This window comes from Streptomyces sp. NPDC088762, from assembly GCF_044750905.1.
Classification (GTDB): Bacteria; Actinomycetota; Actinomycetes; order Streptomycetales; family Streptomycetaceae; genus Streptomyces.
The window spans coordinates 55358-166072 of record NZ_JBIVKT010000011.1; the positions used below are offsets into that span (position 1 = coordinate 55358).

The 110715-nt window shown below is 72.6% G+C and carries 108 protein-coding genes and 1 riboswitch (2 of these 109 only partly in view); of the genes, 47 read left to right on the top strand and 61 right to left on the bottom strand.

All coding sequences use genetic code 11. The annotated features are described in order from the left end of the window. The 3 genes in view from ACIP5M_RS23545 to ACIP5M_RS23555 are tightly spaced (at most 5 nt apart) and all read right to left on the bottom strand, a layout consistent with a single transcriptional unit that may run on beyond the window. Positions 1–508 carry the 5' portion of an acyl-CoA dehydrogenase family protein gene (locus ACIP5M_RS23545; protein ID WP_401200101.1) on the bottom strand. Its footprint begins 395 nt before the window's first position, so only the first 508 of its 903 coding nucleotides appear in the window; it begins with the start codon at positions 506–508; its stop codon lies beyond the left edge, outside the window. A gap of 5 nt (positions 509–513) precedes the next feature. After that, positions 514–1668 (bottom strand): acyl-CoA dehydrogenase, encoded by a 1155-nt coding sequence (locus ACIP5M_RS23550; protein WP_401200103.1) that lies wholly within the window; start codon positions 1666–1668, stop codon positions 514–516. Further along, positions 1668–2873 carry an amidohydrolase family protein gene (locus ACIP5M_RS23555; protein WP_401200105.1) on the bottom strand — a complete coding sequence of 402 codons (1206 nt, stop codon included), beginning with the start codon at positions 2871–2873 and terminating at the stop codon, positions 1668–1670. Before ACIP5M_RS23555 ends, ACIP5M_RS23550 begins: the two co-directional genes overlap by 1 nt. A 130-nt stretch (positions 2874–3003) precedes the next feature. Here ACIP5M_RS23555 and ACIP5M_RS23560 point away from each other — a divergent pair, with 130 nt between their 5' ends. Next, entirely contained in the window at positions 3004–4557 is a 1554-nt protein-coding gene (locus tag ACIP5M_RS23560; RefSeq protein WP_401200107.1) for an AMP-binding protein, read from the top strand. A gap of 787 nt (positions 4558–5344) precedes the next feature. Here the strand turns inward: ACIP5M_RS23560 and ACIP5M_RS23565 are convergent. Together ACIP5M_RS23565 and ACIP5M_RS23570 are read right to left on the bottom strand one after the other, a co-directional pair. Beyond that, a protein-coding gene (locus ACIP5M_RS23565) for an IS5 family transposase (RefSeq protein ID WP_401200110.1) occupies positions 5345–6180 on the bottom strand; the annotation gives its coding sequence in 2 pieces (ribosomal slippage) (positions 5345–5830 and positions 5833–6180; 834 coding nt in all). 58 nt (positions 6181–6238) lie between these two features. Then, the gene (locus ACIP5M_RS23570) at positions 6239–6706 is read right to left on the bottom strand and encodes an NUDIX domain-containing protein (RefSeq protein WP_401200632.1); all 468 of its coding nucleotides are present in this window, start codon (positions 6704–6706) and stop codon (positions 6239–6241) included. A gap of 167 nt (positions 6707–6873) precedes the next feature. Between ACIP5M_RS23570 and ACIP5M_RS23575 the strand changes: the two genes are divergently transcribed. Next, positions 6874–7377 carry an NUDIX domain-containing protein gene (locus tag ACIP5M_RS23575; RefSeq protein WP_401200635.1) on the top strand — a complete coding sequence of 168 codons (504 nt, stop codon included), beginning with the start codon at positions 6874–6876 and terminating at the stop codon, positions 7375–7377. A gap of 781 nt (positions 7378–8158) precedes the next feature. Here ACIP5M_RS23575 and ACIP5M_RS23580 read toward each other — a convergent pair. Together ACIP5M_RS23580 and ACIP5M_RS23585 are read right to left on the bottom strand one after the other, a co-directional pair. Further along, complete coding sequence (locus ACIP5M_RS23580) at positions 8159–9415, bottom strand: zf-HC2 domain-containing protein (RefSeq protein ID WP_401200112.1); 1257 nt, start codon at positions 9413–9415, stop codon at positions 8159–8161. Next, a complete protein-coding gene (locus tag ACIP5M_RS23585; protein WP_401200115.1) occupies positions 9412–9975 on the bottom strand; it encodes a sigma-70 family RNA polymerase sigma factor in 564 nt (187 codons plus the stop codon). Before ACIP5M_RS23585 ends, ACIP5M_RS23580 begins: the two co-directional genes overlap by 4 nt. 300 nt (positions 9976–10275) lie before the next feature. Between ACIP5M_RS23585 and ACIP5M_RS23590 the strand changes: the two genes are divergently transcribed. Next, positions 10276–10794: an EF-hand domain-containing protein gene (locus tag ACIP5M_RS23590; protein ID WP_401200118.1), complete on the top strand. Its 519-nt coding sequence runs from the start codon at positions 10276–10278 to the stop codon at positions 10792–10794. Between the two features lie 256 nt (positions 10795–11050). On the opposite strand, the gene purU is transcribed toward ACIP5M_RS23590, so the two are convergent. Together purU and ACIP5M_RS23600 are read right to left on the bottom strand one after the other, a co-directional pair. Next, complete coding sequence (purU, locus tag ACIP5M_RS23595) at positions 11051–11947, bottom strand: formyltetrahydrofolate deformylase (RefSeq protein ID WP_401200120.1); 897 nt, start codon at positions 11945–11947, stop codon at positions 11051–11053. 14 nt (positions 11948–11961) lie between these two features. Continuing rightward, positions 11962–12408, bottom strand: coding sequence for a hypothetical protein (locus tag ACIP5M_RS23600; RefSeq protein ID WP_401200638.1), 447 nt, complete (start codon positions 12406–12408; stop codon positions 11962–11964). 208 nt (positions 12409–12616) lie between these two features. On the opposite strand from ACIP5M_RS23600, the gene ACIP5M_RS23605 reads away from it, so the two are divergent. Beyond that, a complete protein-coding gene (locus tag ACIP5M_RS23605) occupies positions 12617–13891 on the top strand; it encodes an ABC transporter substrate-binding protein (protein WP_401200122.1) in 1275 nt (424 codons plus the stop codon). 43 nt (positions 13892–13934) lie between these two features. Here ACIP5M_RS23605 and ACIP5M_RS23610 read toward each other — a convergent pair whose 3' ends face one another. Together ACIP5M_RS23610 and ACIP5M_RS23615 are read right to left on the bottom strand one after the other, a co-directional pair. Next, on the bottom strand, positions 13935–15335 hold the full coding sequence (locus ACIP5M_RS23610) for a hypothetical protein (RefSeq protein WP_401200125.1): 1401 nt from the start codon (positions 15333–15335) through the stop codon (positions 13935–13937). 214 nt (positions 15336–15549) lie between these two features. Then, the gene (locus ACIP5M_RS23615) at positions 15550–16932 is read right to left on the bottom strand and encodes a transcriptional regulator (RefSeq protein WP_401200127.1); all 1383 of its coding nucleotides are present in this window, start codon (positions 16930–16932) and stop codon (positions 15550–15552) included. Positions 16933–17146: 214 nt separating this feature from the next. On the opposite strand from ACIP5M_RS23615, the gene ACIP5M_RS23620 reads away from it, so the two are divergent. The 3 genes from ACIP5M_RS23620 (at position 17147) to ACIP5M_RS23630 (ending at position 20473) form a co-directional block, all read left to right on the top strand. Beyond that, positions 17147–17833: a bifunctional DNA primase/polymerase gene (locus ACIP5M_RS23620; protein ID WP_401200130.1), complete on the top strand. Its 687-nt coding sequence runs from the start codon at positions 17147–17149 to the stop codon at positions 17831–17833. Positions 17834–17969: 136 nt separating this feature from the next. Beyond that, positions 17970–18821 (top strand): ABC transporter ATP-binding protein, encoded by an 852-nt coding sequence (locus ACIP5M_RS23625; RefSeq protein ID WP_401200133.1) that lies wholly within the window; start codon positions 17970–17972, stop codon positions 18819–18821. Then, positions 18818–20473: a transporter gene (locus ACIP5M_RS23630; RefSeq protein WP_401200135.1), complete on the top strand. Its 1656-nt coding sequence runs from the start codon at positions 18818–18820 to the stop codon at positions 20471–20473. Before ACIP5M_RS23625 ends, ACIP5M_RS23630 begins: the two co-directional genes overlap by 4 nt. 130 nt (positions 20474–20603) lie before the next feature. Here ACIP5M_RS23630 and ACIP5M_RS23635 read toward each other — a convergent pair whose 3' ends face one another. Beyond that, positions 20604–21590, bottom strand: coding sequence for a LuxR C-terminal-related transcriptional regulator (locus tag ACIP5M_RS23635; RefSeq protein ID WP_401200138.1), 987 nt, complete (start codon positions 21588–21590; stop codon positions 20604–20606). A 266-nt stretch (positions 21591–21856) separates the two neighbouring features. On the opposite strand from ACIP5M_RS23635, the gene ACIP5M_RS23640 reads away from it, so the two are divergent. The 4 genes from ACIP5M_RS23640 to ACIP5M_RS23655 all read left to right on the top strand — a co-directional run bounded on the left by ACIP5M_RS23640 (position 21857) and on the right by ACIP5M_RS23655 (position 24837). Further along, positions 21857–22054: a hypothetical protein gene (locus ACIP5M_RS23640; RefSeq protein ID WP_401200140.1), complete on the top strand. Its 198-nt coding sequence runs from the start codon at positions 21857–21859 to the stop codon at positions 22052–22054. A 5-nt stretch (positions 22055–22059) separates the two neighbouring features. Further along, positions 22060–22338 (top strand): hypothetical protein, encoded by a 279-nt coding sequence (locus ACIP5M_RS23645; RefSeq protein WP_401200143.1) that lies wholly within the window; start codon positions 22060–22062, stop codon positions 22336–22338. 163 nt (positions 22339–22501) lie between these two features. Continuing rightward, positions 22502–23350, top strand: coding sequence for a hypothetical protein (locus tag ACIP5M_RS23650; RefSeq protein ID WP_401200145.1), 849 nt, complete (start codon positions 22502–22504; stop codon positions 23348–23350). Between the two features lie 59 nt (positions 23351–23409). Beyond that, positions 23410–24837 (top strand): hypothetical protein, encoded by a 1428-nt coding sequence (locus tag ACIP5M_RS23655; RefSeq protein WP_401200148.1) that lies wholly within the window; start codon positions 23410–23412, stop codon positions 24835–24837. An 11-nt stretch (positions 24838–24848) separates the two neighbouring features. Here ACIP5M_RS23655 and ACIP5M_RS23660 read toward each other — a convergent pair whose 3' ends face one another. The 5 genes from ACIP5M_RS23660 to ACIP5M_RS23680 all read right to left on the bottom strand — a co-directional run bounded on the left by ACIP5M_RS23660 (position 24849) and on the right by ACIP5M_RS23680 (position 29337). Further along, positions 24849–26027, bottom strand: coding sequence for an MAB_1171c family putative transporter (locus tag ACIP5M_RS23660; protein ID WP_401200150.1), 1179 nt, complete (start codon positions 26025–26027; stop codon positions 24849–24851). Beyond that, positions 26027–26548 (bottom strand): regulator component, encoded by a 522-nt coding sequence (locus ACIP5M_RS23665; protein WP_401200153.1) that lies wholly within the window; start codon positions 26546–26548, stop codon positions 26027–26029. Before ACIP5M_RS23665 ends, ACIP5M_RS23660 begins: the two co-directional genes overlap by 1 nt. A 45-nt stretch (positions 26549–26593) precedes the next feature. Continuing rightward, complete coding sequence (locus ACIP5M_RS23670) at positions 26594–27124, bottom strand: hypothetical protein (RefSeq protein WP_401200156.1); 531 nt, start codon at positions 27122–27124, stop codon at positions 26594–26596. A gap of 78 nt (positions 27125–27202) precedes the next feature. Next, positions 27203–28117: an alpha/beta fold hydrolase gene (locus ACIP5M_RS23675; RefSeq protein WP_401200159.1), complete on the bottom strand. Its 915-nt coding sequence runs from the start codon at positions 28115–28117 to the stop codon at positions 27203–27205. Between the two features lie 527 nt (positions 28118–28644). Beyond that, on the bottom strand, positions 28645–29337 hold the full coding sequence (locus ACIP5M_RS23680; protein ID WP_401200162.1) for a metal-dependent transcriptional regulator: 693 nt from the start codon (positions 29335–29337) through the stop codon (positions 28645–28647). Positions 29338–29547: 210 nt separating this feature from the next. On the opposite strand from ACIP5M_RS23680, the gene ACIP5M_RS23685 reads away from it, so the two are divergent. Beyond that, on the top strand, positions 29548–30303 hold the full coding sequence (locus tag ACIP5M_RS23685; RefSeq protein ID WP_401200165.1) for an SIS domain-containing protein: 756 nt from the start codon (positions 29548–29550) through the stop codon (positions 30301–30303). 101 nt (positions 30304–30404) lie between these two features. Then, on the top strand, positions 30405–31724 hold the full coding sequence (locus ACIP5M_RS23690; RefSeq protein ID WP_401200167.1) for a serine hydrolase domain-containing protein: 1320 nt from the start codon (positions 30405–30407) through the stop codon (positions 31722–31724). On the opposite strand, the gene ACIP5M_RS23695 is transcribed toward ACIP5M_RS23690, so the two are convergent. Together ACIP5M_RS23695 and pdxH are read right to left on the bottom strand one after the other, a co-directional pair. Next, positions 31721–33037, bottom strand: a complete 1317-nt coding sequence (locus ACIP5M_RS23695; RefSeq protein ID WP_401200169.1) for a PAS domain-containing protein — start codon at positions 33035–33037, stop codon at positions 31721–31723. The genes ACIP5M_RS23690 and ACIP5M_RS23695 overlap by 4 nt on opposite strands. Positions 33038–33444: 407 nt before the next feature. Continuing rightward, positions 33445–34107, bottom strand: a complete 663-nt coding sequence (gene pdxH / locus ACIP5M_RS23700) for a pyridoxamine 5'-phosphate oxidase (RefSeq protein WP_401200171.1) — start codon at positions 34105–34107, stop codon at positions 33445–33447. A gap of 200 nt (positions 34108–34307) precedes the next feature. On the opposite strand from pdxH, the gene ACIP5M_RS23705 reads away from it, so the two are divergent. Beyond that, on the top strand, positions 34308–35414 hold the full coding sequence (locus ACIP5M_RS23705; protein ID WP_401200173.1) for a citrate synthase 2: 1107 nt from the start codon (positions 34308–34310) through the stop codon (positions 35412–35414). 77 nt (positions 35415–35491) lie between these two features. On the opposite strand, the gene ACIP5M_RS23710 is transcribed toward ACIP5M_RS23705, so the two are convergent. The 7 genes from ACIP5M_RS23710 to ACIP5M_RS23740 all read right to left on the bottom strand — a co-directional run bounded on the left by ACIP5M_RS23710 (position 35492) and on the right by ACIP5M_RS23740 (position 44935). Beyond that, positions 35492–36091: a TetR/AcrR family transcriptional regulator gene (locus ACIP5M_RS23710; protein ID WP_401200175.1), complete on the bottom strand. Its 600-nt coding sequence runs from the start codon at positions 36089–36091 to the stop codon at positions 35492–35494. Continuing rightward, on the bottom strand, positions 36079–36816 hold the full coding sequence (locus ACIP5M_RS23715) for an enoyl-CoA hydratase family protein (protein ID WP_401200177.1): 738 nt from the start codon (positions 36814–36816) through the stop codon (positions 36079–36081). Before ACIP5M_RS23715 ends, ACIP5M_RS23710 begins: the two co-directional genes overlap by 13 nt. An 851-nt stretch (positions 36817–37667) precedes the next feature. Then, a complete protein-coding gene (locus tag ACIP5M_RS23720; RefSeq protein ID WP_401200180.1) occupies positions 37668–38828 on the bottom strand; it encodes an acyl-CoA dehydrogenase family protein in 1161 nt (386 codons plus the stop codon). After that, positions 38825–40741 carry a biotin carboxylase N-terminal domain-containing protein gene (locus ACIP5M_RS23725; RefSeq protein WP_401200640.1) on the bottom strand — a complete coding sequence of 639 codons (1917 nt, stop codon included), beginning with the start codon at positions 40739–40741 and terminating at the stop codon, positions 38825–38827. The genes ACIP5M_RS23720 and ACIP5M_RS23725 overlap by 4 nt, the downstream gene beginning before the upstream one ends. A gap of 14 nt (positions 40742–40755) precedes the next feature. Continuing rightward, entirely contained in the window at positions 40756–42354 is a 1599-nt protein-coding gene (locus ACIP5M_RS23730; protein WP_401200183.1) for an acyl-CoA carboxylase subunit beta, read from the bottom strand. Further along, on the bottom strand, positions 42351–44042 hold the full coding sequence (locus ACIP5M_RS23735) for an acyclic terpene utilization AtuA family protein (protein ID WP_401200642.1): 1692 nt from the start codon (positions 44040–44042) through the stop codon (positions 42351–42353). Before ACIP5M_RS23735 ends, ACIP5M_RS23730 begins: the two co-directional genes overlap by 4 nt. A 68-nt stretch (positions 44043–44110) precedes the next feature. Beyond that, positions 44111–44935 carry a TIGR03084 family metal-binding protein gene (locus ACIP5M_RS23740; RefSeq protein ID WP_401200185.1) on the bottom strand — a complete coding sequence of 275 codons (825 nt, stop codon included), beginning with the start codon at positions 44933–44935 and terminating at the stop codon, positions 44111–44113. A 329-nt stretch (positions 44936–45264) separates the two neighbouring features. Between ACIP5M_RS23740 and ACIP5M_RS23745 the strand changes: the two genes are divergently transcribed. Further along, positions 45265–46947, top strand: a complete 1683-nt coding sequence (locus ACIP5M_RS23745; protein ID WP_401200188.1) for an alpha/beta fold hydrolase — start codon at positions 45265–45267, stop codon at positions 46945–46947. Between the two features lie 63 nt (positions 46948–47010). Here ACIP5M_RS23745 and ACIP5M_RS23750 read toward each other — a convergent pair whose 3' ends face one another. Beyond that, positions 47011–47463, bottom strand: coding sequence for a hypothetical protein (locus tag ACIP5M_RS23750; RefSeq protein ID WP_401200191.1), 453 nt, complete (start codon positions 47461–47463; stop codon positions 47011–47013). A 64-nt stretch (positions 47464–47527) separates the two neighbouring features. Between ACIP5M_RS23750 and ACIP5M_RS23755 the strand changes: the two genes are divergently transcribed. Beyond that, positions 47528–48496 carry a helix-turn-helix transcriptional regulator gene (locus ACIP5M_RS23755; protein WP_401200194.1) on the top strand — a complete coding sequence of 323 codons (969 nt, stop codon included), beginning with the start codon at positions 47528–47530 and terminating at the stop codon, positions 48494–48496. On the opposite strand, the gene ACIP5M_RS23760 is transcribed toward ACIP5M_RS23755, so the two are convergent. Then, positions 48478–48996 carry a hypothetical protein gene (locus ACIP5M_RS23760; protein WP_401200197.1) on the bottom strand — a complete coding sequence of 173 codons (519 nt, stop codon included), beginning with the start codon at positions 48994–48996 and terminating at the stop codon, positions 48478–48480. The two genes, ACIP5M_RS23755 and ACIP5M_RS23760, sit on opposite strands and share 19 nt — an antisense overlap. Positions 48997–49197: 201 nt before the next feature. Here ACIP5M_RS23760 and ACIP5M_RS23765 point away from each other — a divergent pair, with 201 nt between their 5' ends. After that, the gene (locus ACIP5M_RS23765; RefSeq protein WP_401200200.1) at positions 49198–49539 is read left to right on the top strand and encodes a DoxX family protein; all 342 of its coding nucleotides are present in this window, start codon (positions 49198–49200) and stop codon (positions 49537–49539) included. Between the two features lie 28 nt (positions 49540–49567). Here the strand turns inward: ACIP5M_RS23765 and ACIP5M_RS23770 are convergent, their stop codons facing one another. Then, positions 49568–50551, bottom strand: a complete 984-nt coding sequence (locus tag ACIP5M_RS23770; RefSeq protein ID WP_401200203.1) for an EamA family transporter — start codon at positions 50549–50551, stop codon at positions 49568–49570. Positions 50552–50597: 46 nt separating this feature from the next. Further along, positions 50598–53633: an FAD-binding and (Fe-S)-binding domain-containing protein gene (locus ACIP5M_RS23775; protein WP_401200206.1), complete on the bottom strand. Its 3036-nt coding sequence runs from the start codon at positions 53631–53633 to the stop codon at positions 50598–50600. A gap of 105 nt (positions 53634–53738) precedes the next feature. On the opposite strand from ACIP5M_RS23775, the gene serC reads away from it, so the two are divergent. Together serC and ACIP5M_RS23785 are read left to right on the top strand one after the other, a co-directional pair. Then, the gene (gene serC, locus ACIP5M_RS23780) at positions 53739–54857 is read left to right on the top strand and encodes a phosphoserine transaminase (protein ID WP_401200209.1); all 1119 of its coding nucleotides are present in this window, start codon (positions 53739–53741) and stop codon (positions 54855–54857) included. Between the two features lie 210 nt (positions 54858–55067). Next, positions 55068–58280 carry a molecular chaperone Hsp90 gene (locus ACIP5M_RS23785; RefSeq protein WP_401200212.1) on the top strand — a complete coding sequence of 1071 codons (3213 nt, stop codon included), beginning with the start codon at positions 55068–55070 and terminating at the stop codon, positions 58278–58280. A gap of 15 nt (positions 58281–58295) precedes the next feature. Here ACIP5M_RS23785 and ACIP5M_RS23790 read toward each other — a convergent pair whose 3' ends face one another. Further along, complete coding sequence (locus ACIP5M_RS23790; RefSeq protein ID WP_401200215.1) at positions 58296–60773, bottom strand: HAD-IC family P-type ATPase; 2478 nt, start codon at positions 60771–60773, stop codon at positions 58296–58298. Positions 60774–60931: 158 nt separating this feature from the next. On the opposite strand from ACIP5M_RS23790, the gene ACIP5M_RS23795 reads away from it, so the two are divergent. Further along, the gene (locus ACIP5M_RS23795; protein ID WP_401200218.1) at positions 60932–61636 is read left to right on the top strand and encodes an NIPSNAP family protein; all 705 of its coding nucleotides are present in this window, start codon (positions 60932–60934) and stop codon (positions 61634–61636) included. Here ACIP5M_RS23795 and ACIP5M_RS23800 read toward each other — a convergent pair. After that, on the bottom strand, positions 61584–61862 hold the full coding sequence (locus ACIP5M_RS23800; protein WP_401200221.1) for a DUF2530 domain-containing protein: 279 nt from the start codon (positions 61860–61862) through the stop codon (positions 61584–61586). The genes ACIP5M_RS23795 and ACIP5M_RS23800 overlap by 53 nt on opposite strands. Positions 61863–61989: 127 nt before the next feature. Here ACIP5M_RS23800 and ACIP5M_RS23805 point away from each other — a divergent pair, with 127 nt between their 5' ends. After that, positions 61990–63450 (top strand): NCS2 family permease, encoded by a 1461-nt coding sequence (locus ACIP5M_RS23805; RefSeq protein WP_401200224.1) that lies wholly within the window; start codon positions 61990–61992, stop codon positions 63448–63450. 10 nt (positions 63451–63460) lie between these two features. Here ACIP5M_RS23805 and ACIP5M_RS23810 read toward each other — a convergent pair whose 3' ends face one another. Then, on the bottom strand, positions 63461–63643 hold the full coding sequence (locus ACIP5M_RS23810; RefSeq protein WP_030010567.1) for a hypothetical protein: 183 nt from the start codon (positions 63641–63643) through the stop codon (positions 63461–63463). Between the two features lie 133 nt (positions 63644–63776). On the opposite strand from ACIP5M_RS23810, the gene ACIP5M_RS23815 reads away from it, so the two are divergent. Genes ACIP5M_RS23815 through thpR form a run of 3 tightly spaced genes read left to right on the top strand, consistent with a single transcriptional unit; the run spans position 63777 to position 66240 of the window. Beyond that, entirely contained in the window at positions 63777–64214 is a 438-nt protein-coding gene (locus tag ACIP5M_RS23815; protein ID WP_031157462.1) for a MarR family winged helix-turn-helix transcriptional regulator, read from the top strand. 26 nt (positions 64215–64240) lie between these two features. Further along, positions 64241–65650, top strand: coding sequence for an MFS transporter (locus tag ACIP5M_RS23820; protein WP_401200228.1), 1410 nt, complete (start codon positions 64241–64243; stop codon positions 65648–65650). Between the two features lie 35 nt (positions 65651–65685). Next, on the top strand, positions 65686–66240 hold the full coding sequence (thpR, locus tag ACIP5M_RS23825; RefSeq protein WP_401200231.1) for an RNA 2',3'-cyclic phosphodiesterase: 555 nt from the start codon (positions 65686–65688) through the stop codon (positions 66238–66240). Positions 66241–66453: 213 nt separating this feature from the next. On the opposite strand, the gene ACIP5M_RS23830 is transcribed toward thpR, so the two are convergent. Both ACIP5M_RS23830 and ACIP5M_RS23835 read right to left on the bottom strand, forming a co-directional pair. After that, positions 66454–67443 (bottom strand): aldo/keto reductase, encoded by a 990-nt coding sequence (locus ACIP5M_RS23830; RefSeq protein ID WP_401200234.1) that lies wholly within the window; start codon positions 67441–67443, stop codon positions 66454–66456. A gap of 55 nt (positions 67444–67498) precedes the next feature. Further along, complete coding sequence (locus tag ACIP5M_RS23835; RefSeq protein WP_401200237.1) at positions 67499–68182, bottom strand: GDSL-type esterase/lipase family protein; 684 nt, start codon at positions 68180–68182, stop codon at positions 67499–67501. Between the two features lie 76 nt (positions 68183–68258). Here ACIP5M_RS23835 and ACIP5M_RS23840 point away from each other — a divergent pair, with 76 nt between their 5' ends. Then, positions 68259–69275 carry a WD40 repeat domain-containing protein gene (locus tag ACIP5M_RS23840; protein ID WP_401200239.1) on the top strand — a complete coding sequence of 339 codons (1017 nt, stop codon included), beginning with the start codon at positions 68259–68261 and terminating at the stop codon, positions 69273–69275. A gap of 373 nt (positions 69276–69648) precedes the next feature. Here ACIP5M_RS23840 and ACIP5M_RS23845 read toward each other — a convergent pair whose 3' ends face one another. From ACIP5M_RS23845 to ACIP5M_RS23855, 3 genes are all read right to left on the bottom strand, one after another. Next, the gene (locus ACIP5M_RS23845) at positions 69649–71115 is read right to left on the bottom strand and encodes a flotillin family protein (RefSeq protein WP_401200242.1); all 1467 of its coding nucleotides are present in this window, start codon (positions 71113–71115) and stop codon (positions 69649–69651) included. Between the two features lie 153 nt (positions 71116–71268). Then, complete coding sequence (locus ACIP5M_RS23850; RefSeq protein WP_401200245.1) at positions 71269–71490, bottom strand: hypothetical protein; 222 nt, start codon at positions 71488–71490, stop codon at positions 71269–71271. Between the two features lie 33 nt (positions 71491–71523). Beyond that, a complete protein-coding gene (locus tag ACIP5M_RS23855) occupies positions 71524–72456 on the bottom strand; it encodes a DUF3027 domain-containing protein (RefSeq protein WP_401200247.1) in 933 nt (310 codons plus the stop codon). Positions 72457–72782: 326 nt separating this feature from the next. Between ACIP5M_RS23855 and ACIP5M_RS23860 the strand changes: the two genes are divergently transcribed. The 4 genes from ACIP5M_RS23860 to ACIP5M_RS23875 all read left to right on the top strand — a co-directional run bounded on the left by ACIP5M_RS23860 (position 72783) and on the right by ACIP5M_RS23875 (position 76565). Further along, on the top strand, positions 72783–74156 hold the full coding sequence (locus ACIP5M_RS23860; RefSeq protein WP_401200250.1) for an MFS transporter: 1374 nt from the start codon (positions 72783–72785) through the stop codon (positions 74154–74156). Positions 74157–74484: 328 nt separating this feature from the next. Beyond that, a complete protein-coding gene (locus ACIP5M_RS23865) occupies positions 74485–74973 on the top strand; it encodes a DUF2771 domain-containing protein (RefSeq protein ID WP_401200253.1) in 489 nt (162 codons plus the stop codon). Between the two features lie 13 nt (positions 74974–74986). Further along, positions 74987–75718: a futalosine hydrolase gene (locus tag ACIP5M_RS23870; protein ID WP_401200256.1), complete on the top strand. Its 732-nt coding sequence runs from the start codon at positions 74987–74989 to the stop codon at positions 75716–75718. After that, positions 75708–76565, top strand: a complete 858-nt coding sequence (locus ACIP5M_RS23875; RefSeq protein ID WP_401200259.1) for a 1,4-dihydroxy-6-naphthoate synthase — start codon at positions 75708–75710, stop codon at positions 76563–76565. Before ACIP5M_RS23870 ends, ACIP5M_RS23875 begins: the two co-directional genes overlap by 11 nt. Positions 76566–76624: 59 nt before the next feature. On the opposite strand, the gene ACIP5M_RS23880 is transcribed toward ACIP5M_RS23875, so the two are convergent. Then, complete coding sequence (locus tag ACIP5M_RS23880; RefSeq protein ID WP_322975534.1) at positions 76625–77008, bottom strand: cold-shock protein; 384 nt, start codon at positions 77006–77008, stop codon at positions 76625–76627. Between the two features lie 178 nt (positions 77009–77186). Here ACIP5M_RS23880 and ACIP5M_RS23885 point away from each other — a divergent pair, with 178 nt between their 5' ends. Continuing rightward, a complete protein-coding gene (locus tag ACIP5M_RS23885) occupies positions 77187–77468 on the top strand; it encodes a hypothetical protein (RefSeq protein ID WP_401200261.1) in 282 nt (93 codons plus the stop codon). Positions 77469–77479: 11 nt separating this feature from the next. Here ACIP5M_RS23885 and ACIP5M_RS23890 read toward each other — a convergent pair whose 3' ends face one another. Then, the gene (locus ACIP5M_RS23890; protein ID WP_401200264.1) at positions 77480–78163 is read right to left on the bottom strand and encodes an HAD family hydrolase; all 684 of its coding nucleotides are present in this window, start codon (positions 78161–78163) and stop codon (positions 77480–77482) included. 152 nt (positions 78164–78315) lie between these two features. Between ACIP5M_RS23890 and ACIP5M_RS23895 the strand changes: the two genes are divergently transcribed. Beyond that, positions 78316–78828, top strand: a complete 513-nt coding sequence (locus ACIP5M_RS23895; protein WP_401200267.1) for a SigE family RNA polymerase sigma factor — start codon at positions 78316–78318, stop codon at positions 78826–78828. 18 nt (positions 78829–78846) lie between these two features. Then, positions 78847–79650 (top strand): hypothetical protein, encoded by an 804-nt coding sequence (locus ACIP5M_RS23900; protein WP_401200270.1) that lies wholly within the window; start codon positions 78847–78849, stop codon positions 79648–79650. Positions 79651–79677: 27 nt separating this feature from the next. Here ACIP5M_RS23900 and ACIP5M_RS23905 read toward each other — a convergent pair whose 3' ends face one another. Further along, entirely contained in the window at positions 79678–80688 is a 1011-nt protein-coding gene (locus ACIP5M_RS23905) for a hypothetical protein (RefSeq protein ID WP_401200273.1), read from the bottom strand. Between the two features lie 86 nt (positions 80689–80774). Here ACIP5M_RS23905 and ACIP5M_RS23910 point away from each other — a divergent pair, with 86 nt between their 5' ends. Beyond that, a complete protein-coding gene (locus ACIP5M_RS23910; RefSeq protein ID WP_401200276.1) occupies positions 80775–83258 on the top strand; it encodes a helicase-associated domain-containing protein in 2484 nt (827 codons plus the stop codon). A gap of 118 nt (positions 83259–83376) precedes the next feature. Next, the gene (locus ACIP5M_RS23915; RefSeq protein WP_401200278.1) at positions 83377–83967 is read left to right on the top strand and encodes a DUF4291 domain-containing protein; all 591 of its coding nucleotides are present in this window, start codon (positions 83377–83379) and stop codon (positions 83965–83967) included. Here the strand turns inward: ACIP5M_RS23915 and ACIP5M_RS23920 are convergent. Both ACIP5M_RS23920 and ACIP5M_RS23925 read right to left on the bottom strand, forming a co-directional pair. After that, the gene (locus tag ACIP5M_RS23920) at positions 83952–84416 is read right to left on the bottom strand and encodes an N-acetyltransferase (protein ID WP_401200281.1); all 465 of its coding nucleotides are present in this window, start codon (positions 84414–84416) and stop codon (positions 83952–83954) included. The genes ACIP5M_RS23915 and ACIP5M_RS23920 overlap by 16 nt on opposite strands. 243 nt (positions 84417–84659) lie before the next feature. Next, entirely contained in the window at positions 84660–85109 is a 450-nt protein-coding gene (locus ACIP5M_RS23925) for a GNAT family N-acetyltransferase (RefSeq protein ID WP_401200282.1), read from the bottom strand. Positions 85110–85249: 140 nt separating this feature from the next. On the opposite strand from ACIP5M_RS23925, the gene ACIP5M_RS23930 reads away from it, so the two are divergent. Further along, positions 85250–86893: a DNA repair helicase XPB gene (locus ACIP5M_RS23930; protein WP_401200286.1), complete on the top strand. Its 1644-nt coding sequence runs from the start codon at positions 85250–85252 to the stop codon at positions 86891–86893. Here ACIP5M_RS23930 and ACIP5M_RS23935 read toward each other — a convergent pair. Both ACIP5M_RS23935 and ACIP5M_RS23940 read right to left on the bottom strand, forming a co-directional pair. Then, on the bottom strand, positions 86859–87602 hold the full coding sequence (locus tag ACIP5M_RS23935) for a glycosyltransferase family 87 protein (RefSeq protein ID WP_401200289.1): 744 nt from the start codon (positions 87600–87602) through the stop codon (positions 86859–86861). The two genes, ACIP5M_RS23930 and ACIP5M_RS23935, sit on opposite strands and share 35 nt — an antisense overlap. Positions 87603–87726: 124 nt before the next feature. Then, positions 87727–87912: a hypothetical protein gene (locus ACIP5M_RS23940; protein WP_401200292.1), complete on the bottom strand. Its 186-nt coding sequence runs from the start codon at positions 87910–87912 to the stop codon at positions 87727–87729. 311 nt (positions 87913–88223) lie between these two features. On the opposite strand from ACIP5M_RS23940, the gene ACIP5M_RS23945 reads away from it, so the two are divergent. Continuing rightward, positions 88224–90326 (top strand): HelD family protein, encoded by a 2103-nt coding sequence (locus ACIP5M_RS23945; RefSeq protein WP_401200294.1) that lies wholly within the window; start codon positions 88224–88226, stop codon positions 90324–90326. Between the two features lie 170 nt (positions 90327–90496). Here the strand turns inward: ACIP5M_RS23945 and ACIP5M_RS23950 are convergent, their stop codons facing one another. Continuing rightward, complete coding sequence (locus tag ACIP5M_RS23950; RefSeq protein ID WP_401200297.1) at positions 90497–91183, bottom strand: copper homeostasis protein CutC; 687 nt, start codon at positions 91181–91183, stop codon at positions 90497–90499. 146 nt (positions 91184–91329) lie between these two features. Between ACIP5M_RS23950 and ACIP5M_RS23955 the strand changes: the two genes are divergently transcribed. Together ACIP5M_RS23955 and ACIP5M_RS23960 are read left to right on the top strand one after the other, a co-directional pair. Beyond that, positions 91330–92022 (top strand): hypothetical protein, encoded by a 693-nt coding sequence (locus tag ACIP5M_RS23955; protein WP_401200298.1) that lies wholly within the window; start codon positions 91330–91332, stop codon positions 92020–92022. Between the two features lie 98 nt (positions 92023–92120). Further along, complete coding sequence (locus ACIP5M_RS23960) at positions 92121–93335, top strand: Cmx/CmrA family chloramphenicol efflux MFS transporter (protein WP_401200645.1); 1215 nt, start codon at positions 92121–92123, stop codon at positions 93333–93335. Between the two features lie 23 nt (positions 93336–93358). Here the strand turns inward: ACIP5M_RS23960 and ACIP5M_RS23965 are convergent, their stop codons facing one another. Genes ACIP5M_RS23965 through ACIP5M_RS23975 form a run of 3 tightly spaced genes read right to left on the bottom strand, consistent with a single transcriptional unit; the run spans position 93359 to position 94578 of the window. Further along, on the bottom strand, positions 93359–93889 hold the full coding sequence (locus ACIP5M_RS23965; RefSeq protein ID WP_401200301.1) for an SMI1/KNR4 family protein: 531 nt from the start codon (positions 93887–93889) through the stop codon (positions 93359–93361). A gap of 34 nt (positions 93890–93923) precedes the next feature. Continuing rightward, complete coding sequence (locus tag ACIP5M_RS23970; protein WP_401200303.1) at positions 93924–94193, bottom strand: DUF4031 domain-containing protein; 270 nt, start codon at positions 94191–94193, stop codon at positions 93924–93926. Between the two features lie 7 nt (positions 94194–94200). Next, positions 94201–94578 (bottom strand): hypothetical protein, encoded by a 378-nt coding sequence (locus tag ACIP5M_RS23975; RefSeq protein ID WP_401200305.1) that lies wholly within the window; start codon positions 94576–94578, stop codon positions 94201–94203. Between the two features lie 312 nt (positions 94579–94890). Between ACIP5M_RS23975 and murQ the strand changes: the two genes are divergently transcribed. The 5 genes from murQ (at position 94891) to ACIP5M_RS24000 (ending at position 98655) form a co-directional block, all read left to right on the top strand. Continuing rightward, positions 94891–95826 carry an N-acetylmuramic acid 6-phosphate etherase gene (murQ, locus tag ACIP5M_RS23980; protein ID WP_401200308.1) on the top strand — a complete coding sequence of 312 codons (936 nt, stop codon included), beginning with the start codon at positions 94891–94893 and terminating at the stop codon, positions 95824–95826. 41 nt (positions 95827–95867) lie between these two features. Further along, complete coding sequence (locus tag ACIP5M_RS23985; protein WP_401200311.1) at positions 95868–97355, top strand: PTS transporter subunit EIIC; 1488 nt, start codon at positions 95868–95870, stop codon at positions 97353–97355. Between the two features lie 106 nt (positions 97356–97461). Continuing rightward, a complete protein-coding gene (locus ACIP5M_RS23990; protein ID WP_401200312.1) occupies positions 97462–97839 on the top strand; it encodes a hypothetical protein in 378 nt (125 codons plus the stop codon). Positions 97840–97972: 133 nt separating this feature from the next. Continuing rightward, positions 97973–98245 (top strand): CopG family transcriptional regulator, encoded by a 273-nt coding sequence (locus ACIP5M_RS23995; RefSeq protein WP_401200314.1) that lies wholly within the window; start codon positions 97973–97975, stop codon positions 98243–98245. Next, the gene (locus tag ACIP5M_RS24000; RefSeq protein ID WP_401200316.1) at positions 98242–98655 is read left to right on the top strand and encodes a PIN domain-containing protein; all 414 of its coding nucleotides are present in this window, start codon (positions 98242–98244) and stop codon (positions 98653–98655) included. Before ACIP5M_RS23995 ends, ACIP5M_RS24000 begins: the two co-directional genes overlap by 4 nt. A 30-nt stretch (positions 98656–98685) precedes the next feature. On the opposite strand, the gene ACIP5M_RS24005 is transcribed toward ACIP5M_RS24000, so the two are convergent. The 3 genes from ACIP5M_RS24005 to ACIP5M_RS24015 are packed head-to-tail and all read right to left on the bottom strand — an operon-like array spanning position 98686 to position 99550. Further along, positions 98686–99039, bottom strand: coding sequence for an amidase (locus ACIP5M_RS24005; RefSeq protein ID WP_401200319.1), 354 nt, complete (start codon positions 99037–99039; stop codon positions 98686–98688). 11 nt (positions 99040–99050) lie between these two features. Beyond that, positions 99051–99335, bottom strand: coding sequence for a hypothetical protein (locus tag ACIP5M_RS24010; protein WP_401200322.1), 285 nt, complete (start codon positions 99333–99335; stop codon positions 99051–99053). Next, complete coding sequence (locus ACIP5M_RS24015) at positions 99332–99550, bottom strand: hypothetical protein (protein ID WP_401200325.1); 219 nt, start codon at positions 99548–99550, stop codon at positions 99332–99334. The genes ACIP5M_RS24010 and ACIP5M_RS24015 overlap by 4 nt, the downstream gene beginning before the upstream one ends. 115 nt (positions 99551–99665) lie before the next feature. On the opposite strand from ACIP5M_RS24015, the gene ACIP5M_RS24020 reads away from it, so the two are divergent. Both ACIP5M_RS24020 and ACIP5M_RS24025 read left to right on the top strand, forming a co-directional pair. Then, the gene (locus tag ACIP5M_RS24020) at positions 99666–100502 is read left to right on the top strand and encodes a Scr1 family TA system antitoxin-like transcriptional regulator (protein WP_401200328.1); all 837 of its coding nucleotides are present in this window, start codon (positions 99666–99668) and stop codon (positions 100500–100502) included. Then, the gene (locus ACIP5M_RS24025; RefSeq protein ID WP_401200330.1) at positions 100486–100740 is read left to right on the top strand and encodes a DUF397 domain-containing protein; all 255 of its coding nucleotides are present in this window, start codon (positions 100486–100488) and stop codon (positions 100738–100740) included. The genes ACIP5M_RS24020 and ACIP5M_RS24025 overlap by 17 nt, the downstream gene beginning before the upstream one ends. A gap of 131 nt (positions 100741–100871) precedes the next feature. On the opposite strand, the gene ACIP5M_RS24030 is transcribed toward ACIP5M_RS24025, so the two are convergent. The 8 genes from ACIP5M_RS24030 to thrC form a co-directional block, all read right to left on the bottom strand. Beyond that, complete coding sequence (locus tag ACIP5M_RS24030) at positions 100872–101684, bottom strand: beta-glucanase (RefSeq protein WP_401200333.1); 813 nt, start codon at positions 101682–101684, stop codon at positions 100872–100874. A 70-nt stretch (positions 101685–101754) separates the two neighbouring features. Next, positions 101755–102372 (bottom strand): phosphoribosylanthranilate isomerase, encoded by a 618-nt coding sequence (locus ACIP5M_RS24035; RefSeq protein ID WP_401200335.1) that lies wholly within the window; start codon positions 102370–102372, stop codon positions 101755–101757. Between the two features lie 17 nt (positions 102373–102389). After that, a complete protein-coding gene (locus ACIP5M_RS24040; RefSeq protein ID WP_401200338.1) occupies positions 102390–102782 on the bottom strand; it encodes a type II toxin-antitoxin system VapC family toxin in 393 nt (130 codons plus the stop codon). Continuing rightward, the gene (locus tag ACIP5M_RS24045; RefSeq protein ID WP_401200340.1) at positions 102782–103015 is read right to left on the bottom strand and encodes a hypothetical protein; all 234 of its coding nucleotides are present in this window, start codon (positions 103013–103015) and stop codon (positions 102782–102784) included. Before ACIP5M_RS24045 ends, ACIP5M_RS24040 begins: the two co-directional genes overlap by 1 nt. Before the next feature lie 159 nt (positions 103016–103174). Further along, positions 103175–104797, bottom strand: a complete 1623-nt coding sequence (gene groL / locus ACIP5M_RS24050) for a chaperonin GroEL (protein WP_401200342.1) — start codon at positions 104795–104797, stop codon at positions 103175–103177. Positions 104798–105117: 320 nt separating this feature from the next. Next, positions 105118–105324, bottom strand: a complete 207-nt coding sequence (locus ACIP5M_RS24055) for a cold-shock protein (protein ID WP_189949539.1) — start codon at positions 105322–105324, stop codon at positions 105118–105120. A 397-nt stretch (positions 105325–105721) separates the two neighbouring features. Further along, positions 105722–106000 (bottom strand): MoaD/ThiS family protein, encoded by a 279-nt coding sequence (locus ACIP5M_RS24060; protein WP_401200344.1) that lies wholly within the window; start codon positions 105998–106000, stop codon positions 105722–105724. Positions 106001–106036: 36 nt separating this feature from the next. Next, positions 106037–107335, bottom strand: a complete 1299-nt coding sequence (gene thrC, locus ACIP5M_RS24065; protein ID WP_401200346.1) for a threonine synthase — start codon at positions 107333–107335, stop codon at positions 106037–106039. Beyond that, a riboswitch (SAM riboswitch) is annotated at positions 107329–107486 on the bottom strand. It overlaps the preceding gene by 7 nt. Before the next feature lie 201 nt (positions 107487–107687). Here thrC and ACIP5M_RS24070 point away from each other — a divergent pair. Both ACIP5M_RS24070 and ACIP5M_RS24075 read left to right on the top strand, forming a co-directional pair. Further along, on the top strand, positions 107688–108665 hold the full coding sequence (locus ACIP5M_RS24070) for a glucosyl-3-phosphoglycerate synthase (protein ID WP_401200349.1): 978 nt from the start codon (positions 107688–107690) through the stop codon (positions 108663–108665). A 60-nt stretch (positions 108666–108725) separates the two neighbouring features. Further along, positions 108726–110189, top strand: coding sequence for a trehalose-6-phosphate synthase (locus tag ACIP5M_RS24075; RefSeq protein WP_401200352.1), 1464 nt, complete (start codon positions 108726–108728; stop codon positions 110187–110189). A 61-nt stretch (positions 110190–110250) separates the two neighbouring features. Here ACIP5M_RS24075 and ACIP5M_RS24080 read toward each other — a convergent pair whose 3' ends face one another. Next, positions 110251–110715: the final stretch of a hypothetical protein gene (locus ACIP5M_RS24080; RefSeq protein WP_401200354.1), read on the bottom strand. Its footprint extends 2352 nt past the window's final position; the window shows 465 of its 2817 coding nt (coding positions 2353–2817); its start codon lies off the right edge, out of view — the gene reads right to left on this strand; its stop codon occupies positions 110251–110253.

Here is a 110715-nt window from a genome sequence, read left to right on the forward strand (position 1 = left end):
CCGTCAGCAGCGCCCCCGCCGCGCGGTACTCCTCCGGCGCCGGCGCCGCGTCCGCCGCCCGGTGCAGCGGCGTCAACGGGTCCGCCGAGCGCACCGGCTCACCCGCCGGGACCCGCGGCCGGCCGAGTACCGCGTCCGCCTCCGCCAGGTGCGTCACCAGGCCGCTCCCGCCCAGGTCGAAGGCGGTCACCACCGTCGTCCCCGCCGCCGCGCCCGGGACCACCCCGGCCGCCAGGTGCGTGGCCACCAGCGGCCCCGGCAGCAGGGCCCGCCCCGCCTCCTCGAAGACGAGCACCGCCTCCGGCAGCCCGAGCCCGACCCCGCCCTCCGCCTCCGGCAGGCGCAGGGCGAAGAACCCCGCCTCGCCCAGCTCCCGCCACAGCGCGCGGTCCACCGCCGTGCCCGTGTCCACGGCCGCGCGCAGCGCCTCGCGCCCGTACCGGCCCGCCAGGAGGTCCCGTACGCCCGCCCGCAGAGCCTTCTGGTCCTCGGTCGGCTGGAAGTCCACGCCCTTCACCGGCCCTTCGGGAGGCCGAGGATCCGCTCGGCGACGATGTTGCGCTGGATCTGCGAGGTGCCCGCCGCGATGGTGTACGAGAGCGAGGACAGGCGGTCCAGGGTCCACTCCTCCTCCAGGGACAGGGCCGAGGCGCCCAGCACCTCCGCGGCCGTGTCGTACAGCTCCTGGCGCGCGTGCGAGTAGGCCAGCTTGAAGACGGATCCGCCGATTCCGGGGACGCCGCCGGTCCTCTCCGACTCGCTGACGTTCCACTGCGTGAGCCGCCACAGCGCCCCGAACTCCCCGTACAGCCGCCCCAGCCTGCGCCGCAGCACCGGGTCGTCCCAGCGCCCGTTGGCCTTCGCCGTACGGGCCAGCTCGCCCAGGGTCCGGCGACAGGCGACGACCTCGCCGACGAAGGCGGTGCCCCGCTCGAAGGACAGCGTCACCATGGTGACCCGCCAGCCGTCGTTCTCGGCCCCCACCCGGTGGCTGACCGGCACCCGCACCCCGTCGAGGAACATCTCCGCGAACTCCGTCGACCCGGCGAGCGTGCGCAGCGGCCGTACGGTCACCCCCGGCGCGTCCATCGGCATGGCCAGCCAGGAGATCCCCCGGTGCTTGGGGGCCTCCGGATCCGTCCGCACGAGCAGTTCGCACCAGTCGGCGACCTCCGCGTGCGAGGTCCAGATCTTCGACCCGGTGATCACGTACTCGTCGCCGTCGCGCACCGCCCGCGTCCGCAGGGAGGCCAGGTCGGAGCCCGCGTCCGGCTCGCTGAACCCCTGGCACCACACCTCGTCGCCGCGCAGTACGGGCGGCAGCCAGCGAGCCCGCTGCTCGGCCGTGCCCTCGGCGGCGATGGTCGGGCCTGCGTGCAGCAGCCCGACGAAGTTCGCGCCGACGTATGGGGCTCCCGCGCGCTCCGTCTCCTCCAGGAAGATCAGGTGCTGGGTCGGGGTGGCCCCGCGCCCGCCCGCGTCCACCGGCCAGTGCAGTCCGGCGTACCCGGCCTCGTACAGCCTGCGCTGCCAGCCGAGGTCGTACGCGCGCCGCCCGGGCCAGTCGTCCGGGGAGGGCTTGGCGGGCAGCTCGGGCAGCACCTTGGCCAGCCACTCGCGCAGGCGCGCCCGGAACTCCCGCTCCTCCTCCGTGTAGGTGAGGTCCATCAGCGGCTCTTGCGGTCCTGGTCGAAGGACAGGCCGAGCATCCGGATGGCGTTGCCGCGCATGAGCTTGTAGACGGTCTCCTCGTCCAGGCCCTTCACGTGGTCGAGGGCGACCTCCTTGGTGTGCGGGAAGGTCGAGTCCACGTGCGGGTAGTCGGTCTCGAAGGTCGCGTTGTCGCGTCCGACGACGTCCAGCGAGGCGATCCCGTGCTTGTCCCGGAAGAAGCAGCAGAACATCTGCCGGTAGTAGTACGTGGACGGCGGCTCGGGGATCAGGTCACGCACCCCGCCCCAGGCCCGGTGCTCCTGCCAGACGTCGTCGGCGCGCTCGAGTGCGTACGGGATCCAGCCCATCTGCCCCTCGCTGTAGGCGAGCTTCAGCGTCGGGAACTTCACGAGCACCCCGCTGAACAGGAAGTCCATCATCGAGGCCATCGCGTTGTTGAAGCTGAGCGAGGCCTGCACGGCGGGCGGCGCGTCGGGGGAGGCGGCGGGCATCTGGGAGCTGGACCCGATGTGCATGTTGACCACCGTGCCGGTCTCCTGGCATACGGCGAAGAAGGGGTCCCAGTAGCCGGAGTGGATGGACGGCAGCCCGAGGTAGGTCGGGATCTCGGAGAAGGTCACGGCGCGCACGCCGCGGGCCGCGTTGCGCCGGATCTCCGCGACCGCCAGGTCGATGTCCCACAGCGGGATGATGCACAGCGGGATCAGCCGGCCGCCGCTGTCACCGCACCACTCCTCGACCATCCAGTCGTTGTAGGCGCGCACGCACGCGAGCGCGACCTCCTTGTCGTGCGCCTCGGCGAAGGTCTGCCCGCAGAAGCGCGGGAACGTCGGGAAGCACAGCGACGCCTCCACGTGGTTGAGGTCCATGTCGGCGAGCCGCGCCGCGGGGTCCCAGCACCCTCTGCGCATCTCCTCCCGGGTGATCCCCTCCAGCGTCATGTCGTCGCGGTCGAAGCCGACGGCGGCGATGTTGCGCTTGTACGGGAACTTCAGGTCCTCGTAGATCCACCAGTCGGTCGGCGGCCCGTCGGGGTCCATGGAGATCACGTACTTGCCGCCCGTGTACTCGAGCTCGCCGATGCCCGCGGTCAGCGCCTTGGGCCCGCGGTCGCGGTACTTCGCCGGCAGCCACACGTCGAAGAGGTGGGCGGGCTCGATCACGTGGTCGTCGACGCTGATGATCCGAGGCAGTTCCATGGTCTCCCCAATTCCCCGATCTGATGGATCGTCAGAAACAAGCTAGCCTCGCCACCCCTGGACCGACAAGCGCCCGCGCCCTACGCTCTGCACTCGATCTGACTAACCGTCAGCTATGGGGAGGTCTGGGATGACGGACACCGCGACCGCGACAGAACTGAGCCGCTCCCGCACCCTGTGGGAACTGATCACCCGCCGGGCGGCTCTGACCCCGGACGTCCCCGTCCTCATCGAGGCGGCGGACGACCCCGCGCAGGACCGCCGACTGACCTTCGCGGAGCTCCGCGACCGCTCCGAGCGGGTCGCGGCCGGCCTCCACGACATGGGCGTACGCCCCGGTACCGTCGTCGCCTGGCAGCTCCCCACCCGCATCGAGACGGTCCTCCTCTCCGTCGCCCTCGCCCGGATCGGAGCCGTCCAGTCCCCCGTCATCCCCTTCTACCGGGACCGGGAGGTCGGCTTCGCCCTCCGGGAGTCCAAGGCCGAGTACTTCGCCGTCCCCGGCGTGTGGCGCGGCTTCGACTACCCGGCGATGGCGGGGCGGCTCGGGGCGCACGGGGTCTTCGAGGCGTACGCCTCACTCCCCGACGGCGACCCCGCCGTACTCCCCCCACCGCCCGCCTCCGGCACGGACGTCCGGTGGATCTACTGGACCTCCGGCACGACCTCCGACCCCAAGGGCGTCCTGCACACCGACCGCTCCCTGATCGCGGGCGGCTCCTGCCTCGCGCACGCCCTGCACCTGACCCCCGGCGACGTCGGCTCGATGGCCTTCCCCTTCGCGCACATAGCCGGCCCCGACTACACCGTGATGCTCCTCCTCTACGGCTTCCCGGCCGTCCTCTTCGAGAAGTTCGCCATGCCGGACGCACTGGACGGATACCGCCGCCACGGGGTCACGGTCGCCGGCGGCTCCACGGCCTTCTACTCCATGTTCCTCACGGAACAGCGCAAGGCCCCCGCCACGAAACTCATCCCCACCCTCCGCCTGCTGGCGGGCGGAGGCGCCCCGAAACCGCCGGAGATCTACCACGCCGTGGTCCGCGAGCTGGGCTGCCAGCTGACGCACGGCTACGGCATGACCGAAGTCCCGATGATCACCATGGGCGCCCCGGACGACACGGCCGACCACCTCGCCACGACCGAGGGCCGCCCGCCGGAGGGCATGTCCATCCGCATCACGACCCCGGACGGCACCCCGCTGCCCCCCGGAACGGACGGCGAGGTCCGCCTCAAGGGCGAGGCGGTCTGCCAGGGCTACCTGAACCGCGACCACTCGGCGGAGGCCTTCGACCCCGACGGCTACCTGATCACGGGCGACCTCGGCCACCTCACCCCGGACGGCTACCTGGTCCTCACCGGCCGCAGCAAGGACGTCATCATCCGCAAGGGCGAGAACATCTCGGCCAAGGAGATCGAAGACCTCCTCCACCAACTCCCGGCCGTGGCGGACGTGGCAGTCATCGGCCTCCCGGACCCGTCCCGAGGCGAACGCGTCTGCGCGGTCATCGAACAACCCCCGGGCGCGACCCCCCTCACCCTCCCCCAACTGACGTCATACCTACGGTCGGCGGGCCTGGCCACCCACAAACTCCCGGAACAACTGGAACTCCTGGACGCACTCCCCCGCAACGACGCCCTCCGCAAGGTCCTGAAGTACAAACTCCGCGAACGCTTCGCGTAACCGGGCTTGGGGCGGCGGGCGGCGGGCGGCGGGCGGCGTACGAGGCCACGGCCGAGCGGGGCCTTGGCCCCCTCTCACCCCCCCCTCCGGGGCGGCGGTTGCCCACCGCCCCCTTCGGCGGAGTGGCAGACGCGGTGGTCTGCTGGGCGGGAGCTGGGGGGCAGGAGCCCACAAATGGCAGTGGCAGGTGAAGCGGGGCATACGGGCGGCAGCCTGGCGAGGACGGAAGCAAGACCGGGTGCGGGGGCTTCGGGGGTCGGGAGCCGACTGCTCGGTACCAGAGAGGGTTTGGGGGTTTCCCGCCAGTCCCATAGTCCTTCCGGTGCGGGCCGGCCCGTCAAGGGCGCTCCCTGCGGTCGCGTCGCTTCGCGATGGCCTGCGGCCACCCTTGACAGACCGTCCCACCCCGGAAAGACAAGGACTGCCGGGAAGCCCCCAAAAGGACGCTCACCTTGCTCCAGGCTTCGGCGCCGGGGCAGCCCGTGATCCTCGCGGTGGTCCTCGAGCCTCCGCACGCCCGCCCAGGCCCGCAAGCAGACTCATTCCGGGGCCGGGCGGGCCGACTACCCGCAGCAAACAGCGGCGAGAAGCTCCTCAGGAGCGGGGAGCGCGTCACATCGCTACGCGCTCCTCGACGACGGCATCCGGCGGCCGTCCGGGGCCGGTCATAAGCCGCCCACGATCGCTACACAGCCGAGCGATCAGGCGGCGTCCAGACCGTCATGGGCTGGACATGCGCCGCCCAGGCGGTCACAAACAGCCGACAGCCTCACTCCCCTAAGAGGTCCTAACAAAGGCGTTGGACGTGGCGGTGTGGGATGAGGCAGGTGGCGAGGCCGAGGAAGGCTTCGTGGTTGTCGTCGCGTCGTTCCCAGCGGATGCGGAGCCGGCGGAAGCCGTGGAGCCAGGCGATGGTTCGTTCCACGACCCACCGGTAGACGCCGAGGCCGGAGCCGTGTGGGATGCCGCGGCGGGCGATCACCGGTTTGATGCCGTGGGCCCAGACCAGTCGGCGGTACTTGTCGTGGTCGTAGCCGCGGTCGGCCAGGAGTGTGTCGGGGCGTCTGAGGGGCCGGCCGACCAGGCCGGGGACCGGCGGGATCTTGTTCAGCAGCGGCATGAGCTGGGTGACGTCGTTGCGGTTTCCGCCGGTCAGCGAGACGGCCAGTGGGATGCCCTGGCCGTCGACGATCAGGTGGTGCTTGCTGCCCGGACGTGCGCGGTCGACCGGGCTGGGCCCGCTTTTGGGCCCCGCCGCGCGGCCCTGACGTGGGTGGAGTCGATCGCCGCCCGCGACCAGTCCAGCTTCTTCGCCACCCGCAGCCTCTTCAGCAGCACCAGGTGCAGCTGGTCCCACACGCCGGCGTCGTTCCACGCGGCAAGACGCCGCCAGCACGTCATACCGGATCCGAAGCCCAGTTCCTGCGGCAGGTACTCCCACTGGATGCCGGTGTGCAGGACGAACAGGATCCCGCAGAGCGCCTGCCGGTCCGGCACCCGCGGCCGGCCCTCCACCTGCTTCGGCGGCGGCTCGGGCAGCAACGGCTCGATCAGTGACCGCAGTTCATCCGACACGATCCACGGCCGCGACTGACGTTTCCCCAAGGCCGGACCAACGACCATCCGAACCGAAAGTCACATGATCAGCAACTTCTGTTAGGACCTCTAAGAGCGAGCGCTGTCAGCGAATGGCAGGGCCACGACCGGTTCGCCAGTCGGTGATGCGCTTGCGGATGCTGGGCACCATCGGGAGGTCGTCGGTGGCGTCGGGCATGAACCAAGCAACTTCCAGCGATTCGTCCGATGTTCGGAGGCTTCCCCCGGTGGGGTGGGCGAGGAGACAGATCGAGAATTCCTGCCGCACCTCGCCGTCGTCGTAGGCGAAGACGTGTCCGGGGTTCGTATACGTACCGACGATGCCTACGATCTCAACCTCGATGCCGGTCTCCTCAAAGGTTTCCCGGACCGCGCAGTCGCCGATGCTCTCCCCGAGCTCCATCTTTCCGCCGGGCAGCGCCCACGTACCGTTGTCCGTACGGCGCTGAAGCAAGACCCGACCGTCGTCATCGACGACGATCGTCGATGCCGCTGGCACCAGGCTGTTCGGCGCAGGGGCGTTGGGGTCGTCTTCGTAGTCACGCCTGGCCATCGGGCCGCACCTCCCGGACATTGCGTCCACGACTCCTCCATATGAGCCGCGAAGCGGTCGAACATGCCATCAGTCTGCCCGCGGCGCAGATGCATCATCGGAGAATCGTGGCCGACCCAGCGCGCCAGGATCGGGGTAACAATCACCTGTCCATCGAAAGGAACACCGTGGCCAAGCAGTCCGCCGACCGTCCCCAAGCCCTCAAGCCGGCACTCGAGTCGATGACCCTGCTGGTCGCGGCCGTCATCGTCCACGACAAGGCCACCAACCGCGTTGTACTCCTCCAGCGCAGCGAGAACGCCAAGTTCGGTCAGGGCCTGTGGGACCTCCCTGTCGGCAAGAGCGAACCAGGCGAACCCATCACCGAGACCGCAGTCCGCGAGCTCTACGAGGAGACGGGCCTCACGGTGAAGCCCGAGTCCCTCAAGGTCGCCCACATCATCCACGGCGCCTGGGGCGTCGAGGCCCCCCATGGCTTCCTCACGGTTGTTTTCGCCACCCATGAGTGGGCCGGCGAGCCCGAAAACCGCGAACCCCGTAAGCACTCCCAAGTCTGCTGGGTCGACGCTGACGCCCTCCCCGAAGCCTTTGTCGACGCCACCGGCAGTGCTCTCCACCACTATCTGAACAGCGGCTCCGACGTCTCCCTGAACGGCTGGCCGGCAGCATGAGCATCACGCTGCTCCACCTCATGCCCAGGGACGACTTCAGCGCTCCAAGAGCGGTGCGGTCGGCCCAGACGGAACCTGACGCCGAATGGTTCGTCCTCTCACTCCGCTTGGGTCCAGGTAGTCCGATAGAGCCGCTGTCGCGGTCCCAGGGCGCCTGTGTAGCGATCGTGGGCGGCCTATGACCAGCCCCAGGCGGCCCGCAGACGCCCGAGGCAGAAGCGCGTAGCGATCTGACGCGGAACTTGGGCAGTCGGCCCGACCGGGACCGGCCTGTCATGGGCGCCGGGCGGGCGTGCAGGGTCTCGGGGGAGGCACGAGGGTCGCTGACCGCCGCCGGCGCCGAAGCCTGGAGCAAGGTGAGCGTCCTTTTGGGGGCTTCCCGGCAGTCCTTGTCTTTCCGGGGTGGGACGGTCTGTCAAGGGTGGCCGCAGGCCATCGCGAAGCGACGCGACCGCAGGGAGCGCCCTTGACAGGCCGGCCCGCACCGGAAGGACTATGGGACTGGCGGGAAACCCCCAAACCCTCTCTGGTGCGGAGCAGCTGGCTCCCGCCACCCAGCCACCGCCAGCGCCGCAAGCTCCCGCTTGCGGGTGGCACCTGCACCCGGCACCTGCCCACCACGTGCCGAGCACCTCAGCTGCCGAGGGGGGCGGGTGGGCAGCCCCCGACCCGGGGTGGGGAGCCAGGGGGGTGAAGGCCCCGCACGCGCGTGAACTCGTACAAAGAACATCCCCACGAGAACACCCGGGCCACCCCGAGTGGCCCCTAGCCCCCCGCCCCCCTACATCCGACTCAGCGAAGCCGCCGCGAACAGTACGTCCCGGATCGCCTCACGGTCGCCGTGCTGGCCCGCCGCCGCGTCCTCCGGGGCGATGTGGCCGGCCGCCAGCTGGCAGAACTCGATGCCGTCCAGGGCGATCTCCGCCACCGTCCGGTCGGGACTCGGCTTCGCCGCCGGCGAGTCCAGTGCGATGTCCCAGCCGCCGCCACCCGCGCCCTCGATCTCCAGATGCAGCGTCCGCCCCGGCGCACCCGCCGCGACCAGCCCCCGCGCGGGCGCGGCCAATCCCGCCCGGCGCCGTGCGGCCAGCGCCCCGGGCAGCAGGCGTGCCGCCAGGTCGATCATGCCGTGCAGGTGCGGCCCGGACGGCGGCTCGTACGGGTAGTCCACCGCGTCCGCGATGTCCGACGCGTGCACCCAGCACTCGAAGGCCCGCTCCAGGAAGGCGTCCCCCAGCGGCAGCGCGAAGTCTCCGTAGTCCACCTGCAGCTCGGCCACGCCCCGGCCCGCGAAGGACACCGTGCGCACCAGCGTGTGCCCCTGCTCCCGCCACGGCTCGCGGACCCGCCGCGTCGCCGGGTACGCCGACGCGTTCCAGTAGTGCTCGGTGCGTACCGACGGACCGCCTTTCGGTGCGTCCGGACCCAGCGGGTCGTCCAGCCCCAGCGCGCCGGCGATCAGCCCGTCCACGGTCAGCAGGTGCCCGATCACCCCGGCCACGGTCGTCCGGTGCGTCCTGCGCCGCTCCTCCTCGAACCACTTCAGGCGGACCGGGGTGTGCCATTCCGAATCCCCGAAGTCCTGGAGCAGGGCGTCGAGCCGCGCGGTCTCGGTGTCGTACGGGTTCGCCCACGCCGGCACCGGAATGCGGGCCGGCCGCTTGCCCAGGCAGTCCTCCAGCACCCGCGAGCGCAGCAGCGGTTTGAGGTCGAGGGTCTCCTCCGGATGCAGCAGCCCCACCGCGTCGCGCAGCCGCAGCGCCTCCTCCGCGCAGGGCGCGCACTCGGTCAGGTGCTCCTCCACCGCCTGCGTCTCCTCGGCGGAGCAGGCGGCCAACGCCCATGCGCCGAGCAGGGATTTCAGTACGGCGTGCGAGGGCGGCGGCAGCGGCTGGGGGCCCCTCCCGGCGGCAGCCGGGGGAAGCTTGGGGGCGTGCCGCGGGTCGAGGTCGTCGGCGGCCCCGCGCGGGCCCGGTATCCGCATCGGGCCGCCGGGCAGCTCGTATCCGTCGTCGTGCGACTCGGCAGGGCCGTTCATCGGGTACTTCCGTATCCGGGCGGGGCGGTGTCCTCCTGCGGGAGGGCGTTGGCGGTCGACAGCAGCTGGAGGCCCAGGCGCAGCCGGCGCCGCGCCTCGTCCTCGCTGATCTGGAGGTCGGCGGCGGCCTGCCGGTAGTCGCGCCGCTTGAAGTACGCGAGTTCCAGCGCGGCGCGCAGCGGGGCGGGCATGGAGGTGACGATGTAGTCCGCGCGGGCGGCCGCGTTGGCGCTGCGGACCTTCTGCTCCAGCTCCTCGCGCGAGCCACGGCCCAGCTCGGCCTGGCGCAGCCGGGCCACCGCCTGACCCTGGGTGATCCGGGCGACCCAGGAACGCATGGAGCCCTGCTTGGGGTCGTAGGCGTCCGGGTTCTCCCAGATGTAGCCGAAGACTTCGCGCGTGATCCGGTCCGCGGCCTTCTCGTCGCCCAGCACCCGGTGCGCCAGGCTGTGTACGAGCGAGGCGAAGCGGTCGTACAGCTCTCCGAGCGCGGCGGCCTCGCCGCGTGCGAGGCGCTGCTGCATGCGGCGGTCCCAGCGCGGTGGTACGTCCTTCGGCATACTGCCCCCAGCCGTGTGTCGACGCATCGAATGTAGTCGGCAACCGGCCCGGCGCGCCCGTTTTGGGAGAACCTCGCCCCGGAAGTGAGCCCTGCGTGATAGTCGGGTGGCGCGGCGTGAAGCCCGGTACACCGGACGGCACATGGGTACAGGCGTACGCGCCCCACCGCGCTTCCCGTGCGCTGGTTCGATGCGGCCACCTCCTTGACCACTTCGCTTAACGCGCAGGCCACGGAGGCCTTACGCTCCTGCCTTGTCTTGATCTGAACCCCACGCACACGTGAAGGCGGAACGCCGAACATGGACAGCGCAGAATACGAGCGCAAGATCGCCGCCCGATTCGCCACCTTCGACCAGGACGGGTCCGGGTATATCGACCGGGAGGACTTCAGCGCGGCCGCGAAGGCCGTCCTGGCCGAATTCGGCACCGCCGCCCGGTCGGACAAGGGCCAGGCCGTCTTCGGGGGCGCGGAGGCGTTCTGGCAGGGGATGGCCGGCATCGCCGACGTCGACGGTGACCAGCGGGTGTCCCGCGAGGAGTTCATCACCGGTGCGGCGAAGCGGCTGCGGGACAACCCGGAGCGGTTCGCGGAGATCGCGCGGCCGTTCCTGCGGGCGGTGATCGCGGTGGCGGACGAGGACGGCGCCGGCGCCACTCCCGCGGCCGCCGCCCGCGTCCTGCGCGTCCTCGGCACCGCCCCCGAGCTGGCGGCCCAGGTCGCCGCGGCCCTGGACCCCGACGGCGACGGCCGCCTCGCGGAGGACGACATCCTGACGGCGTTCGCGGCGTACTGCGGCGTGGAAGCCCCGGACGCCTGACGGCCGGCCCCCGGGGGCCCCGCGCCTCAAACACCGGCGGGGCTGAATGAAGCGCCTGCAGCGCCGCTGCCGGGGCTCCGCCCCGGGGCCCGCGCCTCAAACGCCGGCGGGGCTGATTTCGGCCGCTGCCGTCCAGCCTGCCGGGCCCGGCGGCCTTGCGCCGCACCCGCACGGACCACACCGGGCAACTCCAGCCTCGCCGGCGTTTGAGGCACGGGGCACGGGGCGGAGCCCCGGTGGCCCGGGGTCGGCTGGGCTACGCGAACACCACCGTGCGGGACCCGTTCAGCAGCACCCGGTGCTCGCTGTGCCACTTCACGGCCCGCGCCAGCGCCTGGCACTCCACGTCCCGCCCGATGGCCACCAGCTGGTCCGGGGTCACCTCGTGCCCGACCCGCTCGACCTCCTGCTCGATGATCGGCCCCTCGTCGAGGTCGGCCGTCACGTAGTGCGCGGTCGCGCCGATCAGCTTCACGCCCCGCGCGTGCGCCTGGTGGTACGGCTTCGCGCCCTTGAAGCTCGGCAGGAACGAGTGGTGGATGTTGATGATCCGCCCGCTCAGCTCCTTGCACAGGTTGTCCGACAGCACCTGCATGTAGCGAGCGAGCACCACCAGCTCGACGTTCTCGGAGCGCACGAGTTCCAGCAGCTGCGCCTCCGCCGCCGCCTTCGTGTCCTTCGTCACGGGGATGTGCACGAACGGGACGTCGTACGAGGCCACGAGCTCCGCGAAGTCGGTGTGGTTGGACACCACGGCCGCGATCTCGACCGGCAGGGCCCCGATCCGCGAGCGGAACAGCAGGTCGTTGAGGCAGTGGCCGAACTTCGACACCATCAGGATGATCCGCATGCGCTCCTCGGAGCGGTGGATCTGCCAGTCCATCCTGAACGAGTCGCCGATCGCGGCGAAGCTGGCGCGGAGCTTCTCCACGGTCACCGGCGGCTCGGCCTCGAAGTGCACCCGCATGAAGAAGAGCCCGGTCTCCCGGTCTCCGAACTGCTGGCTGTCCACGATGTTGCAGCCGGTCATGAAGAGGTAGCTCGATACGGCGTGCACGATGCCCTGCTTGTCGGGGCAGGACACGGTGAGGACGTACTGGGGCTGCTGCTGGGCCTGGGTCCGGCCCTGGGCCTCGGGATGCGGTTCGCTCATGACAACACAGCTTTTCACACGGTGCGGGTGAGAATTCTCAACACTTCCAGCGACCGCGGCCGTGCGTCCGGGTCGTCGCCGTCCGCCGTGGCCAGCCGTACGTGGGCCTCGCGCGCCGCACGCACCGCCTCGGGCCAGGCGTGGTGCTCCAGGTAGGCGGAGACCGGGGCGTCGGGGCCGACCTGGTGGAGGATGCGCAGCACGCGCAGCACGGCCAGGTCGACCAGGGCCGCCTCCTGGGAGTCGCGGAAGATCGTGCCGACGTACTTCTCGGCCGACCAGCTGTCGAGCCAGGTGTCCTCGACGATCCGGTACACGGCGTCGGTGACGTCCCCGTACCCTTCGGCGCCGGCCAGCCAGGTGTCCTCGTGGAAGGCCGGATCGGAGAGCATGTGCAGCGCCGAGCGCACGTTGCTGCGCCAGCGCCACCACGGCATGTCGTTCAGGGGCATGCCGCCCATGGTGGAGGAGCGGCCGCCGCGGCGGGAAGAGTTCTTCGAACCTTGGGCGAATGTCACGTTCTCGATCGTACGTTCCCCTTCTCGGCGATCTTCAGGCGCCGGTGAACAAACGGAGGGAGAGATTCCCCCCGGCAATTCACCCTGGCGTCACCGAATGTTGTGTACACCTCACTCTCCCGTTCCCCGCGGGGCGGAATGGTGCATGGACATGACCGATCGGCGACGCACCGCACACCTCCTCCGCACCCTGCTGGCCACGACCGCGGGTGCGTGTCTGGTCGCCGGTTGCGGGGTGATCCCCGGAGGCCCGGGGGGCTCCGGGGACACCATCACCGTCATGACCTTCGCCCCCGAAGACACCAAAGCGACCAACATGCCCGGAATGCCGGGCATGGCCAAGGCGTACGAGCGCTGGGTGAACTCCAAGGGCGGCATCAACGGCCACAGGCTGCGCGTCGTGACCTGCAACGAGAAGAACACCCCCGCCGGCGCCGCCGACTGCGCCCGCAAGGCCGTCAGCGAGAAGGCCGTCGCCGTCGTCGGCTCCTACAGCCAGCACGGGCGCGCCTTCATGGCCCCGCTGGAGGCCGAGGGCATTCCCTTCATCGGCGGGTACGGGGTCTCCTCCGAGGAGTTCCAGTCCACCCTCTCCTACCCCGTCAACGGCGGCCAGCCCGTCCTCCTCGCCGGCGCCGGCCACCAGCTCGGCCGCGCCTGCAGCCAGGTCGCCCTGGTCCGCCCCGACACCCTCGCGGGCGACTCCCTGCCGGTCCTGCTCAACGCCGGGCTCCGCGCCAACAAGATGGCCGACGCCTCCGACATCCGGGCCGCCGAGGACTCCGCCGACTTCGCGCCGCAGGCTCGCCAGGCCCTCGCCAACGCCACCTCGAGCAAGGAGCGGGGCTGCGTGACGGCGGTGCTCGGCGAGCGCACCGAGACGTTCTTCGACGCCTTCCGCCGGGCCGACGACAAGAGCAGGAAGCCGCAGATCTCCTCCGTGCTCGGCAGTGTCAGCCAGGCGCTGGTGGACCGCACCGGCGGCCGGGAGAGCCCCTTCGAGGGTGCGTACCTGACCAGTTGGTACCCGGTGTCCACCGATCCGCTCTGGGAGCCGATGCGCAAGGTGATCGGCGACTTCGCCTTCGGCGACGACGCGGTGGACCCCGACGACAGCGGGACGCAGACCACCTGGATCGCGTACACGGTGCTGAACGAGATCGTGAAGCGCTTCAAGGAGGGCGAAAAGATCACCGCCGGCAAGGTCGCGCGGACACTGAACCAGTCGCAGGCCGTCCAGACCGCGGGCCTCACCCCGGACCTGAGCTGGCGCTACCAGGACATGCGCGCCGTCGCCGGTTTCCCCCGCATGGTCAATGGCCGGGTCAGCTTCCAGATCGTCCAGTCCGGCCGCCTCGTGGCCCAGCCGGGCGAGCAGCCCGTGGACATGACGGCCACCCTGGAACAGGCTCCGCGAGCGGCCTAGGAGGTGTCCCCCCAGGGCCTGGAAGCACGGCTTTCTCAGGCGCTCACAGCTGCGACTTGTCGCGCTTGGTGAGGCCGTACTTGGTCGCGATGTTGTTCCACAGGGTCGCGGCCGACTCCTTGGCCCTCGTCGCCTCGCCGCTCGCCTTGTTGCCGTCGGCGGCGTTGTCGCTGTTCTTCGCCCTGCCGTCCTTGCAGCCCTTGTCGCCCTTGTCGCCCCTGTCGGCGGCCACGTCGTCCGCCCAGGCCGCGTAGCTGTTGTCGGCGGCCGCGGAGGACTGCCAGGCCTTGGTGAGCGCCGCGTTCAGCCGCGCGTGGTCCGGGAGCTGGTCCAGCTTCAGCTCCTGGAGGCGGGTGACGAGCTCCTCGCGCTGGCGGGCCGCGTCGCGCAGGTCGGAGGCCGCCTGGTCGAGGTTCTTGCAGCTCTTGATGTCGTCCACGGCCTTGATCACCGAGGCCCGGCTGTCGTTGCTGTCCGCGAGGAGCTTGTCCAGCTGGACGGCCTGCGGGCGGCCTGGATCCACGGGAGCCTCGCCGGCGGACGCGGCGGAGCCGCCGCTCGCGGCGGGAGAGGAGGACACCGCGCCCGGGTCGTTGTTCTGCGGTTTGCCGTCGCCGAGCAGCGATCCGACGCCCAGCCCGACGACGGCCAGGCCGATGACCACCGCGGCGATGATCCCGGCCGGCACCTTGCGGGCCGCCTCCGGCGGTGGCGGGGGCGGGGCGTACTGCGGCTGGAGCTGCGGCTGGTGGTGCATCTGCTGCGGCGGTACGGGCCCCTGCGCCGCCCGCGGCGGGTAGGCCCGCGGCGCCTGCTGCCGCAGCACGGGCTCCTGGACCGGCGGCAGTTGACGGGTCTGCCCGACGGGGTCGTCCTCCCGGAACAGCCCGTCGAACCCGGCCCCGGCCGGGTGCGCCCCGGGAGCCGCCGACACGGGCGGGATGTACTGCGTGGCCGCCTCGTCCTGTCCGGCCGGAGCACCCGGCACGGGCGGTATGAACTGGGTCGCGGCCTCGTCCTGCCCGGCGGGGGCGGCCGGCACCGGGGGAATGTACTGCGTGGCCGCGTCGTCGTGGCCCGTGGGAGCGGCGGGGAACGGCGGGGCGTACTGCGTGGCGGCCTCGCCGTGGCCCCCGGGGGCGGCCGGGACCGGCGGAATGTACTGGGTGACCGCCTCGGGCAGCGGCGGATAGCCGTAGCCGTGCGGCTCCCCCGGCCCCTCGTACCCGGGCCCCACCACGTGCCCCGGCCCGCCCGGCGCGGCAGGCGCGGCCGGGTAGGCGTGCGGGTAGCCGTAGGCGGGGCCGTCCTGCGCCTGCGGCGGCCGGCCCTGGGCCGGGTCACCGTGCTGCTGGTACTCCGGCTGCGCCGGCGGCTGCTCCGGGTACGCCGGACCCCACGGGGCACCCTGCTGGGGGGCGCCCCCTTGTCCGCTCTCCGTCACCGGGACTCCTTCTCCGACTCGCCCGAACCCTACGGAACCGTCGGCTCACGCTACCTGGTCACCCAGGGCACCCGTCAGACCCACCCGGCCCCCTTCCGCCGGGCGGGCCCGGCCCCGCCGGCGTGTGCGGCGCGGGGTCGGGGGCGGAGCCCCGGGGAGCCCGGGGCCGCCGGGGCCGCCGACGCCGTGGGGCCGCCGGGCCGCGGGGGGACACCTACGCGACCCGGACCTCCAAGCGTGCTCCGAACTCCCGCACCGCCGCCTCCTCCCGGTACGGCTCCAGCCGCGCCCGGAAGTCCTCCAGGTACTCGGCGCCCCGGCTCGAGCGGAGCCCCCCCAGCAGGTCCGCCGCCTGCGCAGCCGTCTGGCAGGCCTGTTCCACCTCCCGTTGCTGCACCTGCGCCGCCGCCAGCAGCAGCAGCCCGATCGCCCGGCGGCGGGCCTTGCCCGCCGGCAGGCCCCGTAGCGCCTCCTCCGCCCGCTTGCCGGCCGCCTCCGCCTGACCCAGGTCCCGGTGGCAGTGGGCCAGCTCGTCGGCGAGGTACGCCTGGTCGAAGTGGCGGATCCACACCGGGTCGTCGCCCGATTCCGGTTCCGCCCGCTCCAGCGCGGTGACGGCCCGGGAGGACAGCACCGCCGTGGCCCGGGCGTCCCCCAGCAGCGCGTGCCCGCGCGCCTCGGCGGCGTAGAACATGGCCTCCACCCGCGGGGTGACCTGCCCGCGGGTGCCCTCCTGGGCGGCCCGCGCCAGTTGCGCGATCTCCCGCGGGTTGCCCAGCTCGGCGGCGAGGTGGCTCATGGACGCCGCGAGCACGTAGCCGCCGTACGCCCGGTCGCCGGCCGCCTGGGCCAGCCGCAGCGCCTGGATGTAGTAGCGCTGCGCCAGGCCCGGCTGGCCGGTGTCGACCGCCATGTAGCCCGCGAGCTCGGTCAGCCGGGCCACGGCCGCGAACAGCGCCCGCCCCACCGGTTCCCGGTAGGAGCCGCCGATCAGCCCCGACACGACCGAGTTGAGGTAGTGCACGACGACCGGCCGCACGTGCCCGCTGCCGAAACGGTGGTCGAGGTCCTTCAGCGCCTCGGTGGTCGCCCGTACCGCGTCGACGTCGGACATGCCCACCCGTGAGCCGCCGGTGCGCGCCACCTGCGTGTCGGCCCCGGTGATCAGCCAGTCGCGGCTCGGTTCGACGAGCGCGGAGGCGGCCACGCTCGATCCGGCCAGGAAGTCGCGCCGGCCGACGTCGCTGCGCCACAGCTCGCAGACCTGCTCGATGGCGCCGATGACGGTCGGGGAGAACTGGAGGCCGACGCCGGAGGCGAGGTTCTTGCCGTTGGCCATGCCGATCTCGTCGATGGTGACGGTCCGGCCGAGTTTGCGCCCGAGCGCCTCGGCGATGATGCCGGGGGCCCGGCCACGTGGCTGCTGGCCGCGCAGCCAGCGGGCCACGGAGGTCTTGTCGTAGCGCAGGTCGAGACCGTGTTCCGCCCCGCACATGTTGACGCGCCGGGCGAGCCCGGCGTTGGAGCACCCGGCTTCCTGGATGAGCGCCTGCAGCCGTTCGTTCGGCTGGCGGGCGACGAGAGGCCTGGCTGCCATGAAAACCCCCTGAGGCCGCGGGTGATCGTTGGAATGATCACTTCCCGCCTGATGTGCGGAGAATCTTCCGCTCTGCGTCGTGTCGCTACCCAACTCCAGCGCCCCGGCCTCCTACGCGCCCCCGTGCGTGCTCCGATGCGCCCCGTGTGCAGGATCGATGCTCCGCCCGCCGGCTGGTTTACGCCCGTAACCCCGGGTGAACCGGGGAGTTGTGATGGGCGTGGAAGAGACCATCGGAGTCACGGAGACCGCACCCATCCCCAAGCAGCGCGGCGAACTGCTGCTGGACCATGCCGTGCGGTACGCGGAAGAACGGCACTGGGACGTCTTCGCCGGCACCTGGCTGGAGCCCGCGGACGGGCGGGAGCTGTGCTCCTGCGGGGCGGAGGACTGCGCGGCGCCCGGGGCGCACCCGGCGGTGAAGGACTGGGCGGCGCATGCCACGGGCAGCGCGGTGCAGGTCCGGCGGATCTGGTCGAAGCGCCCGGAGGCCTCGATCCTGATGCCGACGGGCCGCACGTTCGACGCGCTGGACGTGCCGGACTCCGCCGGGTTCCTGGCACTGGCGCGGCTGGAGCGGATGGAGCGCACGATCGGGCCGGTCACCCTCACGCCCGACCACCGGATGCTGTTCTTCGTCCTGCCGGGCGCCGGGGCCAAGGTGCCGGACCTGGTGCGCAAGCTGGGCTGGGTCCCGTCCGCGCTCGACCTGACGGCGCGCGGCGAGGGCGAGTACGTGGCCGCCCCGCCCACCCGCTTCGGCGGCCGGGGCGCGGTCCAGTGGGCGCGGCGGCCCACGCCGGCGAACCGGTGGCTGCCGGACACGGAGGAGCTCATCGACGCACTGGCGTACGCGTGCGGCAGCGAGGCGGCGGCGGAGCGCAAGCGGCGCCAGGGCTGACGCGGCCCGCGGCCAGGGGGGTTCCGCGGGACATTACTGACCGGAAACCCATGACATAAGTAACTGCTCAGGCCTCTCCCCCGCCTCCTATGGTGAGGAAAGAACGACCAACGGGGACGTAATGAGAGGCAGGCGCATGCCGGACCAGGGTGATGCGACGGGCGGGACGTACGGGACGGGTGGCGCGCGATCCGCGCCGTCCGCCGTGCGGGTGGAAGGTCTGTGGAAGCGCTTCGGCGAGCAGGTGGCCGTCGGCGGGATCGATCTGGAGCTGCCCGCGGGCAAGTTCATCGGCCTGGTCGGCCCGAACGGGGCGGGCAAGACGACGACGCTGTCGATGGTGACCGGGCTGCTGCGCCCGGACATGGGCCGCGTGATCGTCGCCGGGCACGACGTGTGGGCGGACCCGGCGGAGGTGAAGTCGCGGATCGGCGTGCTGCCGGAGGGGCTGCGGCTCTTCGAGCGCCTGTCGGGGCGCGAACTGCTCGGCTACATGGGCCGTTTGCGCGGGCTGCCGGGCGAGGAGACCGACAAGCGGGCGACGCAACTGCTGGACGTCCTGGACCTGGCGGGCTCGCAGCACAAGCTGGTCGTGGACTACTCGACGGGCATGCGGAAGAAGATCGGCCTGGCCGCGGCGCTGCTGCACAACCCCGAAGTGCTCTTCCTGGACGAGCCGTTCGAGGGCGTGGACCCGGTGTCGGCCCAGACCATCCGCGGGGTGCTGGAACGTTACACCGCGTCCGGCGCCACGGTCGTCTTCTCCTCCCACGTGATGGAGCTCGTCGAGTCGCTCTGCGACTGGGTGGCCGTCATGGCCGCCGGACGCATCCGCGCCGCCGGTCCGCTGGCCGACGTACGGGGCTCCGCGCCCTCCCTCCAGGCGGCCTTCCTCGAACTGGTCGGCGCGCACGGGCGCGACGCGGCCGGGGACTCCCTGGAATGGCTGGGCGGCGGCTCCGGGACTGCCGGGGCGGGCGCGCGATGACCGCCACGGCCGGCACTGCGCCCACCGCCGCTCCTGCCACTTCCGCCGCATCCGCCCCTCACGTACCACTGACCTCGCTCTTCGTACGGCTCAAGCTGTCGCTGCTGCGCAACGGCCTCAAGGGCTCCTCGAAGCGCAAGGCCGTCTGGATCACCTCGCTGGTCTTCGTCCTCGTGGTCGGCTTCTTCGTCACGCTCGGCCTGGCCCTGCTGCGCGGGCACACCCACGCGGGCACGGTCGTCGTGCTGATGGCCGCGATCCTGGCGCTGAGCTGGACCGTCATGCCGCTGTTCTTCCCGACCGGCGACGAGACCCTCGACCCGAGCCGGCTGGTCATGCTGCCGCTGCGGCCGCGTCCTCTCGTACGGGCCCTGCTCGCCGCCTCGCTGGTCGGCATCGGGCCGCTGTTCACGCTGTGCCTGGCCGTCGGCTCGGTGCTGGCGGTCGCGCGGGGCACCGCGGGCATCGCCGCGGCGGTGGTGGCGGTGCCCCTCCTCATCCTCGGCTGTGTGACCCTGGCCCGCGCCGTGGCCACGGCGAACGTGCGGCTGCTGACCAGCCGCAAGGGGCGTGACCTGGCGCTGCTGAGCGGCCTGCTGATCGCGGTCGGCGCGCAGGTGGCCAACTTCGCCAGCCAGCGCCTGTTCCAGGCGGGCGGCCTCACCCAGCTGGAGCCGGTGGAGGCGGTCGTCCGGTGGCTGCCTCCGGCCACGGCGGTGGGCATGGTGGACTCGGCGAGCGAGGGCTCGTACGGCATCGCGGCCGCCCAACTCGCCCTGACACTGGCCGCACTGGCCGGCCTGCTCTGGTTCTGGGAGCGCAGCCTGACCAAGCTGATGGTCACCCCCGACGGCTCGACCCTCGCGGCCGCCAGGCCCGAGAAGGACCGCGGCAGGGGCGAGGCCGGGCTTTGGGCCCTCCTCCCGGGCGGCCGGACCGGCGCGGCCATGCAGCGCACCCTGCGCTACGTCGTACGCGACCCGAAGACGAAGTCGGCCTGGGTGACCGCGCTGGCGATCGGCCTGATCGTCCCGGTGTTCAACGCCCTCCAGGGCACGGGCTCCCTCTACTTCGCCTGCTTCGGCACCGGCATGCTCGGCGTCCAGATGTACAACCAGTTCGGGCAGGACACCTCGGCCTTCTGGATGGTCGCCCAGACCATCTCCACGCCGCGCGAGGCGTACGTCGAACTGCGCGCCCGGGCCGGCGCGCTGGCCCTGGTCACCGTCCCGTACACCGTGCTGGTCACGGCGGTCACGGCCGCCCTGCTGAACGACTGGCCGGGCTTCGCGGGGGCGCTGGGCCTCGCCCTGGCCCTGCTGGGCTCGATGCTCTGCACGGGCGCCCTCGCCTCGGCCCGCTACCCGTACTCGATCCCGACGGAGGGCGCGTTCAAGAACGTCGTCCCCGGGCAGGCCGGGCTCGCCTGGATGGGCATCTTCGGCGGCATGCTCGCCTCGGCGGTCATCTGCGCCCCGCTGATCGCCCTGACGATCTGGCTCAACGTGGCCGACCACCAGGACATGTCCTGGCTGCTGCTCCCCCTGGGCGTGGCCTGGGGCACCCTGGCCACCTGGACGGGCCTGCGCCTGTCGGCCCCGACGGTGGCCCGCAAACTCCCGGAGATCCTCCTGGCGGTGAGCAAGGGCTGAGGGACCCCGCACAGGCCGGCCCGCCCTCCCGCGTGGAGAGGGCGGGCCGGCCTGTTGACGGAGGGACCCGCCGACAGAACCCGAAGACCCCGCTGACAGCCCGTTGGCACCGCTCGGCACTCAGGTTCGGTCAGAGCCAGCCCCGGTGGGCGGCCTTGAGGCCGGCCTCGAAGCGGCTGGTCGCTTCGAGGCGTTCCATCAGCGCCGACATCTGGCGGCGCACGGTGCGCAGCGAGACACCGAGGCGCTTGCCTGCGGCCTCGTCGGTCATTCCGGAGGCCAGCAGCTTGAGGAGTTCGCGTTCCTCCCTGGTGATGCCTTCCTCCGGCGCCCGCTTGCGGGCCGCGCCGAGGGGGACGGCGGTCTCCCACGTCTGCTCGAAGAGGATGACCAGCGCGGCCACGATGCCGGGCGCCGAGGTGCACAGGGCACCGAGGCGTGAGTTTTCCGGGTCGATCGGGACGACGGCGGTCGTACGGTCGAAGACCAGCAGCCGGGGCGGCAGCACGGGACTGGTCCGCACCTCTCCGCCCTTCTCGGTGGTCCACTGCGCGTACGCGAGGGTGGCCGGGTCGTTTCTGACGCTGTCCTGGTAGACGGCGCGCGCCTCGATCCCGCGTTCCAGTGCCGCCTCGTCCAGGGGCCGGGAGGCGTCCAGGCTCGCCTGGGACTGGGCGCCTCCCGGCATGATCGAGAGGCACTCACGTCTCAGCCCCCGCGTGAGGACCTCCAGCCGGGACTGGATGGCGTCGAGCCCGACGAGGCGTTCGGCACCGTCGACCTCGGTGTTGGGCCTCAGGTCCGCGTACGCGGCGATGGCGCGGGCGGCGGCAGCCTTGCCGATGGCCAGCTCGTGCTGCCGGCGCGCCAAGTCCTCCTCCTGGCGGCGGAGCAGCTGCTCCAAGCCGGCTTCAGGGCTGACGGGACGCAGTCCGCCCGCGGTCTCGCGGGACGGTGCGAGCAGTCCCAGGTCGACGAGTTGGTCCAGCCCCTGCCTCACCTGGGTCTCGGTGAGGCCCATCCGCTGCGCGAGTTCGTCCACTCCCCCGGCCGGCTGCCGCAGGATCCCCCGGTAGACGGTCTCCATCTGTGCGTCCAGTCCCAACACTTCCAGCACCGGTCAGCTCCCCTCCGTCAAACGCTTGTGCTGCTCAACCCCCTGTGGTGGCGATCTTAATCGCCAACTCGGGGTTTGGTGTCCTCAAGGTGCCTGACTCCTTGGTGCCATCCGTGATCCCTTCCGACGGGGTGGGTGCGCCAGCAAGATAGTGATCACCGGCCGGCGGGGCGCACGTCCCACCCGAGGCCAGGGCCGAAAGGCCGGCCGGTGCAGCGCGCCCGATCCGTTCTCGCCGCAAACCCGCCACACACCCAGGAGATTCCGTGTCTCGCACTGCCCACCTGCTCGCCGCTGCCGGCCTCACCGCCCTCCTGTCCGCCACCGTCGCATTCACCGCCCAGCCCACGGGCGGACCGGGCGTCATCGGCTGGGACACGGTCCGCGCGGCCGGACCCGGCGTCATCGGCTGGGACGCTGTCGACGCGGCCGGGACCGGTTCCCAGGTCATCAGCTGGGACTGACTCTCATGCGGGTGGTCCTGGGCCACTTGGCCCGTACATCCGCCGACACCGCCCCGACGAGCGCGGCCCCTCTCATCCAGGACCTGCTCTGGGCGCACGCCAGGCCCTCCGACGGCCTGGAGCACGTACGAGCTCGACCCGCCCCGCACGGACTGGACATCTACCTGTTCGTCCGCGCCCCGTCCGACGCCTCAGCGGTGGCCCAGATGCGCGCCCTGCTCGACCGCGTGGGCCGGCCGGTCGCCCGGCACGGCTTCGGCATCCTCCCCCCTGAACTTCCCTGAACTTCCCTGCTCCCCCTTTGGCTTCCCCTCCCGTCTCTGCCCTCTCCGCGGTGGCGAAGCCTTCGGCAGGCTGGCGATTTAACTAGCCAGTAACCGGCCGTACTCCTCTCCTCCTCCCTCAGACCTTCCTTCCGTCCCGCCCTTGACCACACCGGGAGCCGTCATGCCCAGCCGATCGAACCGATCCACTCTCACTGCCGTCTCGGTGGCCGTGGCCGTCTGTGCGGCAGCCGTGGCGACCACCGGTTGCGGCCGGGCCGACACCCCCGCGTCGTCGGGCACGGCGGCCGCGGCGGCCCACGAGGCCCCGACCGCCACTCAGGCGCCCTCTTCACCGGCGGGCGCACCGCCGACGAGCGCACCGCCGCCGGCCAAGGAGCCCGCCTCCCCGAAGCCGGACGAAAAGACCGCGTCCAAAGGCGAGGGGGGCACGGGCTCCAAGGCGGGCAAGGGCGGCGGTGTCGTCGTCGCGGCCCTGGAGGCCGAGCAAGTGGAGCCGGCCCAGCTCCCCGACAACGCCCAGCAGAAGTGGAAGGAGCTGGGACCCGCCCTCACCCAGCCACTCACCCAGGACTTCCAGCTCAACGAGTGCGTCTCGGTGCCGGGCGCCACCAACTGGCGGCAGCAGGCCTTCATCAGCTCGCACAAGACCCCTGCGATCCAGAACTCCCTCTCGTTCAAGGACGAGGCGGCGGCGAAGGCCGGATACCAGAAGGTCCTCGACGGCATGAACTCCTGCGCCCAGACCAGCCAGGCACTGCAGAAGCAGTACCGACTCACCCCCGACGCCGCGGTCTCGCCAACGGCCTCGATCGACAACGGCCGAGCTTGGTCCCGTCGTTGGGACGCGGTTCAGGGCATCTCAGCGGCCGGCCCCCAGACCAACCACATCTACGTGGTCCAGCGCGGCGCCGTACTGACGCTCCTCAGCTTCGACGAATGGGACTCCGCCGCACCGGCGTCCTACGACCCCCGCTCGGACGCCTCCGTGCTGGCCATGCTCGCCGGTTGACGTCCGACCCCAGACCCAGCACCACCACTCACTTCCCACACACCTGCCAGGAGAGACCCATGTCCCGCGTCACGCGTTCCTCCGTCCTGCGCTGCACCTCGGCCCTGATCACCGCCGGCCTCGCCGCGACCGCTCTGACCGCCGTGGCGGCCGCACCCGCCCAGGCCGCCTCCTCCAAGGGCGGAAAGATCACCCGAAGCGAGGTGATGGCCCGCGCCCAGTTCTGGGTGGACCAGGGAGTCCCGTACAACCAGTCCGGCTGGTACACCGACGGATCCGGCACCAACTACCGCGAGGACTGCTCGGGTTACGTGTCCATGGCCTGGCACGCCACCCAGTCGTACGTCACCCAGACGCTGCCGAACATCTCGTCCGAGATCGGCAAGTCCTCGATGCTTCCGGGTGATGCACTGAACTACTCCGAGGCCCACGTCATCCTCTTCGGCGGCTGGAACGACAAGTCGGCGGGCACCTTCACGTACTACGCGGAGCAGAACAAGAGCGTCCTGACGAACAAGTACTCGGCGAACATCAACAGCAGCTCCATCGCGGGCTGGCCGACCAGCTATTACAAGGCCCTCCGCTACGACAACATCGTCGACGACGCCGTAACCACCGCGGCGGCCCCGTCCCTGTTGTCCGCGTCGGCTTCGGGTAACACCGTGCGCGTCGGGCTCGTCGGCTCGGACGGCTCCCTCTACACCAACGAGGGGAACTACACCGCCGGCGCCTGGGCCGGCTGGAACCACCAGGACGGCGCCGGGCTCACCCACCTGACCAGCGTCACCTACAACAACGTCCTGCACGAATTTGGCATCGGCGGCAGCGGCAAGGTCTACATGAAGGACCAGAACCTCACCACCGGCACCTGGTCCCCCTGGGTCGAAGTCCCCGGCGGCGCAGCCGGAGCCAAGGGCCTCACCGCCGCCCTCACCGGCGACACCGCCCACCTCAACATCATCGGCTCCGACGGCACCCTCTACACCACCGACGTCAACTACACCACCAGCCAGTGGACCGGCACCTGGACCCAGGTCAAGAACAGCCCCATCCGCTCCGTGACGAGCACCGCCGTCGGCAACACCGTCCACCTCTACGCCATCGGCACCGACAACCGCATCTACACCATCGACGCCGACTACACCGCCGGCCAGTGGACCACCGACTGGGCCGAAGTCCCCGGCGGAGCCGCAGGCGCCAAGGCCATCACCGCAGCCGCCACCGCAAACACCGTCCGCCTCAACATCATCGGCTCCGACAACACCCTATACACCACCAACGGCGACTACACCACCGGCCAGTGGACCGGCACCTGGACCCAGGTCAAGAACAGCCCCATCCGCTCCCTCACCAGCACCGCCATCGGAAACACCGTCCACCTCTACGCCGTCGGCACCGACAACCGCATCTACACCATCGACGCCGACTACACCGCCGGCCAGTGGACCACCGACTGGACCGAACTCCCCGGCGGAGCCATCGCCTGACCGAAGCCGACTTACCGCCGGACGGGGAGAGCCTCCTCGTCCGGCGTCTTCGCGTAGAAGGACGCGACATTGAGGAGCCACGCGATCTCCTCGCGCGGGGTGCGGCCGCCGGTGGTGCGGTCGAGTACGGCGGGAAGCGGCGGAGCCGGCAGGTTCCGCGCCCGCTGCTCCACCGCGGCGCGGAGCCACTCGGCCTCGGTGCGGGCCGGGTCCTCACCCCTGTCAGGTTCCGCCGACCCGGCGGGCTCGGGCTGCCCCGAGCTGTCGTCGCGCAGCACGAGGGCGGCGTCGCGGATCGCGAACGCCCGGTGGGCGACGTCGAGGGAGCGGTCGCCGGGAGTGAACAGGTCGCGGATGCGGCTCGTGGGAGTGCCCAGGACCACGTGCGGTACCGCCGTGACCAGGTCCGCCCACAGGGGATGGAGCCGCCACAGGGCGCGCTGGTCGCGGAGGTAGCGAAGGAGAGTGCGCGTCGGCGGTACGGATACGCCCAGAACGAGCAGGACGACCGACACGGCGGGAAGCAGTTCGCAGATCGGGTCCGTGAGGGGCACGGGATTGCCGTCGGCATCGAACGTCTTGGAATCCCCTTCCCGCAGGATGAAGTAGACCCGGTACAGGGTGTAGAGGAGCCCGTTGGCCGTGGCGGCAGCGAGACAGGTGACTCCGGCCCGCACCAGGCCCGGGGGCACGTTGCGCCGGTTCGACCAGAAGAGGACCGTCGCCTGCGCGCTGGCCACGCCGTACACGAGGTAGAAGACGGCGAGGTAGAGCTGGACGCCGGGGTGGCCGTAGTGGGCGTCGATGCCGTACGCGCCGGTGAAGTCGTGCGGGAGGAAGAAGACGAAGAGCACGGTCAGGACGGCCATCGCGGCGCCCGTGAAGGCGAGCCTCAGGCGGGACGCGCGCTCCTGATGAGGGCGCTTGTGAATGGCGTGCACGTAGTCGAGAAGGAATGAGGCCGCGGCGATACCGGCGAGGTGTTTGATCAACAACGTCGCGTCGCCGATGCCGGTGACCGTTTCCAGGATGCGCTCGATCCAGGGCGGGCGGGTGCTGAGCCCGACCGCACCCGACACGAAGGTGAACCACAGTGCGCGGTTCGCCCGTGTGGTGAAAGCCGAGGGGGCCCGCCAGATCACCACGCTCCAGGCCAGGACCGGCATCAGCCATTCGAACAGCGGGCGCATCAGCGCTTCCTCCAGCGGCGGGAACGTATGGGGTGCAGCAGGCTCTCGGCCAGGCGGTCGGCGGCGGGGCCGGTCACCGGAGCGGCCCCGCCGAGGTCGGCGAGCAGCAGGGCGATCATCTCGGCCTCCTGTTCCTCGACGGTGTCGTAGCTGGTCCGTCCGGCGCCCATGGCCTGTGTGACCATGTCCGGCGTCAGATCGGGCAGCAGCGCGGTCAGCTGGGAGAGTTCGAAGACGCCGGTGTGACCGCAGACGACGTGGCCGAGTTCGTGGAGCTTGATGAGGTCCTGGTGGGCGGGGCTGGTGTGCTGCTCGTAGAAGACGACGTCGATGCTCGGCAGCGCGATCCACAGGCCGCACGGCGCGTCCCGCCCGAGCTCCGGGAGCGGCTCCATGGCGATCGGTCGCCCGCGCTGCTGCTCCAGCGACGCACGGAAACCGTCGACGGTGAACGGGTGCGGGAGGTCAAGGCCCGCGAGTATGCCCTCGCAGCGCTTGCGCAGGCCTCGGGGAAGCGGCATGGGGAAGAAACGTTCCTTCTGGGGCGTCGGATACCACCTGCAGTATCAGGTGTTGTCCGGAGCGCGTTCGGCGGCGCCCTGCTCCAGCTGCTTGAGCTTGTCGGCGAGGGCGACCAGCATGTGCAGGCTACCGTCCGAGAGACCGGACGCCCGTTGGACCAGGCTGACCACCTCGGAGTTGCCCAAGGCCTGCCGCAGGTCGCCGATCTTCTCCAGCCGGGCGAGTTGTTCGTCCACGACGGCCGCCTTGGAGTCGTCCAGGAAGTAGCTCGCTCCCGCCTGGATCCCGAAGCCCCGGCCTAGCCAGTCGAGCGTGTCCACCGTGGGGTTGGGGACCTGTCCCTTCTGGTTCACGCCGTGCTGGAGGTTGCGGATCGTGTCCTTGGAAATGACGTCCCGGCCCGCCAGCCGGTTGATGCGGTCGGCGAGCTCGCGGTAAGTCGGGGCCCTCCCACCCGCCTTGGCCGCCTCCCGGGCGATGAGCCCGTCCAGCCTGTCGGCAATCTTCCTGGCACGCTCTGCGGGACGGGCCGCTTCATCCGGTACACCGGTTGCGCCGGACCGTTCTGCATTCACTCTGCGCCTCCCCGATCAGCCCCCCTACCGTACCGTCGGCAGGGGGGCTCGGGTGCTGCGGGGCGCGGGCTCGGGCGGTCAGGGCGCGGCGGCCTTGATGCCGTCCAGGAACGGTTCCAGGGCCGCGCGCCAGGCCGTCGGGTGGTCGTAGTGGAGGTAGTGGCCCGCGTCGGGGATTTCGGCGTACTGGCCGGCCGGGAGGACGCGGACCATCTCCTGGGCTTCGGCGCGGCCCAGTTCGCCGTCGAGGCCGCGGACCACCAGGGTGGGGCAGCGGACCTGGGCCAGCTCTTCCCAGTGCGCGTCGTGGACCCAGGTCTCGCGGACCGTCAGCATCTGGCGGCGGGAGAAGAGGGGGCGCCAGCCGTCCGGGGCCTCGTGCATGACCTCGGCGAAGAAGGCACCGCGGCCGGGGTCGGGGCGCTCCACCCGGGGGTCGTCCTCGCCGAACCAGCGGCGGGCGGCGTCCTGGGTGGGGAAGGGCAGGGGCCAGCGGCGGAACCAGTCCTCCCAGTCCTGCTGCGAGGCCTCGCCGAGCGCCGAGGCGCGCATGTCGCAGATGACCAGGGCTTCGACGAGGTCCGGGCGCCGGGCGGCGAGCTGCCAGGCGGTGAGGGCGCCCATGGAGTGGCCGATCAGGGTGACCGGGGCGAGGCCGAGCTGCTCGACGACCGTCTCGGCATCGGCCACGAAGGCCTCGCGCCCGAGGGCGGCCTGGGTGTCGCGGTCGGCCGGCGGGCGGTCGCTCTGGCCGTGGCCGCGCTGGTCCAGGGCCACGACGCGGCGGTGCTCGCCGAGCCAGCGGGCGGTGCCGGCCCAGTGGGAGGCCCGGCCCATCAGGCCGTGGAGTAACAGCACGCCGGGACGGGCGTCCCGGCCCGGTTCCGCTTCCCCCGCTCGGGGGCCGGCCGCCGCTTCGGCCGCCGGCTCGCGGAACTCCCAGGCGGCCAGACGCACGCCGTCGGCCGCGGTCACATCGATGCGCTGTACCACCGAGGATGCACCCCCTTCACTCCCGGCCAGACTATCGAACCCGTATTCGAAAACGGGCTTCCCGCCTCCAACACCGCTCTTTCGAGTGACCTTCCTCAAGGATTGGCTGCCGCTGCCGATGGAGATCCTTTCAACAGGGAGGCGGGCCGCTCGGGGAAGACGGTCCGAAGGGGACGACCTTGAGAGCTCGGGGCTCCAGGTCACCAGGGGAGGACAGGTCCCGGCGCCGCGAGGCGCCGGGACCGTCCACTTTCCGAGGCCGATGCGCAAGGGCGGGTGGGCGGTGCGGACGGATCCGCTTCGGGCGGGCCCGGAGCGACGCGTCCGCTTCCACGGCTCCACGTCTCTGCGGGTCCACGTCTCCGCGGGTCCGCGTCTTTCCGGGTCCGCGTTTCCGCGGGTCCACGTAAACGATGCCGCGTCCGCGGAGCCCTGTCAGCCGGATCCCGATCCGGGTCCGAGTCCGAAACCGGCTCCCCGTCCGGGTCCGGCTCCGAATCCGCCTCCGCATCCCGATCGGTTGCGAGTCAGCGCTTGGCCACGAACACGTGCGAGGCGACCTCCGCCTCCAGCTCGGCGGCCTCACCACCGGAGCCGACGAGCACCCCGCCCGGGGACTCCGTCACGCTGACCACCGAGCCGGGCTGCACGCCCGCGCGGCGCAGCGTGTACATGAGCTGCGCGTCCGTCTGGATCGGCTCGCCGATCCTCCGCACGACCACGGTCTTGCCCTCGGTACCCGGGTCCAGCTCCGACAGGCTGACCATGCCGTCCTCCAGGAAGGGGTCGGCCTCCGCCTTCTCGCCCAGCTCCTCCAGCCCCGGGATCGGGTTCCCGTACGGCGACTCGGTCGGGTGGCGCAGCAGTTCCAGCACCCGCCGCTCCACCGCCTCGCTCATCACGTGCTCCCAGCGGCAGGCCTCGGCGTGCACCTGCTCCCACTCCAGGCCGATGACGTCCACGAGCAGGCACTCGGCGAGCCGGTGCTTGCGCATCACCCGCGTCGCCAGCCGCCGCCCCTCCTCCGTGAGCTCCAGGTGGCGGTCGGTGGCGACGGACACCAGCCCGTCCCGCTCCATGCGCGCCACCGTCTGGCTCACCGTCGGACCGCTCTGGTCGAGCCGCTCGGCGATACGGGCGCGCATGGGGACCACGCCTTCCTCTTCCAGCTCGAGGATGGTGCGGAGATACATCTCCGTGGTATCGATCAGTCCGGACATTCGTGCCCCTCGGATTGCGTGCGCTGGCCCTGCCCCCAATTCTGACGCATCGGGCCGACAACCGTCCCGTGCCGTGAGTCAAGGCCCGTCCCGGACCGTCCCGGACCTCTCCCGCCCGGGGATTGACGTTCGTATTGACACGCGCTTGGTCCAGACCGCACGGTGAGCGGCGGACACCGACGCTCCCCACCTCTGGAAGGGTCACGGCGCATGAGCGAGAGCAAGCTGGCCGGTCAGTTCTTCGACGCGGCCATCGGCCTGCTGGAGCGGGTGCGCGACGAGGAGGCCGCGCGGATCGCCGAGGCCGGCTCCCTCATCGCCGACGCCGTGGCGGCCGGGAACCGGCTCTTCGCCTTCGGCGCCGGACACTCCTCGCTGCCCGCCCAGGACGTGGTCTACCGGGCCGGCGGGCTCGCGCTGATGAACTTCCTCGCCGTTCCGGGCACGGCCGGCATCGACGTCATGCCCGCGACGCTGGGCAGCGCCCTGGAACGGGTGGACGGCCTGGCCGGCGCCGTCCTGGACAGCAGCCCCGCCGCCCACGGCGACGTCCTCGTGATCATCTCCCTGTCCGGCCGCAACGCCCTGCCCGTCGAGATGGCCATGAACGCCCGCGCGATCGGCCTCAAGGTGATCGGAGTGACCTCGGTGGCGTACGCGACGGAGACCAAGTCGCGGCACGTCTCGGGCACGTTCCTCAAGGACCACTGCGACGTGGTCCTCGACAGCAAGATCGCGGTCGGCGACGCCGAACTCAGCCTCGACGGCATCGACGCCCCCTTCGCCCCCGCCTCCACCGTCGTGACCAGCGCGATCATGCAAGCGGTCATGGCCGCGGCGGCCGGTGGGCTCGCCGACCGGGGCATCGAGCCCCCGCTGCTGCGCTCGGGCAACGTCGACGGCGGCCACGAGTGGAACGGCCGCGTGATGCAGGAGTACGGCGACCGGATCTTCTTCCGCCACTGACGGCGCCGCCGGCCGGTCGCCGGCCGGTCGCCGGGCCCGGGACGCGTTCCTACGATGGTGGGTACGGAACTCGGGGCCCCGGAGATCAGAGGTGACCGGCCATGTCCGCCACTCCTCCCGCCCCCAAGGCGAAGCCGGCGCCCCCACCCGAGCCGATACCGAAGCCGGCGCCCACCGCCCCCCGCGCCTCCCGCCGGGCCCTGCGGGCCGCTGCGGCCGCGCTCCTGCTGTTCCTGACCACCGGCGCGGCCTCCGCCTCCTCGGCCACGGCCACCCCGGCCCGTACGGCGGCGGTCACCACCGCCGTACGGCACGACGGCGACACACGGCACGGCGCCGTCGGCCAGGACCTCGACCCGGCCACCGCGGCCCGCCTCGACGCGGCGATCACCGCGGCCATGAAGAAGGACGGCATCCCCGGCGTGATCGTCGGCCTCTGGATGGCCGGCCGCGGCGACTACGTGAAGTCCTTCGGCGTGGCCGACCGGGAATCCGGCACGCCCATGAAGTCGGGCCTGCACATGCGCATCGGCAGCGTCACCAAGACCTTCACCGTCACCGCCCTCCTCCAGCTCGTCGACCAGGGCCGGGTCGGGCTCGACGACCCGGTCTCGCGGTACGTCGACGGCGTCCCGGGCGGCGACAAGATCACCCTGCGGCAGCTCGCCGCCATGCGTAGCGGCCTGTACGACTACACCAGCGACCAGAAGTTCCTCGACTCCCTGCGTACCGACCCGCAGCGCTCCTACACCCCGCGGCAGCTGCTCGGCCTCGCCTTCTCCCACCCGCCGAACTTCACCCCGGGCGCGCGGTGGCAGTACAGCAACACCAACACCGTGCTGCTCGGCCTGGTCGTCGAGAAGACCGGCGGACAGCCGCTGCACACCTTCCTCCAGCAGCACGTGTTCGGGCCGCTGAAGCTGACGAGCACCTCCCTGCCGACCGGCACGCAGTTCCCCGAGCCGCACGCGCAGGGCTACACGAACTTCACCCCGACCGGCGCCCTCACCGAGTCCACCACCTGGAACCCCTCCTGGGCATGGGCCGCCGGAGCCGTCATCTCCGACCTCGACGACCTGCACGCCTGGGTCCCGGCGCTGGCCGACGGCCGGTTGCTGACCCCCGCCACCCAGGCGGAGCGGCTGCGCACGGAGACGGTGGGCGTGCCGGGGATCTCGTACGGCCTCGGCATCGCCGACGTCAACGGCTGGCTCGGGCACAACGGCGAGCTGCCCGGATACGAGACCGTCGCGGCCCAGCTGCCGCAGCAGAAGGCCACGCTCGTCATCCTGATCAACTCCGACGTGGACCGCGGCGGCTCGTACAGCACCACGATCGGCCGGGCCATCACGCAGGTCGTCACCCCGGACCACCTGTGGAACCTGCCCTCCCCGTCCCAGGTCGGCGAGAACCAGCACTAGGGGGTGTGGGTATCCGCGGCCACCAGGTCCAGGTCGGCGGCGACCCGGGCCGCGACCTCCTCCGCGTACTCCGCGTCCGGCCGCTCGAAGGCGGCCCGCGAGGCACCGCGCACGAACGTCAGCGCCCCCACCGTCCTGCCCCGGCTGCGCAGCACCGTGCACAGGACGTGCACCGCCCCCTCCGGCCAGTGGCGGGCCCGTGCCCAGGCGGCGTCCGCCTGCCCGCGCGGGGCGCTGGTCCGCACCGAGCCGATCCGGTCCAGCGCCTGCAACACCGGGTGCCCGGCCTCGTACCGGACGGGGATCGAACCGGGCCCCGGCAGCGCCGGCGGTGACACGGCCGACCGTACGAGCCTGCGCCGCTCGGGGCCGGCCGAGGGATCCAGTACGTCCAGCAGCACGTGGTCGGCGAAGCCGGCGAGGGCGTACTCCAGGCGTACGGCGGCCGCCTCGGCCGGGTCGTCGCACTCACCGGCGGCCCGCCCCGCGCGGTGCAGCTGATGGGCGCGGAACCGCAGCTGGGCGGTGTCCAGCTGGGCCTGCCGGGCCTCGGTGACGTCCTGGAACAGCCAGCCCACGCCGAGCGGCACGGGCTCCTCCGCGAGCGGCGAGGCCAGCCGCAGGAACCCGCACCGCCAGCACCGGCGCCGCACCCCCTCCGGAGTGCGCACCGACACCCACAGCTCCACGGGCGCCGGCGGGGCGCCTTCGGCGAGCACGTGCTGGAGGGCGCCCTCGATCTCCTCGAGGCCCTGGGTCAGCAGCTCCCCGAGCGGGCGGCCGAGGAGTGCGGTGCGGGCCGAGCCGAAGGCGCGGGCCGCGTGCGCGTTGACGACCGCCGGGCGCAGGTCCACGTCGACGAGGACGACGCCCCACGAGGCGTCGTCGAGCAGGGCCTCGCTCAGCGCGATGGACCGCTCCAGGTCGATCTGGGCGTGCACCTCGCTGAAGGCGCAGTACACCCCGGCGGGCTTCCCGTCGGCCCCCGGCACCCCGGCGGACTGGGTCCGTACGAGGACGCGCCCGCCGTCCTTGGTCACCAGCGCGAACTCGTGCACCTGCCGCCCGGGCACCTCCTGGGCGGCCATGAGTCTGTCCTGCACGTCCTGCGCGTCGGCGGCCCGTACCGCCCACCCCTCGAACCCCTTGCGCCCCACGGCCTCGGCCGCGGACCAGCCCAGGATCCGCTCGGCCTCACGGTTCCAGTGGGTGATCACGCCGTCGGAGTCGAACGCGCACAGGGCGGCGTCCATCCCGTCCAGCAGCGCTGCGAGCAGATCGTCGGCGGTGTCACTACGTCCGGAAGCACTCACCTGGCACCCCCTGCAGGTGTTCGCGTGTGCGGCACGTCAGATCATTCAACTGGAACGTGACGCAGCCCACACCGCTTTCCGTGGATTCGGCAGGCGGAAATAAATGGTTGTCGCGGCGGAGGCGTGTGCCTAGGCTCTGACGTACACGAGAAGGGAGGTGGTTCCCGAAATGTACGGAAACCGGACGCGTGAGGTGGCTGCGGGCTAAGCGCCCGTCGTCGCACGCACCCAGTGCGGTGCCCGGCGGATCGCCTGGCGCCAATCCACAGCAGTCACCCGACCCGCGGGCTCGCCGGTACGTCCGGCCGGCCTCTCCCACTGCAGGGGAGAGACCCGAGCCCGCGGGTCGCCTGCTTTTCCGGCCCGCTCGCCTGCTTTTCCGGCTCGCCCGGCCGCCAGGGGCGGAACTACGGGCAGAGGCGCTCGATACGCCACTTGTCCGCGTCCAGGACGTAGCGCAGGCGGTCGTGGAGGCGGTTCTCGTGGCCCTGCCAGAACTCCACCTCGTCGGGGGTGACCCGGTAGCCGCCCCACTGGGGCGGGACGGGGACCTGCTCGCCCTCCGGGTAGCGGGCGGCGAGCTCGGCGTAGCGCCGGTCCAGTTCCGCGCGGGAGCCGATCACGGTGGACTGCTCGCTCGCCCAGGCGCCCAGCTGCGAGCCGTGCGGGCGGGAGCGGAAGTACGCGGCCGTCTCGTCCCGGCCGACCCGGGCCGCCGTGCCGGTGACGACGACCTGGCGGGCGATCGGGTGCCAGGGGAAGAGCAGGGCGATGTGCGGGTTCTCGTCGAGTTCGCGGCCCTTGCGGGAGGCGTAGTTCGTGAAGAAGACGAAGCCCCGCTCGCCGAACTGCTTCAGCAGCACCGTGCGGGAGCTGGGCCGGCCGTCGGCGGTCGCCGTCGAGACGATCATGGCGTTCGGTTCAAAGACCTGCGCGTCGGCGGCCTGCTGGAACCACCGGGCGAACTGCCGCATCGGGTCATCGGCGAGGCTCTCCTCGTCGACGATCTGCGAGCGGTACTGCTTGCGCATGGTGGCGGGATCAAGGTCCTGGTCGGTCACGCGTGCCATCCTGCCGCAGGAAGACCGCCGCGGGTGTGCCGTATGTCACGCTTCCGCAGTCCACCGGGAACGGACAAAATCTTGGGGCCGGTCCGAGGGTGCCCACACGGGTGACCATCGGCCGTGCCGGGCATCAACGGGGATGACCGCGCCGGACCGCGAATCACGCCGGGAGCCGCGCGTGTTCGCACTATTTGAGGAGCCGCCTGATGTCCGACTTCGTACCCGGGCTCGAAGGGGTCGTCGCGTTCGAGACGGAGATCGCCGAACCCGACAAGGAAGGCGGTGCGCTCCGCTATCGCGGGGTCGACATCGAGGACCTCGTCGGTCACGTCTCCTTCGGGAACGTGTGGGGCCTGCTGGTCGACGGTGCGTTCAACCCCGGCCTGCCGGCCGCCGAGCCGTTCCCGATCCCGGTCCACTCCGGTGACATCCGCGTCGACGTGCAGTCGGCGCTCGCCATGCTCGCCCCCGTGTGGGGTCTGAAACCGCTGCTCGACATCGACGCGCAGACCGCCCGCGACGACCTGGCGCGCGCGGCCGTGATGGCACTGTCGTACGTCGCCCAGTCCGCCCGCGGGCAGGGTCTGCCGATGGTGCCGCAGAAGGAGATCGACAAGGCCGAGTCCGTCGTCGAGCGGTTCATGATCCGCTGGCGGGGCGAGCCGGACCCGAAGCACGTCAAGGCCGTCGACGCGTACTGGACCTCGGCCGCCGAGCACGGGATGAACGCCTCCACCTTCACCGCGCGGGTGATCGCCTCCACCGGTGCGGACGTGGCCGCAGCGCTGTCCGGAGCGGTCGGCGCGATGTCCGGGCCGCTGCACGGCGGGGCGCCGTCCCGCGTGCTCGGCATGATCGAGGAGATCGAGCGCACCGGCGACGCCGTGGCGTACGTGAAGAAGGCCCTCGACAAGGGCGAGCGGCTGATGGGCTTCGGGCACCGCGTGTACCGTGCCGAGGACCCGCGCGCCCGTGTGCTGCGGCGCACGGCCAAGGAGCTGGACGCGCCGCGCTACGAGGTCGCCGCCGCGCTGGAGAAGGCCGCGCTGGAGGAGCTGCACGCGCGGCGCCCCGACCGGGTGCTCGCGACGAACGTGGAGTTCTGGGCCGCGATCATGCTGGACTTCGCGGAGGTGCCGGCGCACATGTTCACCTCGATGTTCAGCTGCGCCCGTACCGCCGGCTGGTCGGCGCACATCCTGGAGCAGAAGCGCACGGGCCGCCTGGTGCGGCCGTCGGCCCGCTACATCGGGCCGGGGCGGCGCAACCCGCAGGAGATCGAGGGCTACGGGGACATCGCCGAGACCGCCTGAGCCTTCCGGCCGCCGGTGGCGCTCGCGCCGGCTGGGCGCCGTATCCCGTTGTGGCGGGGTGCGGCGCCCTCGCGCGTTCACGGGGTCAGGGTCGCCTCGACGATGCGGGACCACTGGGCCACCACGCGGGCCCGGCGCGCCGTGTCGTCGGTCAGGACATTGGCCAGGCCCAGGCCGCGGGCCATGTCCAGGAGCCCCTGCACGGTCTCCCGTACGCCGGGCACGGACTCGTCGGCGCCCAGCAGCTCCACCGCGATGCGGTGGGTCTCGCGGCCGACGCGGGCCTCCAGTTCGGAGACGCGGGGGCGCAGCTGCTCCTCGTTGGAGGCGGCGACCCAGAGCTGGAGCGCGGCCCGGAAGAGGGTGCCCGTGTACAGGTCGACCAGCGCCTCGACGACGGCGGGGCGGGCGGCCGGGCCGGCCTGGAAGAGCTCGCGCAGGGCCGTGGAGCGTTCCTCGGCGACGTACTCGACGGCGGCGGTGAAGAGGTCCTCGCGGGTGGGGAAGTGGTGCTGGGCCGCCCCCCGGGACACCCCGGCCCGTTCGGCGACCACGGCGACGGTGGAGCCCGCCCAGCCGTGTTCGGCCAGGCAGGAGACGGCCGCCTCCAGGAGGTGGCGGCGGGTGACGCGGCTGCGGGCCTGCTTGGGGTGGCGGGGGTCGGTCACAGTGCCCACGACGGCTCCCGGCGTTCGAAGCGGGCGGTGATGCCTTCGCGGGCCTCGGCGGAGGCGAAGAGTCCTGCGGACAGCTCGGTGAGGCGGGAGCCGTCGCGGGCGAGGGCCTCCCGTACGGCGGCGGAGGTCAGCGCCTTCGTCGCGGCCAGGCCCTGGGGGGAGGCGGCCCGGAGTCCGGCGAGGACGGGCGCCAGCGCGTCGTCCACGTCGTCCGCGTGGAGGGTGAGCAGGCCGATGCGGGTGGCCTCGGCGGCGTCGAAGCGCTCGGCGGTGAGGAAGTAGCGGGTGGCGGCGCGCGGGTCGAGGCGCGGGAGCAGCGGCATGGAGATCACCGCGGGGGCGAGGCCGAGATGGGTCTCGGTGAAGGCGTACGAGGACTGCGGCCCGGCGGCGGCGATGTCGCAGACGCCGAGCAGCCCGAGGCCGCCGGCCCGGACGTGCCCGGTGACGCGGGCGATGACCGGCTTGGGCAGCTCGGCGATCTCGCGGAGGAGGGCGAGGAAGTCGGCAGGGTCGCAGGGGGAGGTGAGGTCGGCGCCGGCGCAGAAGGTGTTGCCGGTGTGGGTGAGGACGACGGCCCGGACCGCCGGGTCCGCGGCGGCGCCGGCGAGGGCCGTGCGGAGCTCGCCGACGAGGGTGGCGGAGAGGGCGTTGCGGTTGGCCGGGGAGTCGAGGGTGAGGCCGGCGATACCGGTCGCCTCGGCGGCGTGCACGACGGGGGGCATGTCTCCTCCGGAGGGGGTGGGCGGGTCCTCCCGAGGGAGGCTATGCGGTACCGACTGCGTCGGGCTCGGCGGGCCCTTTGCTGCCCTTTGCTGCGCCGGCTTGGCGGGCTTCGGCTCGGCGGCCCTGGGCAGGGCCGGTGCCGGTCCCCCGGCGGGGCCGCCGGGCTCCGCCCGGCCCTCGGCAGGGCCGGGACCGGCACCCCGGGGCGGGGCGTGCGTCCAGGCAGCGGCCTGGCGGCCGCCCCGGGGCTCCGCCCCGGCCCCCGCGCCTCAAACGCCGGCGAGGCTGAAGTGGCCCCGGTGCCCCGTACTGCAAGTGCCGGCGAGGCTGAACTTGCCCCGGATGCCTCCGTGCTGCGCGTGCCAGCAAGGCCGGAGCTGCCCCAGGTCCCGCCGAGCTGCGAAGGCCGGCAAGGCCGAAGTTGCCCCAGGTGCTCCGTGCTGCGCGTGCCAGCAAGGCCCGAGTTGCCCCGGGTCCCCCTGTGCTGCAAGTGCCAGCGAGGCTGGAGTTGGCCCGGGTGACCCGTGTTGCTCGTGACGGCGAGGCTGCCCTTCGGGCATCCAGACGAGTCGGGCGGACGGCAGGGGCCACATCCAGCCTCTCCGGCGTTTGAGGAGCAGGGTGCGGGGCGGAGCCCCGCGTCTTTGAGCCGCACCCACGGAGCCGCCCCGGCCACATCCAGCCCCTCCGGCGTTTGAGGAGCGGGGGTGCGGGGCGGAGCCCCGCGTCTTTGAGCCGCACCCGCGGAGCCGCCCCGGGCACATTCAGCCTCGCCGGCGTTTGAGGCGCCCGGCGGAGCCCGGGGTTCTGGAGCTGCATCCACTCGGCCGCACCCCGCGCAAGGGGCCGGCTAGTAGGACTTCGGGAGCCCCAGCGTCTGGTGGGAGATGAAGTTGAGGATCATCTCGCGGCTGACCGGCGCGATCCGCGCCACCCGCGACGCCGTGATCAGGGACGCCAGCCCGTACTCACGGGTGAGGCCGTTGCCGCCGAGGGTGTGGACCGACTGGTCCACCGCCCGGACGCAGGCCTCACCCGCCGCGTACTTGGCCATGTTGGCCGCCTCCCCCGCCCCCATGTCGTCCCCCGCGTCGTACAGCAGCGCAGCCTTCCGCATCATCAGGCCCGCCAATTCCAGCTCGACGTGGGCCGCCGCCAGCGGGTGCGCGATCGCCTGGTGGGCGCCGATCGGGTCCTTCCACACCTGCCGGGTCTTCGCGTAGTCGACGGCCTTGGCCAGCGCGTACCGGCCCATGCCGATGGCGAAGGCGGCCGTCATGATGCGCTCGGGATTGAGGCCCGCGAAGAGCTGGAGCAGGCCCGCGTCCTCGTCGCCGACCAGGGCGGAGGAAGGCAGGCGCACCTCGTCCAGGACGAGTTCGAACTGCTTCTCCGCCGCCTGGAGTTCCATGTCGATGACCGTGCGGGAAAAGCCCGGGGCGTCCCGGGGGACGATGAACAGGCACGGCTTGAGGCGCCCGGAGCGGGCGTCTTCGGTGCGGCCGACGATGAGGGTGGCGTCGGCGATGTCGACGCCGGAGATGAAGACCTTGCGGCCGCTGAGGATCCACTCGTCGCCGTCGCGGCGGGCCGTGGTGGTGATGCGGTGGGAGTTGGATCCGGCGTCGGGTTCGGTGATGCCGAAGGCCATGGTGCGGCTGCCGTCGGCGAGGCCGGGGAGCCAGGCCCGCTTCTGTTCCCCGGTGCCGAAGCGGGCGATGACCGTGCCGCAGATGGCGGGTGAGACGACCATCATCAGGAGCGGGCAGCCGGCGGCGCCCAGCTCCTCCAGGACGATGGAGAGTTCGGTGATGCCGCCGCCCCCGCCGCCGTACTCCTCGGGCAGGTTGACCCCAAGGTAGCCGAGCGTGGCGGCGTCGGCCCACAGCTCGTCGGGGTGGCCGCCCTCGCGGGCGACGCGGGCGAGGTAGTCGCGGCCGTACTTCTGGCCGAGCGCGGCGACCGCCGCGCGCAGCGCCTTGTGTTCCTGGGATTCGATGACGGAGCTCATGCTTGCGGTTCCTCCTGGACTACGGCGAGCAGGGCGCCGAACTCGACCTGTTGGCCGGTGGCGGCGTGGAGCGCGGTGAGCGTGCCGGAGGCGGGCGCGAGGATGCGGTGTTCCATCTTCATGGCCTCCAGCCAGAGCAGGGGCTGCCCGGCGGTGACCGGGCTGCCGGGGCCCAGGCCCTCGGCGACGCGGACGACGGTGCCGGGCATCGGGGCGAGCAGGGAGCCCGGTTCGGTGCGGTCCTGGGGGTCCGCGAACCGGGGGACGGGGCTCAGGGTGTGGGCGCCGAGCGCGGAGTCGACGTAGACCTCCGGCTTGTTCGAATTGTGTTTCACGTGGAACATCCGTCGGACGCCGTCGACTTCGAGGGTGACGAGGTGCCGTTCGGCGGACAGGACCCGAACGCCCGGGTGGCCGACGGGGTGGTACTGCACCTCGTACTCGGTGCCGGCAGCCGTGTAGCGGCGGGTCTGCGGCTGCGAGCGGACGTTGCGCCAGCCGCCGAGGCGGGCGGCGAGCGGGGCGTCCGGGGCCGGCGCGGCGGCGGCGAGGGCGGCGGCGAGGGCGGACAGGGTGGCGTCCGGGGCGGCTGCGGTGAGGGTGGTGAGGTGACGCTCGTAGAAGCCGGTGTCGAGCTGACCGGCGGTGAACTCCGGGTGGCGCAGCGAGCGTACGAGCAGCTCCTGGTTGGTGGTCAGGCCGTGGATCCGGGCTCCCGACAGGGCGCGGGCGAGGACGCGGACGGCCTCGGCGCGGGTGGGGGCGTGGGCGATGACCTTGGCCAGCATGGGGTCGTAGTGGATGCCGACGGTGTCCCCGTCGGTGAAGCCGGTGTCCACGCGGACCGGGCCGGGGACGGCGAGGGTGTGCAGGACGCCGGTCTGGGGGCGCCAGTCCCGGGCGGGGTCCTCGGCGTAGAGGCGGGCCTCGACGGCGTGGCCGGTGGGGTGCGGGGGTGTCAGGGGCAGGGCCGCGCCCGCCGCGATGCGCAGCTGGAGGGCGACGAGGTCGAGGCCGAAGACGGCTTCGGTGACGGGGTGTTCCACCTGGAGGCGGGTGTTCATCTCGAGGAAGTACGGGCGGCCGTCGGCGGTGACGAGGAACTCGACCGTGCCGGCTCCCTCGTACGAGACCGCGCGGGCGGCGGCGACGGCGGCCTCGTGGAGGGTGGTGCGCAGGCCTTCGGGGAGGCCGGGCGCGGGGGCTTCCTCGATGACCTTCTGGTGGCGCCGCTGGAGGGAGCAGTCGCGGGTGCCGAGCGCCCATACGGTGCCGTGGGCGTCGGCGAGGACCTGGACCTCGACGTGGCGGGCGCGCTCCACGTAGGGCTCGGCGAAGACCTCACCGTCGCCGAAGGCGGAGCGGGCCTCGGCGGAGGCCGCGTCGAGGGCCTCCTTGAGGCCGTCGAGCTCGCGGACCACGCGCATGCCGCGGCCGCCTCCCCCGGCGGCGGCCTTGAGCAGCAGCGGCAGGTCGGCAGCGGTGGCGGTGGCCGGGTCGACGGGTTCGAGGAGCGGCACCCCGGCGGCGCGCATCAGCTCCTTGGCCCGGGTCTTGGAGGCCATGGCCTCGATGGCCTCGGGGGGCGGCCCGATCCAGGTCAGCCCGGCGGCCTGGACCTCGCGGGCGAAGGCGGCGTTCTCGGAGAGGAAGCCGTAGCCGGGGTGGACGGCGTCGGCGCCGGCGGCGAGGGCGGCCTTGATGATCAGGTCGCCGCGCAGGTAGGTGTCGGCGGGGGCGGCGCCGGGCAGGCGGACGGCCGCGTCGGCCTCTCGGACGTGCAGGGCGTCGGCGTCGGGGTCGGAGTACACGGCGACGGTGTCCAGGCCCAGGGCGCGGGCGGTCCGGAAGACGCGGACGGCGATCTCGCCGCGGTTGGCGACGAGGAGGGCCGAGGGCGAGGTACTGGGCATGGTCATCTGCGGGCTCACATCCGGAAGACGCCGAAGCCGCCACGGGCGCCCTCGACGGGGGCGTTGTGGACGGCCGACAGGCACAGGCCGAGGACGGTACGGGTGTCGCGCGGGTCGATGACCCCGTCGTCGTACAGCCGCCCGGACAGGAACATCGGCAGGGACTCGGACTCGATCTGGGCCTCGACGAAGGCCCTCATCCCGGCGTCCGCTTCCTCGTCGTAGGGCTGTCCCTTGGCGGCGGCGGACTGCCTCGACACGATGGAGAGCACGCCGGCGAGCTGGGCCGGGCCCATGACGGCGGACTTGGCGCTGGGCCAGGCGAAGAGGAAGCGGGGCTCGTAGGCGCGGCCGCACATGCCGTAGTGGCCGGCCCCGTAGGAGGCGCCGATCAGGACGGAGAGGTGGGGGACGCGGGAGTTCGAGACCGCGTTGATCATCATCGAGCCGTGCTTGATGATGCCGCCCTGCTCGTACTCCTTGCCCACCATGTAGCCGGTGGTGTTGTGGAGGAACAGGAGCGGGATGTCGCGCTGGTTGGCGAGCTGGATGAACTGTGCGGCCTTCTGCGACTCGGCGCTGAACAGCACCCCTTGGGCGTTGGCGAGGATGCCGACGGGGTAGCCGTGGAGGGTGGCCCAGCCGGTGACGAGGCTGGTGCCGTAGAGCGGTTTGAACTCGTCGAAGTCGGAGGCGTCGACGATGCGGGCGATGACCTCGCGGGGGTCGAAGGGGGTCTTCAGGTCGGGCGGGACGATGCCGAGGAGTTCCTCGGGGTCGTACAGGGGCTCCTCGGCCTTGGGCGGGTCCCCGTACGGCTTGCGGTGGTTCAGGCGGGCGACGACGCGGCGGGCCTGGCGGATCGCGTCGTGCTCGTCGAGGGCGTAGTAGTCGGCGAGTCCGGAGGTGCGGGCGTGCATGTCGGCTCCGCCGAGGGACTCGTCGTCGCTCTCCTCGCCGGTGGCCATCTTGACCAGGGGCGGCCCGCCGAGGAACACCTTGGAGCGGTCTTTGATCATGATGGTGTGGTCCGACATGCCCGGGACGTACGCGCCTCCGGCGGTGGAGTTGCCGAAGACGACGGCGAGGGTGGGGATGCCCTCGGCCGACAGCCGGGTGATGTCGCGGAAGATCGCACCGCCCGGGATGAAGATCTCCTTCTGGGAAGGCAGGTCGGCGCCGCCGGACTCCACGAGGCTGATGCAGGGGAGCCGGTTCTGGCGGGCGATCTCGTTGGCCCGCAGGGCCTTCTTCAGCGTCCAGGGGTTGGAGGCGCCGCCGCGGACGGTGGGGTCGTTGGCGGTGACCAGGCACTCGACGCCCTCGACCGTGCCGATGCCGGTGACCATGGAGGCGCCGACGGGGTAGTCGCTGCCCCAGGCGGCGAGCGGGGACAGCTCCAGGAAGGGCGTGTCCGGGTCGAGCAGCAGCTCGATGCGCTCGCGGGCGAGCAGCTTGCCGCGGGCCTGGTGGCGGGCGGTGTACTTCTCGCCGCCGCCGGCGAGGGCCTTGGCGTGCTCGGCGTCGAGGGCGGCGAGGCGTTCGAGGGCGGCGGTACGGGCCTGGGCGTGCTCGGGGGCGTGCGGGTCGACGGTGGTCGCGAGACGGGTCACGGGCGGTTCCCCTCCGGGGCGGGTGGCGGCGGCAGGAGGTGGGTGGGGATGTCGAGGTGGCGGGAGCGGAGCCATTCGCCGAGGGCCTTGGCCTGGGGGTCGAAGCGGTGACCGGAGGCGACGCCGTCGCCGAGGATGCCGGTGATGGTGAAGTTCAGGGCCCTCAGCTGCGGCAGCGCGTGACGGGTGACGGGGAGGCAGCGGGTCTCGGGGAGCAGGGCCTGGAGGGTCTCCACCGTGAGGGTGCGGTGCAGCCAGTCCCAGGCGGCATCGGTCTGCACCCACACGCCTACGTTGGCGTCCCCGCCCTTGTCGCCGCTGCGGGCCCCGGCCACTGCCCCCAGGGGGGCGCGGGTGGTGGACCCTGCGGGGCTCTCCCCCACCCCGCCCCTTCCCGAAACCGGGGGCTCCGCCCCCGGAGCCCCGGACCCCCGCGCCTCGAACGCCGGCGGGGCTGAAGATGCCCGGTCGGCGCCGTGGGGGGCGGGGATCGGGAGGCGGGTGCCGTCCGGGAGGACCGCCGCGTGGCGGACGGCGTCCGCGGGCACCGACGCCGAGCGGAAGACCCCGTACGGCTGGGCCGGACCCGGTGGGGCGGTGACGTGGAAGCCCGGGTAGCTGCCCAGGGCGAGTTCGACGGCCGCGGAGGTCAGGGGGCGGCCCACCCGGTCCGGGGAGGGGTCCCGGACCACCAGACGGAGCAGGGCGCCGGCCGTCTCCTCTGTCGGGGCGTCCTCGTGATCCGTCCGGGACAGGGTCCAGGTGACGTCGGCGACCTCCGTGAGCAGGCCGGCGAGTTGGGCGCGGACCAGGTCCGCCTTGGCCTCGATGTCCAGGCCGGTCAGGACGAAGACCACCTCGTTGCGCCAGCCGCCGAGGCGGGTCAGCCCCACCTTGAGGGAGGGCGGAGGAGCCTCTCCGCGCACCTCGGAGATGCGGACCCGGTCCGGTCCCTCCTCGGACAGCCGGACCGTGTCCAGCCGGGCCGTCACGTCCGGGCCGAGGTAGCGGACGCCCTGGGTTTCGTAGAGGAGTTGGGCCGTCACCGTGCCCAACGAGACGACCCCGCCGGTACCCGGATGCTTGGTGATGACCGAGGAGCCGTCCTCGGAGATCTCCGCCAGCGGGAACCCGGGCCGCCGCACGTCGTGCGCGGTGAAGAAGGAGTAGTTGCCGCCGGTGGCCTGGGTTCCGCACTCCAGGACGTGGCCCGCGACCACCGCCCCCGCCAGCCGGTCGTAGTCGTCCGGCGCCCAGTCGAACCACCAGGCCGCCGGACCGCTGACCAGCGCCGCGTCCGTGACCCGGCCGGTCACGACCACCTCCGCGCCCGCCCGCAGGCAGGCGGTGATCCCGGCCCCGCCGAGGTAGGCGTTGGCCGTCAGTGCGCCCTCCTCGTACGGCATCAGGTCGTCGCCCTCGACGTGCGCGACGCTCACCGGCACGCCCACCTTGGCGGCCAGCGCCCGTACGGCATCGGCGAGTCCGGCCGGGTTCAGGCCGCCGGCGTTCGCGACGATCCGTACGCCCCGCTCGTGCGCCAGCCCGAGACCCTCCTCCAGCTGGCGCAGGAAGGTCTTGGCGTAGCCGAGGTCCGGGTTCTTCAGGCGGTCACGGCCGAGGATCAGCATGGTCAGCTCGGCCAGGTAGTCGCCGGTCACCACGTCCAGCGGGCCGCCGGTCAGCATCTCGCGCAGGGCGTCGAAGCGGTCCCCGTAGAAGCCCGAGGCATTGCCGATGCGCAGCGGGCGGCGGTTCACCGCGCGGCCCCCGGCTCGCGGCCCGCGCCGGCCGGGCCCGCGAAGGCCTGGGCGATGTCGAGCCAGCGGTCGGCGTCGGGGCCCGTGGCCGTGAGGGCGAGATCGGCGCGGTGGGCGCGCTGGGTCACCAGCAGGCAGAAGTCGAGCGCCGGGCCCGTGATGCGCTGCGGGGCCTCCGCCGGGCCGTACTCCCACGTCCCCGAGCCGTCGGGCGCCGTGAGCTCGACCCGGAATTCCCCTTCCGGGGCGGGCAGTCCGCGCACGGCGTAGGCGTAGTCGCGGGCCCGTACGCCGATGCGGGCCACGTGTCGCAGCCGTGCGGTCGGGGTCCGGCGCACGCCGAGCGCGTCGGCTACGTCCTGGCCGTGCGCCCAGGTCTCCATCAGCCGGGCGCTCGCCATCGAGGCGGCCTTCATCGGCGGCCCGTACCAGGGGAAGCGGGTGTCGGGGGAGGCGGCGGCGAGCGCCTCGTCCAGGGCGGCGCGCCCGGTCCGCCAGCGGTCGAGCAGCTCGGCGGGCGGCAGCTTCGCGCCTTCCTCGGCGCCTTCGTCGACGAAGGAGTCGGGAGCCGCGAGGGCTTCCTCGACCATGCGGCCGAAGCCGGTGGCGTCGGTGAGGGACAGGTGCGCGGCCCGGTCGGTCCAGTGCAGGTGGGCTATCTGGTGGGCGATGCTCCAGCGGGGCGCGGGGGTGGGCCGCGCCCAGTCTGAGCCGGGCAATTCCCCTACCAGGGCGTCCAGTTCGCGTCCCTCCTCCCGCAGATCGAGGAAGACGGCGGCAGCGGCAAGGGCGTCGGCAGCGGCTGTGGACGGATCGGGCACGGGGCGCTCCCCTCTCGGCGTGAGGGGAAGACTGGCAGCCTCCGCAAAAACAATCAAGCGTGCTTGCATGATTTGACGGGAAGGCGGCAGGTTCCCGCCACCCACCTCAACCGACGTCCACCACAGTCGAGTTGTCGCCCCGCTTGCCGGCCGCAGGTCCCGCGCCTGCCCGACCGCCGACGGCGCGAGGGGCGATTCAGGCCGTACGCCGGAAACCCGCGAAACGTCACCGGATGTCCCGTCGATACTGGACGTTCCGCTCCGGGCCCGGGCGAGCACAGCACGTTCACGTCACTCGACGCAGACCACGACGGAGAGGATGAACCGGCGTGACTCCAGCTCCCCGAACCCCCGAAACCCCCGGAACCCCGGGAACCCCGCGAACCCCGGCAGCCCCGCGGACCCCCGCACCCTTCTCGCTCCACCCCGAACTCGACCCGACCGCCCTCGGCGCCTTCGTCACCGCCCTGGAGAGCGGCGACGTCACCCGCCTCGCCCCTGCCCGCGCCGCCGAGGTCGCCGCGCTCCGCTCCGTCGCCGTCTTCACCCGCGGCAAGGTGAGCGGCGCCGACGGCGACCTGCTCGACGCCGGCCTCTGGCGCCGCACCGGGACCCAGCCGCGCCCGGTGATCGTGATGCCCTCGCCGTGGACCAGCCTGGGCTGGCTCGCGTACGCCGTCCAGGCCACCCTCTTCGCCGCCCGCGGCTACGACGTCCTCGCCTACACCGCCCGCGGATTCACCGGTTCCGAGGGACAGGTGGAGGTGGCCGGGCCGCTCGACGTCGCCGACGGCAGCCGGGCCCTGGACCACCTCCTCGAGCGCACCACCGGCCCGGTGACGAAGATCGGCTTCCTCGGGGCCTCGTACGGCTCGGGCATCAGCCAGCTGGTCGCCGCGCACGACACCCGCGTCGACGCCGTCGTCGCGCTGAGCAGCTGGGGCGATCTCGGGGAGGCGCTGTACGAGAACTCCACCCGCCACGTCGCGGCCGTACGGGCCCTGCTCGCCGCCGCCGCGAAGGCGCGGCTGAGCCCGCAGACGCAGAGCGTCTTCGACAACGTCCTCGCCGACCGCGACGTGCGGGGCACCCTGCGCTGGGCGGAGGCCCGCTCGCCCTTCACGCACATCAAGGAGCTCAACCGCCGCCAGGTGCCCGTCTTCTACGCGCACGCCTGGCACGAGACGCTCTTCCCGCCCAACCAGACCCTGAGGATGTTCAACGAGCTGACCGGACCCAAGCGCCTCACCCTCTCCGTGGGCGACCACTCCGGTCCCGAGACGCCGGGCATGCTCGGCCTGCCCGACCGGATCTGGACGGACGCCCACCGCTGGTTCGACCACCACCTCAGGGGCATCGACGACGGCATGGCCGACGAGGGCCAGGTGCTCGGCGAGGTCATGTGGAGCAGGACCCTCGAGCCCCGCCCGACCTGGCCCTCGCTGACCGAGCACGTTCACCGGCTGTACCTGGCGGGCGGCGGTGAACTGGCCGAGCAGCCCGAGGCCGGCTGGACGGCGACCGTGCTGTGCGGGGTGGACACCCCGGCGACCGTCGCCGACACCGTCGTCACCTCCGGATACGCCGAGCTGGCCGGCCGCCCGAAGGTCTACCCGACGGGCGAGATCGACCGCACCGTCGCCGCGGTGTGGGCCGCCGCGCCCACCCCGGAGACCCTTCGGCTGCGGGGCACACCGAAACTGCGCGTCACGTACCGGGCCGCGAACCCCGGCTCCGGCTTCGTCGCGTACCTCTTCGACACGGCGCCCGACGGCGCCGCCCACCTCGTCACGCACGCCCCGTACACCGACCTCGGCTCCCCGCCCGACAGCCTGGTCAGCGCGGACCTCGAGCTCCAGGCCACGGCGTACGACGTTCCGCGCGGCCACCGCCTCCTGCTGGTGATCGATGCCCGCGACCCCTTCTACGCAGACGCGAACCTGCCGCGCGCGACGCTGGCCTTCACCTCCCCCGAGCCGACGCCCTCTTACTTGGACCTCCCGCTGGGCTAGGGAGTGTCGGCAGCGCCCCGCCCGGCCGGTCCCCCGTGCCGGCCGGGCGGGCACCGGCCCGCGTCAGGGACGGCGCGTGAACTGCATGGTCCAGTTGTGCAGCCAGGTCTCGCCCTCGTCGACGGAGAAGAACTGCTCCCAGCGCGGCGAGCCGGAGGTCGTCCCGGACCACACGAACCGCACGCGGACCGCCTTCCCGGCGTGCGTGTCCTCGCCCTCGAAGACGCCGTGGCCGTCGGTGAACCGGCCCACCACGGGCGGGAAAAGGGTCCCCGTCCGGCGGCTCGACCAGTACAGCGACCACTCCTCGCGCTCCGTGTCGTACAGGCGCAGCGTGAGACCGCCGAAGCCCTTGGTCGGGAAGTCGATCTCGTCGAAGCTGGCGCCCCCGTCGAAGTGGCGCGAGACGTGGGAAACGGCCGGGAACTCCTCGTAGCCGCTGTCGGCGTCGAGGAAGTCGGTACGCCAGCGGTTGGCGACGTCCCAGCTGCCGGCGAGGAAGTCGAAGTCGTTCATGCGGTGCTCCCGTGTTCGTGGTGATGGGGGGACCGTAGGAGCGCTCCCCTGACATCCTGTGTCAGTGAAGTCGAGCCGCCTGCTGTCGATCCTCCTGCTGCTCCAGACCCGGGGCCGGATGACCGCCGCCGAACTCGCGCGGGAGCTGGAGGTGTCCGTACGCACGGTCTACCGCGACGCCGAGGCGCTGGCCGCGGCGGGCGTGCCGCTGTACGGGGACGCGGGCCACAGCGGGGGCTACCGGCTCCTCGCCGGCTACCGGACCCGGCTGACCGGGCTCAGCACCCCTGAGGCGGAGGCCCTGTTCCTGACCGGCATGCCGGGCCCGGCGGCGGAACTGGGCCTGGGCCCCGCCCTGTCGGCGGCCCAGCTCAAACTCCGGGCGGCCCTGCCCCCGGAACTGCGCGCCCAGGCGGACCGGATGCGGCTGCGCTTCCACCTGGACGCCCCGGGCTGGTACGCGGAGCACGAGGAGACCCCGCACCTGGCACAGGTCGCCGACGCCGTCTGGCGGGGGCGGGTGATCGAGGTGCGCTACCGGCGCTGGAAGGAGCCCCGGGAGGTGGACCGACGGCTGGCCCCGTACGGCCTGGTCCTGAAGGCGGGCCGCTGGTACCTGGTCGCCGGCCCGGAGGGCCCCCGCACCTACCGGATCGACCAGATCCTCTCGCTGCGGGAAACGACGGAGGAGGCCGAACCCCCGGCCGGCTTCGACCTGGCGGCCCACTGGCGCCGCACGCAGGCCGATTTCCACGCCCGCCTCCACCCCGAGGAGGCCGTGGTGCGCCTCTCCCCGGCCGCGGCGGCCCGGCTGACGGGCCCGCAGGCCCGCGCCCTGGCCGCCACCGGCACACCCGACCCCGAACTCCCGGGCTGGACCCGGGCCGTACTCCCGGTCGAGTCGCAGGAACAGGCCCGGTCCCAGTTCCTCTCCCTGGGCCCGGAGGCCGAGGTCCTGTCCCCGCCGGCCCTCCGTTCCGCCATCACGTCCGCCCTGGCGGCCATGTCGGCCCGCTACACCCCGAGATCGTGACGCATCGCCGCCCTCATGCTCCGGATCAGCGCCCAGATCTCGTGCTGGGCCCGGCCCGCGGCCTCCATCGTTTCGCCCGGGCCGGGGTCACCGCGTTCCAGGCGCTTGACCTGCCCGTAGACCGCGGTCAACGCCCGATTGACGAGGCTCACCTGTCGCAACACCTCGTCGGGAGCGATCATCTGCGCTTCGGAGTACCGATCGCGGTGGGCGTTCTTCGCCTCCTCGAGCGCGGCGCTTTCGGTGTCGTCCGCGCCGCGCTCTCTCAGGACGTGCAGATACCGGTTGAGCGCGGTGGTGAACTGGCGCGCCGCGCTGTTGAGCTCCGTATAACAGGACCGCCGCAGCGAAGCACTCTCACGCACCTCCTCGATCCCCCGGACCAGTTCGATCTCCCGGCGCTTCGCACGTTCGAGCCCGCGCTGGCTGAGCAAAGCCCCTCCCAGGGTCCCCGCGACACCCGCCACCGCGATGACCACCGAACCCAGTTCCACCGGCACCCCCACCCACTCCTTCGGCCACGCGCCCGCAGTGCCCGGGCGGTCCGCCAAGTCTGCCGACCCGGCCGGCGCACGCTGCTCGGGCCATTGCCGTCGTGCGTTCCGAAAGTTTTTCACCGGCGCGGTCACACTCCACGGTCGCGGCGGGTCAGAGAAGCGAGAGCAACCGACCAGTGCCACCGCCCGACAGGAGCACACGCCATGTCCACCACCGCCACCGTCGTCACCCTCGTCGCCGCCTTCATGGCCGGGTTCTCCGGAGCCTCGGTGTTCTTCCGCGCAAAGTTCGTCGTGGAGCCGCTCGCCGAGTACGGCGTCCCGCGCGGGCTGTGGAACTTCCTCGGAGCCGCCAAGCTCGCCGGGGCGGTCGGCCTCCTCGTCGGCCTCTTCGTCCCGGCCATCGGCATCGCGGCCGCCGTCGGCCTCATCCTCTACTTCACCGGCGCCGTCATCACCGTCCTGCGCGCCCGCGCCTACGCCCACGCCCCCTTCCCGCTCCTCTACGCCGCCCCCGCCATCGGGGCCCTCGCCCTCGGCTTCTGAGGCCAGGGCGAGGGGGTGCCGGCGACCCTCAGGCGGGCTGCCGCTTGCGGCTCTGGGAACGGACCGCGCCCATGCTGGCCGCGATCACCAAGGCGATGGCCAGGGCGTCCAGGGGGGACAGCGCCTGGTTCAGGACCAGGAAGCCGGCGGTCGCCGCGATCGCCGGCTCCAGGCTCATCAGGATCGCGAAGGTGGGGGCCGGGAGCCGGCGCAGGGCGAGCAGTTCGAGGGTGTACGGCAGCACGGAGGACAGCAGGGCCACGCCGACGCCCAGCGCGAGGGTGCTCGGTACGACGAGGGCCGAGCCCGCCTCGACCACGCCCAGCGGGAAGGAGATCACCGCGGCCACCGCCATGGCCAGGGCGAGGCCGTCCGCCTGCGGGAAGCGGCGGCCGGTACGGGCGCTGAAGACGATGTACGCCGCCCACATCGCGCCCGCTCCGAGCGCGAAGGCGGCGCCCGCCGGGTCGAGGCCGCCGAAGCCGCCGCCACCGCCGTGGCCGGAGAGGAGGGCCACGCCGGCCAGGGCGAGACCCGCCCAGAGCAGGTTCACCAGGCGGCGGGAGACGAGGACGGACAGCGCGAGCGGGCCGAGGACCTCCAGGGTGACGGCCGGGCCGAGCGGGATCCGGTCCACGGCCTGGTAGAAGAGGCCGTTCATCCCGGCCATGGTGACGCCGAAGGCGAGGACCGTGCCCCAGTCGGAGCGTGAGTAGCCGCGCAGCCTGGGGCGGCACAGGAGCAGCAGCACGAGGGCCGCGGCGGCGAGGCGCAGCGTGACCACGCCCGCGGCGCCCGCCCTGGGCATGATCATGACCGCGAGGGCGGCGCCGAACTGCACCGAGATGCCCGCCGAGACCACCAGGGCCACCGGGCCGAAGCGGGTGCCGGGACCGCGTCCCGCGGAGCCGGGAGCGCTTCCCGCAGAGGTGCCGGGAGCGGGCGGGGCCGCCGGTGACGGGGCGGAGCTCGGGGCGGGGGCGGAGCCTGCGGCGGGAGTGGACGCGGTCATTCCTCCAGACTAGGGGGTCGTAAGGAGTGTCGCCGTATGTCTTGCCTTACAGCCGGCGGTACGGCAGCGCCTCCGCCAGGAGTTCGGCCAGGTGGCGGCCCTGGATCCCGCCGCCCAGCTGGTCGATCTGCGTACGGCAGGAGAAGCCGTCCGCCTGGACGAGGGCGTCCGGCGGGGCCTCGCGGAGGGACGGCAGCAACTGCTCCTCGGCGCACGCCACCGACACGGAGTGGTGGCCCGGCTCGAAGCCGAAGTTCCCGGCCAGGCCGCAGCAGCCGCCGCTGAGCGCGCCGGTCAGGCCGGCCCGTTCGCGCAGGCGGCGGTCGGCGGAGTCGCCGAGTACCGCGTGCTGGTGGCAGTGGGTCTGGCCGACGACCAGCCGGTCGAGGCGGGGCGGCTGCCAGGCCGGGGCGTACTCCTCCAGGGTCTCGGCGAAGGTCCGCACGGCCGCCGCCAGCCGGGACGCGCGGGGGTCGTCGGGGAGCAGGGCGGGCACGTCGGCGCGGAGGGCGGCGGCGCAGCTGGGTTCGAGGACGACCACGGGGGCCCGTACGTCGTCGCCGACGGCGTCCAGGGTCCGGCGCAGGACCTTGCGGGCGCGGTCCAGGCGGCCGGTGGAGAGGTAGGTCAGGCCGCAGCAGACGCGTCCCAGGGGGAGGGTGACGGTGAGGCCGGCGGCCCGCAGCACGCGGACCGCTGCGCGGCCGGTCTCGGGGGACAGGTGCTCGGTAAAAGTGTCGGGCCACAACGTGACGGCCGGGCCCAGAGCCGAAGCCGGAGCCGGGCCCCGAGCCGAAGCCGGAGCCGGAGCCGGGCCCCGAGCCGGAGCCGGAGCTGAGCTGCCCTGCGGGCGGCTCCCGGGCTCCGCCCGATCCCGCGCCTCACACCCCGGCGAGGCCGGATCGTGCGGCGGGGGCGGCGTTCCGGGCGGAACCGGCGTGGGCGCCGCGACCCGCGAGGGCACCGGGGCAACGGCCGGGCCGGCGCCGGAGGCGGCCCCCTGCGGGCGGCCTTCCCCACCCCGCCCCTTCCCGGAACCGGGGCTCCGCCCCGGACCCTGCCCCGCCGGGGCTACCGGGCCCCCGCGGCGGCTGCGCCACCAGCGGGTGAACGGCTCGCGGTCCATGGCCGGCAGGGGCCGTTCCCGAGCCAATCCCGGGACCCCGAACCGGCGGGCTGCCGCGTTCGCCGCGGACGGCAGGCGCAGGGCGGCGATCAGCCGGAGCCAGGACGGGAGGCCGCCCAGGGTGTAGTGCGACAGGGGGCGGATGCGGCCCGCCCAGTGGCGGTGCAGGAACTCCGCTTTGTACGTGGCCATGTCCACGCCCACCGGGCAGTCGCTGAGGCAGCCCTTGCAGCCCAGGCAGAGGTCCAGCGCCTCCGCGACCTCCGGCGAACGCCAGCCGCCGGTGATGACCTCCCCCGCCAGCATCTCGTGCAGCAGCCGGGCCCGGCCCCGCGTGGAGTGCTGCTCCTCCCCCGTGACCCGGTACGACGGGCACATGACCGCGGGTCCGCCGGCCACCCCCCTCGACCGGCATTTCGCGACGCCGACGCATGAGGCCACCTCCCGCGCCAAAGAGGAGTCCGGCAGCACCTCGAAGCGGAGGTTCTCGTCGATCCGCGCCGGCCGGACCAGCATCCCCGGGTTCATCCCGCCCGCCGGGTCCCACACGTCCTTGTACGCGCCGAAGAGGGCGATGGCGGCCGGTCCGTACATCCGCGGCAGCAGCTCCGCCCGCGCCTGGCCGTCCCCGTGCTCGCCCGACAGCGAGCCCCCGTGGGCGACGACCAGGTCGGCGAGCTCCGAGGAGAACGCGCGGAAGCCCGCCACCCCCTTCGCCGACGCCAGGTCGAAGTCGATCCGCACGTGCACGCAGCCCTCGCCGAAGTGCCCGTACGGGGATCCCCGCAGCCCGTGCGCCGCCAGCAGGGCGCGGAACTCCCGCAGGTACGCCCCCAGCCGCGCCGGCGGAACCGCGCAGTCCTCCCACCCCGGCCAGGCCATCCCCCCTCCCGGCATCCGCGTCGCCGTGCCCGCCGCGTCCTCGCGGATCCGCCACAGCGCCCGCTGCCCCGCCGGGTCCCTGACCACCACCGCGTCGAGCGCGTCCGCGGCCCGTACGAGCGCACGCGCCGCGCCCTCGTCGCGCATCTCCACGAACAGCCAGGCCCTGCCCCGCGGCAGCCCGCCCGCGGTTGCGGTCCCGGGCCCGATCAGGTCCTCCGCCATGCCCTCCACCGTCAGCGGGCCGTACGCGAGCAGCCCCGCCGCCGCGTCCGCGGCCGCGGTCTCGTCCGCGTACCCGAGGACGGCCAGGGCCGGCGCGGGCGGCAGCTCCACCAGGCGCACCACCGCCTCCGTGACCACGCCGAGCGTGCCCTCGCTGCCGCAGAACGCCCGAGCGAGCCCCACCCCGCGCTCGGGCAGCAGCGCGTCCAGTGCGCCGTAGCCGGAGATCCGCCGTGAGAAGCCCGGCGGCATACCGGTCCGGAGCACCGCCAGGTTCCCCGCGACCAGCTCCCGCAGCCCGTCCGGCGCTCCCGACCAGCCGGTCCCGATCCGGTGGGTGCCGCCCCCGTACGCCGTCACCGCCAGCTCGGCCACGTTGTCCGCGGTGGTCCCCCAGGCCACCGAGTGGGCCCCGCAGGCGTTGTTGCCGATCATGCCGCCGAGGGTGCAGCGGGAGTGCGTGGAGGGGTCCGGGCCGAAGGTCAGCCCGTACGGGCGCACCGCGTCCCGCAACCGGTCGAGGACCAGCCCCGGCTGGACGACGGCGGTACGGGCGGCCGGGTCCACGGACACCAGGGAGTTCATGTGCCGGGTGAGGTCGAGGACCACCCCCACCCCGGTCGCCTGGCCCGCGATGGAGGTCCCGCCGCCCCGGGGCACGACCGGAACCCCCGCCCCGGCGCACACGCGCAGCGCGGCCGCCACGTCCTGCGCGTCGCGCGGGGCGACGACCCCGACCGGCACGCGCCGGTAGTTCGAGGCGTCCATGGTCACCAACGCCCGCGCCGCGGCGCCGAAATCCACCTCCCCGCGCAGTTCCGCCCGCAAGGTCCGCTCAAGATCCCGCATCGAAGCACCGGATGACGTCACGCGACCACCCTGCCACCACCGCGACGCGTCTCATCGGGTGGACGCGGGTCCGACACACGGACCGCGACCGGATACGCTCCGCTCGTGGCTGAGATCCAGATTCCCGCTGACATCAAGCCCGCCGACGGACGCTTCGGCGCGGGCCCCTCCAAGGTGCGGACCGAGGCGCTGGACGCCCTCGCCGCCACCGGAACCTCCCTGCTCGGAACCTCGCACCGCCAGGCCCCGGTCAAGAACCTGGTCGGCTCGGTGCGCCAGGGCCTGCGGGACCTCTTCTCGCTCCCCGAGGGTTACGAGGTGATCCTGGGCAACGGCGGCTCCACCGCCTTCTGGGACATCGCGACCCACGGGCTGATCGAGCAGAAGTCCCAGCACCTGACCTTCGGCGAGTTCTCCTCCAAGTTCGCCAAGGCCGCGAAGCTCGCGCCGTGGCTGGAAGCCCCCTCCGTGATCTCCTCCGAGCCGGGCACGCACCCCGAGCCGGTGGCCGAGGCGGGCGTGGACGTGTACGCGTACACCCACAACGAGACCTCGACCGGTGTCGCGGCGCCGATCAAGCGCGTCGCGGGCGCCGATGCCGGGTCCCTCGTCCTGGTGGACGCGACCTCGGGCGCCGGCGGTCTGCCGGTGGACATCACCGAGACCGACGTCTACTACTTCGCCCCGCAGAAGTCCTTCGCCTCGGACGGCGGCCTGTGGCTGGCGGCGTTCTCCCCGGCCGCCCTGGAGCGCGCGCAGCGCGTGCACGACTCCGGCCGGCACATCCCGGAGTTCTTCTCGCTGCCGACGGCGATCGACAACTCGCTGAAGAACCAGACGTACAACACCCCGGCGCTCGCCACCCTCTTCCTGCTGGACCAGCAGCTGCAGTGGATGAACAGCCAGGGCGGCCTGGAGTTCACCACCGGCCGTACGGCGACCAGCGCGCGCAACCTGTACGGCTGGGCGGAGGCGTCGAAGTACGCGACCCCGTTCGTCGTGGACGCCGACAAGCGCTCCGCCGTCATCGGCACGATCGACTTCTCGGACGACATCGACGCGGCGGCGGTCGCCAAGGTGCTGCGCGCCAACGGCATCGTGGACACCGAGCCGTACCGCAAGCTCGGCCGCAACCAGCTCCGTATCGCCATGTTCCCGGCGATCGACCCGGCGGACGTGCAGGCGCTGACGGCCTGCATCGACTACGTGATCGAGAAGCTCTGACCTCAGGGACGCCTCCGGAACACCTTCGGAACTCCTCCGGCGAAGCCCCCGTTGACTCCGGTCACCGGGGGCTTCGCCCTGTCACGGGGCCGGACCGGCACGCGCGCGGGTGCGGCCGCGGCGCACCGGCCGGGCTCGGCGGGCCCGGCCGCGATACCTTCGGGAGTTCAGGGCCGCGTTCCAGGCCCGGTACTTCTTGGAGGCAGCGGCGTGAACGTGCGAGTGACGGCGGCCCAGAGCGGCGTGGACCCCTTCGGCACGGCCCGGCTGCGGCGCGGGGTCCTCGACGCCTGGGGCGCGGGCCCGTCCCGTTTCCGCGAGGACGCCAACGCCGAGGAGGACCTGGCCCTCGGCGGCTACCGGGACCGGCTGGTCGTCGAGCTGGCGCAGAACGCCGCCGACGCCGCCGCCCGGGCGCGGGTTCCGGGCCGGTTGCGGCTCACCCTGCACCCGGCCGACCCCGCGGACCCCGGCGCGGGCGGGCGGGCGGTGCTGGCCGTCGCCAACACCGGTGCCCCGCTGGACGCGACGGGCGTGGAGTCGCTGTCCACGCTGCGGGCCTCCGCCAAGCGGGACACCTCGCGGGACGCCTCGGGTGACCTCGCGGGTGGCGCCTCGGGGGCTGCCACCGGCTCCGGCTCCGGCTCCGGCTCCGGCGACACCGTGGGCCGTTTCGGCGTCGGTTTCGCCGCCGTTCTCGCCGTCTGCGACGAGCCCGCCGTCCTGGGCCGCCACGGCGGCGTCCGCTGGTCCCTCGCCGAGGCCCGGGAGCTGGCCCGGGGCGCCGCCGTCGGCAGCCCCGGCCTCGGCGACGAACTGCGCCGCCGCGACGGCCACGTACCGCTGCTGCGCCTCCCGCTGCCCGCCGAGGGCACGGCGCCCGAGGGCTACGACACCGTGGTGGTCCTCCCGCTGCGCGACGCCGCCGCCGAGGACCTCGTGGAGCGGCTGCTGACCGGCATCGACGACGCCCTCCTCCTCACCCTCCCCGGGCTGCAGGAGGTCGTCGTGGACACCCCGGCGGCCGGCACCCGCACCCTGCGCCGCCGCGACGAGGGCCCGTACGCCGTCATCGAGGACTCCCGTACGGGCACCAACCGCTGGCGCACCGTCCGCCACGGCGGCCCCATCGCCCCAGCCCTGCTCGCCGACCGGCCCGTCGAGGAACGCCTGCGGCCCGCCTGGTCGGTGTCCTGGGCCGTGCCCGTCGACGCCGAGGGCGCCCCGCTGCGCCCGGCCACCGCGCCCGTGGTGCACGCGCCGACGCCCACCGACGAACCCCTCGGCATCCCGGCCCTGCTCATCGCGACCCTGCCGCTGGACACCACCCGCCGGCATCCCGCGCCCGGTCCGCTGACCGACTTCCTCGTGGAGCGCGCGGCCGACGCGTACGCCGAACTCCTCGGCACCTGGGACCCGGTGAGCACCGCCCTTGTCGACCTGGTGCCCGGCCCGCTCGGCAAGGGCGCCCTGGACGGTGCCCTGCGCGCCGCCGTCCTCGACCGGCTGCCCCGCACGGCCTTCCTGGCCCCCGCCGCCCCGCCCGAGCACGCCGAGGAGCGCCACGCCCTGCGCCCCTTCGAGGCCGAGGTCGTGGAGGGCGCGGGCGCCGAGACCGTACAGGTCCTCTCCGAGGTCCTGCCGACCCTGCTCCCGGCCGGCCTGGAGCGCCGCGCCGAGCTGCGCACCCTGGGCGTGGGCCGGCTGCCGCTGGGCGACGCCATCGAGCGGATCGCCGGCATCGAGCGGACCCCGGAGTGGTGGTTCCGGCTCTACGACAGCCTCGCCGGGGTCGACCCCGACCGGCTCTCCGGCCTTCCCGTGCCGCTGGCCGACGGCCGCACCACCATCGGGCCGCGCCACGTCCTCCTCCCCTACGCGGACACCCCCGAGAGCCTGGCCCGGCTGGGCCTCAAGGTGGCCCACCCGGAGGCGGCGCACCCGCTGCTGGAGAAGCTGGGCGCCCTGCCCGCCACGGCACGGGCGGTGCTGACGACCCCGCAGGTGCGGGCCGCCGTCGCCGCCTCCCTCGACGCCGGGGAGATCTGGGACGAGGACGCCGACACCCTGGACGCCGAGGAACTGGCCGACGTGGTCCTCGGCCTGGTCCGGGACGCCGGTCTGGCACCGGGGGACGAGCCGTGGCTGGGCGCGCTCGCCCTCCCCGACGAGGACGGCGAGCTCAGCCCGGCGGGTGAACTCCTCCTCCCGGGCAGCCCGCTGGCCTCGGTGGTCCGCGAGGACGAGATCCCCTGTCTGGACGCCGAACTGGCCGCCCGCTGGGACGTGGACACCCTCACCGCCTGTGGGGTCCTGGCCACCTTCCAGCTGGTCCGCGCCACGGACGTGGTCCTCGACCCGGACGAACTGGAGCCACGCGACGGCGATTTCGCCGAGCCCGACGACGCAGGCCTGCTGGACGCGGTGGACGTGTGGTGCGAGGACGTCCTGGACCAGCTGCCGGACCTCCCCGTCCCCCCGGTGGCCACGGAACTGGTCGCGGTCCGCGACCTGGACCTCGTCGACGACGACTGCTGGCCGCAGGCCCTGGCGATGCTGGCCCTGCCCCCGCTCCGCGACGCCCTGACCCAGCCCGTACGGATCCTGCTCCCCGACGGCACCACCCAGTCCGTGCGCCCGTACACCGCCTGGTGGCTGCGCGACCACCCGGTCCTCGACGGCCGTCGCCCGGCGGGCCTGCGCGCGGCGGGCGGCGACCCGCTGCTGGCGGGCCTCTACACGTCGGCGGACGCCACGGGCTTCGAGGACGAGCAGGTCCTGCGCGCCCTGGGCGTACGGACCACCGTGCCGGCCCTCCTGGACGAACCCGGCGGCGCCGCCGAGCTCCTGGCCCGCCTCGCCGACCCGGACCGCGAGGTGACGGGCCGCCAGCTGCACGGCCTGTACACCGCCCTGGCGGACCTGGACCCCGAGCAGGTCACCCTGCCCGACGAGCTGCGCGCGGTGGTGGACGGCGAGGTCCTCGTGGTGGACGCCGCCGACGCGGTCATCGCGGACGCCCCCGACCTCCTCCCCCTCACGGAGGGCCTCCCCCTCCTGCCGGTCACCCCGTCCCGGGCGGCGGACCTGGCGGAGCTCCTGCAGGTCCGCCGCCTCTCGGAGACCGTCCCGGCGGAGGTCACGACCCCGGGCGAGGAGCACGACGTACCGGAACCGGTCCGCATCCTGCTGGGTCCCGCCACCCCGCTGACGTACCTCGAACACGAGGAGCTGATCGCGGGCGGCACCGAACTCGACTGGCGCCTCACCCCGGACGGCACCCTCCACGCGGCCACCCTGGAAGGCGTGGCCGCCGGCCTGGCCTGGTCGGCGGGCCAATGGCCCCGCCGCTTCGAGGTGGCAGCCCTCCTGGAGGACCCGTCCCGCACACCGGAACTGGCCCGCGACCGCTGGTTCGACTAGACGGGCGCGGCCCGGCTACGCCGGGAAGCGGCGGTCCACCCAGCGGAAGGTGAACTCGATCAGGGTGGCGGCGGCCGCGGCGAGGGCGACCGCGGTCCACGGCATCGTGTTGCCCTCGAGCTTGAGCTGGAAGAAGTCCTGCAGCCAGGGGACGACGAGGACGACCAGGAAGGCGCCGGCCATGGCGCCGACCAGGCCGACGCGCCACCACGTGTACGGGCGGGCGATGATCGCCAGGACCCACATCGAGGTGAGGAAGAGGGCCAGGGTCGCCGCGCTGGTCTCGGCTTTGAGGGAGTCGGGGCCGGTGTAGTGGGCGCGGGCGAGCAGGTAGGTGAGGAAGGTGGCCGTCGCCGCGATGACACCGCCGGGGACGGCGTAGCGCATCACGCGTTTCACGAAGTGCGGCCTCGCGCGTTCCTTGTTCGGGGCCAGGGCCAGGAAGAAGGCCGGGACGCCGATGGTGAGCGTGGACAGGAGGGTCAGGTGGCGGGGCAGGAAGGGGTATTCGACCTGCCAGCAGACCACCAGGACGGCGAGGAGGACCGAGTAGACGGTCTTGGTCAGGAAGAGGGTGGCGACCCGGGTGATGTTGCCGATGACCCGGCGGCCCTCGGCGACGACCGACGGCAGCGTCGAGAAGCTGTTGTTGAGCAGGACGATCTGCGCGACGGCGCGGGTGGCCTCCGAGCCGGAGCCCATCGACACGCCGATGTCGGCGTCCTTGAGGGCGAGCACGTCGTTGACTCCGTCGCCGGTCATGGCGACCGTGTGTCCCCTGGACTGGAGGGCTCCGACCATGTCGCGCTTCTGCCGCGGGGTGACGCGGCCGAAGACGGAGTTCCCGTCGAGGGCGTCGGCCATGTCGCCCGGTTCGGCCGGGAGCTTGCGGGCGTCGACGGTGTTCTCCGCGCCCGGCAGGCCCAGCTTGCCGGCGACCGCGCCGACGGAGACCGCGTTGTCGCCGGAGATGACCTTGGCCCTGACGTTCTGGTCCTCGAAGTAGCGCAGGGTGTCGGCGGCGTCCGGCCGCAGCCGCTGCTCCAGCACGACCAGGGCGGTGGGCCGCACGCCGGTGGCGACGGCCGCGTCGTCCAGTTCGCGGGCGGAGCGGGCCAGCAGGAGGACCCGCAGGCCCTGCTCGTTGAGGTCGTTGATCTCGTCGAGGGCGGGGTCTCCGGCGGGGAGGAGGACGTCGGGGGCGCCGAGCAGCCAGGTGTTGTTCTCGCCGTCACCCTCGCTGAAGCTGGCGCCGCTGTACTTGCGGGCGGAGGAGAAGGGGAGCGACTCGGTGCAGCGCCACTCCGCGCTGTCGGGATACGCGTCGATGATCGCCTGGAGACTGGCGTTGGGGCGCGGGTCCGACTCGCCGAGGGCGCCGAGCACCTTCTCGACGTACGAGGTTTCCGCGCCGCCGAGCGGACGGAGCTCGGTGACGTCCATGCCGCCCTCGGTGAGGGTGCCGGTCTTGTCGAGGCAGACGACGTCGACACGGGCGAGGCCCTCGATGGCGGGGAGTTCCTGGACCAGGCACTGCTTGCGGCCGAGGCGGATGACGCCGATCGCGAAGGCCACGGAGGTGAGGAGGACCAGTCCCTCGGGGATCATCGGGACGATGCCGCCGACGGTGCGGGCGATGGAGTCCTTGAGGTTGGAGTCCTTGACGATCAGCTGGCTGACGATGAGGCCGATGGAGGTCGGGACCATCATCCAGGTGACGTACTTGAGGATGGTGGAGATGCCGGAGCGCAACTCGGAGTGGACCAGCGTGAAACGGGAGGCCTCTTCGGCCAACTGGGCGGCGTAGGCCTCGCGGCCGACCTTGGTGGCGGTGAACGCGCCGCCGCCGGCGACGACGAAGGAGCCGGACATGACCTGGTCGCCGGGCTTCTTCAGGACGGGATCGGCCTCGCCGGTCAGCAGGGACTCGTCGACCTCCAGGCTGTCGGCCTCGCCGACGGAGCCGTCGACGACGACCTTGTCGCCGGGGCCCAGTTCGATGACGTCGCCGAGGACGATCTCGGAGGTGGAGATCTCGGCGGTGCGGCCGTCGCGGCGGACGCTGGGTTTGGCCTCGCCGATGACGGCGAGGCCGTCGAGGGTCTTCTTGGCGCGCAGTTCCTGGATGATGCCGATGCCGGTGTTCGCGATGATCACGAAGCCGAACAGGCTGTCCTGGATCGGCGCGACGAAGAGCATGATCACCCAGAGGACGCCGATGATGGCGTTGAAGCGGGTGAAGACGTTGGCGCGGACGATGTCGGCGGCGGAGCGGCTGCTGCGGACGGGGACGTCGTTGACGTCGCCGCGCGCGACGCGCTCGGCCACTTCGGCGGTGGTCAGGCCGCCCGGCTTGAACAGCGGGGCGGGCGGTTTCACCGGGTGCACCGGATCGAGCTCGGCCCCCGCGTCGATGGCGGTGCCGGTGACTCCGGAGCCGCCGCCCCGGTCCGGGTCGGGCCCGTCGGATTCGATCTTCGCCCGCTGCGTCATGCTTTCGACGGTAAAGGGCGTTCGAACGCTTCACCCGCCGAGAAGCCGGAAGATACGACCTCGGGATGACCCGAATCGTCCCTTGGTTCCACTGACGGTGGATGTCAGTGGACCGGCCCTAGCCTCCGCTCCATGAACGCGATGAACGCCGTGAACCCATGAACCCCCTGCACGCCGTCCCCGCGGCCGACGTCATCGTCGAGCTGCGGCAGTACACCCTGCGCCCCGGCGCCCGGGACACGCTGATCGAACTCTTCGAGCGGGAGTTCGTCACCGGACAGGAGGCGGCCGGCATCACCGTCGGCGGCCGGTTCCGCGACCTGGACGATCCGGACCGGTTCGTATGGCTGCGCAGCTTCCCGGACATGGCGGCCCGGGAGCGGGCTCTGCACGCCTTCTACGACGGCCCCGTGTGGCGGGCCCACCGCGAGGCGGCCAACGCGACCATGCTGGACTCGGACGACGTACTGCTGCTGCGCGGGCCCGGCTTCGCCGCCCCGGACTCCGGGGGGCCGGTGACCGCGACCGTCTGCCATCCGCTGGACGCGGAGGCCTTCGGGCGCCACTTCGACCGGCGGATCCGGCCGGCGCTGACCGCCGCCGGCTCCGCTCCGTCGGCCGTGCACCGCACCGAGCACGCGGAGAACACCTTCCCGGCGCTGCCGGTCCGCACGGGCGAGGACGTCTTCGTGTGGTTCACGACCGGCGGGGAACGCCCCGTGCCCGGCCTGCAGGACCCGGCGGACCTGCAGGACCTGGCGGACCTGCCGGAGCACCTGCACACACCACCGCAGCTGCTGCGGCTGGAGCCTACGCGGAGCGGTCCGCCTCCGCGGCGGCGCGTTCCGCCGCGTGCCGCTTGAGGGCCGCGTCGCGCCCCCGGACGTACCAGATGCCGATCAGGCCGAGGAACCCGCCGGCCGCGCAGGTCCAGACCCACCACAGCAGGTCCCGGTCGGCGAACCAGCCGTAGAAGGGCAGCTGGACCACGAACAGGGCGAACCACAGGATCGTGCCGCCGGTGATGGTGGCGACGATCGGGCCCTCCAGGGGCTCGGGCGCCTCGTGCTTGGGGGTCCATTTCGCCATGCCCCCCAGTCTAGGTGCGCCGATTCGAGGTCTACGCGCGGAGATGGACGCCCTTTCGTTCATGTGTTCATACTGAAACGACCTGGGCGAGGCCCTTTTCTCTGTTGAATCACCCCATGAGGACCGTATGAGCACTCCGGCCCCCGCCCCCGCTCCCCTCCGTCCGGACCCCTCCCCCCAGGAACCCTCCGGAGGACTGGACCGCTACTTCAAGATCTCCGAGCGCGGCTCGACCCTCGCCCGCGAGGTCCGCGGCGGTTTCGCGACCTTCTTCGCGATGGCCTACATCATCGTGCTGAACCCGATCATCCTCGGCAGCGCGAAGGACATGTACGGGCACCAGCTCGACGGCGGCCAGCTCGTCACCGCGACCGTCCTGACGGCCGCCTTCTCCACCCTCCTCATGGGTGTCATCGGCAACGTCCCCATCGCGCTCGCGGCCGGTCTCGGCGTCAACACCGTCGTGGCCCTCCAGCTCGCCCCCCGCATGAGCTGGGCCGACGCGATGGGCATGGTGGTCCTCGCCGGCTTCGTCGTGATGCTGCTGGTCGCCACCGGTCTGCGCGAGCGGGTCATGAACGCCGTCCCGCTCGGCCTGCGCAAGGGCATCGCCATCGGCATCGGCCTGTTCATCATGCTGATCGGCCTGGTGGACTCGGGCTTCGTCACCCGCATTCCCGACCTCGCGCACACCACCGTCCCGCTCCAGCTCGGCACGGGCGGCCACCTGCACGGATGGCCCGTACTGATCTTCGTCGTCGGGGTGCTGCTGACCCTCGCCCTGCTGATCCGCAAGACGCCGGGCGCGATCCTGATCTCCATCGTGGTGATGACCGTCGTCGCCGTCGCCGTCCAGCTGGTCACCCAGCTGCCTGCCACCGCCTGGGGCCTGACCGTTCCCGAGTGGCCCGGCAACCCGGTGGCCGCGCCCGACTTCGGGCTCGTCGGCCAGGTCAGCCTGTTCGGCGGGTTCGGCAAGGTCGGGGTGCTGACCGGCGTCCTCTTCGTCTTCACCGTGCTGCTGTCCTGCTTCTTCGACGCCATGGGCACGATCCTGGGCGTCGGCGACGAGGCGAAGCTGATCGACAAGAAGACCGGCGAGTTCCCCGGGATCAACCGGGTCCTGCTGGTCGACGGCCTGGCCGTCGCCTCGGGCGGCGCGACCTCCTCCTCGGCCACCACCTGCTTCGTGGAGTCCACGGCCGGCGTCGGCGAAGGTGCCCGTACGGGTCTGGCGAACGTCGTGACGGGCGGTCTCTTCGCCGTCGCGCTGTTCCTCACCCCGCTCGCCACGATGGTCCCGTCCCAGGCGGCCACGCCCGCCCTGGTCGCGGTCGGCTTCCTGATCCTGGCGGGCTCGGTCAAGGACATCGACTGGAGCGACTTCACCATCGCCGTCCCGGCCTTCCTGGCCATGGTGATGATGCCCTTCACCTACTCGATCACCAACGGCATCGGCATCGGCTTCGTGAGCTTCTGCGCGCTGCGCCTGGCGACCGGCCGGGGCCGCGAGGTCCCGGTGGCGATGTACGTCGTGTCGGCGGTGTTCGTCTTCTACTACGCGATGCCGGCCCTCGGCCTCACGTAGGCACGCGGGCTCACGTCAGCCCGTAGAACTTCTCCGTCTCGTCGACGGCCGCCTTGAAGCGCTCGTCGAAGTCATCGCGAATGAGCGTCCGGACCACATAGTCCTGGACGCTCATTCCGCGTTTGGCGGCATGGATCCGGAGCCTGTCGAGGAGCTCCCCGTCTATGCGCATGCTCAGCACATGTGTCCCCATGCCGCAAAGAGTCGGGGCAGACGGTGGGGACGCGTGTCACTTTCCGCGCCCGACTCACCCGTACGAGTGATGCCGACCCATGGCCGGTTTAACCCCGTTTTCCTTAGCTAGAGTAATGAGTTATTCTAAGGACATGCATGACCTTTCCCATGGCGACGATGCTGCCGCCGTGAACGATCTCCGCTCCGCCGTCATGCGACTGGGCCGGCGCCTGAAGCACCAGCGCGTCGACGAGTCGCTGAGCCCGACCGAGATGTCGGTCCTCGGCACCCTCGCCCGCTGCGGCCAGGCCACGCCCGGAGAGCTGGCCCGCCGGGAGCACGTCCAGCCGCCGTCGATGACACGCATCGTCGCGCTGCTGGAGGCCAAGGGACTGGTCACGCTGGAGCCGCACCCCGACGACCGCCGCCAGAAGGTGGTCCGCCAGACGGAGACAGCCGAGGCGATGCTCGAAGAGAGCCGTCGCAAGCGCAATGCCTTCCTGGCCGGGCTCGCGGCCGAGCTGACCGAGGACGAGTGGGCCAAGCTGCGCGCCGCCGCGCCCGTCCTGGAGAAGCTCGCGCACTTGTAAGGAACGACGCCAGGAGGCGAACGCTTTTGAGTACGGGAACCGGAGCAGACTCCGCACCCGGCCACACATCCACCCCCACCACCGCGGCACCGGCCGCGACCGCGGCTCCCGCCGCGACCGCCACATCGGCATCCGCTGCATCCGCTCCATCCGCTCCCTCCGCGGGCAAGAACTCGATGTTCAGCTCGCTGAAGATCCGGAACTACCGGCTCTTCGCGACCGGCCAGGTCGTCTCGAACACCGGGACCTGGATGCAGCGCATCGCCCAGGACTGGCTGGTCCTCTCCCTGACCGGCTCCGCCTCCGCCGTCGGCATCACCATCGCGCTGCAGTTCCTGCCGATGCTGCTGTTCGGCCTCTACGGAGGCGTACTCGCCGACCGGCTGCCCAAGCGGCCGCTGCTGATCGCCACCCAGAGCGCGATGGGCCTGACGGGCGTCGCACTGGCCGTGCTCACGCTGGCCGGACACGTCCAGGTCTGGCACGTGTACCTCGCCGCCTTCCTGCTCGGCCTCGTCACCGTCGTGGACAACCCGGCCCGGCAGACCTTCGTCTCCGAGATGGTCGGCAAGGAGCAGGTCGCCAACGCCGTCAGCCTCAACTCGGCCAACTTCCAGTCCGCGCGGCTGGTCGGCCCGGCGATCGCCGGTGTGCTGATCACCGCCGTCGGCTCCGGCTGGGCCTTCCTGCTGAACGGGCTGTCGTTCGCAGCGCCCATCGCCGGCCTGCTGCTGATGCGGGCGCACGAGCTGCACCCGGTCGAGCCGCAGCCCCGCGCCAAGGGGCAGCTGCGCGAGGGCCTGCGCTACGTCGCCGGGCGGCCGGAGCTGGTCTGGCCGATCGTGCTGGTCGGCTTCATCGGGACCTTCGGGTTCAACTTCCCGATCTGGCTGTCGGCGTTCGTGAGCGACGTGTTCCACGGGGACGCGGGCACGTACGGGCTCTTCAACACCCTGATCGCGGCCGGGTCCCTGGCGGGCGCCCTGCTCGCGGCCCGGCGCGGGCTCTCCCGCCTGCGGCTGCTGGTGACGGCGGCCGTGCTGTTCTCGATCCTGCTGCTCGTAACCGCCTTCGCGCCCGGCTTCTGGCTGTTCGCGGCGCTCCTGGTGCCGATCGGGATCTTCGGCCTGACGGTCAACGTCACGGCCAACTCCAGCGTGCAGATGGCCACCGATCCGGAGATGCGGGGGCGGGTCATGGCGCTGTTCATGATGGTCTTCACCGGCGGTACCCCGCTGGGTGCCCCGCTGATGGGCTGGATCACGGACACGTACGGCGCGCGGATCGGCATGGCCGCGGGCGGCGTGATCTCGCTGGCCGCGGGGGTCGCCATCGCGGTGGTCCTGGCCCGCGTGGGCAACCTCCGGGTCCGGGTGGACCGGCGCGGGGTGACCTTCGTGCCGGCGGCGCGGCGCGAGCTGGTGCCCGCCGCGTAGGGGCCCGGGGGCGGGGGCGCCGTTAGGGTCGGGGGATGAGACTGTTCGCCGCCGTCCTGCCGCCCGCGGCGGCCGTGGCCGAGTTGCGGGAGGCCGTGGAGCCGCTGCGCGACGACCGGTTGAAGTGGGCCGCGGAGGCCGCCTGGCACTTCACGCTCGCCTTCATGGGCGAGGTACGGGACGAGGTGCTCCCCGAGCTCCACGCCCGCCTCGCCCGCGCCGCCCACCACACCGCGCCCTTCACCCTGCGCCTGCACGGCGCCGGGCACTTCGGGGAGCGCACCCTGTGGACCGGGGCCGCCGGGGACCTGCCCGCGCTGCGGCTGCTCGCCGACCGCGCCGAGGCCGCCGCCTGGCGCGCCGGGGTGCCGATGGGACAGCACCGCCGGTACACCCCGCACGTCACCCTGGCCCGCAGCCGCGACGCCTCCGCCCACCTGCGCCCGTACCTGGACGCCCTCGCCGGCTTCGAGGGCACGCCCTGGCAGGTCGGCACGCTCAGCCTCGTCCGCAGCCACCTGCCCGTCAGCGGTGTGCCCCGCGAACAGCCCCGCTACGAGACCGTCGGGTCCTGGCCCCTGGAGGGCTGAGGGGCCGGTGCCGGGTCGGCCGGCGGCCGCGTTAGGCTCGACGGGTGGATCCCAAGACCAGAAACCGTGTGATGGCCGGTGTGCTCGTGCTGATGTTCGTCGTCGTGGCCGTGGCGGCCGCCGTCGGGCAGTAGCCAGGAGCACTGGACCTCCCGGAAACCGCCCCTCGCCCCGCACCGCGATCACCACGGTGCGGGGCGAGGGCGCGGCCGCTCACCAGGCGAAGGCCTCCGGGGACGGGCCGGGGCCCGGGAAGATCTCGTCCAGGGCCGTCAGGAGCTCGTCGTTCAGCTCCAGCTCCAGCGCGCGCAGCGCGCTCTCCAACTGCTCGCCCGTGCGCGGCCCCACGATCGGGCCGGTCACCCCGGGCCGGGTCAGCAGCCAGGCCAGCGCGGTCTCGCCGGGCTCCAGGCCGTGCTTCTCCAGCAGGTCCTCATACGCCTGCACCTGCGCCCGTACCGCGCTGTTGGCCAGCGCGTCCGCGGACCGGCCCTCGGCCCGGCGGCCGCCCTCGGTCTCCTTCTTTATGACCCCGCCGAGCAGGCCGCCGTGGAGCGGGGACCAGGGGATGACCCCGAGGCCGTACTCCTGGGCGGCCGGGATGACCTCCATCTCCGCGCGCCGCTCGGCCAGGTTGTAGAGGCACTGCTCACTGACGAGGCCGACGCCGCCGCGCCGGGCGGCCGCCTCGTTGGCCTGGGCGATCTTGTAGCCGGGGAAGTTGGAGGAGCCGGCGTAGAGGATCTTGCCCTGCTGGACGAGTACGTCGACGGCCTGCCAGATCTCCTCGAAGGGGGTCCGGCGGTCAATGTGGTGGAACTGGTAGACGTCGATGTGGTCGGTGTGGAGCCGCTTGAGGCTCGCCTCGACGGCCCGTCGGATGTTCAGCGCCGACAGCCGGTCGTGATTGGGCCAGGTCTCGCCGTCGCGGGCCATGGACCCGTAGACCTTCGTGGCGAGGACGGTCTTGTCGCGGCGGCCGCCGCCCTGGGCGAACCAGGTGCCGATGATCTCCTCGGTGCGGCCCTTGTTCTCGCCCCACCCGTAGACGTTGGCGGTGTCGAAGAAGTTCAGGCCCGCGTCGAGCGCGGCATCCATGATCGAGTGGCTGGTGGGTTCGTCGGTCTGGGGACCGAAGTTCATCGTGCCGAGGACGAGTCGGCTGACCTTGAGTCCGGTGCGTCCGAGCTGCGTGTACTTCATGGGTCCCAAGCCAACTGCTTCGAGTGCACTCGAAGCAAGGGCCTCCCGCGGGTCGTCAGCGACGGCGGTACGGCCCGCCGATCCCCCACGCCTGGTGCAGGACCGCCGCGAACTCCCCCGCAAGGCGGTGCTCGCCGGAGGCGTTGGGGTGGGTGCCGTCGTAGGTGTCCCGGTGGATGTCGTACGACTGCGGGCGCGCGGCCAGCAGGATCGGCGAGGCGTCGGTCGTCAGATCGGCGACCGCCTTGGCCAGCAGCTCGTTGAAGCGGGCCACCTCGGCCGCGAAGGGGGCGTCCTCCTCGGCCCGGACGTTCGGGATGACGGGCAGCAGGACCATCCGGACGGCCGGGCGGGCCTCCCGCGCGGCCGCGATGAAGCGGCGGGCGTTGGCGGCCGTCTCGTCGGCGGCGGTGTAGAAGCCGAGGTCTATCAGGCCGAGGGAGACGAGCAGGACGTCGGCCCGGCCGGCGCCGGCGGCGGGGCCGATGAGGGGGGCCATGTGCTGCCAGCCCTCGCCCCAGCCCGCCAGATGGCGGCGGGCTTCCGGCGGGAAGCCGGGGTCGGCGTAGGCGTGGCTGGTGGGCGTGTCGGCGGAGGTGTCGTACAGCTCGCTGCGCGGGCCGACGATCTCGTGGGCGCGGCCGAGGGTGGAGTTCAGGTGCTGCCACATCCGGTAGCGCCAGGTGTAGTCGCCGGCGCGTCCGATGGTCATGGAGTCACCGACGAACATGAAACGCATCCGGTCATCATCGCGGATCACGCGACAGGCACTGTTGTGATGCCGGACACGCCGCGCGGGCTGGCAGGCTGGGGGGATGCGCCTGCTGCCCTCCTCCGCCGCCCTCGCCGCCGGCCCTGCCGCCGTGCTTGCCGCCGTCCTCGTCGTCCTGTCGCCGGGGGGAGCGGCCTTCGCGGCCGGGGCGCCGGCGCCGGTGGCCTCGTCCTTCACCATCACCGACCCGCGGATCAGGGAGTCGAGCGGGCTGGCGGCCAGCCGGATCCATCCAGGGGTCTACTGGACGCACAACGACAGCGACGACGGCCCATACGTGTACGCGGTGGACTCGGCGACCGGCAAGACGGTGGCCCGGGTGACGCTGACGGGCATCGGGAAGCCGCGCGACGTCGAGGCGATCTCGCTGGGGCCGGACGGGCAGCTGTACGTGGGCGACATCGGCGACAACCGGGACGGAACCTGGAACCACGTGTGGATCTACCGCTTCCCGGAGCCGAAGGAACTGGGCGACGTCAGCATCAAGGCGGCGCAGTTCACGGTGCGGTACGCCGACGGGCCGCGGAACGCGGAGGCGTTGATGGTGCATCCGGTGACGGGGCGGGTGTACATCGCGAGCAAGAACGAGAGCAAGGGCGGGCTGTACGAGGGCCCGGAGCAGCTCTCGGCCTCCGGGGCGAACGTGTTCCGGCGGATCGCGGACGTGCCGTGGGTGACCGACGGGGCGTTCTCGCCGGACGGGAGCAAGCTGACGCTGCGGGGCTACTTCACGGCCCGTACGTACGGGTGGAAGGACGGGCGGCCGGAGGGGGAGGGCGAACGGGTGGATGCCCCGTGGCAGGGGCAGGCGGAGTCGGTGACCTACGCGGCGGACGGCTCGGCGCTGATGTTCGGCGCGGAGGGTGAGGCGAGCCCCGTCGTCGCGGTGCCGCTGGCCACCACCGACGAGGAGGCCTCGGCGGCGCCCCAGCCGGGCGCTCCGGCTGCGCCGTCGCCGGGTGGGGAGGGCAGCTTCACGAAGGGTGCCCTCGTCCTGGCGGGGGCCCTGACCCTGGCGTTCGTCGCAAAACGCCTGTTCCGCCGCCGCAGCCCGGAGTAGCCCCCGAACCCCGGGGCCCAGGGCCTGCGGCCCCGGCCCCCCAGGCTGGGTTTGCCCGGCGTGGCCTGCCGGGTACGGCTCAAAGCTCCGGGGCTCCGCCCCGTACCCCGCTCCTCAAACGCCGGAGGGGCTGGATTGGCCGCTTGGCCCGTCCGGCCACTTCAGCCTCGCCGGCGATTGAGGCGCGGGGCCCGGGGCAGCGCCCCGGCAGCGGCGCCGCACACTCCACGCTTCAAGCGCCCGGAGTACTGGCCGGCCGGCCGGCCGGCCTGCCCGGAGGCAATTCCAGCCTCGCCGGCGATTGAGGCGCGGGGCCCGGGGCAGCGCCCCGGCAGCGCCGCAGGGGAAGGCCGCGGGTGGTGCGCCGGGCCGGTTACTCCTCCCGGATGGGGATGCGGCCGTTCGCCGTGCCGTTGGGCGGGGCCGTGGGGGTGGTGGGGGGCTGGGACATCGTGGAGAGGAGCTGGCGGGCCAGGCCGAGGCCCGTGCCGCCCATGGTCAGCGCCTTGGCGAACATCTCCGACATGCCCTCGGCCCCGTTCAGCAGGACCATGTGCTCCACGTTCCCGAACGCCCCGGCCCCCGCCTCCACGATCGCCGGCCAGTTCTCGGCCAGCTGCTGCGCCACCACCGCTTCCTGGTTCTCCGCCAGGGCCGACGCCCGCGCCTTGATCGCTTCCGCCTCCGCGAGGCCCTTCGCCTTCGCCGACTCGGCCGCCGCGAGGCCCTTCGCCCGGGTCGCCGCCGCCTCCGCCTCGCCCGTCGCCCGGGTCGCGGTCGCCGCCGCCAGGCCGCGGGCCTCCGTCGCCTTCGCGTCGGCCGCCGCCGCCGTCGTCACCCGGGTCGCCTCGGCGGCGGCCGCGAGCTCCGTCTCCTTCGCCTTGGCCTGCGCCGCCGAGATCCGCGCGTCGCGCTCGGCCTCCGCCCTGGTCCGGGTCTCGTAGGCCGCCGCGTCCGCCGGCTTGCGCACGTCCGCCTGGAGCTGCTGCTCGCGCCGGTGTGCCTCCAGCTCCGCGACCCGCGTCTCCTGGACCACGACCTCCTGGCGGGCAGCGGCTTCCGAGAGCGGCCCCGCCTGCCGGGCGGCCGCGGCCGCCTTGTCCCGTTCCGCCTGGTAGCCGGCCTGGAGGATCTCGCTGTCGCGCGTCGCCTCCGCCATCCGTGCCGACGCGGCCTGCTCGGCCTCCGTCGCCAGCCGGTTGGCCTCCGCCTGGGCGATCCGCGCGTCCCGCTGCACGGCGGCCGCGTGCGGCATCGCCAGGTTCTTGATGTAGCCGGTCGGGTCCTCGATCTCGTGGATCTGCAGCGAGTCGACGATCAGGCCGAGCTTCTCCATCTCCGTACCGCACGCCATCCGGGTCTGCCCGGTCAGCTTCTCCCGGTCGCGGATCATGTCCTCGACCGTCAACCCGCCCACGATCGAGCGCAGATGGCCGGCGAAGACGATGTGCACCCGCTCGGGCATCATCTTCTGCTGGTCCAGGAAGCGGCGCGCCGCGTTGGCGATGGAGACGAGGTCGTCACCGACCTTGAAGATCACCACGCCCTTGACGCGCAGGGGGATGCCCTGGTGGGTGACGCAGTCCACCGACAGCTGCGTCTCGTTGAGGTCCAGGGACAGTTTCCGCACCGCCTGCACGCCCGGCAGTACGAGCGTTCCGCGCCCGGTGACGATGCGGAACCCCATGCCCTCGCCGATGCCCTCGGTCTTGTGCGCGGACCCGGAGATGACGAGTGCCTCGTTGGGTTCGGCCACCCGCCACATGAGCTTGAACAGGCCGATCAAGGCCACGATTGCGGCGAGAACGATTCCCGCCACGACGCCGACAGCCACCGGCAACGCCCCCTTATCGCGGTGCCGTTCGGCACCGACGAGGGCGAGTCTGCGCCTGTACCGACCCCCGGAGAAGTGGCCGGATCATTCTTGTCGCCATCTTGATACGGACACGGACGCGAGGCCCGCGGGCGGACGCGGTGCCGGGCGTGCGCAGGCTCAGCCGTCGTAGGCGGCCATCACGTAGACGGTGCGCGGCGGCAGGTACTCGACCACCGTCACCACCCTCCCGACGGCCAGCCGTCCGGTCCCCGCGACCGGGTGCGCGAGGAAGTGCTCGGCCCCGCCGCGGATCCGGACGATGACCTCACCGACGAGCCCCGGCCCGACCGTCCCGGTCACCCGCCCGGTCATCCCCACCATGTCCGTGTCGCCCCCCATGGGCCGAGCGTACGCGCGGCGCCGCCGGGGCCGCTAGGAGTGGCCGAGGTCCTCCGCCGGAAGGTCCGAGACGGGGACGGAGCCCGTGTCGGGTTCCTGGACGGCGGGGCGCAGGGGGAAGTCGTCCGATGCCATCGAGTCCAGCACCGGCGGGGCCGGCCGCAGCGGCTTCGGCATGACCGCGGCCTCCGAGTGGCCGCCGCAGCCGTACGACAGGGACACCAGCCGGCCGTCGGCCGGCGAGAACTCGTTCGCGCAGACACCGAAGGCCTGGCCCAGCGAGCCGCCGATCGCGACCAGGAAGCCGCACGACACGCACGACGCCGGCGCCGCCTGCGCCATCGGGGTCTTCGCGCCGAAGGAGTCGTCCCAGCGGTCGGCCGCGCTGTGCAGCCCGTAGCGGGAGAGGACCCGCCTGCGCCGCATGCCCAGTTCCTCGGCGACCGCGGTGATGGAGCCGCGCGCCGGGACGACCACGCGGTCGGTGACGTCGGCGTCCTCCGCCTCGACCAGTTCGGCCATCTCCTCGGAGACCACCGAGTTCGGCGGCGGGGCGTCCTCGTCCGTCCAGCCCGGCTCCAGCCGCAGGTCGTCGGCGTCGGTGGGCAGCAGGTCGCCGGGGCCCATGTCGCCCGGGCGCAGCCGCTCGCTCCACGGCACCCATTCGGGGGCCAGGAGGGCGTCCTCGCCGGGCAGCAGCACCGTTTCGTCGAGGGTGACGTTCTTCGCGCGGGAGGCGCGGGTGACGGTGACGGCCCAGCGCCAGCCGCGGTAGCCCGGCTCCTTGGCCTCGAAGAAGTGGGTGACGACCCGGTCGCCCTCCGCTACCGCGGAGACGTGCTCGCCCACCACGCCGGGGAAGGCGGCCTCCTCGGCGGCCGCGCGGGCGAGGTCCACCGCCTCGACGCACAGGCGGTCGGGGGCAGGGGTACGCGGGGTACGGCTTCGCGTCGTCGCAGCACTCACTGGTCTCGTTCTCTCCTACGCCGTCTCACGAGTGCGCCGTCCGTACTGTCGTCCACAACGACCCGCCGGTGCTGTCCGTACGAAGCGCGGGCGGAGCGGACCAGAGGGCCGCGTCGACGTCCGCACCCGATCGGACTCCGGGCGCACCCACCTGCTATCCATTCTGCGGGATCGCGAAGAGGCGCGCGGCCAAGAGCAACCGCCGGTGGCGCGCTACGCACGCTACCTCCTCCGACGCCCCGGGCCCACATGCAAGGTCCGATTCGCGGACAAGCGGGCGGCCCGCGACGCGCCGGAAGGGGTCCCGGAGGGCCCGGTGGGGCAGTATGGCGAATGTGGCACCCGTACGGTCGTCCGCCGACGGCTCGGGACCGGCCAGGCGGGCCGGCCGGGCCCTGGGGCGTGCGCTGCACCTGCCGATCACCGGCACGGCGCGCGGGATCCGGCGCGCCACACACGCGCACGGGGCCGGTGAGTCGGGTCTCGGCAGGCTGATCGAGCTGCACGCCATCAACGGCGCCGGCGACGTGATGATCACGGTGGCGCTGGCCTCGACGGTGTTCTTCTCCGTTCCGACGGACGAGGCGCGCGGCCGGGTCGCCCTGTACCTGGCGATCACGATGGCCCCCTTCACCCTGCTGGCCCCGGTGATCGGTCCCCTGCTGGACCGGCTGCCGCACGGGCGGCGGGCCGCGATGGCGGCCGCGATGCTGACGCGGGCGCTGCTGGCGCTGATGATGTCGGGCGCGGTGGCCACGGGCGGGCTGGAGCTGTATCCGGCGGCGCTGGGCGTGCTGGTCGCCTCGAAGGCGTACGGGGTCGTGCGCAGCGCGGTGGTACCGCGGCTGCTCCCGCCCAGGTTCTCACTCGTCAAGGCGAACTCGCGGGTGACGCTGGCCGGCCTGCTGGCCACGGGCGCGGCGGCGCCGGTGGGGGCCGCCCTGCACTCGCTCGGCCCGCCGTGGCCGCTGTACGGGGCCTGCGCGATCTTCATCTGGGGGACCTTCGCGGCGTTCTCGCTGCCGCACAAGGTGGACGAGGCGAAGGGCGAGCGCCGGGCCCGGCTGTCGACCCACGAGGCGCACTCGAAGCGGCCGGGGCTGCGCACGGTGAGCCCGTCGGTGCTGTACGGGCTGCTGGCGAACGCGTCGATGCGCGGGCTGTCCGGGTTCCTGATCTTCTTCCTGGCGTTCCTGCTGCGGGAGCATCCCCTGGCGGGCCAGAGCGCGGCCGTGTCGCTGGGCATCGTGGCGGTCTCGGCGGGCGTCGGGAACGCGTGCGGGACGGCGGTGGGGGCGTGGCTGCGGTCCCGGGCGCCGGAGGGGATCATCGCGGCGGTGCTGTGCCTGACGCTGGCGGCGGCGGTGTTCGCGGCGATCTTCTTCAGCGGGTTCCTGATGGCGGTGCTGGGCGCCACGGCGGGCATCTGCCAGGCCCTCGCGAAGCTGTCGCTGGACGCGATGATCCAGCGGGACGTTCCGGAGGCGGTCCGGACCTCGGCGTTCGCCCGCTCGGAGACGCTGCTCCAGGTGGCGTGGGTGCTGGGCGGCGCGATCGGCATCGCACTGCCGTTGAACGGGGTCCTGGGCATGTCGGTCGCGGCCGCCATGGTCGCGCTGGGCACGACGATGGCCCTCCGCGGCCTCCTCACCGGCCCCCGCCACCACCAGCAGGGCACGACCCGGCCCCGAGTGGCCTAGCCGTATGGCCCGGTGCGGGTTCACAACCGGGGCTCCGCCCCGCACCCCGCTCCTCAAACGCCGGAGGGGCTGGATTTTGCCCGCCTCGGTGCACGGGTGCGGGCACAGACGGCGCCGCGCCCGACAGTCGGCGGGGGCAAATCCAGCCTCGCCGGCGTTTGAGGCGCGGGGTGCGGGGCGGAGCCCCGGCAGCGGCGCCGCACCCGCCGCCCACGGGCCACCACGGCATGGTCGGGGGAGCGACGCCGCAGGCGGGACGCGCCGCGCCGCAGGCCGGCGATGGGACCCCTGCTGCGGCGCAGCCGACGGGCCCGATAGCCTTCGGCTCATGACCGCACCGCTTTTCTCGGGTAGGGCCCACCGCAGCGTCGCGGCCCTCGGAGCCGTGTCCGCCGGCCTCCTCCTCCTCTCCGCCTGCGACAAGCCGACACCGCTGGCGACCGTGACGGTGGGCGGCTCCTCGGTGTCCGCCGAAGCCGCCTGCCACGGCGGCAAGGAGCCGCTCTCCATGGACAAGGTCCAGGAGTGCCTCACGAACCTCAAGGACGCCAAGACCGTCGAGTACGGCCGCGGCGACACCCTGCGCCTCGGGGTCGAGCCCGACGTCGTCGAGGACGGCAAGAAGTGGCAGGCGGTCCTGGACGGCCAGCCCATCACCGAGCCGTCCGAGAACACCTACCGCAGCTTCCCCGGCGCCGACGTCTTCGCGACCGGCGGCCAGGGCGAGGCCCCGGCCTCCAAGAAGCTCGCGTTCGTCCAGGTCGCCGAGGACGGCAAGCCGCTGTCCGTCTGGACCTTCAACCTCAAGCTCAAGTAGCCGGACGGCACCGGTGCGCGTGCTCGTCGTGACCGCGGTGGCGGCGGAGGCAGACTCCGTCGTCAGTGGCCTGACCGGGTCCACCCCTCATCCGGACCTCCCCGGTCACGAGCCGCGCACCCTGCCCGGGGGCTACCCGATCATCCGGCGGGACCTCCCCGGCGCCGCCTTCGAGGTGGTCGCCGCCGGCGTCGGGCCGGCCGCGGCGGCCGCCGGCGCCGCGACCGCGCTCGCCCTGGGCGAGTACGGCCTCGTCGTCTCCGCCGGCATCGGCGGCGGGTTCCAGCCCGCCGCCCCGCTCGGCTCGCTCGTCGTGGCGGACGCGATCGTCGCCGCCGACCTGGGCGCCGAAACCCCCGAGGGCTTCCTCGACGTCCAGGCGCTCGGCTTCGGGCACAGCGTGCACCTGCCGCCCGCCGAGCTGGCCGCCCGCGCCGCCGAGGCGACCGGGGCGCTGCTCGCGCCCGTGCTCACCGTCTCCACCGTCACCGGCACCGCCGCGAGCGCCGCCGCGCTCGCCGCCCGGCACCCGATGGCCGGGGCCGAGGCCATGGAGGGCTTCGGGGTCGCCGAGGCGGCCGCCGCGCACGGGCTGCCCGTGCTGGAGATCCGCGCCGTGTCCAATGCCGTGGGCCCCCGCGACCGTGCCGCCTGGCGGATCGGCGACGCGCTCGCCGCCCTCTCCGACGGTTTCCGCGCCCTGGGGCCCGTACTCGCGAACTGGGGAGAACGCCATGACCGGTAAGGCCGGCGACGCCGTGCAGATCGCCTACTCGCCCTGCCCCAACGACACCTTCGTCTTCGACGCCTGGGCGCACGGCCGCGTCCCGGGGGCGCCCGCCCTCGACGTCACCTTCGCCGACATCGACATCACCAACGGCATGGCCGAACGCGGCGAGCTGGACGTGCTGAAGGTGTCGTACGCCGTCCTGCCCTGGGTGTTGGAGGATTACGCGCTGCTCCCCTGCGGCGGGGCGCTGGGGCGCGGCTGCGGACCGCTCGTGCTCACCCGCGAGCCGGGCGTGGACCTGGCCGGCAAGACGGTCGCCGTGCCGAGCGAACGCTCCACCGCCTACCTGCTGTTCCGGCTGTGGGCGGCGGACGTGCTGCCCGACGGCGTCGGCAAGGTGGTCGTGCTGCCGTTCAACGAGATCATGCCCGCCGTGCGCGACGGCCGGGTGGACGCCGGGCTGGTCATCCACGAGGCCCGCTTCACCTATCAGGACTACGGGCTGCACTGCCTGGCCGACATGGGCGAGCACTGGGAGTCCACGACCGGACTGCCCATCCCGCTGGGCGCGATCATCGCCAAGCGCTCGCTGGGCGAGGAACGGCTGCGCGAACTGGCCGCCTCCGCCCGGACGTCGGTCCTGATGGCCTGGGAGGACCCGGAGGTCTCGCGCCCCTACGTACGCGCCCACGCGCAGGAGCTGGACCCGGACGTCGCCGACCAGCACATCGGGCTCTACGTCAACGAGTTCACCGCCGGCCTCGGCGAGGACGGCTACGCGGCCGTACGCGGGCTGCTGACGCGGGCCGCGGCCGAGGGGCTGGTACCGGCCATTGCGCCGGACGCGCTGAGCTTCCCGTAGCCCCGCGACGGCTGTGCCCCGCCGCTCTTGCGAGTGGCGGGGCACAGGTCGCGCGAGGATCAGACGTCGAGCTGGTCGGCCACCGCGCGCAGCAGTCCGGCGATCTTCGTGCCGTGCACCTTGTCGGGGTAGCGGCCCCGCTCCAGCATCGGCGTGATGTTCTCGAGCAGCGTCGTGAGGTCCTGCACGATCGAGGCGAGTTCGTCGGGCTTGCGGCGCTGCGCGGCCGCGACCGACGGCGCCGGGTCCAGGACCGTCACGGAAAGTGCCTGGTCACCGCGCTGGCCGGCGACGACCCCGAACTCGACGCGTTGGCCGGGCTTGAGGGAGTCGACCCCGGCAGGGAGCACCGACGAGTGGACGAAGACGTCGCCGCCGTCGTCGCGGGAGAGAAAGCCGAAGCCCTTCTCACTGTTGAACCACTTGACCTTGCCGGTAGGCACGTCCGTCCTCTGTCCTTGTGCTCGTCGGGGTCCGGAGTCCGCGGAACGGCTCCGGATAACAGCGCAGCGGGTCATGTGTGACCCGCCACCTCAAGGCTAATGGTCGGGGGCCGTGTGACAAGACGTTCCCCGGCCCCACGCCGTCGGCTGCTTCAGGCAGGGGAACTACCCTGGTGAGGTGACTGTTACTCCTCGTTCCGACGAAGCGCGGCCCGGCGACGCATTGGTCCGGGCCGGCGGCATCGTGTTCATCGCGGGCGCCGTCGCCACGCTGGTGACGATGGCCCCGCTCTTCCTGGGCACGGACCCGTTCCCGTCGTACGCGTGGGCCGTGTGCATGCTGATGGGCGTCGGCTTCGCCATCTCCGCGGCGGGCGTGCTGCGCTCGGCCGCGGCGCAGCGGCGCGAGGCCCGCGCCTCGCAGGCCCGGGCTGCGGCGGCGCAGGCTGCGCGGGGCTAGGCCTCGCGGGGCTAGGCCTCGGCGGCGCAGGCTGCGGGGGCCTGGGCTTCGGCCGGCTGGGCGGTGGGGCCCGCCGGCAGCTGCGCGACGTACCGCGCGAGCCACTGCGGCAGCTCGGTGAGGTCCCTGAGCACCACGTCCGCGCCCGCCTCCCGCAGTTCCGGCTCGGGGCACGGCCCCGTCGGCACCGCCACCGACAGCGCGCCCGCCGTACGGGCCCCGCGGACGTCCCCGACGTGGTCGCCGACGTAGACCTGGGCGCCGTACTCGCGCAGCGCACCGGCCTTGGCCTCCGCCCAGAGCCAGCCCACCACCGCGTCCGGCTCGATGCCCAGGTGCTCCAGGTGCAGCCGGGCGTTCGGCTCGTGCTTGGCGGTGACGACGATCGCCCGCCCGCCGAGCGCCTGTACGGCCTCGATCGCCTCGCGCGCGCCCGGCATCGCCGGGGTCGGCTCGATGGCGAATGTGGGATAGATCTCCCGGTAGCGGTCCGCCATGGCGGGGATCTCGGCCGCCGGGAACCAGTACGCCAGCTCCTCGTCCAGCGGCGGCCCGAGCCGCGTGACCGCCGCGTCGGCGTCGATGAACGTGCCCGTCTCGGCCGACAGGGCCTGGTAGGCGGCCCTGATGCCCGGCCGGGAATCGATGAGGGTCATGTCGAGGTCGAAGCCGACGGTGAGGTTCATACCGCCCATTGTGCCGAGGCGGCCGGCGCGGCGGACCGCCCGCGGGGCGAAGAGCGGGGGAACGACCGGGGCGGCGCGAAAAAGCCGGGAAACCGTCTCAACCTTTTGCGGGCGGCAGGACTCGGGACAGGGATGAGAGACACGATGGAAGGGGAGGCCAGATGCCGCCAGGCACCGCGCTTGACTCCGGGCACGACTTCGAGACCTTTGCCCGGGCGAGTCAGCGCAAGCTGTACCGGACCGCGTACCTGCTCTGCGGCAACGCCGACGGTGCGCGCGACCTGACCCAGACGACGCTCGCGAAGCTGTTCCAGCACTGGCGGCGGGTCGCCGCCGCCGACCACCCCGACGCGTACGCCAGAACCGTGCTGACCCGCACCTTCCTCGCCGAGCGGCGCCGCCGCCTGCGGGACCTGCTGGCGCACACGAAGGCCGGCCCGCCACCGATGCCCGAGCACGCCGAGCTGCGCGTCACGCTGCTCGCCGCGCTGGCCGAACTCCCGCCGCGGGCCCGGGCGATGGTCGTCCTGCGCTACTGGGAGGACCTGAGCGTCGAGACCGTCGCGGACCTGCTGCGCTGCAGCCAGGGAACGGTCAAGAGCCAGTGCTCGCGCGCACTCGCCCGGCTGCGCACCCAGCTCGGCGAGGTCCACCTCTACGCCACCGAGAACTGACCGAAGGAGACGGAGCTCATGGGTATCGACGAAGACCTCGTCCGGGACGCGATGGAACGGACGACCGCCGACCTGCCCCCGCTGCCGGACCTGACGGGTCCGGCCCGCGCCCAGGGCCGGCGCCGCAAGGCGCGCGCCCGGGCGGCGATGGGCGGCGCGGTGCTGGCCGTCGCCGCGCTCGCCGCAGCCGGGGGGCTCGCGCTGCCGGGTGGGGGCGAGGGCGCGCGGGGCGCGACCGGGGTGGCCGCGGTGCCCCCGGAGACCGCCAAGCCGCAGCCGCCCGTCCACCTGGAACCGACCCCGGGCGAGACACCGATGTCCGCGCTGCCGCCCGACGTGCGGGCACGGCAGGAGAACTTCCAGAACCAGGCGGTCGGCGTGCTCCGGGGCCTGTTGCCCGGGGCTTTCGGCACCCTGCAGCGGACCGACCTCAACGTGCGCCTCTACCAGCTCACCAAGGACGGCAAGACGTTCACCGTCGTCTTCTCGGTACGCCCTTCGGAGGCAGGCAGGAACGACAAGCCCTGCCTCGAGGTGAAGGGCCAGACCTGCGCGAAGGCCACCTTGCCGGACGGCACCGAGGTCAGCGCGGCGACCGCGCCGGTCAACTCCGCCACCGTCACCGAGTCCCGTGTCTTCTTCCACTACGGCACCAGCGACGTCGTGCTGTCCGTCGGCTCGCACGAAGCCTCGAACACCTCGGCACCCGTCACCAAGGAGCAGCTGCTGGAGGTCGCCAAGGCGCCCGCCTTCCTCGACCTGGTCAAGGACGCCGACCGGCAGCCGGTGCAGGAGAAGCAGACGGTCGTCCCCCTCGGCTGAGACCCGGGCGACGCCGCGGCCGGCCCGTCAGCGCCGCCGGGCCCGCCACACCAGGTACAGCACGGACGCCAGGGCCGCGCCCCTCAGCAGCCACGGCCACATGCCCTGCAGGACCCCGCTCAGCTGGTCCTCGGCGAGGGATTCGCCCCACTTGCCGTTCATCCGGCCCCACAGCCACACGAGCGCCCCGGTGAGGACCACGCCGGGCGGACCGAGGACGGCCCACTTGCGCTCGGCGGGCCCCAGCACGCGGGAGGCGTACGGAAGGAGCCAGCCGACGACGAGCAGCAGCCAGTAGCCGGTGACGACGCCGACGACGAGGACGGCCGCGGCCAGCATCAGGAACGCGTTCGGCCGCGGCCGGGGCGCGGCGGCCGCCCCGGCGGCTCCCGGCCCGGCGGCCTCGGCGGCCTCGGCGGCCGCCGCCTTCTTCGCACGCCGCCGCTCGCGCAGGAACCGTACGAGGGACCGCCCGCGCCCTTCCTCCTCGCCGGGCGGCGGCGTCGCCGGCTCCGCGGTCTCCTCCTCCGGGTCCTCCTTGAACAGGTCCGGGATCTCGATGCCGCCCGCGAAACCCTCGACCTGCGGGCCCGACCCGTAGGCGGCCGGAGCCACCCGCCACCAGTCGGGCTCCTCCCCGCCGGAGGGGCCGAGTTCGTCGAGACCGGCCAGGTGCGGCGGCACGTTCCGCGGCTCCGCCGCCGGGCGCTGCGGCGGCACCTGCTTGCGGCGCAGGGCCCCCGGACTCCGCTGGGCCGGTACCCCGGCGGGCGGTTCGGGCGTGGCGGCGCGGGCGGGCTCCGGCGCCGAAAGGGTGCCGAGCGTGTCCAGGACCTCCTCCGGCGTGCCGATGCGCTCCAGGATGCGGCGCACGGCGGCCGGGGTCTCCGGGTCGTACCGGGCGCGCCGACGGTCGATCTCGTCCCTCAGCCCCGCGACCAGCCGCATCCGGTCGCCGGAGGACAGCTGCCGCTGCTGCGCCAAGTCCCCTACCCGGCTCAGATATTCGTAGACCAGATGGTCGCTTTCGATCCCCATGCCCCGGCTCCTCCCGTACCGCCTCTGCGAAAGGTAGCGCGTGCGCCCGTGGAGCTGCCGCGGGCGCAGCGGATACCGTTGGCCGGATGGGAACCGGCCGACGGTCCGGCCGACGCGACCAGGAGGCGACTGTGCCCGAGGCAAGCACTGCGGGAGGATCCGGCGGAAGCGGAGCCCCGCGCTCCCTCGCCGAGGCGCTGCGCGCCCGCGACGACGCGGCGCTCGCCGCCCTGCTGCGCGCCCGCCCCGACCTGCTCAACCCGGTGCCCGGCGACATCACCCAGCTCGCCACCCGCGCCGGGACCCGGGCCTCGGTGGTGCGCGCGCTGGAGCGCCTGGACCGGTTCGCGCTGCAGACCGCCGAGGCCCTCGCCGTGGCTCCCGACCCGTGCCCGTACGAGGTGCTGGAGTCCCTGCTGACCGGCGAGGAGGGCACCACCGGGGAGGACAACGGGGCCCGCGCCGCACTCCCCCGCGCCCTGGGCACCCTGCGCGACCAGGCCCTGGTGTGGGGCGGCGAGGACCGGCTGCGCCTGGTGCGCACCGCCCGCGAGCTGCTCTCGCCGTCCGCCCAGCGGCCGTCCCCCACCGGCCTGGGGCCCACCGTCGCCGAGGCCACGGCCGGGATGTCGCCGACCCGGATCCAGGAGATCGTGGCCACCGTCGGGTTGCCCGCCACCCATGATCCGGTGTCCGCGGTGAACGCGCTGACCGGGCTGTTCACCGACCCGGAGCGGATGTCCGCCCTGCTGGACGAGGCCCCGGCCGAGGCCCACCAGGTGCTGGGGCGGCTCGTGTGGGGGCCGCCGTACGGCGAGGTGACCCCGAACCCGACCGCGCCGGTGCGCTGGCTGCGCGACCACGGGCTGCTGCTGCCGGCGTCCGCGCGGACCGTCGTACTGCCGCGCGAGGTGGCGCTGCACCTGCGCGGCGGCCTCGCGCACCGGGACACCGCGCCCGTGCCCCCGCCCGTGCCGGCGCACCGCGAGCACCGTCCACAGCTTGTGGACGCGAACGCCGCCGGGCAGGCGCTGGCCGCGCTGTCCACCGTCGAGGAGCTGGTGAAGTCCTGGGAGCACACCGGTCCGCCGGTGCTGCGGGCGGGCGGGCTCTCCGTACGGGACCTGAAGCGCGCCGCGGCGACCCTGGACACCACCGAGCAGTCGGCGGCGTTCTGGATCGAACTGGCCTACGCCGCTGGGCTGCTGGCCGGTGACGGGGAGGTCGACGAGCGGTACGCGCCCACCCCCGCCTTCGACGACTGGTGCGAACTGCCGCCTGCCGAGCGGTGGTCGGCGCTGGCGTCGGCCTGGCTGCCCGCCACCCGTACCGCCGGGCTGGCCGGCGAGCAGGACGCCAAGGGCCGCACCCTGTCGGTGCTCGGCCCCGAACTCGACCGCTCCGCCGCCCCCGAGGTGCGCCGCCGGGTCCTGGAGCTCCTCGCAGAGCTGCCCGAGGGCGCCTCCCCCGACCCGGACGCCCTGCTGGACCGGCTCGCGTGGGAACGTCCCGTACGCAGTGCGAGCGATCTGCGGGCCCGCCTCGCGCACTGGACGCTGACCGACGCGGAGGTCCTCGGCGTCACCGGCCGGGGCGCGCTGAGCGGCTTCGGCCGCGCCCTGCTGGAGCACCGCGACCCGGCGCCGCTGCTGGAGCCGTTGCTTCCGGAGCCGGTGGACCACGTCCTGCTCCAGGCCGACCTGACGGCGGTGGCCCCGGGCCCGCTGCGCCGCCCGCTCGGGGACACCCTGGCGGTGCTGGCCGACGTGGAGTCCAAGGGCGGGGCGACGGTGTACCGCTTCACGCCCGGGTCGGTGCGCCGCGCCCTGGACGCCGGGCACGCCGCCGCGGACCTGCACGCCTTCCTCAAGGAGCACAGCCGCACCCCGGTACCGCAGCCGCTGGCCTACCTGATCGACGACGTGGCCCGCCGCCACGGCCACCTGCGGGTCGGCGCGGCCTCGTCGTACGTCCGCTGCGACGACGACGCCATGCTGGGCGAGATCCTGGCCGACAAGCGCTCGGCCGGTCTGGGCCTGCGCCGCCTCGCGCCGACCGTGCTGGCCGCGCAGGCCGAACCGACCGCCCTGCTGGAGGGGTTGCGGGCGATGGGCTACGCGCCGGCCGCGGAGTCCCTGACCGGCGACGTGCTGGTCGCGCGGGCCGACGCTCACCGCACCCCGCCCCGCTCGGCGCCCGTCCCGGTGCCGGACGGGCCGCCGGTGCCGGACGACACGCTGCTGGGGGCGGCCGTCCGGGCCGTCCGCGCGGGCGACCTGGCGGCGACGGCCGTGCGCAAGGAGCCCGCTTCGGCCGCGGTCGTCCCCGGCGAACTCCCGCGTACGAGCGCGGCGGAGACCCTCGCGACGGTGCAGGCGGCCGCCCTGACGGGCTCGGCCGTGTGGATCGGCTACGTCAACGCGGACGGCGCGGCGAGCCAGCGGGTCATCGCCCCGGTCCGGGTGGAGGGCGGCTTCGTCACGGGCTACGACCACACGGCGGACGAGGTCCGGACGTACGCACTGCACCGGATCACGGGCGTGGCAGAACTGGCGGAAGACCACCTCTGACCCTCTTCAGCCCCGCCGGCGTTTGAGGCGCGGGGTCCGGGGCAGCGCCCCGGCAACGGCGCCGCACCCGCACGAAAACGGCTCGCCACCGAGACCCACCCCGCCGCACCCTAAACGCATGCCAGACGTACCCAACCGCCAGATCCGCGCCCACCACACCGACACCACCATCACCGTCTACCAGGCGTACGCCCCCCACCTGGGGGAACCAGCCGCCCGCGACAACCGCTTCCCGCCCGCCTGGAAGCGCGAGCGGATGACGTGGGTCAAACCGTCGTTCCTGTGGATGATGTACCGCTGCGGCTGGGCCACCAAGGCCGACCAGGAGACGGTGCTCGCGATCGAGATCACCCGGTCCGGCTTCGACGAGGCGCTCCGCCGCGCCTGCCTGTCCCACCACGAGCACGGCGTGCACGAGGACCACGAGGCCTGGCAGCGGTCGCTGCGCTCGGCCCCGGCCCGCGTCCAGTGGGACCCCGAGCGGGACCTGCACCTGAACCCGCTCCCGTACCGCTCCCTCCAGCTGGGCCTGTCGGGCCCGTCCTCCCGCGCGTACGCCGACGAATGGACGGTCGCCATCCGCGATGTGACACCGCTGGTGCGGGAGATCCACGGACTGCTGCGTTCCGGTCAGGAGGCCGCGGCCCGCGCCCTGCTCCCGGTCGAGACCCCGTACCCGTCAGGGCCGTTGCCTCACCTGGGCGCGTAGTCGATCCGCCCGGCGTCGAAGGGCCACACCTCGCGCAGCCAGCGGCTCACCGCCTCGTAGAGCGGGACGTCGAGGTGGGCCCGGTCGGCCCGTACCCAGGAACTGACCTGCACCCGCTCGGGCTGCTCCTTGCCGGGGTAGACGTACAGGCACCCGATGACCTCCGTCTCCCCCTCCAGCACGCTGTACGTGAATCCGCGCCGCTCGGCGAAGTCCTGTGCGTGGCGCACCAGATCGGCCAGGTTCGCCTCGGCGGACATCCCTTCCAGCGGCGGCCAGTTCCGCCCGAAGCCCGGGGTGGCCCGGATGTGCCCGATGCTCCCGCTCCAGGCGGCGAGGTCCCGCTCGTTGTGCTCGGCGCCGAGCGGCTCCAGCCGGAAACCGTCGCCGAGCAGGGTCGTGGGCACCTCGAAGCCGTCGGGCACAAAACGCTGCTGCTCATCGCTCATGCCGGGACCGTACGCGCCCGCGCGACCAGCTTCAGCAGCTTTTCGTACGCCGAACTTCCCGTACAGCCGCTCATCCGGGTCGCGATCACCGTGAACGGCAGGACGGCCGCGTGCGCGCGCAGCTCCGCGGCGGTCGGATGGAAACGACTGTTCCGGTAGATGACCGAAGCCTTCCGCAGCGCCGAACCTCACCCCGGCCCGCGAGCCAGACGGTGACCTGACCCTCCTCCCGTGGGCCTGGGATCAGGCTCGTTCGGGCAGTTCGAGGTCGATGAAGGGCACGGCGTGGCCGGGCAGCAGGTACCGCTCGACCTCCACGAAGCCGTGCGCGAGCGCGAACCGCAGCCCCTGTGGATTCGACTCGAGCACCACCGTCTGGATCCGCTCGGCCCCCAGGTCCCGCGCCTGCGCCAGACCGCGCCCGTATAGGAGCGCCCCGTAGCCCCGGCCCCGGTACGGGGGGAGCACCCGCGCGATCACGGTGGCCACCGGCTCCCCGTCCCGGGGCGGCCGCACGGTCGTACAGCCGACCGGCGCGTCGCCGAGGTACGCGATCTCCAGCACGTTGCGCCCGGCCCGCTCCCGTACGTCCTCGGCGGAGAGCGGGTCGGTGGGAATGATCAGGTTGTGGATGTGACGCCAGTCCCGGAGCGTGACGTCGCAACCCACAGGCTCAATACGAAGATCGGACATTCCCCCAGCGAAACCGCCCCTCCCCACCCCGTCAAGCGCCTTCCGGCACGCAGCATCCCCCGGCCCGCGCCAGGATGCGGCAGACTGGAGGTTTGGCCGTCCGCGTCCGGGCGGCCACCCCACGCCGGAAAGGGACGTGTGTGAACGGGCCTCTCATCGTCCAGAGCGACAAGACCCTCCTTCTCGAGGTCGACCACGAGCTCTCCGCGGCCGCGCGGCGCGCCGTCGCCCCCTTCGCCGAGCTGGAGCGCGCTCCCGAGCACATCCACACCTACCGGATCACCCCGCTCGGCCTGTGGAACGCCCGGGCCGCCGGGCACGACGCCGAGCAGGTCGTCGACGCGCTCGTCGAGTACTCGCGCTATCCCGTCCCGCACGCGCTGCTCGTCGACGTAGCCGAGACCATGGCCCGCTACGGCCGCCTCACCCTCTCCAAGCACCCCGTGCACGGCCTGGTCCTGACCAGCACCGACCGGCCCGTGCTGGAGGAGATCCTGCGCTCCAAGCGGATCACCCCGCTCGTCGGGGCCCGGATCGACCCCGACACCGTGGCCGTGCACCCCTCCGAGCGCGGGCAGATCAAGCAGACGCTGCTCAAGCTGGGCTGGCCCGCCGAGGACCTCGCCGGATACGTCGACGGCGAGGCGCACCCGATCGACCTGGCCGAGAACGGCTGGGCGCTGCGCCCGTACCAGCAGCAGGCCGTCGAGGGCTTCTGGCACGGCGGCTCGGGCGTGGTCGTGCTGCCCTGCGGCGCCGGCAAGACGCTCGTCGGCGCCGGGGCCATGGCGAAGGCGAAGGCGACGACGCTGATCCTGGTCACGAACACCGTCTCGGCCCGCCAGTGGAAGCACGAGCTGGTCAAGCGGACCTCGCTGACGGAGGAGGAGATCGGCGAGTACTCCGGCACCCGCAAGGAGATCCGGCCCGTCACGATCGCCACGTACCAGGTCCTGACGACGAAGCGGAAGGGCGTCTACCCGCACCTGGAGCTCTTCGACTCCCGGGACTGGGGCCTGATCGTCTACGACGAGGTGCACCTGCTGCCGGCGCCGGTCTTCAAGTTCACCGCCGACCTCCAGGCGCGGCGCCGCCTCGGCCTGACCGCCACCCTCGTACGGGAGGACGGGCGCGAGTCGGACGTCTTCTCCCTCATCGGGCCCAAGCGGTTCGACGCGCCGTGGAAGGAGATCGAGGCGCAGGGCTACATCGCCCCGGCGGACTGCGTCGAGGTCCGGGTCAACCTCACCGAGTCGGAGCGGCTGGCGTACGCGACGGCCGAGACGGAGGAGAAGTACCGCTTCTGCGCGACGACGGCGACGAAGCGGAAGGTGACGGAGGCGCTGGTCCGCAAGCACCAGGGCGAGCAGACCCTGGTCATCGGACAGTACATCGACCAGCTCGACGAGCTGGGCGAGCACCTGGACGCGCCCGTCATCAAGGGCGAGACCTCCAATGCGCAGCGGGAGAAGCTCTTCGACGCCTTCCGCGAGGGCGAGATCAGCGTGCTGGTCGTGTCGAAGGTCGCGAACTTCTCCATCGACCTGCCGGAGGCCACGGTCGCCATCCAGGTGTCGGGCACCTTCGGGTCCCGGCAGGAGGAGGCACAGCGGCTGGGCCGCGTGCTGCGGCCGAAGGCGGACGGGCACGAGGCGCGGTTCTACTCGGTGGTCGCGCGCGACACCATCGACCAGGACTTCGCGGCGCACCGCCAGCGCTTCCTCGCCGAACAGGGCTATGCCTACCGGATCATGGACGCCGACGAGCTGCTGGCGAGCGACTGAGGAAGGCAAGCAGCGGGACGCACCAGACCCACAGGTGCGGCCAGTGCAGGAGCAGGGCCCGGCCGGTGGCGGTGTCGGCGAAGTGCCGGGCCCAGAAGTCGGCGGAGGCCTGCGGGAGGACCAGCAGGCCGAGCAGGACGGTGCCGCCGAAGGCGGCGAGGGCCGTCAGCCCGGCGCGCACGCGACGGGTGAGCAGCAGGTACGGGATGAAGAGCGCCGGGGTCAGGGTGATCCCGGCGGCGGTGCCGAGCGCGAAGCCCTTGCCGAGCGCGGCGGCCGGCCGGCCCAGGTCCCAGACGGCCAGGCAGGCGAGGGCCAGGTTGACCTGCCCGGGCAGCGGGGCCTGGAAGAGCGGCTCCAGCCACAGCCCGCCGATGGTGGCGGCGAGCACGGGCCCGGGCCGGGCCCGCAGCCCCGCGAGCCGGCAGGACAGCAGGACCAGCAGCGCGAGCAGGCCGGCGTTGCCGAGGACGAGAACGGCCTTGAGCAGCCCGGTCGGCAGCCAGGCGGCGGGCGTGAAGAGGATCGCCGCGAACGGTGGATACGCGGCGGGCGGCTTCCACTCGGCGGCGGAGAAGCCCTGGACGAGGGCGTCGGCCATCGGCACGCGCAGAGCGATGCAGAGCACCCCCAGCACGAGCAACGACCCCGCCACCAGCCCACCGGCGAACGGCGACGGCGAGCGACCGGAAAGGGGACTGTGGGTCACGGGCGTGAATGTAGTGGATCGGCCCCGCTTGTCTGCGCGGCCCGGCCGTATCCGGACATCCGCCATCGGCCACCAGCCACAGGCCATCGGCCATCGGCCATCGGCCATCGGCCGTCCGCCCGGATCAGCGGCGTATGACGCCCGTCTCCTCGGCGTATTCGCCCAGGACGACGACGCTCACAGCGGTGGCCGCGAAGACCTTGGCGGCCCGCAGCACGCTGCCGAGGGTGTGACGCGGAGGGACGTAGGAGGTGGCGGTGGCGCCGCTAGGGCGGCCGCCCTGGATCGGAGTGAGGGTTGCGGTGCTCATGTGTCCATGGTGCGTTTTCCGCCGCCCCCTCGCATCGCCCCGCAGGCGGAACCCCAGGGCCCCCCGCCTCCTCCTCGGGGCTCATGCCACCCCCGGGTACCCCTGCCCCAGGTCTGACACTCCCAGGTATGACACCCGTACGGGCGTCCCGCCCCAGAGGACTTCCGGCCCCCTCAAATCCATTCGCGCCACCCCACACCAGTGGCTAGAATCTCCGCTCTTGCCGCCTCCCGCAGCCCCATCGGGGAGAGCCGCCCACCGGCCGGTACCGGCGGGCATCTGTTCCTACCCCAGCAGCTGGAGGCATCCCCGTGCCCGCGCACGCCCCCGAAACCGCCCCCGAAACCGCCCCCGAAACCGCGCCCGAAACCGCGCCCGAAACCGATCCGCTCGCGCGCGAGCGCGCCCACCTCACCGCCTCCCGCGCCGCGCTCCGCGCCATGCGCGAGGACGTCGAGGCCCTCGACATCCGCGACGTCACCGCGAACTGGGTCAACGCGATCGTCCTCCAGGCCCAGATCGACGACCGCATCAAGGCCCTCGCCGACCTCGCCCACACCCCCCTCTTCTTCGGGCGCCTGAACTACCTGCACGCCCCGGGCGCCGAGCTCGCCGAAGGCGCGGAGGGCGAGCAGTTCTACATCGGCCGCCGCCACGTCCACGACGCCGACGGCGACCCGATGGTCATCGACTGGCGCGCCCCCGTCTCCCAGCCGTTCTACCGGGCCTCCAAGACCGACCCGCAGGACATCGCGCTGCGCCGCCGCTTCGGTTACACGGGCGGCGAGCTCACCGCGTACGAGGACGAGCACCTCTCCGACCCCGCCGAGGCCGCCGCCGTCAGCAAGCTGCTCCAGCAGGAGATCGAACGGCCGCGCGTCGGCCCCATGCGGGACATCGTCGCGACGATCCAGCCAGAGCAGGACGAGATCGTCCGCTCCGGCCTGTCCGGCTCCGTCTGCGTCCAGGGCGGCCCCGGCACCGGGAAGACGGCGGTCGGCCTGCACCGGGTCGCGTACCTCCTCTACGCGCACCGCGAGCGGCTGGCCCGCACCGGCACGCTGGTCATCGGGCCGAACCGTTCCTTCCTGCACTACATCGAGCAGGTCCTGCCCGCCCTGGGCGAGCTGGAGGTCAAGCAGGCCACCGTCGACGACCTGGTCGCGCGCGACGGCCTGGAGGTACGCGGTACGGACCCGGCCGAAACCGCCGTGGTCAAGGGCGACGCCCGGATGGCGGAGGTGCTGGGCCGTGCCGTCCGCTCGCACGTCACGGCGCCCACCGAGGCGCTGATGGTGGTGCGCGGTTCGCGCCGCTGGCGGGTGCCCGCGTACGAGCTGGCCGAGATGGTCGAGGAGCTGCAGAACCGCGACATCCGCTACGGCGCGGCCCGCGACGCGCTGCCGCAGCGCATCGCGCACGCGGTGCTCGTACGGATGGAGCAGGCGGGCGAGGCGCCCGACGACCGCGTCCAGGACGCGGTGGCGCGCAACGCGGCGGTGAAGGCCGCGGTGAAGGAGATCTGGCCGCCGGTGGACCCGGCGAAACTGGTGCTGCGGCTGCTCTCCGACCCGGAGTTCCTGGCGCTGCACGCGGAGGGCGTCCTCACGGCCGACGAGCAGAAGCTCCTCCTGTGGCAGAAGCCGTTCCGGAGCGTGAAGTCGGCGAAGTGGTCGGCGGCCGACCTGGTCCTGGTCGACGAGGCGGCGGACCTCGTCGAGCGCACTCCTTCCCTCGGCCACGTGGTCCTCGACGAGGCGCAGGACCTGTCCCCGATGCAGTACCGGGCGGTGGGCCGGCGCTGCACGACCGGCTCGGCGACGGTGCTGGGCGACCTCGCGCAGGGCACCACGCCCTGGGCCACGCGCAGCTGGGACGAGGCCCTGAGCCACCTGGGCAAGCCGCAGGCGGTACTGGAGGAGCTGACGGCGGGCTTCCGCGTGCCGCGCGAGGTGATCGCGTACGCGTCGCGGCTGCTGCCGGCGATCTCCCCGGGCCTGGCCCCGGTCTCGTCGGTCCGCGAGACTCCGGGCTCGCTGCGGATCGCCGAGGCCGAGGACCTCACGGCGGCGGTCGTCGGGGCCTGCCGCTCCTCCCTCTCCCACGAGGGCTCGATCGGCCTGATCGCGGCGGACGCGCGGATCCCGGTCCTGGCCGATGCCCTGCGGGCGGCGGACCTGCCGTACCTCTCGCCCGGCGAGGAGACGACGGCGGAGGCCCGCCTGACCCTGGTCCCCGCCTCCTTGGCCAAGGGCCTGGAGTACGACTACGTGGTCCTGGACGAGCCGGCGGCGATCGTCGACGGCGAGCCGGACGAACGGACGGGCCTGCGCCGCCTGTACGTCTGCCTCACCCGCGCGGTGTCGGGCCTCTCGGTACTGCACGCGGCCGATCTGCCGTTGGCGCTGCGCTGACCTGGCCGTCCAGGCGCGGCGCCGCTGCGGGGGCTCCGCCCCCGAACCCCCGCGCCTCAAACGCCGGCGAGGCTGGATATGCCCATCCGCCGGCGCTTGAGCGGCCAAAATCCAGCCTCGCCGGCGTTTGAGGCGCGGGGTCTGGGGCGGAGCCCCATAGGGGCCAGTGCCTAGGCCAGGGCTTCGCGCCACTCGGCGACGGCCGCCGCCGAGACCGGGCCGTCCCAGCCGTCGGGGCGGGCCGCACCGCCGATGTGGAAGGCGTCGATGCCCGCCCCGCGCAGCACCGGCAGGTGGGACAGCTCCAGGCCGCCGCCGACGAGGATCCGTGCCCCGTACCCCGGCTCGCCCCTCCGCGCCGCCTCCGCCACCAGCAGCGGCACGCCCTCCTCGACCCCGGCCGCCGAGCCCGCCGTCAGGTACGTGTCCAGGCCCGGCAGGTCCGCCAGCGCCTTGCGCAGACCGTCCCGGTCCGCCGCGCGGTCGATCGCCCGGTGGAAGGTCCAGCGGCAGCCGCCGAGCTCCGCCGCCAGCGCCTCGACGGCGGTCAGGTCGGGGGTGCCGTCCGGGTTCAGGAAGCCGAGGACGAACTCCTCCGCCCCCTCGGCCCGCAGCTCCCGCGCCGCAGCGACCAGTACGGAGAGGTCACCGGCCGCGAACCCGTCCGTCTTGCGGAGCATCACGCGCAGCGGGATGTCGACCGCCGCCCTGATCGCCGCGAAGGTCTCGCGCGGCGGGGTGAGCCCGTCGGCGGCCATGTCGGTGACCAGCTCGAGTCGGTCCGCCCCACCGGCCTGGGCCGCGACCGCGTCCTCCACGTCGAGGGCGATCACCTCCAGGAGCGCACGGTTGCTCATTCGATCCCATCCTTCGGAAAACTGCCCGTATGACCCATGACCCGCACGGCGAGATCCGTCCGAAAAATAGGTCTAGTCCAATATCAAGGGTACGGGCCTCCGCCACCGCTCCACCAGCACAATCACGCCACCCCCACAATGTGCCCATGGACACAGGCATCCCGGGCACCGACACGACCGACACCACCGCCCTCCGCGCGCGCTGGCGGGCGACCGTCACCGCCGCCGGAGCGAGCGGCCGCCCCGGCCCCGACCCCTACGCGGACCGGCTCCTCGCCGCCTGGGCGGAGCCGCAGCGCCGGTACCACACCACCGCGCACCTGGCCGACGTACTGGCACGCGTGGACGTCCTGGCGGAGCACGCCGACGACCCCGCCGCCGTCGAGCTCGCCGCCTGGTTCCACGACGCCGTCTACCGCCCCGACCGCTCCGAGAACGAGGAACGCAGCGCCGCCCTCGCCGAGCGCGCCCTCCCCGAGCTGGGCATCGACCCCGGCCGCACCGCCGAGGTGGCCCGGCTGGTCCGGCTCACCGTCACCCACGACCCCGCCCCCGGCGACGCCAACGGCGAGGTGCTCTGCGACGCGGACCTGGCCGTCCTCGCGGGGGACGGGGCGGCGTACGCGGCCTACGCCGCCGCCGTCCGCGCCGAGTACGGTTTCGTCCCCGACGACGCCTTCCGCACCGGCCGCGCCGCCGTCCTGCGACAGCTGCTCGACCTGCCACGGCTGTTCCGCACCCCGTACGGCGCCGCCCACTGGGAGGCCCCGGCCCGCGCGAACCTCTCCGCCGAGCTGGACGGCCTCGCCGACCGCACGGATCTCACGGATCTCACGTGATGTCACCTGATGTCACACACCTGACACACTCCCGGGGAATTTGATCCCCTTCGCCATGGTTGGTGACAGTCATGCCCGCAGCCGCCGCACGCCCCCGCATGCCCATAGCCGTCTACGTCCTCGGTCTCTCCGTCTTCGCGCTCGGGACCAGCGAGTTCATGCTCTCGGGGCTGCTGCCACCCATCGCCGCGGACATGGGCGTCACCATCCCGCAGGCCGGCCTGCTCATCTCGGCGTTCGCGATCGGCATGGTCGTCGGGGCCCCGCTGCTGGCCGTGGCCACCCTGCGGCTGCCGCGCCGCACCACCCTCATCTCCCTCATCAGCCTCTTCGGCCTCGGGCAGGTCGCGGGCGCGCTGGCCCCCTCGTACGCGCTCCTCTTCGCCTCCCGCGTCGTCTCGGCCCTCGCCTGCGCCGGCTTCTGGGCCGTCGGCGCGGCCGTGGCCATCGCCATGGTCGACAAGGACCAGCGGGCCCGCGCGATGGCCGTCATGATCGGCGGCCTGTCCATCGCGAACGTCCTCGGCGTGCCCGCCGGCGCCTTCCTCGGCGAGCACCTGGGCTGGCGCTCGGCGTTCTGGTCGGTCGGCGCGGCCTCGGCGATCGCCCTCGCCGGCATCCTGGCGCTGATCCCCACGATCCCGCTGCCCGCCGAGAAGCCCTCGCTCGGGCGCGAGCTGCGCATCTACCGCGACCGCCAGGTGTGGCTCGCCATCGGCATCACGGCCCTGGCCGCGGGCGGCGTCTTCTGCGCCTTCAGCTACCTGTCGCCGCTGCTCACGGACGTGGCCGGGCTGGACTCGGGCTGGGTTCCGTGGATCCTGGCGCTGTTCGGGACCGGCGCCCTCGCGGGCACCACGGCCGGCGGGCGGGTCGCCGACGCGCACCTGTTCGGCGTGATGATCTGGGGCATCACCGCCTCGACCGTCTTCCTGACCGCGCTCGCCTTGCTGGCGTCCTTCCAGGTCGCGGCGATCGCCCTGGCCTTCCTGCTCGGCTTCTCGGCGTTCTTCACCGCCCCGGCGCTCAACGCCCGCATGTTCAACGTGGCCGGCGCCGCCCCGACCCTGGCCGGCGCCACCACCACGGCCGCCTTCAACCTCGGCAACACCGGCGGTCCCTGGCTGGGCGGCACCGTCATCGACGCGGACCTCGGCTTCTCCGCCACCGCCTGGGCGGGCGCCGCCATGACCCTCACCGCGATCGCCCTCGCCGCCGCAGCCCTCCGCCTGGACCGCCGCCCGCCCGCCCCGACCCGCGTAGTCGCCTCCTCCACGACGACACTCCCGACCCCCGTGTCCGAACGGGTCTAGGGGGCCGACAACCCCCGCCGGGCTCAGCGGCAGAGCTCGTCCAGGTCCTCCTCGAAGGACGCGAACTCCGCCTGGGCCTCGGTGATGATCTCCCGGGCAGGTCGGCGCGGTGAGGTGGCGTGGCGGGCGGCGATCTCGGACAAGACCGCGTCCGGCCGCGCCTCGCGCTCCCGGTGCAAGGCGGCCTCCCGCGGCCCGAAGCCGTCGGCCAGCACCCACAGGAGACCTGACAGGTCCCCGGCCACGACTCCGACCTCCCCCTCCGAGCCCATGAACACCACGGGCTGCTCGGCGAGGGGCCGCCCCGGCCGCACGCGCCAGATGGCGGCGAGCCCGCCGGAACCGTCCTGGCCGAAGACCCGGTAGGCATCGCCGTCAAGGTCGTGGTTCCCGGTCCAGTGGCGTAGCCAGTCGGTGGTCTCCGCTGCGGAGCAGAAGGCCTGGTAGGGCTCGAAGTCGACGCCCTCGCCCTCTTCGCCGTACTCGAACGTCACCCGCGCCACATCGGCCAGCGCGGGCGGGAGGAGGCGGTCATCGCCGGTCTTTTCGATCATCCCCGCAGGCTAACCGGGCCGACTGACACCCGGCCTACGCCTGCGGCCGGCCCTTCGGGCGGCGCAGGCCCGCCGCCGTGATGCGGCGGACCAGCTCCTTGCTGCCGACCTCGACCGCGCCCGCGGCGACCGCGGCGGCGTAGCGGTGCGACGGGACGTCGTAGTGGTCCCGCTCGAAGGCGCGCGGCGGGCAGCCGATGGCCGCGGCGAAAGCGTGCAGTTCCTCGTACGAGACATCGCTGACCAGGTGCGACCACATGCGGCCGTGGCCCGGCCAGGTCGGCGGGTCGATGTACACCGTCACCGACGGCTCACCGGCCCGGGTGGAAGACCGGGCCCAGCGCGCCCACGGCCGCCACCCGCACACCGGCCTCCGAGCACACCCAGTGCGGGTCGGGGCCCAATTCCGGCTCCACGTCCAGCGCGTGCGGATCACCGTGCTCGCAGACCGGGCACAACGGCCAGCGCCCGTACTTCTCCAGCAGCGCGTCCTGCACGTCCTGGGCGACGAGTCCGGCGAGGTAGCCGACCCCCTCGGGCCACTGCTCCACCCACCACCGGCGGTGCGTGACCGAGTCCTCGACGAGGGAGACGACATCGGCATCGGCGACCTCTCCGGCAGAGAGATCGGCGAGAACAAGTGCACGAGCGACGTGCAGCGCCTGCTCCAGGGGGGTTGCGTGGTCCATGCGCTCAGTCTGACCCCTTCCCGCCCATAAAGGGAGGGGATGCCCGGCTCACGCCGCCCGGCAGACCCGCAGACCGGCAGACCCGCAGACCCCGCCAACGCAGTGGACGACACACGAAGCCGGGCGGTGTACCGGGCGCGCCCGGCCTCCCCGGGCTTCGTCGGTGCCACCATGACGCCAACGCAGGAGCCGTAGCCCGCCGCCCCTGCCGGAATCCCCGGGACCGTTCCTCTCTGCGCCCCAACACCGCCAAGGGGGGCGTCCCGCTGATCCGGCCTGATCGGCGAGACACCCCCCTAGGAGGCCCCGTCCATGACCACCGCGCACGCCGCGCTCCGCGCACAGCTCGACACCCTGACCACCGAGGCCTTCCGCCCCGAACTCGCCGGGATCGACCGGCTCTCCACCCTGGAGATCGCCCGGGTCATGAACGCCGAGGACGCCACCGTGGCCACCGCCGTCGGCGGGCAGCTTGAGGCGATCGCCGCCGCGATCGACGCGATCAGCGTACGGATGGCACGCGGCGGACGGCTCGTCTACGCGGGCGCCGGCACGGCCGGGCGGATGGGCGTGCTGGACGCCAGCGAGTGCCCGCCCACCTTCAACACCGACCCGGCCCAGGTCATCGGCCTGATCGCGGGCGGCCCCTCCGCCATGGTCAAGGCCGTCGAGGGCGCCGAGGACTCCAAGGAGCTGGCGGCGCACGACCTCACCGCGCTGCACCTCACCCCCGACGACACCGTGATCGGCATCTCGGCATCGGGCCGCACCCCGTACGCGATCGGCGCCGTCGAGCACGCCCGTACGCGCGGCGCGCTCACCGTCGGGCTCTCCTGCAACGCCGGCTCCGCGCTCGCCGCGGCCGCCGACCACGGCATCGAGGTCGTCGTCGGACCCGAACTGCTCACCGGGTCCACCCGCCTGAAGGCCGGCACCGCACAGAAGCTCGTCCTCAACCTCATTTCGACGATCACCATGATCCGCCTGGGCAAGACCTACGGGAACCTCATGGTCGACATGCGCTCCTCGAACGAGAAGCTGCGCGCCCGCGCCCACCGCATCGTGGCGCTGGCCACCGGCGCGCCCGACGAGGAGATCGAGGCCGCGCTCACCGCCACCGGCGGCGAGGTCAAGAACGCCGTGCTCGTCATCCTCGGCGCCGTCGACGCCCCGGCGGCCGCCGGCCTCCTCTCCGCCGCCCGGGGCCACCTCCGCGAAGCCCTCGCCCAGGCCTCCCGGCCGCGCTGACCCGCACGCCCGTCCACCCCCAACGGCAAGGCGACCTCCCCATGTCCACTGACAAGAACCGCGCCACAGCCGCCGCGATCCTCCCTCTGGTCGGCGGCCCGGACAACATCACCTCGATCGCGCACTGCATGACCCGGCTGCGCATCGCGCTCCGCGACCGCTCGCTCGTCCAGGACGAGGCCCTCAAGGCCCTCCCGGCGGTCCTGGGCGTCGTCGAGGACGACACGTACCAGATCGTGCTGGGCCCGGGCACCGTCGCCCGCGTCACCCCGGAGTTCGAAGCGCTCGTCCGCCAGGGCCGTACGGCGACCGGCACCCCCTCCGCGCCGCCCGCCGTCACCGCCACCGAACTGGCCGACCGAGGAGCCGCCCTGAAGGCGGCTCAGAAGGCCCGCAACGCCACCCCCGTCAAACTGCTCCTGCGCCGGGTCGCGAACATCTTCGTCCCCCTGATCCCGGCACTGATCGGCTGCGGCATCATCGCGGGCCTGAACGGCGTCCTCACCAACACGGGCCGGCTGCCCGCCCTGGTCCCGGCGCTCGCCGCCATCGCCTCCGGCTTCATGTCGCTGATCGCCGTCTTCGTCGGCCACAACACCGCCAAGGAGTTCGGCGGCACCCCCGTCCTGGGCGGCGCGGTCGCCGCGATCATCGTCTTTCCGGGCATCGGCAAGATCGACGCCTTCGGCCGGCACCTCTCCCCCGGCCAGGGCGGCGTCCTGGGCGCGCTCGCGGCCGCGCTCCTCGCCGTGTACGTGGAGAAGTGGTGCCGGCGCCGGATCCCGGAAGCCCTGGACGTCCTGGTGACCCCCACCCTCACGGTCCTGGTGTCGGGCCTGGTCACCATCTTCGGCCTCATGTTCCTCGCGGGCGAGGCCTCCACCGCCATCGGCACCTTCGCCAACCGGCTGCTCGCCTCCGGCGGCGCCTTCGCGGGCCTGGTCCTGGGCGGCCTCTTCCTCCCCCTCGTGATGCTGGGCCTGCACCAGGCCCTGATCCCCCTCCACACCACCCTCATCGAGCAGTCCGGCTACACCGTCCTGCTGCCCATCCTCGCCATGGCGGGCGCGGGCCAGGTCGGCGCGGCCATCGCCGTCTACTGCCGCCTCCCGCGCAACCGTTCGCTGCGCACCACCATCAAGTCGGCCCTCCCCGCGGGGTTCCTGGGCGTGGGCGAACCCCTCATCTACGGCGTCTCCCTGCCCCTCGGCCGCCCGTTCGTCACCGCTTGCGCCGGCGGCGCGGCCGGCGGCGCCTTCGTCGGCCTCTTCAACCAGCTCGGCGTCTCCTTCGGATCCACCGCCATCGGCCCCTCGGGCTGGGCCCTCTTCCCGCTGCTGGACGGCACGTCGGGCATCGGCGCCGCCCTCGCCGTCTACGCGGGCGGCCTGGCGGTCGGCTACCTGGTGGGCTTCGCCGCCACCTTCTTCTTCGGCTTCACCGGCCAGATGCTGACCGACCTCGACACGGACCCGGAACCGACGACCGCCTCCCCCGCCGACCCCTCGCGCGCACCGGCCCTGACCTGAACGCCCGGGGGGCCACCGCGCGGCCTCCCCGATTGAGTCCGGCTACCCACACCACCTGAGTACGGCGGCCGATCAACCGGGGAGCGCCGCGGGATCCAATGGGGCCATGAACGCCACCGTCCCCACTCCGGACCACGCCGCGCCCCAGATCCAGGACCGGGAACCGGACCGCCGGGACCGCCGCCTGCGCGTGGCGGCCGGAATCGCCCTCGGTCTGCTGGTCCCGAGCCTGATCGCCGCCTACATCGCCCTGCTGGCCTCCCCGCGCGCGGGCCGCTGCATCGCCTACGCGGAAGACTGCGCCCCCGGAGCACCGGTCACGTGGGTGCTCTGGGCCGTGGCCGTCACCACCGTGGCGGGCCTCCTGGCGGTGTGCTGGCCGGCGCGGCGCCTGCCGTCCCCCGGGGCGCGGGCCTGGATGACCGGCCTCCAGGTCGCGTCGCACGTCGCCGCCCTGCTGTTCATCCTCAGCCACTACGCGTAGGACGTCACTCGGTCGCGGGAACTCCGCGCATTCGACTCGACACGTGGAGTCATATGCCAGGAGGGTATGCACCATGTACTCCTTCGCCCCTTTCTCCGATTACGGCGGTGGCATCGGAAGTAGCATGGGTGGCATGAGCGAGCCCACCCAGAAGTACTCCATCTCGATGCCCCGTGACGTCGCAGAGGCCGCTCGCGCCCGCAGCGGCCCTTCGGGCCTGTCCGCCTACGTCACCGCCGCGGTGGCCCGCCAGATCGAGCGGGACAACCTGAACGAGCTCATCGCCGCCGCGGAGGCCGAAATCGGCCCGATCACCCAAGAAGAGATCCAGGCCAAGGCCGACATCCTCCTGCGCGCGCGCCAGGAGCCGTCAGCCACCAGCGAGAGCGAGTCACAGGCCGCATGAGCCCAGCATCCGTCACGCCCGCGGGCACGCTCGTCCTGGACAGCGAGGGGCTCGCCAAGTACGTCCTCCGGGACCGGGAGGTCGTCGGATGGCTGGCGGCCGCCGGCGCCCGGGACATCCGGGTCATCACCAGTACGGCAACGCTGGTGGAGGTGATGCACCCGCGCATCAACCAGGCGGCACTCTCCTGGGCCCTGTCCCGGGTCGTCATCGAGCCCGTCACGGAAGAGGTCGCCCGTCGTGCCTCAGGCCTCCTCCGGGAGGCCGGCCTGCACGGACACAAATACGCAATCGATGCGATGGTCGCCGCCACCGCACTCGCGGCGCCGGGACCCGTCACCGTCCTGACGTCGGACCCCGAGGACCTCACCGCCCTCTGCGGCAAAGCCCTGCTGGCCGTCAAGGTCTGACCCCCACCCACCCCTCAGGGGCCCGACACCTCACGCTCCGGCGGCCTCCCGCAGAAAGCGGACCAGGTCGTCCACGGAGTACCCGAGCTTCGGGCCCCGTTCCGCCGCCATCAGCAGCAGCTGACCCACGATCTCCGCACCCCAGCCGTCCGTGCCGTCCGCCGACCACTCCCACAGCTTCTCGATGCCGAGGTCCGTCATCAGCACTCCGTACTCGCCCCGGACCTCCCGGCACGTCCCGGCGACGGCGTCCAACAGCCGTACGCCCGGCCGCTCGCAGCGCAGCGCGAAGTACCCGCCGATCTCCTCGACCGCGCACCCCTGCGGCGGCCGCGCCTTGATCCGGTCGTAGCGCGGGTCCTCGAAGCCCGGCCGGTCCCCCACCGGACAGTGGATCAGCGTGAACCGCTGCCATCCGGGCGGCGGAGGCGGCAGCGGCGCCACGCCGTGAGGCCGAAGGCCTCGTGCACCAGGGCCGTCGCCTCATCGGCGCTGTCCGCCGTACGCGTTTCCCGCCGCTGCCCGTCGTCCCCGACGGCCGTCCACGACCGGCCGCCCTCGTTCCGCTGGACCCGCACGGACAGTCCCATCCCGCCTCGCTTCCATCCGCCGCAGAGCGCCGCCTCCAACGCGTGGAGTTTCCAGCCGAGTTCGAAGCCCCACTCCAGCGCCTCGCTCACGCGCGGGCCCGCTCGTGGAGTACGGCGGCCAGCCGGAGCGCGGTGTCCAGGTTGCAGCGACCGAGGTCGACGAGGGGCAGGCCGTACGTCCCGGCCGCCGAGACCCGTTCCACATCGAGGGAGGGGAAGACGACCCCCACCCCGGCCAGGGATTCCCTCAACTGCTGCACGGCCTCCTCGGCCGCCCGCATGCGCTCCTTCGGCGTGAGCACCATGACATGTCACCTTTCTACTCTGCGTATCCGACTTCGGTACCCAGAGTGGCGACGCCCTCGCTAGCCTTTCAATGCGGACGCCGCAACAACCGCATGTGTTGGTCAGGGAGTTGCCATGGCAGGAAAGAACCTCGACCCGTCTTCCTCACCCCGCGCCCTGCTGGGCGCCGAACTGCGCGTGGCGCGTGAGCGCGCCGGCTTCAGCCAGGCCGAACTCGGCGAACCGCTCTTCGTCAGCGGCTCGTTCGTCGGCCAGCTGGAAGCGGGGACGCGGCGCATGCACCTCGACTTCGCCCGTCAGATAGACGACATCCTCGGCACGGGCGGCTTCTTCGCCCGCAACTGCGGGGCCGCCGCCAAGTCCAAATACCCCGACCACTTCGCGGCGGCGGCCGAGGCGGAAGCCCAGGCGGCGGCGATCCGGGAGTATGCGCCCCTACTGATCCCTGGTTTGCTCCAGAAAGAGGCCTACGCGCGGGCCGTCTTCCGCGCCTACCAGCCGACGGCACCGGAGGCGACCCTCAATGAGCTCGTGGATGCCCGACTGGCCCGCGCCGCTGTACTCAGTGATCCAACAACGCCACTGTTGTGGTGTGTCCTTGGGGAGGCAGCACTGCGATGTGAGGTCGGCGGCCCGGCGGTGATGGCCGAGGCCTTGCGTCACATCGCGTCTCTGATGCGGTCCCATCGGATCATCGTTCAGGTGCTGCCGTTCAGTGCAGGTGCCCACGCGGCAATGCTCGGCTCCCTCAAGCTCATGTCCTTTGATGACGCTCCTCCGCTCGCCTACATCCAAGGCAATGGAACAGGCCAGCTCTTTGATGATCCGGCTACCGTCACTCGGCACACGCTGACCTACGATCTCGTCACGGCCAACGCGCTGTCTCTCAGCGACTCACTGGCCTTGATCGAATCCGTGGCGGAGGGGTACGAACATGACGCGCACACCTGAATACGACCTGTCCGCAGCCATCTGGCGCAAATCCAGCTACAGCGCCGGCGACGGCGGCAATTGCCTCGAAATGGCCACCTGGCGGAAGTCCACGTACAGCGGCGGCGACGGCGGTGACTGCGTCGAGGTCTCCGACGGCCACCCCGACATCGTCCCCGTCCGGGACTCCAAGGACCCGGACGGCCCCCACCTCGCCTTCAACGGCCCGGCCTGGACGGCCTTCGTCGGCTCCCTCTGAGCCACCCCAGCCGGGCTCACATCGGACGTCGGCAGGAGGGTGTGGGTGGGTCGGGATAGCCCGGGAGACGCGTACCGTGCCCCGCCCCCGGCGGCGCAACCCCGGTCGCACCCTCGCGGCCGGGGGCCCGGTCACGGGGCCCGGTCCACGGTCCGGGGGCCCGAAGGCCTCGGGATGCGGCCCGGAAGGCCCCCGCGGGTCGGGCGGGAGACCTGCAGCCGCGACACCTCGTACGACATCTCCTCGACCCCGGGGTCGGGAGCCGGGTGGTATCTCCCGGCGCAGACCGACAGGTTGACGATCAGGTACGCGTGCCAGCCGCGGCCGACGCCCCTGCCGTCGCTGAAGACGCGTACGCCGTCCACCCACCAGACGACCGAGTTCCTCCCGAATTCGACCTTGAGCTCGATCCAGCCGCCGGGCCGCACCGAGGGGTCCCGGTGGTAACGGTGGGCCTCGCGGACGTGGTTGGAGAGCTCCAGGAGATCCGGGTTGTCGGGGTGGTACTCGAACACGTCGATCTCCTGGCCGCCGTCCCGCCAGGTCCAGATCGCCGGCCAGGCGCCCGTCTCCACCGGGAGACGCACCCGGGCCTCCAGCACGTCGCCGGTGCGCACCATGAAGCCCTCGTCGCTGCCCTCCGTGGTGAGGAGCCCGGTGTCCCAGTTGCCGTCGGCGCGGAGGGTCGCGCGGAAGACGCCGCTGCGGCTGTAGGCGGGGTCGGCGACGAGGTGGTCCAGCTTGTTGTCGCCCGGATTGGTGGGGCCGCCGTCGGGATAGGCCCACGAGCGGCCCGCGACCCATTGGGCGGGCGAGGTGAAATCGGCGGTGAAGACGGGGGTGAGGCGCGGCCTGAACGCGACCGCGACCGCGCCCTCGCCGCCGACCGCCGGGGCGAGGCGGGACGTCAAGCGCCGCAGCCAGCCGAGTGGTTCCGAGTCCATGCAGGGTGTGTGCCCTGGTTCGGACGCGGCCATGCAGCCAGAATCACCGAGAGTAAGCGCATGGAAGCATTCAGCGACGGGTGCCGCGCGCCGCCTCGATGAAGGCGCGGATCAGCTCCGGCGACTTCACGCCGCGCTCCCGCTCCACCCCGCTGGACACGTCCACGCCCCAGGCCCCGGTGGCCGCGAGGGCCTGCCCGACATTGCCCGGGTTCAGCCCGCCGGCGAGCAGCCAGTGCCCCTCGGGCGCGGTGAAGTCCGCCGCCCCCCAGTTCCACGGCTTGCCGGAGCCCGGGTCGGGCGCGTCGAGCAGGAGCAGGTCCTCGCCGTACTCCCCGCAGCGCCGCACGTGCTCGGCGGTGGCCCGCAGCAGCGTCCGGCCCTCGGCGCGCAGCGCCGCGAAGTCCTCCGGGCCCTCCTCGCCGTGCAGCTGCACACCCCGTACGCCGCTCTCCTCGGCGAACCGGCGCACTTCCTCGACCGACTGCCCCCGAAACACCCCGACAGTGAGCACCTCATCCGGCACCAGCGCGGCGAGCGCCCGCGCGGTCGCCGCGTCGACCGTACGGGGGCTGCCGGGCGCGAACACGAACCCGACGGCATCGGCCCCGGCCTCGACGGCGGTTTCGATGTCCCGCCCGGTCCGCAGCCCGCAGATCTTGATGAACACGTCGCTCACGTCAGTCATGTCAGCAGTCAAGCAGGTCAGGCGGGGACATCGACGGACAGTCCCGCATCGCGGGCGGCATCGGCCAGGCGCTTGTCGTAGGTGACGAACGAGGTCAGCCGCTCACCGATACTGAGCGCCGTCGCCAGATGGATGGCGTCGAGGCTGCGTACGGTGGCCGGCCGCACGGTCTGGGCCAGGATCCGGATTCCGGGATCGAGGTCGATCAGGTCGATCAGGTCCAGGACCAGATGGAGCCGCACGGCGGCTTGCGGGGCATGGCGGGCCAGCGCCCTGAAGGACTCCACCTCCGCCAGTGCCGAGCTGACCCATCCGGTCTCCGCCCTCTCGTCCAGCCAGTCGCGCAGTGCCTGCGACTCGGATTCGGCATGGACCAGCTTCACGATCGCGGCGGAGTCGAGGTAGATCATCAGCGCTCTTCCTCACGATTCCGGGAGAGCTCCGCCGCGACGTCGATGCCGTCGGGCTCGCCGATGGGCATCCGCAGTACCGCGCGCCGCAGGGCGGCGGCCCGCTCCTTGCGGAGGGCCGCCTCCAGCACGGCCGCTCTTATGGCCACGGACCGCGAGCTGCCGTCCCGGGTGAGTACATCCAGGGCGTGCTCGGTCTCCGAGTCGGTGCGAATCGTCACGGTGTCAGCCATCCCACCAGCGTAAGACAAAACGTCTTACGCCGCCAGAGGCCACCCGGTACACGGTTCGCCGCATGAAACGCCCGAGGGCGGCACCCCCTTGTCAGGGAGTGCCGCCCTCGGCACGTGAAGCGAACAGCCGATCAACCAGGGCCGAAGGCCCGCGGTGGATCAGAAGTCCATGTCACCGCCCGGCATGCCGCCCGGGGCGCCGGCGCCGGCCTTCTCGGGCTTGTCGGCGATGACGGCCTCGGTCGTCAGGAACAGGGCCGCGATGGACGCCGCGTTCTGCAGGGCAGAGCGGGTGACCTTCGCCGGGTCGATGATGCCCTCGGCGATCATGTCGACGTACTCGCCGGTCGCGGCGTTCAGGCCGTGACCGATCGGCAGGTTGCGCACCTTCTCCACGACGACGCCACCCTCGAGACCACCGTTGACGGCGATCTGCTTGAGCGGGGCCTCCAGGGCGAGCTTCACGGCGTTGGCGCCGGTCGCCTCGTCACCCTCGAGCTCGAGCTTCTCGAAGACCGCGGAGGCCTGCAGCAGGGCCACGCCACCACCGGCGACGATGCCCTCCTCGACGGCCGCCTTCGCGTTGCGGACGGCGTCCTCGATGCGGTGCTTGCGCTCCTTGAGCTCCACCTCGGTCGCGGCACCGGCCTTGATGACGGCCACGCCGCCGGCCAGCTTCGCGAGGCGCTCCTGGAGCTTCTCGCGGTCGTAGTCCGAGTCGGAGTTCTCGATCTCGGCGCGGATCTGGTTGACGCGACCCTGGACCTGGTCGCTGTCACCGGCACCGTCGACGATGGTGGTCTCGTCCTTGGTGATGACGACCTTGCGGGCGCGGCCGAGCAGGTCGAGACCGGCGTTCTCGAGCTTGAGGCCGACCTCCTCGGAGATGACCGTGCCACCGGTGAGGATGGCGATGTCACCGAGCATGGCCTTGCGGCGGTCGCCGAAGCCCGGGGCCTTGACGGCGACGGACTTGAAGGTGCCGCGGATCTTGTTGACGACCAGGGTCGACAGGGCCTCGCCCTCGACGTCCTCGGCGATGATCAGCAGCGGCTTGCCGGACTGCATGACCTTCTCCAGGAGCGGCAGCAGGTCCTTGACCGAGCCGATCTTGGAGTTGACGATCAGGATGTACGGGTCGTCGAGGGCCGACTCCATACGCTCCATGTCGGTGGCGAAGTACGCCGAGATGTAGCCCTTGTCGAAGCGCATGCCCTCGGTGAGCTCGAGCTCCAGCCCGAAGGTCTGGGACTCCTCGACGGTGATGACGCCTTCCTTGCCGACCTTGTCCATGGCCTCGGCGATGAGCTCGCCGATCTGGGTGTCGGCGGCGGAGATGGAGGCCGTGGAAGCGATCTGCTCCTTGGTCTCGACATCCTTCGCCTGCTCCAGCAGGGCGCCGGAGACGGCCTCGACGGCCTTCTCGATGCCGCGCTTGAGGGCCATCGGGTTGGCGCCGGCGGCCACGTTGCGCAGGCCCTCGCGGACGAGCGCCTGGGCGAGCACGGTGGCGGTGGTCGTACCGTCGCCCGCGACGTCGTCCGTCTTCTTGGCGACTTCCTTGACCAGCTCGGCGCCGATCTTCTCGTACGGGTCCTCGAGCTCGATCTCCTTGGCGATGGAGACGCCATCGTTGGTGATCGTGGGCGCGCCCCACTTCTTCTCAAGGACGACGTTGCGACCCTTGGGGCCAAGGGTGACCTTGACGGCGTCGGCGAGCTGGTTCATCCCACGCTCGAGACCGCGCCGGGCCTCCTCGTCGAACGCAATGATCTTGGCCATCTGAAGTGGTCCTCCCGGACAGCGGTGGATTGCTCCCAGGACCGCGCCCGCGCCCGCGACGGACGGCCTGCGTGCCCGGCGGTTCCTTCCCGCCGGACCCTGCGGGCCTCACCGACCCGGTCCTCGTTCAGTAGCACTCTCACCTGGAGAGTGCTAACGCCAATGATTAGCACTCGACCCCCGCGAGTGCAAGCGGCTTGGGCGAAGACCCCAATGAACACACCGGTGACGCGCGAGGGGCCCACATCCCGTGTCCAGGATGTGGGCCCCTCGTACGTCTTGAATCAACGCTGTCGCGTCGGCGGTCGATCGCGCCAGGACTAGCCGATGGCGAGCTTGACCATGTCCGCCTGCGGACCCTTCTGGCCCTGCGAGATCTCGAACTCGACCCGCTGACCCTCTTCAAGGGTGCGGTACCCGTCCATCTGGATGGCGCTGTAGTGGACGAACACATCCGCACCACCGTCGACCGCGATGAAGCCGTAGCCCTTCTCCGCGTTGAACCACTTGACGGTGCCCTGAGCCATGCCTAACTCCCCTATTACTGGCCCTTGCGCAGGAACGCACTTCGCGGTCCCGGGTCAGAACTTGCGTCGGAACGCGTCGACCGAGGCTGAATGTATCTGCGCGGGTGCTGTCTGCAACAGGTCAATCCGACGAGAAATCTGGACACCCAGATAGATTGAAATAGAGTGAAAATTTGGCATGTTCCCGGGCAAGTCGGGCCCGGCATATCTCGCCAAACACCCATACCGCACTTGCACATTGACCCGATGTCGACCCTCACGCGGCCCGTTCATATGCAGCGGGCAAGAACAGCGGAGGGGACTTCCCCAACTCTACCGCGCCCAATCAAACAGAATTACCCCCTCCGCTTTTAGCGGAGGGGGTAATTCTGGTTTGCGCGTGTCACCCGGAAGGTGTTCAGCAGCCGCCCGCGACGGCCGGGATGATCGAAACGCCGGCGCCGTCCGGCGTCGCCGCCTCGAGGCCGCCCTCAAAGCGCACGTCGTCGTCGTTGACGTACACGTTGACGAAGCGGCGCAGCTTGCCCTGGTCGTCCAGGACGCGGGCGGCGATGCCCGGGTGGTTCTTCTCCAGCGACTCGATGACCTCGGCCAGGGTCGCGCCCTCGGCCGGGACCTCGGCCTGGCCGCCGGTGTAGGTGCGCAGGATGGTGGGGATGCGGACGTTGACGCTCATGGCGCTACTGCCTTTCCGGGGCGAGGGGGAAGAAGATCAGGCCAGGCCGGCGGCGCGGAACGCGTCCAGGCTGGGGCGGATGGTGGCGGTCTGCCCGCTGTCCGCGGCCACCGCCTCCAGGGTCTTGAGGCCGTCACCCGTGTTCAGGACGACGGTGGTCAGCGCCGGGTCGAGCAGCCCGTTCTCGATGAGCTTCTTCGTGACGCCGACGGTCACGCCGCCCGCGGTCTCGGCGAAGATGCCCTCGGTCTGCGCGAGGATCTTGATGGCCTCGACGACCTGCTCGTCGGTCACGTCCTCGACGTAGCCGCCGGTGCGCCGCGCGATGTCCAGGACGTACGGGCCGTCCGCCGGGTTGCCGATGGCCAGCGACTTGGCGATGGTGTTCGGCTTCTGCGGGCGGACCACGTCGTGGCCGGCCTTGAAGGCGGTGGACACCGGGGAGCAGCCCTCGGCCTGGGCGCCGAAGATCTTGTACGGCTTGTCCTCGACGAGGCCGAGCTTGATCAGCTCCTGCAGGCCCTTGTCGATCTTCGTCAGCTGGGAGCCGGACGCGATCGGGATGACGATCTGGTCGGGCAGCTGCCAGCCGAGCTGCTCGCAGATCTCGTACGCGAGGGTCTTGGAACCCTCGCCGTAGTACGGGCGCAGGTTGACGTTGACGAAGCCCCAGCCCTCGCCCAGCGGGTCGCCGATGAGCTCGGAGCAGAAGCGGTTCACGTCGTCGTAGTTGCCCTCGATGCCGACCAGGTCGCCACCGTAGACACCGGCCATGACGACCTTGCCCTGCTCCAGGTCGTGCGGGATGAACACGCAGGAGCGGAAACCGGCGCGGGCGGCCGCGGCGCCGACGGCGCCGGCCAGGTTGCCGGTGGAGGAGCAGGACAGGGTGGTGAAGCCGAAGGCGCGGGCGGCCTCGACGGCGATCGCGACGACGCGGTCCTTGAAGGAGTGCGTCGGGTTGCCGGAGTCGTCCTTGACGTAGAGCTTGCCGGTGACGCCCAGCTCCTTGGCCAGGTTCTGCGCGTCCACGAGCTTGGTGAAGCCGGGGTTCAGGCTGGGCTTGGCGGCCACGTCCGCGGGGACGGGCAGCAGCGGCGCGTAGCGCCAGATGTTGGCGGGGCCGGCCTCGATCGCCGCGCGCAGCGCTTCGGGGTCACCGGTGGGGAGCTCGTAGGCGACTTCCAGCGGTCCGAAACACTCGACGCACGCGAAGATGGGGCCGAGCTCGAAGCGGGTGCCGCACTCGCGACAGGAGAGGCCCGTGGCGGGTCCGAGATCAACAGAGGTGGCGACAGTCTGTGCAGCCATGATGGCGAGGCCCTTTCTCCTCATCTTCCCCATGGCGCACTTCGCCATGAGACGGAATTGGCACCTTCCCTAGCCGGGGACCTCGCGGGGGTGCGTCCAAGACGCATCGCGAGAACCGACTGGAGGGTTGCCGGGGCTTCAACGGGCCGTGTCCCTCTGCCCCTCTGGATGAGCGGTATGGCACCGGCACACGCGCTCTATGGCGCGCCGGTGCGTTTGTGCGCGAGGACCCCCGGCATGCGGTGGTCCTTCGCGTTGTTCAAGACTGTAACCGAAGGGCCGGACCGTTGAGACAGCCGTCCGAACCGCGAGATGGATCACTTTTCGGTCAAACCGACCAAGCGGCAGGCCAACCAAGGTGCAAGGGAGTCCGAAGGTGCTGGAAGAGGTGGAGCGCTGGCTGGCCGGCCGCTCCTGGGCCGCCGCCGACCGACCGCTCGACCAGCTGCTGGAGCGCAAACGCGCAGCCGGGACCACGGTCAGCGTGGTGCTGCCCGCGCTCGACGAGGAGGCGACCGTCGGCGCGATCGTCGAGGTGATCCGGCGTGAGCTGATGGAGGGACTGCCCGTCCCGCTGGTGGACGAGCTGATCGTGATCGACTCGGGCTCCGGCGACGCCACGGCGGAGGTGGCGCAGAAGGCCGGCGCGCGCGTGGTGCACCGCGACGACATACTGCCGCGGATCCCGGCGCTGCCCGGCAAGGGCGAGGTGCTCTGGCGTTCCCTGCTGGTGGCCACCGGCGAGATCGTCTGCTTCGTCGACGCCGACCTGCGGGAGTTCTCGGCCTCCTTCGTCTCCGGCATCGTGGGGCCGCTGCTGACCGACCCGGAGGTGCAGTTCGTCAAGGCGATGTACGACCGCCCGTTCGGCGGCGCCCCCGGGCAGGGCGGCCGTCCGGGCGGAGCCGAGCAGGGGGGCAGGGTCACGGAGCTGGTCGCCCGGCCCCTCCTCAACCTCCACTGGCCACAGCTGGCCGGCTTCGTGCAGCCGCTGGGCGGCGAGTACGCCGTACGGCGCTCGCTGCTGGAGCGGCTGCCGTTCCCCGTCGGGTACGGCGTTGAGCTGGGGCTGCTGGTCGACGCCCTGCACACGGTCGGGCTGGACGCGCTGGCCCAGGTGGACGTGGGCGTACGGGTCCACCGCCATCAGGACGGGCAGGCGCTGGGCCGGATGGCCGCGGCGATCTACCGGACCGCCCAGGTACGGCTCTCGCGCGGGCACCTCGTACGGCCGGAGCTGACGCAGTTCGAGCGGGGGCCCGAGGGCTTCGTGCCGCACACGTATCCGGTGGACACCGAGGAACGGCCGCCGATGCTGGGCGTCAAGGAATACGCGCTGCGCCGCGTGGCCTGACCGGCGACACCCGGTACGCACGGACGTTTGAGGACGCGCGGGCCGGGCTAGGTTGGCCGCATGGCTTCTCAGGTACTCGTTGCAGCGAACCGCGGCCCGCTCTCCTACGCCCTCGCCGCCGACGGCACGCTCAGTGCCCGGCGCGGCGGGGGCGGTCTCGTCTCCGGCCTCTCCGTGGCGCTCGCGGAACAACCGGACGCGCTGTGGATCTGCGCGGCCCTCTCGGAGGGGGACCGGGAGGCGGTGCGCCGGGGTGTCGCCGAGCCGGGCGTCCGGATGCTGGACATCGATCCCACGGTGTACGACGACGCGTACAACGGCATCGCCAACTCGGTGCTGTGGTTCACCCACCACCACCTGTACGACATCCCGCGCGAGCCGGTCTTCGACGCGGAGTTCCGGCGGCGTTGGGGCGCGTACACGGAGTACAACCGGGCCTTCGCGCAGGCCATCGCCCAGGAGGCGGCGGAAGGGGCCTGCGTGCTGGTGCAGGACTACCAGCTGGCGCTCGTGCCGGGCTTGCTCCGGGAGCTGCGGCCGGACCTGCGGATCGGGCACTTCACGCACACGCCGTGGGCTTCGCCCGAGTTCCTGCGGATGCTGCCGGAGGACATCCGCACGCGGCTGCTGTGGGGGATGCTGGGGGCGGACCGGCTGGGCTTCCACACCCGGGCGTGGGCCGCCGACTTCGTCCGGGGCGCGGGCATCGACGACGGGAGCGGGGCCGCCGAGGGGGTCTGGCCGAGCGGGGGCACCCCCGGGGTGTGGCACCGAAAGGCGGCCCCGGACGGGAGCGGGCTGCTGGAGCGCCGGTTCACCGAGGTGGCCACGTACCCCCTCGGCGTGGACGCGGACGAGCTGCGGGCGCTGGCGTACCGGCCCGAGGTCGACGACAAGCTGGCGGCGCTGCGGGCGGAGGTCGGCGACCTGAAGACGATCGTCCGTGTGGACCGCACGGAGCTGTCGAAGAACATCCTGCGCGGCCTGCTCGCCTACCGGGAACTGCTGGTCGCGCACCCCGAGTGGCGCGGGCGGGTCGTGCACATGGCCTCGGCGTACCCGTCCCGGCAGGACCTGGAGGAGTACCGCTCGTACACGGCGGCGGTGCGGGAGCTCGCCGACGAGATCAACGCGGAGTTCGGCGAGGAGGGCGGCTGGCAGCCGGTCCTGGTGTCGGTGCAGGACGACTTCGCGCGGTCGCTGGCGGCGTACCGGATGGCGGACGTGGCGCTGGTGAACCCGGTGCGGGACGGGATGAACCTGGTGGCGAAGGAGATCCCGGTCGTCTCGGAGGCGGGCTGCGCGCTGGTCCTGTCGACGGGGGCGGGGGCGTACGGGGAGCTTCGCGAGGACGCGCTGACCGTGAACCCGTACGACGTGTCGGCGACGGCCGAGGCCCTGCACGCGGCCCTCTCGATGCCGTCCGCCGAGCGCGCGGAGCGCACGAAGCGTCTGGCCGCCGCCGCCACGGCCCTTCCCCCGACCCGGTGGTTCGCGGCCCAACTGGCCGACCTTCGCGGCTGAGGCGGACGCGCCCCGGTGCCGGCCGAGGAACGGGCCGGCGCCGGGGCGGGTCTGTGCGGTGTTACGTCGTGTAGTAACCGGCGACGTCGGCGATGAGGTCGACCGAGCCCGCGTTGTTGTAGAAGCTGACCTTCCCGTTCACCACCGGCACGACGACCAGATTCGGAATCGTCTGCCCCGCGACGAAGTTCAGGTTCGACGCACTCGTACGCGTCGTCCCGTTCGGATACACCGACACGTAACTACCGGCCGTCGGATCGGTCGCCGTGACGTTCAGGACCACCGCCGTCACCCCGGTCGCCGGAATCCCCGCCGTACCCGTGACCTGCAAGGTCACCGTCCCGCCCTGACCCACCTTCGCCTTCGGCACACCCAGACCCTCACGGGTGTCCATCAACCGCGTCGGCGTGATCGGCTTGTACGTGGAGCCCGTGCCATCGGTCGTGTAGTAACCGGCCACATCCGCGATGAGGTCGACCGAGCCCGCGTTGTTGTAGAAGCTGACCTTCCCGTTCACCACCGGCAC

What these genes read in the sequence shown, in the direction of transcription:
- ACIP5M_RS23550 (WP_401200103.1), bottom strand. Translation starts at nt 1,668, where the DNA reads ATGGACCTCACCTACACGGAGGAGGAGCGGGAGTTCCGGGCGCGCCTG.
- ACIP5M_RS23555 (WP_401200105.1), bottom strand. Translation starts at nt 2,873, where the DNA reads ATGGAACTGCCTCGGATCATCAGCGTCGACGACCACGTGATCGAGCCC.
- ACIP5M_RS23560 (WP_401200107.1), top strand. Translation starts at nt 3,004, where the DNA reads ATGACGGACACCGCGACCGCGACAGAACTGAGCCGCTCCCGCACCCTG.
- ACIP5M_RS23570 (WP_401200632.1), bottom strand. Translation starts at nt 6,706, where the DNA reads ATGGCCAGGCGTGACTACGAAGACGACCCCAACGCCCCTGCGCCGAAC.
- ACIP5M_RS23580 (WP_401200112.1), bottom strand. Translation starts at nt 9,415, where the DNA reads ATGAACGGCCCTGCCGAGTCGCACGACGACGGATACGAGCTGCCCGGC.
- ACIP5M_RS23585 (WP_401200115.1), bottom strand. Translation starts at nt 9,975, where the DNA reads ATGCCGAAGGACGTACCACCGCGCTGGGACCGCCGCATGCAGCAGCGC.
- ACIP5M_RS23590 (WP_401200118.1), top strand. Translation starts at nt 10,276, where the DNA reads ATGGACAGCGCAGAATACGAGCGCAAGATCGCCGCCCGATTCGCCACC.
- purU (WP_401200120.1), bottom strand. Translation starts at nt 11,947, where the DNA reads ATGAGCGAACCGCATCCCGAGGCCCAGGGCCGGACCCAGGCCCAGCAG.
- ACIP5M_RS23600 (WP_401200638.1), bottom strand. Translation starts at nt 12,408, where the DNA reads ATGGGCGGCATGCCCCTGAACGACATGCCGTGGTGGCGCTGGCGCAGC.
- ACIP5M_RS23605 (WP_401200122.1), top strand. Translation starts at nt 12,617, where the DNA reads ATGACCGATCGGCGACGCACCGCACACCTCCTCCGCACCCTGCTGGCC.
- ACIP5M_RS23615 (WP_401200127.1), bottom strand. Translation starts at nt 16,932, where the DNA reads ATGGCAGCCAGGCCTCTCGTCGCCCGCCAGCCGAACGAACGGCTGCAG.
- ACIP5M_RS23620 (WP_401200130.1), top strand. Translation starts at nt 17,147, where the DNA reads ATGGGCGTGGAAGAGACCATCGGAGTCACGGAGACCGCACCCATCCCC.
- ACIP5M_RS23625 (WP_401200133.1), top strand. Translation starts at nt 17,970, where the DNA reads ATGCCGGACCAGGGTGATGCGACGGGCGGGACGTACGGGACGGGTGGC.
- ACIP5M_RS23630 (WP_401200135.1), top strand. Translation starts at nt 18,818, where the DNA reads ATGACCGCCACGGCCGGCACTGCGCCCACCGCCGCTCCTGCCACTTCC.
- ACIP5M_RS23645 (WP_401200143.1), top strand. Translation starts at nt 22,060, where the DNA reads ATGCGGGTGGTCCTGGGCCACTTGGCCCGTACATCCGCCGACACCGCC.
- ACIP5M_RS23650 (WP_401200145.1), top strand. Translation starts at nt 22,502, where the DNA reads ATGCCCAGCCGATCGAACCGATCCACTCTCACTGCCGTCTCGGTGGCC.
- ACIP5M_RS23655 (WP_401200148.1), top strand. Translation starts at nt 23,410, where the DNA reads ATGTCCCGCGTCACGCGTTCCTCCGTCCTGCGCTGCACCTCGGCCCTG.
- ACIP5M_RS23660 (WP_401200150.1), bottom strand. Translation starts at nt 26,027, where the DNA reads ATGCGCCCGCTGTTCGAATGGCTGATGCCGGTCCTGGCCTGGAGCGTG.
- ACIP5M_RS23665 (WP_401200153.1), bottom strand. Translation starts at nt 26,548, where the DNA reads ATGCCGCTTCCCCGAGGCCTGCGCAAGCGCTGCGAGGGCATACTCGCG.
- ACIP5M_RS23680 (WP_401200162.1), bottom strand. Translation starts at nt 29,337, where the DNA reads ATGTCCGGACTGATCGATACCACGGAGATGTATCTCCGCACCATCCTC.
- ACIP5M_RS23685 (WP_401200165.1), top strand. Translation starts at nt 29,548, where the DNA reads ATGAGCGAGAGCAAGCTGGCCGGTCAGTTCTTCGACGCGGCCATCGGC.
- ACIP5M_RS23690 (WP_401200167.1), top strand. Translation starts at nt 30,405, where the DNA reads ATGTCCGCCACTCCTCCCGCCCCCAAGGCGAAGCCGGCGCCCCCACCC.
- pdxH (WP_401200171.1), bottom strand. Translation starts at nt 34,107, where the DNA reads ATGGCACGCGTGACCGACCAGGACCTTGATCCCGCCACCATGCGCAAG.
- ACIP5M_RS23705 (WP_401200173.1), top strand. Translation starts at nt 34,308, where the DNA reads ATGTCCGACTTCGTACCCGGGCTCGAAGGGGTCGTCGCGTTCGAGACG.
- ACIP5M_RS23715 (WP_401200177.1), bottom strand. Translation starts at nt 36,816, where the DNA reads ATGCCCCCCGTCGTGCACGCCGCCGAGGCGACCGGTATCGCCGGCCTC.
- ACIP5M_RS23720 (WP_401200180.1), bottom strand. Translation starts at nt 38,828, where the DNA reads ATGAGCTCCGTCATCGAATCCCAGGAACACAAGGCGCTGCGCGCGGCG.
- ACIP5M_RS23725 (WP_401200640.1), bottom strand. Translation starts at nt 40,741, where the DNA reads ATGCCCAGTACCTCGCCCTCGGCCCTCCTCGTCGCCAACCGCGGCGAG.
- ACIP5M_RS23735 (WP_401200642.1), bottom strand. Translation starts at nt 44,042, where the DNA reads ATGCTGACCGGCGGCCCGCTGGACGTGGTGACCGGCGACTACCTGGCC.
- ACIP5M_RS23750 (WP_401200191.1), bottom strand. Translation starts at nt 47,463, where the DNA reads ATGAACGACTTCGACTTCCTCGCCGGCAGCTGGGACGTCGCCAACCGC.
- ACIP5M_RS23765 (WP_401200200.1), top strand. Translation starts at nt 49,198, where the DNA reads ATGTCCACCACCGCCACCGTCGTCACCCTCGTCGCCGCCTTCATGGCC.
- ACIP5M_RS23770 (WP_401200203.1), bottom strand. Translation starts at nt 50,551, where the DNA reads ATGACCGCGTCCACTCCCGCCGCAGGCTCCGCCCCCGCCCCGAGCTCC.
- ACIP5M_RS23775 (WP_401200206.1), bottom strand. Translation starts at nt 53,633, where the DNA reads ATGCGGGATCTTGAGCGGACCTTGCGGGCGGAACTGCGCGGGGAGGTG.
- ACIP5M_RS23790 (WP_401200215.1), bottom strand. Translation starts at nt 60,773, where the DNA reads ATGACGCAGCGGGCGAAGATCGAATCCGACGGGCCCGACCCGGACCGG.
- ACIP5M_RS23795 (WP_401200218.1), top strand. Translation starts at nt 60,932, where the DNA reads ATGAACCCCCTGCACGCCGTCCCCGCGGCCGACGTCATCGTCGAGCTG.
- ACIP5M_RS23800 (WP_401200221.1), bottom strand. Translation starts at nt 61,862, where the DNA reads ATGGCGAAATGGACCCCCAAGCACGAGGCGCCCGAGCCCCTGGAGGGC.
- ACIP5M_RS23805 (WP_401200224.1), top strand. Translation starts at nt 61,990, where the DNA reads ATGAGCACTCCGGCCCCCGCCCCCGCTCCCCTCCGTCCGGACCCCTCC.
- ACIP5M_RS23810 (WP_030010567.1), bottom strand. Translation starts at nt 63,643, where the DNA reads ATGGGGACACATGTGCTGAGCATGCGCATAGACGGGGAGCTCCTCGAC.
- ACIP5M_RS23815 (WP_031157462.1), top strand. Translation starts at nt 63,777, where the DNA reads ATGCATGACCTTTCCCATGGCGACGATGCTGCCGCCGTGAACGATCTC.
- thpR (WP_401200231.1), top strand. Translation starts at nt 65,686, where the DNA reads ATGAGACTGTTCGCCGCCGTCCTGCCGCCCGCGGCGGCCGTGGCCGAG.
- ACIP5M_RS23830 (WP_401200234.1), bottom strand. Translation starts at nt 67,443, where the DNA reads ATGAAGTACACGCAGCTCGGACGCACCGGACTCAAGGTCAGCCGACTC.
- ACIP5M_RS23835 (WP_401200237.1), bottom strand. Translation starts at nt 68,182, where the DNA reads ATGCGTTTCATGTTCGTCGGTGACTCCATGACCATCGGACGCGCCGGC.
- ACIP5M_RS23840 (WP_401200239.1), top strand. Translation starts at nt 68,259, where the DNA reads ATGCGCCTGCTGCCCTCCTCCGCCGCCCTCGCCGCCGGCCCTGCCGCC.
- ACIP5M_RS23850 (WP_401200245.1), bottom strand. Translation starts at nt 71,490, where the DNA reads ATGGGGGGCGACACGGACATGGTGGGGATGACCGGGCGGGTGACCGGG.
- ACIP5M_RS23860 (WP_401200250.1), top strand. Translation starts at nt 72,783, where the DNA reads ATGGCGAATGTGGCACCCGTACGGTCGTCCGCCGACGGCTCGGGACCG.
- ACIP5M_RS23865 (WP_401200253.1), top strand. Translation starts at nt 74,485, where the DNA reads ATGACCGCACCGCTTTTCTCGGGTAGGGCCCACCGCAGCGTCGCGGCC.
- ACIP5M_RS23875 (WP_401200259.1), top strand. Translation starts at nt 75,708, where the DNA reads ATGACCGGTAAGGCCGGCGACGCCGTGCAGATCGCCTACTCGCCCTGC.
- ACIP5M_RS23890 (WP_401200264.1), bottom strand. Translation starts at nt 78,163, where the DNA reads ATGGGCGGTATGAACCTCACCGTCGGCTTCGACCTCGACATGACCCTC.
- ACIP5M_RS23895 (WP_401200267.1), top strand. Translation starts at nt 78,316, where the DNA reads ATGCCGCCAGGCACCGCGCTTGACTCCGGGCACGACTTCGAGACCTTT.
- ACIP5M_RS23900 (WP_401200270.1), top strand. Translation starts at nt 78,847, where the DNA reads ATGGGTATCGACGAAGACCTCGTCCGGGACGCGATGGAACGGACGACC.
- ACIP5M_RS23905 (WP_401200273.1), bottom strand. Translation starts at nt 80,688, where the DNA reads ATGGGGATCGAAAGCGACCATCTGGTCTACGAATATCTGAGCCGGGTA.
- ACIP5M_RS23910 (WP_401200276.1), top strand. Translation starts at nt 80,775, where the DNA reads ATGGGAACCGGCCGACGGTCCGGCCGACGCGACCAGGAGGCGACTGTG.
- ACIP5M_RS23915 (WP_401200278.1), top strand. Translation starts at nt 83,377, where the DNA reads ATGCCAGACGTACCCAACCGCCAGATCCGCGCCCACCACACCGACACC.
- ACIP5M_RS23920 (WP_401200281.1), bottom strand. Translation starts at nt 84,416, where the DNA reads ATGAGCGATGAGCAGCAGCGTTTTGTGCCCGACGGCTTCGAGGTGCCC.
- ACIP5M_RS23925 (WP_401200282.1), bottom strand. Translation starts at nt 85,109, where the DNA reads ATGTCCGATCTTCGTATTGAGCCTGTGGGTTGCGACGTCACGCTCCGG.
- ACIP5M_RS23940 (WP_401200292.1), bottom strand. Translation starts at nt 87,912, where the DNA reads ATGAGCACCGCAACCCTCACTCCGATCCAGGGCGGCCGCCCTAGCGGC.
- ACIP5M_RS23950 (WP_401200297.1), bottom strand. Translation starts at nt 91,183, where the DNA reads ATGAGCAACCGTGCGCTCCTGGAGGTGATCGCCCTCGACGTGGAGGAC.
- ACIP5M_RS23955 (WP_401200298.1), top strand. Translation starts at nt 91,330, where the DNA reads ATGGACACAGGCATCCCGGGCACCGACACGACCGACACCACCGCCCTC.
- ACIP5M_RS23960 (WP_401200645.1), top strand. Translation starts at nt 92,121, where the DNA reads ATGCCCATAGCCGTCTACGTCCTCGGTCTCTCCGTCTTCGCGCTCGGG.
- ACIP5M_RS23965 (WP_401200301.1), bottom strand. Translation starts at nt 93,889, where the DNA reads ATGATCGAAAAGACCGGCGATGACCGCCTCCTCCCGCCCGCGCTGGCC.
- ACIP5M_RS23975 (WP_401200305.1), bottom strand. Translation starts at nt 94,578, where the DNA reads ATGGACCACGCAACCCCCCTGGAGCAGGCGCTGCACGTCGCTCGTGCA.
- murQ (WP_401200308.1), top strand. Translation starts at nt 94,891, where the DNA reads ATGACCACCGCGCACGCCGCGCTCCGCGCACAGCTCGACACCCTGACC.
- ACIP5M_RS23985 (WP_401200311.1), top strand. Translation starts at nt 95,868, where the DNA reads ATGTCCACTGACAAGAACCGCGCCACAGCCGCCGCGATCCTCCCTCTG.
- ACIP5M_RS23990 (WP_401200312.1), top strand. Translation starts at nt 97,462, where the DNA reads ATGAACGCCACCGTCCCCACTCCGGACCACGCCGCGCCCCAGATCCAG.
- ACIP5M_RS23995 (WP_401200314.1), top strand. Translation starts at nt 97,973, where the DNA reads ATGAGCGAGCCCACCCAGAAGTACTCCATCTCGATGCCCCGTGACGTC.
- ACIP5M_RS24000 (WP_401200316.1), top strand. Translation starts at nt 98,242, where the DNA reads ATGAGCCCAGCATCCGTCACGCCCGCGGGCACGCTCGTCCTGGACAGC.
- ACIP5M_RS24015 (WP_401200325.1), bottom strand. Translation starts at nt 99,550, where the DNA reads ATGGTGCTCACGCCGAAGGAGCGCATGCGGGCGGCCGAGGAGGCCGTG.
- ACIP5M_RS24020 (WP_401200328.1), top strand. Translation starts at nt 99,666, where the DNA reads ATGGCAGGAAAGAACCTCGACCCGTCTTCCTCACCCCGCGCCCTGCTG.
- ACIP5M_RS24025 (WP_401200330.1), top strand. Translation starts at nt 100,486, where the DNA reads ATGACGCGCACACCTGAATACGACCTGTCCGCAGCCATCTGGCGCAAA.
- ACIP5M_RS24030 (WP_401200333.1), bottom strand. Translation starts at nt 101,684, where the DNA reads ATGGACTCGGAACCACTCGGCTGGCTGCGGCGCTTGACGTCCCGCCTC.
- ACIP5M_RS24035 (WP_401200335.1), bottom strand. Translation starts at nt 102,372, where the DNA reads ATGACTGACGTGAGCGACGTGTTCATCAAGATCTGCGGGCTGCGGACC.
- ACIP5M_RS24040 (WP_401200338.1), bottom strand. Translation starts at nt 102,782, where the DNA reads ATGATCTACCTCGACTCCGCCGCGATCGTGAAGCTGGTCCATGCCGAA.
- ACIP5M_RS24045 (WP_401200340.1), bottom strand. Translation starts at nt 103,015, where the DNA reads ATGGCTGACACCGTGACGATTCGCACCGACTCGGAGACCGAGCACGCC.
- groL (WP_401200342.1), bottom strand. Translation starts at nt 104,797, where the DNA reads ATGGCCAAGATCATTGCGTTCGACGAGGAGGCCCGGCGCGGTCTCGAG.
- ACIP5M_RS24055 (WP_189949539.1), bottom strand. Translation starts at nt 105,324, where the DNA reads ATGGCTCAGGGCACCGTCAAGTGGTTCAACGCGGAGAAGGGCTACGGC.
- ACIP5M_RS24060 (WP_401200344.1), bottom strand. Translation starts at nt 106,000, where the DNA reads ATGAGCGTCAACGTCCGCATCCCCACCATCCTGCGCACCTACACCGGC.
- thrC (WP_401200346.1), bottom strand. Translation starts at nt 107,335, where the DNA reads ATGAGGAGAAAGGGCCTCGCCATCATGGCTGCACAGACTGTCGCCACC.
- ACIP5M_RS24075 (WP_401200352.1), top strand. Translation starts at nt 108,726, where the DNA reads ATGGCTTCTCAGGTACTCGTTGCAGCGAACCGCGGCCCGCTCTCCTAC.